This window comes from Psychrobacter sp. BI730, assembly GCF_013414195.1.
In the GTDB taxonomy this organism is placed as follows: domain Bacteria; phylum Pseudomonadota; class Gammaproteobacteria; order Pseudomonadales; family Moraxellaceae; genus Psychrobacter.
This window is the reverse complement of sequence record NZ_JAATTV010000003.1, coordinates 115,344-230,686: the sequence shown is the minus strand read 5'-3', so window position 1 is coordinate 230,686 and position 115,343 is coordinate 115,344. Positions and strand designations below refer to the sequence as shown.

The following is a 115,343-nucleotide window of genomic DNA, read 5'->3' as shown; positions in this document are numbered from 1 at the left end:
CTCAAAACGAAGAGATTCGGGTCGCCTTATGTAAAGGCAATCATCTGTACGATTTCGACCTAGAAAACCGTACTCGCGAGCAAAAAAAATCTAACATCTATAAAGGCCATGTGACTCGTGTCGAGCCATCGCTTGAAGCAGTATTCGTCGAATATGGTTCTCAGCGCCAAGGTTTTTTGCCAATCCGTGAAATCTCTGCTGAATACCTAAGCGGCAACCCACGTGACGAAAACATCAAAAAACTGATCAAAGAAGGCGACGAGCTAATCGTCCAAGTCGAAAAAGAAGAGCGCGGCAATAAAGGCGCTGCCCTATCGACGTATGTCTCATTAGCCGGTCGTTATCTGGTATTGATGCCAAACAACCCTCGCGGCGGTGGTATCTCACGTCAAATCTCAGGCAAACTGCGTGAAGATATGAAGCGTATGCTGAGCAATCTTGATTTACCAAAAGGCATGAGTGTCATCATCCGTACTGCTGGTATTGGTAAAACGCAAGAAGACTTGCAGCACGATCTAAACCACTTGCTCAATATTTGGCAAGCCATTCAAGAACAAAACCAAAAATACCCATCACCGCGCTTGGTTCACCAAGAAGCGGGCGTTGTCACACGTGCTGTTCGTGATTATCTACGTGATGACATCGCTGAAATTTGGATCGATAACGAAAATGCTTACATTGAAGCGGCTGGGTTTATCGATGCGGTAATGCCAAAACAAGCCGAAAAGTTACGCAAATATACCGATTATGAGCCGATGTTTTCGCGCTTCAATATCGAAAAGCAAATCGAAACCGCTTATCAGCGTGAAGTTCGTCTGCCATCAGGTGGTTCAATCGTTATTGACCAAACAGAAGCACTAGTCTCTATCGACATTAACTCAGCTAAGTCAACCAAAGGTTCAGATGTTGCTGAGACCGCTTACCATACCAACTTAGAAGCAGCCGATGAGATTGCTCGTCAGCTTCGTTTGCGTGATATGGGTGGTTTAATCGTTATTGATTTCATTGACATGAATGACAATAAGCACCAAAAAGAAGTAGAAAAACGTCTGATTGACGCGACCAAATATGACCGTGCACGCGTTCAGTTTGGTGATATCTCTAAATTTGGTCTAATGGAAATGAGCCGTCAGCGTCTACGTCCTTCGTTAGAAGAGTCAACTGGCTATATTTGCCCACGTTGTCATGGCAACGGTATGATTCGTGACTTGCGTTCATTGTCGCTATCTATCATGCGTCAAATTGAGCAAATCGCTCTAAAAGAACGTCAAGGTGAAGTACAAGCAGAAGTTCCAACGGACATCGCTGCATTCTTATTAAATGAGAAGCGCGATAGCTTGGTTTATCTTGAGCAAGACAGTGGCACGCGTATTACTATTTTGCCACACGCGCATTTAGAATCACCAAACTTCAAGCTCCATTTCAACCGTGATGGCTTTGCTCCATCGAGCTATGAGCGTATCACTGATACTCAGCAACAAGAGCATAGTGACCTTGGCTACAACGTTGACTGGCAGACTGCTGAAAAAGAACGTCCTGAACAGCAGCCTACTCGCCAGCCTCGTAAAACTGCAGATAATAAGCAGAGCCGCTCAAACACACAGCAGAATGCAGCCACGCAAACGCAGAATGATACGGTAAATCATAGCAATGATCGTCGTAATCATAAAAATACCAACGACGTGTCGCCTGCACATGCACCGCAAGCCAATAAAACTGCTAGTGTTGCCGCTCCAGTAGCACCGCAGACACAGAGTGTCGAGGCTACTGCTCAACCGAAAGCCGTTGCGTGGTTATCAAATCTATTCGCTCAAGCGCCGCAAGCCACAACCACACCTAGTGTCAGTAGCCGAGATGCCGCTCAAGCAATCGAAGCGCTAGTAAACACTGGCGCGCAAAGCTTAGGCTCGTTTGGTCAAGTTGATAGCAATGCATTGAATAGTGCCGCTGTAACTAGTGAGCAGCCAACTCAACAAAACAACAGTCAGAAAAACGACGGCCAACAGTCAGATAACAATGCTAATCGTCAACAGGCGCGTCGCAATGACAGCGAGACTGACGACAGCAGCAATGAAGACAGAAGAAGACGTAAGCCGCGTAAGTCTAGATCTTCTAAGCCGCGTCAAAGAAAAGAGACAACTGACGAGACTGCTGGCAACGTAAACAGTAGCTCAGAAAGTACTGGCTCAAACAGTGCTGATGACAAGTCGTCTGATACTCAAGACCAAAGACAGCAAGACAAGCGTCAGAACGATAACAGACGCACGAACGATCGCAATCGTAATAACCGCCAAGATAGCAATCAACAGAACAGCAATCGTAACGCAAGCGAGCGCAGTGATGCTGATAACGGAAACAGCTCTAAAGCAGATGAGCAAACTCGTACTAAGCGTAAATCGCATAGCCAACGCGGCTCACGCGGTAAGCTAGAGCGCGGTGAAACACTAACGGCTGACAGCGTTAAGCACAGCAAGCAGCAGAACGCTAGAAACCACGATGCTGCCAATAGCAAAAATCAACATAGCGCACGCCGTAATCAAGACCCTAACGAAGTCGTGCTACAGGTCAATGAAGCGCCAACTGAGCTAAAAGCACCTGAAGTGGTGCACCTATCTTTAGATGATAGCAAATCCACACAGGCCAAAACTCAGACTAGTGAGCAGCGAAGCGCGACAAATAACGTAGCAAAAGATGAGCGCTCAAACGAAACAGCTGCTCAAGAACCTACTGATAAGCATAGTAGCAATAAGCAGAACACTGGTAAGCAAAACACCAGTGCTCCGAACGCTGATGAAAAAAGCGATAACGAAAAAAGTACGGTGGAAGCCAACGCTAATCAGGTAAATGATGATAAGCGTGCAACTACTGAACACGCTAAGGTGCAAAACAATGCTCCTAAGCATGAGCAGGCTGCTGAAGAGAAAAAAGCACCTGTAGTTGTAGAAGCTCAATCGACTTCTACAAGTAACACCGAAAGTAAAGCAGAAGCTCCAACGTCGGTAACTACTGACGTAGAAGAAGCTAAAGAAACTCAGACTCCAAAACAGCAGGAAACCAAGACTGCTGAAAATGTGAGTAAGAGTGGTGAAGCTCAAAACACTCAGGCTGATAGTAATAGTGCAAGCACAGGTAATGTGAGTAACTCAGCACTTGAGCTAACCCATGAAGCACTATTTGGCGCACGTTACGTGACTGCTGAGAAATTTGGTCAAGCGAGTAACGATCCACGTGTAGTACTCGCTCAGCAAGCTGCTCAAGCGGATAAGCCAGCTGCTACTAATGTGCCAGCAATACGTGGTACGGTTGGTGAGTTTATTCGTGCAACGCTACCAGAGGCGCAAACGCGCTTAGCAGAAGAAGGCATTATCAACTGCTTTATCGCGACTATTGCGTTGCATAATGAGCAATCTCAGGGTGCTAATAATAGCTCTAATGCTGCTAGCCAGAGCTTTGTCTTTAGTAACTATGGCTATCAACCATTGGCTGCCGACTACCTCGCACGCTTTGAAGCGATGACTCAAGCTGTCAGTCAATTCGCAGCACCACAAGGTAAGACAGACGTTGAGCCACGTGCTATCACTAAGCGTGCTAGCAACGATCCGCGCGGACAGCACCCTGATTATCAGGAACCCACTGTATTGAGCGTACCTGCTGAACAAGCTACCGTCGTGCAAACCGATAACGAAGTCGATGCGCATGACGTTGAAGCGACTGCCCTCGCCAATCAGACACAGACAGAAAATGTCAGTGCTGATAGTGAGCAATTGCTAGAAGTCGAGCGTGCTCAGTCAGAAGCTAAGGAAGCGGAGGTCGAAATCCCTGCAGAGCAAACTGGCAATGAAGTAGAAAATGCTGCAGAAAACGTGTTAGAGACTGAGCAGACGACTGAATCGGTAGTAGTAGAAGCTACTAAAGAGGCTAGCAAAGATGACAGTCAGGCAGCTAAGTCTAAGACGACCATAGCCAGCTATAAAAACATGATCGAAAATGTGGCTGAGCAATTGCTTCCACAGACTGGTATGTTTAATCTGACTACGCCAAAAGTACCAAAGGCGCGCAGTCGTAAGCCTAAGATGGATCATAAGAAGCCGACGCAGGCTGAAAAGCTCGCATCTGATGATGTAGACAGCGACAGCTAGTCATATAAGCTCAAATGTAAAAGCCCCAAAGCTATTTGTAGCTTTGGGGCTTTTTATCTTAATACAGTCAAACTTACTTGCTAATTCAAACGAGAGACAATAGAAAGCAGATAAGCTTAATGTGCAGAAGACGCTGTGTCATCTTTACCACGCATTTTGCCAATAGTAGTAACAATAGCTACCACAATAGCGCCAACAATCAGTCCGACCAATCCATTTAACAATGACGCGGTTAACCCTTCAAATACCCCAGTAAGATGGGCAATGTCTTCTACACTGTGATGCAAAAAGCCGATACCGTGAACGATAATACCGCCGCCCACCAAGAACATCGCAATCGTGCCCGCTATAGATAAAAACTTCATAAGCTTTGGCGCAGCCGCAAGCATAAACTCGCCAAATTTGCGTTTACTATCACCTGCTTGTGAGTTTTCAATCAAATGCAGACCCGCATCATCAATCTTTACGATGCCTGCAACTAAGCCGTAAATACCGACGGTCACGACAGCAGCCACTATCGAAAGTACGATGCCTTTTTGGACAATATCTCCACCAGCTGCTGTAATTGCGCCTAAAGAGATAACAATAATCTCAGCTGACAATATAAAATCGGTACGTATGGCACCTTTGATTTTGTCCTTTTCAAACGCGACCAAATCTACCGACTCATCTGCATTGGCTTTTAAACGGGCATTTTGCTCTTCATCATGAGGCAACAATTTCGGCCAAAACTTGTGAATGACCTTCTCAGCCCCTTCATAACTCAGGTATAGCCCTCCGATCATCAATAGCGGAGTAATCAACCACGGTATAAAATAACTGATCAATAGCGCCGCTGGTACTAAAATCACTTTGTTCACGGCAGAGCCTTTGGCAACTGCCCAAATGACGGGGAGCTCACGATTTGGCTTAACCCCTGTGACCTGCTCGGCATTGAGTGCTAAATCATCACCAACTAAGCCCGCGGTTTTTTTGGCGGCAACTTTGGTCATGACGCTCACATCATCCATTAAAACGCTGATGTCATCGAGTAAGGTTAATAAACTGGCACCTGCCATGTGTGCTCCTTAAAGCAAATTTGTTAAAGTAAGTCGTTCTCAAATGGTTTATACAACGCATTTTATATAGATTTTTATAGAAACAATGCGATTAGCCCTAGATTACAAGTTCAAGCAACTATGTTAAATAGCACAAATGTATCTTATTTTTTGAATTTATGTTGATAGCTATTCTTCAAAGTTGGCTTTACTGATACTTCTTGGCAGCCTTCCCTTTGCTATTATTTGGCGTAAATATGGTAATATGAAGGCTATTACTACCTATCTTTTATTATCAATAAGTTATAAGAACTTCTTCAATGTTAGACCTTTAAAACACTGCCAAGACACATTACTATATAGAAAAGTTTATAGCGTTTTTATAACGAACTCATGATTAGGCGCGACGCCTATAGGAAACCCGTATGCCGTTCCCCACTATCAAAAATACTACCTTGCGTAATCCTCTTTCTCGTACCGTTCTATCTCGTTTTATGATGAGTGCGCTGTTAGTTGGTATCGCTGCTGGCTGCTCAAACAATGCCGCTGATGCAACCAGCAATACTAGCGTTGTAAACGCTGCCCAGACAAAAGCCACTACTAATCCCTCAGCTGGTAATGATGCAACCGTGGTGAAGGCGTTACAGGCGAACCTAAAAAGCTCTGGTATCGAGGAAACTATTGTCTCGGCTGTACCGACAGATATGGATGGTATTTATTGGGTGACCGCTGAAGGTCTACCTTCTTTCTTTACTGATAAAGCTGGCAAGCATATTATTCAAGGTCAGATCATCGCTGTGGGTGATGCCGCTCCAGTCGATATCAGTGCTGTCCTAGTTGCTACGACAGCACAAGAAGCGCTAAAAGCCGTCGATAAAAAAGACATGGTGATTTATCCAGCAAAAGGCGAAACTAAAGCCGTCATCTATGCCTTTACCGATGCAGACTGTGGCTACTGTCGCAAACTACATTCAGAAATGGATGATATCAATGCACGCGGTATCGAGGTTCGTTATCTGGCATGGCCACGCAGTCAAGAGTCTGTACCAAAAATGGAAGCGATCTGGTGTAGTCAGGATCGTAAAGCTGCAATGGATCAAGCAAAAATCGGTGCCAACGTACAGGCCCCTAGCTGTGCCAACCCTGTCCAAGAACATATGGCTCTAGGCTCAAGACTTGGTGTGCGTGGTACGCCTGCGGTATTTACCGAGACAGGACAACAAGTAGGTGGCTACTTGCCTGCAGCAGAATTGGCACAAGCAGTAGGTGCTAACTAATCATTTGAGTTACCAGTATTAGTTACTCATATTAACAACTAATATTGGCAATCAAGCATAAATGATATATACATATGCCAAACAAGATTGAAGCTACTGCTTTTTTATAATCGTAAGCTGATATAACCTTGATGACGTTGTCTTTATAACATTGGCTTTTATGGTATTAGCCTTTAGAGCATTCCTCTTTATGAGATTGTATAGACGTCACAATGCCTTGTCGGTATGATACGATAAAGCGCGATGCAAAATGAGCAACACCCCTTTTATTTGAGCTTTTTTTATTCAACTATGATGAAGTAGATAGGCAGGCAGTACTAGGCAATGCGCACAGACGTTATGTTTGATGTCGCAGACTCATTTGACACTGTCACCGCTTATACTGACTTCATTATATTTAACCTCTTGAGGATACTGTGAGTAATTCCATCAAACTAGCGATACTTGGTCTGGGCACCGTCGGAACGGGCGTGATCAATCTGATCAATGACAATTTAAATGAGCTAAAACGCCGTAGCGGACGCGACATTATTATTACCGAAGTCGGTACACGTCGTCAGCGTGATGATATTGATACCAATATCATGCAAAACAGCGATCTGATGGCAATTGCCGCAAGCGACAACGTCGATATTGTTATCGAAGTGATTGGTGGTACCACCTTAGCCAAAGACGTCATTATGCAGGCCATCAAAAACGGCAAGCATGTGGTCACGGCAAACAAGGCTCTACTCGCTGAACACGGTAATGAGATTTTTGCCTTCGCTGAAGAAAACAATGTACACGTTGCTTATGAAGCAGCGGTAGCAGGCGGTATTCCAATTATTAAGGTAATGCGTGAAGCACTGGCCGCCAACAAAATCGACTGGCTCGCGGGTATCATCAACGGTACTGGTAACTTTATCATGACCGAAATGCGTGATAAGGGCCGTCCTTTTACCGACGTATTGAGCGAAGCACAAGAGTTAGGTTACGCAGAAGCAGATCCTACTTTTGATGTCGAAGGTATTGATGCCGCTCATAAATTGGCGCTACTCGCCTCTATCGCTTTTGGTATCCCGCTACAGTTTGATAAAGTTTACTGTGAAGGTATTACTGGTATTACCCTGCAAGACGTGAACTATGCCGAAGAACTTGGCTACCGTATCAAGCATTTAGGGTTTGCCGTACGCCGAGATAGTGAAAACGATGGTGACGCAGGGGTCGAACTACGAGTACACCCGACACTTATTCCACAAGATGCGCTATTGGCGAACGTCAATGGTGTAAAAAACGCAGTATTGGTCAACTCACATCCACTTGGTCAGACGCTCTATTGCGGCGATGGTGCTGGTGCTGGTGCAACTGCTTCTGCAGTGATGGCCGATGTCATGGATTTGGTTCGTGTACTGGGTAGTAAAGACCGCGACGATCAGAGCAACACTGGACATCATGTCCCGCATTTAGCATTTATCCCTGAGCAGCTATCAGACACACCTATATTGCGTGCTGATCAGATGGTAACTGGATATTATTTGCGTGTGCATGCTTATGATAGCCCAGGCGTACTGGCAGATATCACGCGCATCCTAAGTGATGCCGGTATCAATATTGATGCAATCTTGCAAAAGCCTGCGCATAAAGTAGGTCAAGTGCCAGTGATTATTCTGACGCTACCTGTGGTCGAGAGTCAGATGAATCTTGCTATCGAAAAAATTGAAAAGTTAGAGACCATTACTGATAAAGTGGTACGCATACGATTAGATGAGCTAGCATAAACCACATACTGAAGAAGACAGATGCTTATAATATAAGCAAAAGCTAGCCAATCGGCATCTGATTTCTTGGTAGATACTTAATCAAAACGCACAACAAGGAATAATAACGATGTCAAATGATGCAATTGTAATCCTAAACGGCGCACGTACACCAATGGGTGGCTTTCAAGGCTCACTAAAAGACATGAGTGCTACCGAGCTGGGCGCCGCCGCTATCAAAGCTGCTGTTGAACGCTCAGGTGTTAGCGCTGACAGTGTCGATGAAGTCATTATGGGTTGTATCTTGACGGCAGGTCTGGGTCAAGGCCCTGCCCGTCAAGCCATGCGTAAAGCAGGTCTACCGGATGCGACTGGTGCTGTCACAATCAATAAGCTTTGTGGTTCAGGCCTAAAAGCAGTGATGCAAGCGCATGATGGTATTAAAGCGGGCAGCTTCAACGTCGCTGTTGCAGGTGGCATGGAATCAATGACCAATGCACCGTATATCATGCCAGGTTCACGTGGCGGCTATCGTATGGGTCACAAAGAAGTCAAAGATCATATGTTCTTAGATGGCCTAGAAGATGCTGATACTGGTAAGCTAATGGGTATGTTTGCTCAAGAAATGGCTGATGAAAAAGGCTATACACGTGAGCAGATGGATGAGTTTGCTATTGAGTCATTGAACCGTGCGCTGACTGCTATCAAAGACAACCATTTTAAAGATGAGATCGAGCCTGTTACGTTTGCAACGCGCAAAGGCGAGCAAACTGTTGATACCGATGAGCAACCTGCCCTTGCTAATGCTGATCGCATTCCTACTTTACGTCCAGCATTTGCTAAAGACGGTACGATTACTGCTGCAAACGCTAGCTCAATCTCAGACGGTGCTGCAGCCGTCGTAGTAATGAAAGAGTCACAAGCGAAAGCTGAAGGCCTTGATTATCAAGCTCGCATTGTTGCTACTGCCTCAAACTCACGTCACCCAAGCGAGTTCACCATTGCGCCAATCGGTGCCATTGAAAAAGTACTATCAAGTGCTGGTTGGTCAGTAGATGATGTAGATCTATGGGAAATCAATGAAGCCTTTGCGATGGTTACTATGGCTGCAATGGACGAGCTGAAACTTGATCATGCCAAAGTAAATATCGAAGGCGGTGCATGTGCCCTTGGTCATCCAGTAGGCTGTTCAGGTGCTCGTATTCTAATTACGCTTATCAACTCTCTAAAACGTACTGGTGGCAAAAAAGGTATCGCAACGCTATGTATCGGTGGTGGTGAAGCGGTAGCTGTTGCTATTGAACTTGCTTAAATAAAGCAGGTCTAACTGACTTAAAGTAAGTTAGCTGAATAATACTTAGATAATTATTGCTTATTGAGAAACCGCATTGCTAATGGTAATGCGGTTTTTTTGTGTCTGCTTTCTTTCGATGAATGTTGAATATTACTCTGTGTAAAGACTCGTTAACTTCTACCCCCTCCTATGTTATGCCACTTACAGCCTATTACACGCAATTACTGCAAGTGCACACTTTGCTACCTTGCTTATATATCTCATCAAAAATCACGGTGTTAGGATAGCTACAAGTTGATAGGGAAGCTATTCATTTGGCTTACCATTAACTGTAATAAATACGGTTCTACTAAAAATTAATAACAACATCAACCATTACATTATAAAAAATAAACTCGCAAAAAAGGAATATAACAATGAGTCAACTAATCCGTTTAAAAGATATTCAAGCTACTCATCAAGACTTAATTGGTGATGACTATTATGACCCAACGCACAAAACTGCTTACGGTATCAATGAAGAAAAAATCGGTAAAATCGAAGGTGCCTTAGTAGAAGACACTACTGGTCGTATTCGTTACTTAATCGTAGATGCAGGCGGCTGGTTTAGTTCAAAAGAAGTACTGGTACCAGCAGGTTTAGCCCGTATCGTTGGTGATGATGTCTTCTTTGATAGCTTGACCAAAACACAAGTAGAAGCCATGGAAGTATACGATCACGATTATCAATACAGCTATAAAGAGCAGTACGAAAGAGATCGTCAAGCATTTACTGCTGATACACTCCCTGTAGAAGATCGCGTCGATATTGCAGACCACTCTTATGATGCACCAAATACATTAGAGTTATTAGAAGAGCGTTTAACGGTAAACAAAGACCGTATCGTTGCTGGTCTAGTAAAAGTAGGTAAGCATGTCGTTACTGAAGAGCGCAATGTCGATGTAGATCTAGAAGAAGAACATGCCAATATCCAACGTACTAGCGTAGATCGCCCAACAGATCGTCGTATTGGTGATCTCGATGCTACTGAAACAGTTGAAGTTGAGCTACAGGCCGAACGTGCTCGCGTCAGCAAAGAAACCTATGTTTCTGAAGAAGTAAATGTTGGCAAGACGACCGATCATCACACTGAAACTGTGGTTGAGACCATTCAACGCGAAGAGCTAGATGTTGATGGTGACGGCAACGTGGTTGACCGTGAAGGTAACTTAGTAGACCGTGATGGTATCACAGCAGAAGATGTACGCCGTGCTCGTGGCATGTAATATGCTAATAAGTCATAGTTTAATGACGTAAATTTCCTATATCGTCAGTTAAATATGATAGTAATAATCAGCTAAACTCATATGTTTGGCCATTAAGATCAGAGCATGTCTCTGGTCTTTTTTGTATTCATAACATGAGCGAATGGTTTATAGTATTCAATGTAGCTAGTTAATATATGTAGTTGGCATATAACGTTTTAGATTGTTGAAAACTCATCACTTTATAATTATAAAGGAACAACAATGACTACTGAAAATGGAAACAGCCTTTACCAAGATGACTTGGATAAAGAACAAAATATCTCAACGAAGCAGACGAATAATACCGTCAATGTTGGACACTTAGAGCTATTAGAAGAGCGTCCTGTCATTAACAAAGAACGCTTAGATGTGGGTAAAGTAACCGTCACCAAGCATTCACGTACTAAGACTGTTGAAGTGCCAATTGAGTTGGTAGAAGAATATATCACCATTCGTACTGATTATCATGACGCAGAAAGCCAAGATTTACTCTCTGGTAACTATGATGAAAAAGATATATTGCGCCACGTCGAGCCTTCTTTGGATAGCAAAGCTGTAGTGACCATTAATGGTAAACAAATAGAGATTGGCGATGAACCGATTGATATTGTGCTATCTCGCCAAGTGGCTACTATTACCAAAGACACCTACGCTATTCAAGATATCGAAATTAACAAAAGCACCCATGTGCATACTGATAGCATTCAAGTAGAGCTCAAGCATGAAGAGTTAGATGTGACTGAAGAAGGTCTGTTGGCTCATGGTTCTGATACAACTCCGTTAAAATAAGCGCTGATAGTTTAGCCACTACGAAATTGTATGATTGATAAAGATTATTTCACAACATAAAAAAGCAACGCTATCTTAGCGTTGCTTTTTTAATGCCTATCACTTACTAAATATTGAAGACAAATTACGAAGCTTCATTACACTCGAATGTATTAACATTTGACTCATCTGCACCCGCAGTACGCATAACGCCAGTTTTACGAGCTTCATGCCCTACGCGCCATTGTGTGAATCCTTGACCACCATCAATTGCGGTCGCCACTTCAAACACTTCAGGATTACTACCTTCATTGGTCTGGTTCAACGTTATTGTACCCATGTCGGTTGCGACAACAACTTGATTGGCATCTTCTTTATAAGTCGCCTCAACTTTTAGTTCAGGGGTACATAGATATGACATCTGCATCACGCCGCTGTTTACTGAAGCGGTGGTATCACCTTCTACTTCGTTAAGTGAAGCGTCTTCGGTATCGACGACGACATCACTAGGTTCAGCAGGCTCCGCTGACATTGGAACAGACTCTTCTGTATTAGCACCGTCTTCCATTCCCGACTCTGGCTCTGCCTGTTGCTGACAAGCACTGACCGTCAAGGCGGCAGCCAATAAACTTGATAAAACTACTGAGCTGCGTACTTTTTTTAAGAATTCTACACTCATGACACTCTCCCAAATAAATATGTTAAACACTATAGCGTGTCCATAAATTCACGCCTATGCTGAATTTGTAAGTAATCAATACAAAGTGTTTATTGGTCTTAGTCTAGCAAGTTTTAAGTTTGCATAAGTTATTTAACAGATATGAAAAAACCCCTATCTACTTAAGATAAGGGCTTTTTCAGCTGAAGGCTGTCTTTAATAGCAGTTCAATATATAGCTAATGACTTGCTATGACTAACGACTAGATTTTACCATGACACTGCTTGTACTTAAGACCTGATCCGCAAGGACACGCTGCATTACGACTGATATTCATACCTGCATATGGGTTTGGTTCATTAGCATTACTACCGTTACCTGCTATAGCAGCACCAGCACCAACGCCAGCTGCCGCAGCACCGCTGTTTAGATTGCGGCTTTGTGGTTGCGGCTGGGCAGCTGAACCACTCGCATTGCTATCCAAGTTATCTACATCGTCATGCTCAAACTGCATTTGCATATGGGCAGCATTCTCACGTTGCTGAATTTCTAATGCTTCCAGTTCTTCCTTGGTTGGGATATGTACACGTGACAAGTCTTGTACGGTCTCAGACTTAATCGCACCAAGCATCATCTGGAACAATTCAAACGACTCACGCTTATATTCCTGCTCAGGGTTTTTCTGTGCATAACCCCGCAGATGAATACCTTTACGTAGCTGATCCATCTGCGTTAAGTGCTCTTTCCAATGCTTATCTAGACTCTGTAGCATGAAATGACGCTCAAGCTGAGCGGCATCCTTTTCACCCATCTGCTCACGGCGACTGTGATAACGATCTATCGCCGTTTGAACGATTTTCTCACGCAGCCCTTCTTCATCCAGACGACGATCTTCATCTAACCAATCATTAATCGGCATCGAGATTTTGAACTCGTCTTCTAACTCGTCTTCTAAGCCGTCAATATTCCACTGGTCATCAATAGAGCCAGGCGGAATAAACTGATTGATCATCGCGTTATATACTTCATGATGCATCACTTCGATGGCTTCTAATAAGTCCATCTCTGCTAATAAATCATCACGCTGACCGTAGATAACTTTACGCTGCTCATTGGCAACATCATCGTATTTCAGTAGGTTTTTACGAGCATCAAAATCGCGACTCTCAACTTTACCTTGCGCGTTTTCGATCGATTTAGAGACCATTTTATGTTCGATGGCTTCGTCTTCTTTGAGGCCCATCGCACGCATCATATTGACCACGCGATCGCCTGCGAAGATACGCATCAGATCATCTTCGAGCGATAAGAAAAAGCGTGACATACCAGGGTCACCCTGACGACCAGCACGACCACGTAGCTGGTTATCGATACGGCGTGACTCATGGCGCTCAGAGCCGATGATATGCAAACCACCAGCTGCTACAACTTGGTCATGTTTGACTTGCCATTGAGATTTTAGACGCTGCATCTCTTCTGGGCTCACCGCATCGATATCTTCGATAAACGACTGCCAGTTACCACCAAGGATAATATCCGTACCACGGCCCGCCATGTTGGTGGCGATCGTGACTGACTTTGGGCTACCTGCCTGTGCAATAATTTCTGCTTCACGCTCATGCTGCTTGGCGTTTAGGACGTTATGCTTAACACCTTCTTGGTCAAGCAAGTAAGACAATTCTTCACTAGCCTCAATCGTCGCTGTACCAACCAGTACTGGCGCGCCTTTGGCTTGAATTTCTTTAATTTCGCGAATGATGCCTTTGTATTTGCCTAACTTGGTTAAGAAAATCTGGTCATCCATATCGATACGAGCAATTGGCTCATGCGTTGGAATCACGATGACATCTAGATCGTAAGTAGATTTGAACTCGGCAGCTTCGGTATCAGCGGTACCTGTCATGCCAGATAACTTGTCATATAGACGGAAATAGTTCTGGAATGTCGTGGTGGCAAGCGTTTGGTTTTCTGCCTGAATTTCAACGTTTTCTTTCGCTTCTACTGCTTGATGCAAGCCTTCTGACCAGCGACGACCAGGCATGGTACGACCTGTATTTTCATCAACGATGACCACTTCGCCTTCATCGACAATGTAATGCACGTTTTTGACAAACACATGATGAGCACGAATGGCGGCTTGTACGTGCGCTAATAATGGCAAGCGGCTTGGGCTATATAAACTTTCGTTTTCACCAAGCTCGCCCACTTCGATTAAGAAGCGCTCGATTTTTTCATAACCCTTTTCGCTAATCTCGATTTGACGGTTTTTCTCATCAATCCAAAAATCTTCTTCTTCGTTGTTCTTATTGGCTTCTTCGTCTTTCGAACGAATTAGCACCGGAATAATGGTATTAATCAGCGCATACATACGCGAGGAATCTTCGGCTTGACCCGAGATAATCAGCGGCGTACGCGCTTCATCAATCAAGATTGAGTCAATTTCATCGATGATACAAAAGTTTAGCGGGCGCTGTTTTTTCTCAGCAAGACTAAAGACCATGTTATCGCGCAGATAATCGAAACCGTATTCGTTATTGGTACCATAGGTAATGTCGGCTTGATAAGCTTCGATTTTTTCTTGTGGCGGCTGCTGTGAGTAAATCACGCCAACAGTCATACCCAAAAATCCAAACAACGGACGGTTTAGCTCAGCATCACGCGCAGCCAAATAATCGTTGACCGTGACCAAATGCACGCCTTTACCACTAATTGCGTTCAGATACATGGCCAAGGTTCCCATTAGGGTTTTACCTTCACCAGTTTTCATCTCAGCAATTTTACCTTCGTGCAAAGTGATACCACCGATCAGCTGCACATCATAGTGACGCATACCATTGACACGTAATGATGCTTCGCGGCAGACAGCAAACGCTTCTGGCAATAATGCATCTAAGCTTTCGCCTTTTTGATGTCTGGCTTTAAATTCTTCGGTTTTTTGTTGTAGTTGCTCATCAGACAGGGCTTGTATTTCAGCCTCTCGTGCGTTGATCTTGCTGACCACTTTACGCATGCGTTTTAATTCGCGGTCATTTTTGGTGCCAACCACACTGCCTATAATCTTTGATAACATAATTTTTTGACCTATGGAATATTCGATAATTAGTGCGCATTAGCCAAAGCTTAGCTCTCTGCCTTGTCATCACCCGACTAAGTACTACCTAATTTAGTATCGCCCAATTAAGTGTGCCGTCATTATATATGGTTATGACGCTGATGGATACAAGGGCAGCGAGTAGATATTTGCCACAGTAAAAACCTAGTAGGACGTGTTAAAATAGCGAATACCTTCTTAAATTTCTTAGCTTTTTCAGCGACTTTATTATTTTTCACATTTTGATTTTTATACGCTTGCTACTACTGCATCTTGGCTCAAAATTTGTCGTGGAGCCATTTATCTATAAGTAACTGGCATATTGATAAAGCCAAAGCTATCTATCAAACCCATATATAAGACAAATAACCCTTTAGCACCCCTATCATAAAATACTCATTACCACTCATTAAAGCACTATAAGAGACTCTGCATGACCGTAAAACCATCTGGACAAAATCAGTCGTCAAATTCTAATTCATCGGAAAAACCCTTTTCAAAACAAGAGAGCTCTGACTGCTTAAGTATAGGCGATGCCGTCTACAACCTAGCAGACCATACACCGATGATGGTGCAATATCTAACCATGAAAGCCAACTATCCACAAGCATTGCTCTTGTACCGGATGGGTGACTTCTATGAGCTGTTCTTTGACGATGCCAAGCGAGCAGCGCAGATATTAGATATTACATTGACGCGCCGTGGTACGGATAAAGCAGGCAACACGATAGCCATGGCGGGTGTGCCATTCCATGCAGCCGATAGCTATATGGCACGCTTGATCGCTGCTGGTCAGACAGTAGTCGTATGCGAACAAATTGACGAATCAACAACTGGTAACACTGATAATAAGCCCGATGACCCTGTAATGGGCGACAAGCAAAAGAAAGACAAAAGTAAATCTGCTGCTGGTAGCATCATGCGCCGTGAAGTGGTTAAGACGCTTACGGCAGGTACTATTACTGATGATGCATTGATTGCACCTAATCATACGCCGACTGTGGTTGCCATCGATATTGCGACTGTGAAAACGCAAGACAATAGCCAGACGTTACAAGCAGCCGTTAGCCAGATGGATTTGGCCGCGGGTACACTGACTACCCAGACATTGGTAGCAGATAAAAACGATATAGATGGTCTGCAAACTCAAATGCTTACTGTATTGGCGCGTTTTGCGCCTAGTGAATGCATCATTAGCGAAGCGCTTATTGGTAGCGTTGGCGGCAGTATTGATGGCACTGATTCAGGGTGGCTACTGTGGTTACGACAAAATCTGGACTGCCCTATTATAGAAGTCGCTGCCAATGACTTTCATCGTGAGCATGCCAGTGACACGCTTTGTCAGCAGTTCGAAGTCCAGCGTCTGGACGGATTAGGTATTGCTGAGGCTCCACTTGCGCAAACCAGTTGTGCTGCGCTTATCCACTATGCGCGTCAAACTCAGCAACGCCACGTGCCACAAGTGAACCAACTCATCGTCGAGTATAGTGATGACTATTTGATTATCGATGCCAATAGCCAGCAAAATCTCGAGCTATTTACCCCTGTTAGTAGCAACGGCACTTCTTTGATATCTGTGCTGAATCATTGTCAGACCCCGATGGGAAAGCGCCTACTCGTGCAGCAAATGAAGCGTCCACTGCGTCAGCATTCACGTATCAATATGCGTCTAGATGCGATAACTTGTTTGCTAAGCCCAGAGAGTGACTCAATTGAGTCAAAACAGGATTTGAAAGATAGCTCACTGGTGACAAACTTACGAGAAACGCTGAATACTATTGGCGATATTGAACGAATCAGTAGTCGAATCGGGCTAATGAGTGCCAAACCTCGTGACTTACGCAAGCTCGCCGATGGTATCGCTAGTAGCGCCCAGCTTACTACCTTATTAATAGCATCAGGTATCAGTCATGAAGACGCTGGCCTGCTACCAATGCTGATGCAGCAATTGCCAGATCAACTACCTGCTGTTCAATCCGTCGCCGAATTAATTGAGCGCGCTATTGTCATTGAACCGCCCGCCCATATTCGTGACGGTGGTATGCTAGCAGCGGGCTTTGATGAAGAGTTTGATCGTCTTACCCACTTGCATGACAATATTCAATCGACGCTAGACGAGATGGTAGAGCGCGCAAGTCAGGACAGCCAACTGCCCAGTCTAAAAGTCGGCTTTAATAAAGTTAGCGGCTTCTATTTCGAACTGCCCAAAATGCAGGCGAAGAATGCCCCTGCCCACTTTATCCGTCGGCAAACGCTTAAAAGCAGTGAGCGCTTTATCACTAATGAGCTAAAGGAAGTCGAGACAGAATATCTAAGTGCCCAGTCCTTAGCGTTGGCTCGTGAAAAGCAGCTGTATCAAGAGCTGCTCACTCAATTAAACCAACATTTAGCTGAACTACAACAGCTTAGCGCGGCTATCGCCCAACTAGATGTGCTAAGCAATTGGGCTCATCTTGCCATGACGTATAACTGGCAGCGCCCAGTTATGGGTCTACATACAAAAGACCAAAGCGAATCGGTGACCAAAAATCAAACCAACATTGATATTCGTCAAGGTCGTCACGTTGTGGTTGAAGCAGCATTAAATCAAACCAACGCGAACAATAGGAATAGTAATTCATTAACTACAAACCATTTTGTCGCCAATGACTGCGCATTAGGTAGCGCCAATGCTGATGAAGGACACCCTGAAAGATTACTTCTGATTACTGGCCCTAATATGGGTGGTAAATCTACCTATATGCGCCAGACCGCCCTAATTGTACTGCTCGCGCATTGCGGTAGCTTTGTACCAGCAGCTAGTGCTCATATTGGTGATATCGATCGCATTTTTACTCGTATTGGTTCAGCTGATGACTTGGCTGGTGGCAAATCGACCTTTATGGTGGAAATGATTGAGACGGCCAATATCTTAAATCAAGCAACGAATAAATCACTGGTATTAATGGACGAAGTCGGTCGCGGTACTGCTACCACCGATGGCCTTGCCATTGCCCATGCCTGTGTCAATCGCCTAGTCGAGATTGGCTGCCTGACATTATTTGCCACTCACTATTTTGAGCTGACCCAATTGGCTGCGCAAAATAAAGGTATTCGTAACGTCCATGTCGCCGCCAGTGAGATCGATGGTCAGTTGTTACTACTGCATCAGATTAAGGAAGGCGCAGCAAGCTCTAGCTTTGGATTATATGTCGCAAAAATGGCTGGTATCCCCACTCAAGTGCTAGAGGATGCTAAGCGCTATTTAGCAGACAACTTACAGTTAGACCATTTAACCGTAGATAAAGCAAAAACTATTGATGATAAAAATGAATTAGCTAAGTCAGTAAAGGATAAACGGAAAGAGAGTTATAATGATGCTACTCTCAATCAAGAAATAACTCATACCGCTCAAGCGGCAGATACATTGAACAATCCAAAACAAAATCAGTTGTTTAGCTTACAAGACAAGTTAAGCATGATTGATCCTGATAGTCTGACACCTAAGCAAGCGCATGATTTACTTTATCACTTAAAGAAAATCATTAGTCATTAAAGGGAATTGTCAAAGCGTAGTAAAGGCGCTAAAATACGCTTTATTTTCCAACTATTCTATGTAGCCCTTATAGTTGATTTAATTTAAAAGAAGTACAATGCAGCTAAGCGCAGAGGTATAAATAATACCTCAAGCAAGGTTGACACAGTAGTTCTTTTGAAAGAGATTGACTATATCAGCCAATCCAATAACAGGTAGACCTCACTATGACCTTTGTCGTTACAGATAACTGCATTCTTTGCAAATACACCGACTGTGTAGAAGTCTGTCCTGTGGACTGCTTTTATGAAGGCCCAAACTTCCTTGTCATCGATCCTGATGAGTGCATCGACTGCGCACTATGCGAGCCTGAATGTCCGGCCAATGCTATCTTCTCAGAAGATGAAGTACCGAAAGATCAAGAGATGTTTACGCAGCTCAATGAAGAACTGGCACAAAAATGGCCAAACATCACTGAGATGAAAGGGCAAATGCCAGAAGCTGAAAAGTGGGATGGTGTGGAAGGTAAGATTCAGTATTTAGAGAGGTAATCACCTTCCTAAAGTATTTATATATTGAGCCAATAAAAAACCACCTAATGGCGATAGGCTGTTAGGTGGTTTTTCATATAGAACTGACAAACTTGCTAATACCTATTTTTCGGTAAGATGTGCAGCACATTTTAAAGCTCTCATAATTTCTTTTACGACTTTCCAGTTTCTTAGCCTGATACCATAGACTATCATCGAGCCTATCGCTAATAAATAAGGTTTGTTTCTAACAAAAATATTTTTACCGAACTTGAAGTGAATATAAAAAAGATTGCGAAACATATAGAATGCTTTCCACGAATTTATGGCACCCTGCTGATCAAAAGGAAGTTGCCTAATTAGCTTTGCATCTCTAACCGCTTTAATAGAGAAGCCTGCTTTTCTCGCTCGTAGCGCATAATCCACATCATCATAAAATATAAAATACTTGGCTTCAGGATATCCTATGATATCAATGACTTCACGTTTAATCATAAAGCCCTCAAAGGCCACGTTTTCCACCTCTATAGTCGCTGGCATATTACTTCTATTTTTATACTTATCACATACTGCCTGTCTTTTAGGATTTAAATAAAAAGGGTTAGATAGGTTGTACTCTATGGCTGCTCTTTCGACCAACTGCCCATCTTTATACTCTCGTACTGCAATCATACAAGGATGAGCCACTGCCATCAGCTGCTCCACACAGCGAGAATCAGCAAATACATCATCATCCATAACGAACACCCACTCATAGCCTAACTGGTAAGCATGTTTAATACCTGTATAAAACCCACCTGCTCCCCCAGTATTTACCTTATTATGAATGACTGTAAGCGGTAAACTTCCTGTATAGCTATCTAAAAAACCTGCTGTTATTCTATCTGTCGAAGCATTATTGACGACAATCAAGTTATCAATCGGGTATGTCTGTTTTTCTAGCTTTTGCAAGCATTGCTCTAATAGCTGCAGACGATTATAGGTCACCACGACTATTGCTAGATTTTTTTGGGTCATTTTTCTTTACTCAAAGTTCTTATTTATAAACTGGTGATGTTTAGAAAAATCATTAAACCAACCTGCGGACAAGCCGTACAGAGAGAACTTCAGTTTTTTCAGCGAAGGACGAGTGAAGCTATAAAACCATATAGTTTTTATACCAAATAGAAAGGCGTGTAATTTTCCATGATACTTTTTTAGATTAGCCGTGTTGTTCCGACATAAGCAGTACAGTTTAATTTTTGAATCCGTATCATTAAATTGCATTTTACCAAAAAACATAGAGGTTCCCAGATTAGCTGCTGTTGGATGGTAGAACTCTATATCAGTAATCGTTGCTATGCGTGCGCCTGCTTGTTTGGCTCGTTTAGTATATTCAATATCATCACCCCAGATAAAAAACTTAGCTAGAGGATAGCCTATAATGGAAGCTAATGAGGCTCGTAATAATACGCCATTAAAAGGAATCAGCACATCTAATAGTAAATTTTTATTTAGTATAATAGCTTCTAGTTGATTTTTGTTACGAACTATCTTTTTTGTAGTAGGAAGGGTAATTGGAAATGACAATGACATTTTATCTTGATCACTCAATACTAATGGCCCATAAAAATCAAACTGATCTTTATATCTCAAAAGTGCTTCGAGGCAAGATGCTGGAGGATAACCATCGTCGTCCATTAACCATATCCAATCTACTCCAGACTGATGAGCGGTTTTGATACCTTCATAAAACCCACCTGCTCCACCGGTATTGGTAGCAAGTTTACGATAAAGTAGATTAGGTTTATCCAAATACCCTGAATGCTTTAGCAGCTCAGTCGTGCCATCAGTACTAGCATTATCTATAATAATTACTGTATGTACAGATAAGGTTTGCTCGTAAAGGCCATTTAAGGTTCTAAGTAGTAGCTCTTTCCTATTAAAGGTAACGACCACTGCACATGTTTTAGTATTTGATTTCATTGATATCAAAGCACCTTTTGATAAAACGCACTTGGCTTCGTATCGGTTTCAAAATTATGTAGGAGTGCTTGAGCTGTTTCTAGCGCTTCTTTGATAGTGACATCCATATCTAAATAGCGATAAGTTCCCAAACGTCCAACAAACGTAACGCCACTACCCCGTTCAGCGATATCAACATATTGCTCCAACATTTTCTTATCATTCATCAAACGTATTGGATAATACGGGATATCATTTTTATCGCAGTCTCGGCTGTATTCCTTATAACAAATACTTTTATCATGCTCTTTCCAAGGGGCAAAATGCTTATGCTCTGTAATTCGGGTATAGGGAAATTTTTCGTCACAGTAATTGATAACGGCATTGCCTTGTACATCACCCTCACCATAAAAGGGTACAAAGTCTAAGGTCCTATAACCCAATCTACCTAATCGGTGATTAAAGTAAGCATCTAAAGGTCCAGACCAAACCATATGATCAAAGTCACTTCTCATCCCTTCAAAATACTCAGTCTCTAGTTTTAGCTCAATATTGTGATGATTTAATATATTCTCAACTATACTGGTATAACCATTTTTGGGCATACCTTGATATTTATGATTAAAATAATTATCATCATAATTAAATCTTAGGGGTAGTCTTTTAAGAATACTAGCAGGTAGATTACTTGGCTCTGTACCCCATTGCTTAATGGTATAGTATTTAAAAAAAGCTTCATACAGAGGTTTACCAACGAAATGTAGGGCTTGCTCCTCAAATGTCTCAGGCTCACTTATACTTCTATCTGCTTGAGCTTCTATAAAAACTTCAGCATCTTTTGGACTTAAAGTTTTGGAAAAAAACTGATTGATAGTATGTAAGTTAATAGGTAGGGAGTAGACTCTATCACCGGTAATAGCTTTGACTCGGTTTACATACGGCATCATCTCACCGAAACGGTTAATATATTCCCATACGGTTTGATTGTCAGTGTGAAAGATATGCGGACCGTATTTATGAACCATGACGTCAGTCTTTTCATCTCTATAGGTATGGCAGTTACCCGCCACATGATCACGACTATCAATTACGGTCACTTTGTGCCCAACTTCCGCTAGGCTACGTGCAATGACTGCACCAGAGAAACCTGCACCTACTACTAGTATCTGCTTTACACTATTAAACAACTTATAATTATCAAAAGTCATCGAAGTTTTTTCCTATATAATAACTATGATTATTAAAATTACTAGTATAACCATCTTTAAGAGATCTTAATGATATCTTAAGCTTTTTAAAAGATGGTCTTGTAAAAGTGTAAAACCAAACTGTCTTAAAAGAGAAAGTAATGATATATTTTCTACTTTTTAATGTTTTTACATTATAAATATGGTTTCTGCAATAACAGTACAGCTTTAATGGAGATGGAGGATCATCAAAATATTTACTTCCAAAAAATGTTTTTACACTATTACTTTCAGCTTGGGGATGTAAAAAATAGCAGCTAGTTATAGTAGCGATTCTAAAATTAGCATTTACACACCGCATCCAATAGTTCATTTCATCTCCCCATATAAACAACTCGGGCTTTGGTAAGCCTACTTTTTCCACAACTTCTCTACTTACCAAAACGCCATTAAAAGGACATAAACTATCAGGTATAAAACTATAATCCTTTCTCTTTTCAGAAAAATCTCTAGCTTTCTCTCTATCGTCAATAATGCCAGAATAGTTTTTAATAACAAAGGGAAATGCAGTTTCCCCATTTTTCTCATTACTTAATACTAATGGGCCAAATACATCAAAATCAGAACAGGCTTTTAATAATTCTTTTAAACACTCCTTACTTTCTGGATAACCGTCGTCATCCATAAGCCATATCCAATCAGCCCCATATTCGAAAGCTCTTTTCATTCCTTCGTAAAACCCTCCAGCTCCTCCTGTATTATTTTCCAAAAGATGATAACTGATATCGTCACGATCTAAGAAACCTTCAGACTCAAGCATAAACTTTGTATCATCACTACTCGCATTATCAATTAAGAAAATTTTATCTATATTTTCAGTTTGACTTACTAATTGATCTAGAGTATTCTTTAGTAAAACTTTCCTGTTGAATGTTACTACAACTGCACATATACAATTTTTTTTCATCTTAGTCCTAAGCTTAATAAGTAATTTCTTCTAAAGGTTAATTTCAAATTTTTTGTTAATTTTTCTTATCATACCTCGTTTTTCTACCTTGTAAACCACATCGCAATCCTTTACTGTACTTAAACGATGAGCAATCATGATTAGTGTTTTTTTACCTTTCAAATTGTTAATCGCACTCATAAACGCTTTTTCTGTTGCATTATCTAGGGCTGCAGTTGCTTCATCCATAACCAGTATTTGAGGGTTATGGTATAACGCTCGAGCTATACCTATTCTTTGTCGCTGTCCACCAGACAACTTGACCCCTCGCTCTCCAATGACTGTATCTATACCATTAGGTAGTGAACAAATCAGCTCATCAAGTTGAGAGATTTCTAACACTGTCATAACTTGGTTATAATCGATATAATCTTCCTTTACACCAAATGCAATATTAGCTTTGATCGTATCATCAATAAGATAAATATCTTGCGGTATGTATCCTACACTTCTCTGCCACTCTGACAATACCTCATCAATATCCCTACTATTAATAACAATGTTGCCAGTATCTTGTGATAATAGACCTAACATAATATCAATTAGTGTACTTTTACCCGATCCAGAATGACCCACAAAGCCAATACTTTTATTTCGCTCAATCGTTAATGAAATGTTTTTAAGTACGGGTGTATTAGGAACATAGTTGAAATTAATATTTTCTAAAGTAAGACTTTCAAAAACAAATTCGTTTGTTCGAGGATTTTCGTTAATTTGAATAGTGTTATTCATATTAGTAGCAGATACAATATCGTCCATAACATCTTTCAATACACCTTGCATGTATTTAATAGAATTAAGAGAACTTAAAATACGATTCATAGATGGAAGTAACCTGATACCTGCTAAACCGAATACAGATAACACAAGTATTAACTCATCTGCAGGCTGTCCTTGATATAGTAGTATCATGGCAAGACTCATCATGACGGTAACAATCGAAGTTTCTAAAAAAAATCGTGGTAAGCTCTGTGTTAATTCAAGATATTGATTGGCAGTCGACATCTTTTGTATAGCATTGTTAAAACTATTGACAAAGAAATCCTCTTTCCCTAGCATCTTTGTTGTCTTGAAACTACCCAAGCTTTGGAGAACTGCTTTATTTGACATAGACCGATTACTAGCAACAACTTCCCCTGATTGCTGAAGCTTTTTCCTCGAATAGTAGAATATACCAGTTACACATAAACCAATTAATATAAATACATACAAACTAGCTATAGGGTTTAGTGAAATTAAAAAAGTTAATAACAATAGAACAATTAATATTTCTGTGGCTAAGATAAGTATCGGAAACAAAAAGCCTTGTATGAGATCTAGTGTCTGTTGATTAACATTTCTTATAACGTCGCTTGTATTACGATTGATATGCTGTAAATAGCTTTCATTTAGATAGTAATGTAGTAGGTCAGATGACATACGTGTGTAAAGAGTATAATTAAATTTCACTTGATAACGTAAGCTAAAAATAAAAAAAACATTCTTCAGCCAGTAAAATGCAATAACAAGAAAGGTAGAAAATATAAGAAAATGTGTAATACCATCAACAAGCCCTCCGTCTTCAAGAGTGCTATATATATCGCTCATAAAGGGTAAGGTTAAAACCTTTTGAGGATCTAATAGGATAGCAAGATAAGGTAAAATGATACCTATACCTAACACCTCTAGGCAGCTACTCACAAATATGAGCAGCATCATAAATAAAATTAACACTTTATCTTTTTTAGTCAATGTTTGATGGAATTTCAGATATAGGTTATACAAGCTAATTACCTTTATAATTTAAAATCATTTCCCGTTACCTTGCCCCAAAGCCAGTAATCATCGTCTGTATCGTCTTAATTACAATCAACAAATCCAATGTAAAGGAAAAGTTCTTAATATAAAAGAAGTCGTGCTCCAGTTTTACTTTCGTTTCATCTTCGTCACTAGCATAACCATGCATTACTTGTGCCCATCCTGAGATACCGGGCTTGACAATATGCCGATAACGATAGAAAGGAACGGTTTCATTAAACCGATTAACAAAGTCTAATTGCTCAGGTCTTGGGCCGATCAAACTCATCTCACCTTTCAACACATTGACAAACTGTGGCAGCTCATCAAGACGGGTTTGTCTAATGAAACAGCCAAACTTTGTCACTCTCATATCAGCATGAGTTGCCATTTGCGCGCCGTTCTGCTCAGCATCAGGTAGCATACTGCGGAATTTATACATGGTGAACAGTTTACCACCCTGACCTATACGGCTCTGCTTGAATAGTATAGTGCTATTGCTACAGCGACTTTCCCATTTTATAGCTAATCCGATAAGTAGCGCTATAGGGATGACTATAGGTAAACTTATTATTATAACTACTGTATCTACGATACGTTTTATCAATAAGTAACTCTGTGATGGTAGAAGTGATCCTAGGTTATTCTCATAGAGGTGTTTGATGGGTAAACGACCTGTCAGAGATTCACTTACTTGTAGTATGTTATACACTGGTATACCCTGTAACGCAGATTCTGCGAGTTGCTGCTCCCATCTTGAACACAAATCAATATCTGAAAGATCGGCGACTACAGCATGAAAAGGCAAATATTGATGACTTACTGTTTGAAAGTCTTTTGATAGCTCTATCCAAGTAACATCTCTGATACCTAGTAAATTTTGATAACGTCCTATAGGTACATAACCTATGATGACCTGAGTCACTGAACGCAAAAAAACTTGTGACAAAAAACAGAAAGTTAATCCTATTGCTGCACTTAGAGACAAGTAATAGACAGAGTATGGTACACGAAAGATAAGTAGTACTAAGCCTACTATTAAACCACTCGCTAATAGCGTAGGTAGCACAGTTACCATCGACTTCTGCCCTGGAAACTGAGTGAACCGATCCAATCCTACTAAGCTTAGTAGAAGGGCAACGCTACTTGCTAAAACACTATTAACCTGAGTTGCCAGTATATTACTATTTAGGATATATTCCCAAAATAGTATTACTGCTGGTAATAAACAAATAAGCAGCCAACCTACTAGGATGCGTATACCTAAAAATTGCCACGGATGCTGCTGCATATCGTCTATTTATACCTCTATTACACTTATAACTATCAGCTACAAACTAGCGTCATGGATACAAGAATTGGGTAAATATATCGGTTCGATATTACTACTACAACTCCATGAGCCTTTGCTAGTACGTAGCCACTTTATCCTCTTACCTATTAAGATAGGATTTACTTGATCAGAGACCCTTGCAGTGATAACGCTTGTCAGTATTAATGGATTGCTGATTTGAGCCACGCCCATATCATTAGGTAATACAACTCCCACTTGCGAGCCACCAATTATCAGATTGGAGGCTGATGCACGAGGATCACACTCACCAATACCAAGCCCAATCACCTCTCTGCCTGTCTGTAGACACTCCTCGACAGTAAGACGCAACTGCCCCAACTCACTGATAACTCTACTTGCTTGTGTTTTAGCAATGTATATTTGATATTGAGGAATGGCAATGGCAGCTAAAACGCTAATAATAGCAACGACTATCATCAACTCTATCAAAGTAAAGCCAGACTGAATAACAAAGTGACACTTTTTGGTTGATAACATAAAAATAGCCAATATAGAGTTGTATTACTACCGCTGCATACCGTATGCCACTAGATTGGTATAGTGATAAAATTTCTAGCAAATAAATAATTATATTTATCATTGCTCATACAAATTAGAACAATTGATATCCGTACTCCCAAAAACGTGGTGGGGTCGCCAGCATTAGCGAGTCAAAAAGTACACTCGTATTTAGAAATAGATATATAAAAATAACTGTCAAACTGAAATAAACTACAATAGAAACTACCATATCAGTTACTGAGGTAATATATGGTACTCGATTAAAATAAGCAGCATGCTGAAATACAGGATTTTTTAGTAAAAATACCAATAGCCATAGTAGTGCCATTTGCGTTATCGGGTATATATGCGTCCCTGATAATGAAGTATCTACACCTATCGCTAACAGAGCAGCAATCACAAAGTAGCTGCGCTTTAGCTGCCAATCTATATGTTTGAGGATAGTTACTACAATAGCTAATAAAAAACCAAAGCCTATCAAGCCGGTCTCAGTCAATATCTGTAGAAGCAAGTTATGCGGATGGGCGCCCAAATTCTCATAGCGGTATAATTGGTAAAAACCGCAGCCCACAAGTGGACTTTGGATCCAACACTCAATCGCATTCATCCACAAATCATAGCGTAGGCTAGTGGTGGTTCTAGCTATTTGCAATCCAATAGGTGATGCCATAGATAAATTAGATATTGCTAAATAACTGATAGAAATATAAGCCAACCAAGCTATAGCATACGTCGCAAGTATTTGCCAACGCACGATACGATTAAAGACTACGATAACGGCAATAAATACCGTATAAGCCAATGTCGCTGAACGACCACCATTTAATAAAACAGAGAAAAAAGCTAGTAACAGAAATAGTAGATAAATCTTTTTATACTTAGTTTCTGTGATATAAAACCAAACGGCAAAAATAGACACTATGAGTAAATAGCTGTCATAGATCCTAATATTCCACGGCATGGGATGCCAAATAGGATAATAAGTACCAGTGCTTATGTAGTCGAAGACAGATAAAGGGAGTAAAGGAAAGATAAGTAAGCTAAAAAATACAATAACCTTGGTCGCAAGTTCATTATATTTGAGTAGAAAAAAGGTTTTATATAATAGATATGCGAGTAATAAGTCGATGACTATAAACTCGTAGTTCTGCCAAAATAGACTGGCTATACCTATATATACGAAAAACAGCAGCTCTGCTCTTGAGATATAGCCATGTTTATGAATAATATTATGTAAACCAAAGTTAAGTAATAACGTAACTTGCAGTATTCTAAACTCATTATAGAATTTAGGCGTTATACCAATAGTAAAACCTAGAATAAACAGCAAAAAATAAAGAGCTATAAATAGCTCTTTATTTTTTAATCTTTTAACAATGGTGGACATTAGGTAGCTGAACAGCCTGCTGGAGCATATTTAGCTTGTACTGTAGAATTACATTTCCATGAACCAGTGGCATCACGTGTCCAAGTTACAGAATTTTTACCTGTTTCTTGTAACGTTTTAGCTGCACCAGTACCAAACGTAGCTACAATTGCTGTGGTTTCTGTGAGTTCAGCAGCATTAGTACCATCAGCTTTTGGTGCCGATCCAGCTACTGTAGTGGCTTGAATATTAGAAGTCGTAATTCCTAGTGGACAAGCACCTGCAGCCCCTTTCCCTTCATTTAGACAGGTTTCAACTGCGGTTTTAACTGAAGAAGTCTCACCCATTGCACGGCTTACTTGTGACTTAGCAATATAGTTCTGATACTGAGGAATAGCGATCGCAGCTAGGATACCGATAATAGCAACAACGATCATTAGTTCGATTAAGGTAAAACCTTTTTGAGCATTCATAGACACATCCTTTAGAGTAAGGTGATAACAAATCGGTTGATACGTTATTAGGCATCACTATCTGCTATCTATTTTAAATATAGAGTTTGTTAGTTTGAGTAGTTCTTTGATTTACTCATCTAACCTTCTTGATAGTATTGTTGCAGGTAGCGTGCCAACTTGTCACTATTACTCTAATTGTAACCATAAAAAATATGTCTTTTATTGGTGCTTCTGCTATATAGTTGCTTTTATTCTCAATGATTAATAAATATCTATGTAAAAATTAATACCAATTTACTAAAAAATGTCAGTTTATGTAACTTGTCATTATTTAATGCAATCTTAGCTGACATTTTTTGTCAGCTATATATAAAGTATGTCACTGGAAATCATCTCCATTCATCACCTGTTCCGCATTTATTGTTCGGATTATCTCCACGACATTTTATGCCTTGAAAATTCAAACTCAATGTACCATCATTCGCCAGTTGACTACCATTCTTAGGCGTAGCTATAATACTCCATTCCGAAGTGATCGGATTAGGAGTAAAGCTGACTGTATATAGAGCATCACCTTGCTTGGGATAGTCACCGCTTAACCCTGCAATCAGAGCGTTGCTATACGCACCTTGCGCCAATTTACGACTCTGGACTTCAGACGCAATATTATGCATCTCGCTCATCATATCGGTACGCTTAGTCTTGATAACATATTGCTGATAGCTTGGATAAGCAATCGCAGCTAGAATTCCAATAATAGCAATGACGATCATTAGTTCGATCAATGTAAAACCAGACTGCTTCTTAAAGACGGTGACTGTCGTGTTCGAATCAATCTGCATCACCACTCTCCTTGGCCCGTACCACAATCACTATCTCCTATTTTCACTTTATTTTTATTTTGACAGCTTAAACCTGTGCTAGATATCATAAAATAGCTAGCATATTCTGTAATCCCCGAACCTCTTGGTTCAGCTAACATCTTCCAGCTTCTACCAGTTGTATTGTCAATACCTGTCGTAGTAGCTGGTACTAATGAGCTAGCAGTATTGGCACCATCCACTAATGTAATCTGATAATGATAATTGGTTGAATCACTACCTTGAGGAACATAAATAGTCGTGTTATTAGCATCATAGGCGTACGTCGCTGCGCTACTACTGCTAACTACTTTTGGTCTAAAACCTTTATAAGTTAGCGCTGTTGCCCGCCATCGCTCTAATTGTATCTCTAACTGCAGCATTTTAGCTTGTACATCACGTTCAGCATTCATAATCGCATATTGACGATAGCTTGGGATCGCAATAGCAGCTAGTATGGCAACAATAACTACGACAATCATCAACTCTATTAAAGTAAAACCTGATGATTGAAGCTTCGGGTTATTACCGTGGCTCTTAGCTGAAGCATGCACTCTATTGTTCCTCTTCATAAAGCTCATACCATCTTTTCGGTATGAATTTATATTTTTCATACCCAAGATTACTGTCGCTTGTGGCCTTACCGTTTGTAGCGACTACATTATCAGACTTACCACCACTACCAGTTGTACCATCATTCACAATAGTGTTGTTTGTTACTTGCAAGCCAGCCTCATCGGTTTGATTTAATCCCCCTGAACCAACATTATTGTTATTCCGATTAGCAATTTTAACTTGGTCAGCCAGTGACTGTGGACCGATCAGCATTTTGACATTACGCTGGTCTTTACTATAAGCACCTAATGTCAGTTCTTGTATTCCTTTACCAGCCCGAGTATATCCAGCTGTTCCATCAAGCGATTCAGTATCATCGCATACTCCATAAGGCATACAATATACTTGTCGTTCTGAGCCGCCTACTACTCTAGCAGAACAGTTATTTGTCTGATCATAAACCATTTCTGGACTATAGACAGTTGTATATAATCTATTGCCATATGCTAAAGGTTCTCCTACAGACTTTACTCCCTCTACACCGCTATACCCATCAAAATAGGTTAGTGGATAACGCCAGCCTGCATAATCGTAGATATAACGTTTCTCATCATCGTCATAGGCTCCTTTCGCTATCGTCTGTAACAGCGTTTTACGATTAGTTATATCTTTCAAAGCATCATTTTCATTAAATGGTAGGTTAACTAAATCATCAATTGTTTTATCTGTAGTCGTCAAACTATCAGCTGTATAGCTAAAAATACTAGGTTGAGCGATATCATAATCAAAAAGATTAAATAAATAGTTAGGGTTATCAGTATCTCTCAGCATAGAAAGCGGCGTACTGCGATCTCCTGATGCAATGGTTACCGAAGCAAATATTTCTTGATAGGGACTGGTGTAGAAACTGACAATGGGTCTCTCGTAGAACCGATATGGTAGTGTCTGCCCAGAGCTAGCATTGAGCACTCTAACTACTCTTTTTACTAAACTAGCATTCGTCGCACCTGAGTTTAGATCAACGCGGTACACACTCCCACCTAGATCCGCATAATACAGATGATCAACATTGCCGTCATCGTCACGATCTAAGGCAGTAACTCCAGCTACCACACTATGCTTCATACTATCGACTTTAGTGTGGTTCGTACCACTATCGCTACCTGATATAGATGAGATAATGCTGCCATCACTGGCATCTAATATATAAACCACATTACCTTCTGCCTGAGTTTTTTTATCGCAACTTGTGTTGTCACCACTAGATTGTAGTTGGAAGCTTGGGTTTTCATAGCAAGTATCATAACCACCAGCAACGATGATCACATCCTTAGATTCGTATTTTGTTCCGTTTTTCACTCTGATTTTTGCAGCCGTAGGCTCACTCCACACTTGACCTAGACGGGAGAAACCAGTATCAGTCGTATTTTTAGAGAATAAGAAGGTTGGTTTGTCCTTTGTAGTGAGATCTAAGCCGTATATGCCTTTACCACCCATTCTTAGGCCACCATAAGCTTTTACTGACGTCGCTTTTACTTTTTTGGTGGTTCCTGAAAAGTCATACTCTAGCACTGAACTACTCGTCCATGGTGCGTCAACGCCGAATACTGTTCTGCCTACAGAGCCTTCACTGTCGGCTTTCAGCGCTTTTAGTTGCTTCTTGATAATAGTTTTAGGAATAAAAGCAAAAGTTTCCTCGCCTTTTTCTGCTGATACTAAGTGTAATGCACCATCCATGGAACCAAACATAATATAGTCATCACGATCTTTCTCATCGTTAGATATCTCACCATCAGTTGTAAAGTCTGCACCATACGACACTTGTCTTGGCTTTGAATGAACGACTCCTCCTAATACCTTCACCTCTTGAGTTGGTGGATTTTTTACTATGTCATTAAATGCTGTTGTTTGTTCGGCGGCTGTATTTAAAGCAGTAATAGTTGCTGCAGCATCTGTGGACACGCTGTATCCCAAAAAGGATAGTAGATACAACTTTTCTGCTACACCATAATCTGAATCCAATTGATCAAACCCAATCACAGTACCATTTGTCACTTTAATATTTACTAACTTGGCATTACTACCTGTACCACTCTCAACATACACATTGCGAGTACTATTAGCGTTAGTTCCGGCAGTCGGCGCCTTTAAACGTGCATAAGCGCCACCTGCATAGATCGAATTATTCGCACTTTCACCTTTATCATTTTTGTAATCTATGGTACTCCACAGATCTTGAGTACTTGTGCTTAAATCATCTGGAAAATCATCACCATCATCATCATCATATAATCTACTAGACTCACTAAATGGGAAAGTAGATTTACCATATAGCGTACCTTGATAGACATTGTATTTCTTTAAATTTCCAGGCCATACATACTGAGAACCAGCTACTTTTGGCTCGAGCATAGGTAAATAAGCAAATGGCTGCAGATTAGTAGAGCTTAATGGATCATTGGGAATCGTAATGGTGCCTGAAGGGGCAGTTTCAATAACCTGAGTTAGTTTAGCAGTGAAGCTTGTCACGCTGGCTGCAAGGCTATCTGCATCTGTCGTGTAGTAAAAACCACCGCCACCATAGGCCTCACTACCTAACTCACACAGGTTTTTAGCATCTTGAGAAGGTTTATATGATGATGATGCTGACTCATCACAATGATATACCGTCTTACCAGCGCCATCTACCGAAGTCTTAATACCAGCAAATTCTTTACCAAACCCAACAGTGGCGGTTAGTATTGAGCGTTTGGAAGGGTTAGTCACATCTCGTAATTTCTTAGAATAATCACCCATGCATGACCAAGCTCCCTCAGAACCCCAGCTACCATTAGGTAAGTCTCCCGAGCATTTATCACTAATACTTAGAGGGCTGCTATTACCAGTCAGACTTAGATTCATCAAACCAGAAGCAATACTATTTGAACTTCTATTAGGCTCACCATCTGTCAAAAAGTAAATACCGTAGCCGCTACACTGTGAATCAGAAACTGGTGCGTTATAAGTCAGGTAATCATTGTTCTGATCTTTAGAGTCTTCAACTGAAGTCGTGTAACCACTTTGATCAGTATCATTTAACACTTTCTGATTTTTTTTAAGATAGTAACGTGTGTTTGAGTTTTCTGTCCAAAAGTCATCTACTCCTACTAGTACGTTTTTAGCTATCTCATCATTACCAGTTAGACTATTAGTTAGTCCAATAGCTGGAACCTGATTATACCTACCGGATTTACAGTCTAATATTTGAATAGTTTTCGTGGTGCTTTGAGAGGTCAAAGTACTAGCAGTCGCAGCATTATTGACACACTTTTCTAAAACAAAGTTTCCACTACTATTTTTGGTTATTCTTCCAAGAACTTTAAATGCCGTTTGGTTCGTTGCCGACACTGTTGTTGTACCCATCATATAGGCACCTGCTTCCGCATAAGCGTTGGCAGCTGGTGTAAAACCATCTGCCTTAAAACCCTTTAGAGCATTAATCAGTAAAGTACGTTGAGTCTCATCCAGTTTACGCGCTGGTACAAGAATGCTACCTGCTTTGTCATCAACATTATTATCACCTGTTTTATCAACAGAGTACTGACCCAAACCGATAATATTGTTACTTGATAATGTATAATTACCGGACGCATCTTTTTTTTCAAAGAGTTCAGTCAAGGCATTTTTTAATATAGTTAATCTAGATTGACGACCACCGAAATCCTTCGTACCCATAGATCCCGAAGTATCGAGCATTAGCGTTAGTACAGCACCACCTGATTCTGCTGCTTTATATATTTCCAAATCACCCAGATCGTTCCTACCCGCATTAACGGGTAAGGCCACCATAGAGAGTGCAACGGCATAGCATAAAGGCTTAACAGTCTGGCTAAGCTTAGAATATCGTAACTGATTAGGTATGAGCTTTTTTAAAATCATGATGAGTACTCTTATTTAACTACAACTGTTAAAAGGACTAATGGAGGCCTTGTTTATCTATCAATTAATTGTTAGCGGCTGTCTTACGGTTACCATTGACATCAATGCCAACCAGTTTCTGACAATCTTCATCTATTTTACCGTCTCCTACACCAAACCCATAACAAACCGTATTGTCCACGACGTTTTTGACATAAGCTTGCTGTACCAATGTTTTGGTCGCAACCCCCTCGTCTTTCATACATTCATCCAGTGATTCAGTGCTACCATCATTAGGGTCAATAGGTTTTTTAAGACAGTCGTTTATGTCTTCCTTACTAGCATTCGATAGACTAGGTAATATAGAAGTAGAACGAATATTAAAGACAGCAGACTCATTGCTTGGCTCATTAGCTTGTATACCAGATCCTTGTGTTACTGATTTAAAGCCCCCTTGTCCTACAACTACACGCGATGGGCGAGTAATATTAATTTGCGTTACTGAGTTACTACGAGCACTAGAGTAGCTTTCTGTCTTTGATATATCACAGTATCCACTACCCGTTGTCATCACCGTACCCCCATTAGGTTTTACGATGCTGGCTTGATTCAATTTAGCAAAGCTATTTAGTCGTGCGTTATAACAAAAAATATATTGATCATCGCGATTTGTACTACCTGCTTGAGAAAGATAATAGCCAAACATTCCCGTCCCTTCTATCACTGCATCTACATAATCTTGATCTGTATCGTTATCAAATATTTTCTCAATACGCTTATTTGCGCTATCTGAAGAGTTTAATAAAAACGTGTCTATTTGATCAGCAGTGGCTACTTTTAAATCTGTTGTACTTCTCTTAACCGCAATAATACCCACTAAAGTAATGAGCATTAAAAACATCAATACTACGATAAGAGTAACGCCTTCCTGTGATTGTCTAGTCATCTCATTTATCCTCTTTCAGTCAGATTATCCGCTTCATCAACTAGATACTGGGTATAGAGCTTTCTTTAACAGCTCTTGAGTTTCTCAACATAATATTCGACTCATATACTCTGCGAATAAAAGCGCTGGAAGTATCTGAAGACAAATCTCTTTTTTCTCCAAATACTATAAAACTAGATGCTCCACTCTCCCCTGTAATGGGGCGATCAGCTCGTACTAAAACAGACAGTTTTGCAGATATAATATCTGTCGTCGTTATAGTAGACGTACTAGCTGAAGATTCTGCCTGTTGAACAGTTTTCAAAAAACTCATATATTGTTCAGGAGTAAAATACCTTAAACTAACCGAAGTATTAGTTGGACTGGTAGCGACAACCTCTACTCCTAGCAAGACACCAAAATAATCAACTCTTGGAATAACGACTTCTCCAGCATCCCCAAAATCTCTTATATTCCGAGTAGCCACTAATTTAGTACTGTCCTTACCACTGATTTCTTGTGCTGCAAGTTCTGCTGTACTCAAGTCTTCTTTGATATAACGTCCAGCGTCACAACGTAGCTCATAACTTTTTATATTTGATTCATAATTAGACTTATTACTCTGAGTAACTTCGTTAAGAAAATACCTTTCAATAACAACCTGTCCTGGTATCATCGTCAAACGTCCATCCCGATCTATTTCTACAGGTCCCCGAACTAAGGAGCCTTCACAGTCGTACATATTCTGCGGTGCTTCGTACTGTATAGTGAGTTGGGAGCTTTTTAAGTCTGTAATGTTACTGTTCCCTGCTTTCCAAGCGTTGTTAACGCTACTTGTGCTTTGGTTTCCACTTCTGGTTAGATAGCCAGCTGTAATCTCTTCAGCACCAGCGCTCGACTTGGTTCCTCCCATTTTAATACCATTCATATTATTCTTAGATTTGTCTGTCTGGGTAGTACTAACCAAACTACTGTCACTGGTCATAACCAGACCTGCCGTAGGAGTGAAAGGATTGTTAGTATCCGCCATACCTAAATTACTGAGCCTTATACTCTTTTCTATATTTTGAATACCAAAAATACTCGCTTCTAATATATCTGTACCGCCAGCCTGTACGCTACTGGTTTTAACGCTTGTCAAATAAATTTGCATGACCGCTGCTGAGATTAAAAGACCTAAGGTAAGAGAGATCATTAGTTCTATTAAAGAAAAGCCGTCCTGAGTATATTTGATATTCATTAGTAAGACTCCATAATCAAGCAATCAGAACCTGCATGATATATCCCAAACGCATCGGCACAAGCCTTACTACTCGCTGAACTGTCTCCAAACACTGGCTCTGTTCCGTTCCATGAAGTGATAATACATTGACGTAACTGTTTGTCCGCAGTACCAGGACAAGTAATCATATTGAGTAAAACGCCGTTTTCACATGCTTGTTTCATCGTACTCCAGCTATTGTATTGACCTAGCTGTTCTTCGGTACATGACTCACTATCACAGTTCTTTGTGACAGTACTCGTTTTATAGTTTTCGACAGCTGCACAGTAATTCTTTGAGGCAGATACTTTGCTTAATACACTTTGGATATCCTTTTGATAAGCCAGTATATTATTAGAATTTAATCGTAAATCTTCAGACAAGCCACGCATTACTGTATTAGCATTTGCTATTAGCACGCTATCATCTGTTGCTTTTATAGATACCATATTGAGTGCACTAAACCCCAATACTGCAACTGCTAGTAGTAACAGAGCAACTAGCACCTCAACCAAACCCACGCCTTGTTGGTTAATAATTTTAGTCATGGGCACGTTCCTTCGGATCTATTACTAATAACGGCAGTAGCACTGACTAAGATTTTTATAGGACTAGCTGCACTATTGCTATCACATATAGTATATGTGGTAACTTCTGCGACTTTATTTGGCTTAAATTCATTACTGCTACGATCTGATTTAATTGTACTTTTAGCATCATACCTATAACTTTCTACCGTGCTATCTACCGTACCTGACACTATATGCTGAATATTTATTACCTTATTAGTATTATCAAAGCTTATCGTTAGTGGTTGACGACGAATAACACTTTCTACCTTAGCCTCTTTTAGTGCATTAGCAAGCGTCGCAGCTGTCGATTTCACGCGCTGGTTTGCAAGTTGAGTGCTAATATTAGGTGCCGCAATACCTGCAATAATGGCAAGAACAGCAATCGTTACCATCAGCTCAATCAAGGTAAACCCTAAACTGGCTGTTCTTAGCGAGGTCGGTAGACTATTCATAGATGCGTTCACATCAAATTCCTATTTAGCACTGCTAATGTCTGTCTCTTATCAGTCTTTGTTTTAAAATAACTAAAATCTAGTGTCAGTTTTGCTAATAGTTTTATAATTAGCTTAACTAATAATATGCAATTTTTGTTCCACAACATTCTGTTCATGTTATATACGGATGAACAATAATACATACTTGATAGACCAGTAAATATGTATGTATTTAATAATATAGCGTTACGATGATATATAAGCAATATATTAATAATTTCAATTAGATAGATGATTTTTAGGACTGACTGCCATGTGCTAATACGTAAGCAGAAATTTGATAACTATTATGGCTGCTATCCGTTGCTGATTTTACTGCTGCAGGTGGAATGAACGCTCGCGCTAAAGCTTGTAAGCTTGCACCTGTAGTAGATACGTCATCAAAGAATAGTAAGCGTTTTGTAGGAGGGTTTTCGATTAGAGCAAAGGCGTTATCTAAGTTGCTAAGACGTTCGGCACGAGACAGTCCTTGCTGACTAACTGTATCGTCAATACGCTTAACGCCCTGCCATAAAGGAATTTGCCAATGTTTAGACAATTGGGCAGATAGAATACTGACAGGATCGAACCCACGTTTGACCAGTCGTTGACTTGTCGTTGGCATAGCAACAATCACGCTGTTATTGCGATGACAACCGTGTGGACGCGGTAATTGACGTATGGCATGTAACAGTAATGGCAATTTCGTCATATCTTCTTGATGCTTAAATGCTCGGATAGCTTGACGTATTGGATACTCGTAGTAAGTAGAGGCTTGGATAGATAGAGATATACTAGGAGCGATATCCACTTCAAAAGGTCTTGGCAACCAAGTAATATCGTTGTGACAGTGAGTACAAAGTAAACCACTGCTCAAATGGCTGTTTACTTGATGAACGATATTAGTAAGAAAAGAGTGTTTCTTTAAGGCTATCCGTGTAGGCGGCGCATTCGTTATATTATCTAGGCTAGATGGCGCTTGATGGTGCAGTAGTTGAGATTGTGGTGTACTACGATAAATACGGCATAGTTGGCAGCGCATATCCATATACTCTGCCAACCACAGTCCAGTTTGATAAGGCGCTAAGCAGCGCATAAACTATTATTTGTCATAACTTATAATAAATTCCACCTATGTTAGAGCCTTTCCTAAAATGATGTCCGTTTTGAATTAAAGCCCTTTCCAATCGTTCAGTACGATACCGAAGCCGATAGAGGTATTTTCATGATTATAATCAATGATCGACTCACCATAGCCTTGGAATAGCTGAACCATACCATTAACGTTCTCTGAGATAGGATAGATATAGTCGATTTGCGCAGCACCTTTATTGGTACCTGGATTGTAGCGCAAGGTACCGCTAATGCTCTGATCAGCCGGCAAATCATATAAGAATTTGATATCACCGTAGCCCATGTAGTCTTCGATATCTGGATTATCGTCATCACTACTACTTTCATTATTTACGCGAGCCCACAGACGCGGTATGACGGACAGCTTACCCCACTCTGCCCCTGCCATGAGATAAGCACGATTCCATGAACGTGATAAGGGATCATCCTGTCCATTTGAGTGATGCACAGCACCAGCCCCTAACATACGTAAACGCCCACCAAAAGGCAGATCTGCTGTCACAGGTTGGGTTAAGAATATTTCAGGTTGATAATCGGTAGCACGAAATGGACGCGAGTTGTCTTCGTTATAAACTTGCCAATGTGATTCTTGGGTATAGCCAAACCATAGATCAGCACTGGTATCAAACAAGTCTTCTGCGACTTTTGTTTTTAGGGACAATTGGAATTTTAGCTCAGTTTCGCGTATATCATTAGAATCAAAAGGATCTGTTTCTTGCGATGGTGTACTTGGATTCAAATTAGGATCGAAAGTATAAAATAATGGCAACAGATATGTCGGTCGATATGGTCTGACCGTCCAAGTACCACGCTCACTATTTTTGTCTAGATCATAAGATAGACTGAGTGGCGAGAATTTTTCGATATCTGTTTGAGTGACACCTATATTTTCTAAAATTTGTGCCTCGCTATTCGTTTCAGCATCTACTTCTACGTTGCCATTTGCCTTCAATTTGCTGGCTGCTGTTTGCTGACTGGTCATCAAAATGGTATCTGCATCTTCAACTGTTGTCCCACTCATCGCCGTTTGAGACTCAGCCAATACCACTTTTGGATTACCTGAGACCGTACTTTGAAAGGTTTTTGCCAAATCAATTGGTTGTTTAGTTGAGGTATAGCTTGGCGTCTTACCCTGGTCAGCTACTTTATCAAAACAAGCGAGTCGAGCAGCACTAGACTGGACTTGAGTACATTCAGAAAACAGCTTGGCTTGCTGGGCAATAAATTCTTTGCTAATTATTTTGCCACTTTGTGTACCCACGTCAGAAGATATCGCACTGTTATCGAGACTCTGTGATAGGTCAAGATCCTCATATTCAAACGCAGCTTCAGGTGCTGGCAGTTCGTTATAAGTCTGAGAATCATCAGCAGCTTGTACTTGTATCGCGGTAAAACCCAACGCAAGCGCAACTGCAATACGAAGAGGCATATGTGCATTCTGGTAAGACGGCTGTTGGTGACGCTGAGTAATGGTATGGGCAAACATAAGTGTCCTTTATCTAACTAGCATTAGCGCCAGCAGAGTATATGAGGTAATTAATATAGCCATTAGCGTTGTCGCTAAAATAGAATTGACTGAGCCTGTCAGCTAATCGCAGATATTAGGAGCGGAAAAAATGACAATTAGCGCCCCTGCTGCATTGTTTCCTTATTGTAATGAAAATATAAGCACGATACTAGCTTTATCGATAGTTAAAATAAGCGCCTATCAATATAATCGCTTATATAACAAATACTTAATAAATATTCTATAGTATGAATTTAATGGCATCAAAAAAGCCAGCATACTTTTCTTAGTATACTGGCCTTCTTAATATTCTTAAGGATTTTCGAAATATCACACTGGTTTCTTAAGTGTTCATTATTAAATGTCAGTTATTTAGCGAGGATAATGTTTGCTCAAATTTTGAGCGACCAATTTCACCAACTTGCTGATTTACTAGCTGACCATCAATATAATACAGTAGCGCTGGTGGACCAAAGAGTTGGTAACGAGACAACACGGCTTTTGAGTCTGCTGTCGTCTCAGTGATATCGAGCTTCACTAGTTGCCAATCTTGCATCTGCGCTGGACGATTATGAAACAGGTTCTTGTCCATAATGCGGCACTCAATACACCACTCTGCTGTCAGATCGACAATAACATTCGGATTGGCTGCGACAATAGCATCTAGCTCTGCAAGCGTCGTGATCGTCTTATCAGTGGTACTATCACTATTCACTGGTTGACCAGACGTTGACTGTACCATCATCGGTGCTGCACCCAATGACGCTAGTGGATGTAAGCTATCGTCATTGCCCAATGCAGCGCCAACTATTAGGCAAGCCGCCCAAATACCAGCGATAAGGCTTAGTGCTTGGGTCAACATACGACCTTTACCTAGCCAACTCCATGCCCATGTTGCCACGACCATAAACCACAATGCCCATACCATCAGCATGACTGGCGATATAAAAACGCGCTCAATCAATAGCAGTGCCACGGCAAACAGTAGTAAAGCAAAGCCTTGCTTGACCCAATTCATCCACTCGCCTGCCTTTGGCATAATCTTGCCTTGAGTCGCACCGATTAGAATAAGCGGCGCTGATAACCCAAAACCTAGCATGAATAAAGCGGCAAAGCCGAGCAACGGACTACCAATGGTAGAGACCGCTAATAATGCCCCAAATAATGGCGCAGAAACACAAGGTGACACGACTAGCGCTGATAAAAACCCAGCGATTAAACTGCCGCCTGTACTACCAAGCTTACTGTCACCTGCTTGGCTTAAGCCTTGCATCTTTCGACTGATCGCTTGTGGTAATCGCACACTGAAAAGACCTAACATGTATAGTGCGAGAAGTATAAAAACAATAGCAAAGCTAATGAGAATAATTGGATTCTGCAGCCAACCAATAATACCTAAAGACTCACCGAATACTGCAATGACAGCGCCCAAAATACCATAAGCAGTCGCTACCCCAATCGCGTAACTGGTGGTCAAGATGACACCGCGTTTGACCGTTGGGTTTTGTTCGCGGGCTACGATATTGGCCACAATAGGCAGCATCGGTAGGACGCAAGGCGTCAAAGCTAAGCCTAAGCCTGCTAAAAATAATAGTACTAACGCCAACCAAGGGTGAGAAGCCAAACCAAAAGGATCGCTATCAACGAAACTGTTGCTCAAGGTACTTTCGCTATTGGCCGTCTCGCCTGTTACGCTGCTATTTGCTGCAGAAATCGTATTCGTCGCTGCACTACTATCTAAAGAATCATACTCTACAGCGCTGTCATCAATGAGATCATAATCAATAGCCCCATCGTCTGTCAGTGCTTGCGCCTCATCAGGCAAAGTATTATCAAGAGCTGTTGAGCTTGCTTCCTCTGGTGTCGCCGTAGCACTATTCTCTGAATCGGTCGAGCTCGCACTATCTGCTGATACCTGCGTCGATGCAGCTGCAATATCGACAGTCGTATTAATCTTTTCAGGTGGATAGCACAGTCCTGCTTTTGCACAGCCCTGCCAGCCGACGACGATAGCGGCACCATCTATACTCTTGCCACTATTGTTCGTCAGTGTGGTGGTAGCGACCATGTTGGCTTGATCAAATACCAGTACTTTGCCAAAAGTCGGGTCATCTATCGAATATGGTGTCTGGCTAAAGGTAAAAGGTGCAGCCGTCACGCCAGCGGGTAGCGTAAGCTTAATTTGCTTTTTATAGACGTAATGTTCAGGAGTGATATCAAAATTAATAGATAACCGCGTACCTGCTTTGACAGGGGTACTATCTGTACTTACCTGAAACGCTTGATCTACTGGCAAGAACTTTGACTTCGATGAGCTTTCACTACTACCAAAAAGGTCGCCTAACCCTGCCGCCTGTACTGTTGATGTCGTTGACAAACCTGTCAGCAATGAGCCACTAGCGATGGCAAGCGCTAAGATATGGGATTTTTTCGAATGGGTAGATACGCTAAATGATGAGGACTTTGGTGATGTCTTGATGGACATGAATGGCTACCTATTATTACCGATATTTTAATCAATCTGCTCGATATTTATCTGCGGGTCGCAGCAATGTCTATCTTGGTTTTGACTTTTTCTGGTGGATAGCATAGGCCAGCGGTTGCACACCCTTGCCAACCAATAATAATAGGCGCATTTTTGGCACCCTTACCATTACTGGTCGTCAGTGTCGTGGTTGCAATGACGCTTCTTTGCGTAAATACAGGAACCTGACCAAAGGTCGGATCATTGATTGATACTGGTGCTTGATTGAAAGTGAATGGAGTGGCGTTTATTCCTTTAGGGAAGCTCAACGTAAGCTTATCCTTATAGACATAATGCCCTGGCGTAATTTCAAAACTGATCGACAACCGCGTGCCTTTGGAAGTCGCTTTGGTATTACTGACCATCTGAAAGGCTTCATCCACTGGTAAGAACTTTGATTTTGCCGAGGAGCTATTTTTAAATAAGTCATTTAACCCTGCTGCTTGTACACTGATCGATGTCATTGACAGAACCGTTACTAATGAAGTGCTTGCAACAGTTAGAACCAATTTATAAAGGTTTTTAGAAAAATATTTATTAGACTGTTGAATCGACATAGATAATTACCTTTAATTACAGTTTGCGATGACTATTTTGCTGAGCGCTTAGATATATTTATAGCACTGGCTATCAAACTTGTATTGAACAGTAGGCGATTTATCTACTGATAAAAAATATCAACCAATAAAGGAATATTGGTTGATATTTATAAATTGTTGAAAGTGCATCGATGAACTAATGTTTCATTCTACAAAGCTATATCAGTATCAGAACTTATTCACTATACGTCTGTTATTAAGCTTTATAGTTGAGCATAAAGATCCGCATCTTGACCTTCACCACCTTGTTGACCATCAGCACCTAACGAAAATAAATCGTAAGGTCGCCCTTCACTACCTGGTGCAACATACTGCATCTCATTTTCCCAGCCATCAGTTGGATAGCCCCCTTTAATATACCCACCTTCAGGATAGTTTTTTGCATCAGCTGGCGGTGTCGTAAGCGCTTCTAACCCTTGAGCGGTCGTTGGATAGCGTGAATTATCAACCTTATACATATCTAACGCATTTGAGACAGTGGCAAGCGCTGTTTCAGTTGTTTTAACACGGGCCTTATCACTTTGACCAACTACTTTTGGTACCACTAACCCAGCAAGAATGGCTAAGATCACAATAACAACCATAATCTCGATAAGAGTGAATCCTGCTTGACCAGACTTTGTCCTCACACTGCGCTGCATAGCTGAAGAGGCAATCTTTTGGTCACTTACAATATTTGAATGGGATTGCGTATCGTGAATAGCACTTCTTGGCGTCATATTTACTTGGAATTTGTCAGTCATAGTCATCGCTTTGGTCATCACAGTTATGTAAATAGTAAAAGTGGCGTTCTATTGTGGCTCTCATCAATGATATATCAATGAGCTCTGAAACTATTGTCACTATAAACCATGGTTTTATTTTTATCCAGCGCTGCACCCAGTTTGAATTTGCTATCTTAGCCAAAGTTAAATATTAGCTGACATCAAATGTATGACTATTAAAACGTGCTTACTATAGCGCGGTGCTGGCGTTTGCCATAGCAAAAATAGCGTTCGTTCAACAATATACAACAGTAAGCAAACCTTAAGAAAGCTAGTCCAAGGTTTAGCAAGCAAGTTAGGTGATATGAATAGAGTAAAAGAGAACTAAATAGAGGTTTTGGAGATAGGAAGCTGTCTGTATGTGAATAGCATAATGAATCATAGGCTAGCGACTGAATCTAGCCTGCTAAATCGTTCATATTAACGATAGGTAGCATAACCGCCATTACAATAATCATAACTACTACGCCCATCAACACCAGCATTAAAGGCTCAAGTAATGATAATAAGGTGCTGATAAAATTGGTTGCTTCTGCCTCCTGCATATTGGCGGCACGGCTCAGCATATTTTCAAGCTCGCCTGAGTTTTCTCCGCTTTTTATCATCTGTACCATCATCGGTGGAAAGTAAGTAGATTTCTCTAGTTGACTAGACAAGCTGGAGCCTTCTGTGACCCTATCAGCCGCAGTAATAATCGTTTTTTGGATATGTAAATTGGTCGTGACCGCAGCCCCAATATGTAATGCCTCAATCAGTGGCACCCCTGATCGTACTAGTATCGCAAGGGTACTGGCAAACCGCGCGGCATTCAGACCTTTGGACAATCTAGCTAGTATCGGCAATCTAAGCACCACGCTATCGATAGTTAATTTACCTGCTTGCGTTTGGGCAAAACGGTAGAATAAAAATGCGGTACTTGCCAATACCAGTAATATTAACCACCACCACTGAGTAATGATATTCGATAGCGTGAGAACGATTTGAGTAATTAAAGGCAGTGCTTGCTCAGACTGTTCAAAGACTTTGACAATTTTGGGCACGACGAAGCTCATCAGCCCCATAATTACCGCAATTGCCATTACCATCAGGACAATTGGATAGACCATAGCCCCTTGGATTTTCTTTTGGAGGGCAAAACGGTTTTCGGTGTAGTCTGCTAGCTGATTGAGGATAAGGTCAAGATGGCCAGATTTTTCGCCTGCAGCAATCGTAGCGATATATAACGGTGGAAAGCTAGCAGCTTGTTGCAGAGAACGTGCTAAGCTGAGCCCTTCCAAGACATGTGAGCGTACCGCAAGCATTAGGGATTTGATATGAGTCTTTGGAGATTGCTTAGCAACCGCTGCCAAGGTTTCCTCAAGTGGGATACCCGCTGCTAGTAGCACAGATAGCTGACGTGTCAGCAATGCCAGCTCGTATGCAGACGGTTTTTTGTAGCGGTTTTTGCTCTGACTCTGTCTGTCATTGACCGGGTTGACTTCAACTGGTGTCCATTGCTTATCACGCAGCTGCTGGCGAATTTGCCGCGCAGAATCCCCTTCTAGCAAGCCTTTTTGGACAACGCCATGGTCGTCAAGCGCTTTGAAATGATAGGCAGGCATGGCAACAGATATCCTAAGAGGCTTACAGGTAGACAGTTATAATTTATGACTTAATAGAAATTTATTAATTTGACATTCAACGCTTAGAGCAGTGGCGTTGAGTCATTACTATCAGGCATTAAACCTTGTAATAACAAGACATCCAGATGCTGCTGCTGTAGTTTTTTATCAAAGTCATTGACCTCAGCGATTAGCATTCTTTCAATGCGTTTGTCACTCGCAAAAACACTCAAGCGCGCGCAGATGACAGCCAACTGATAAATACGTTTTTTGCAATAACCGTCAAGACCTTGTAATAATCTAACCATATGCGGGGTTTCAAGACTGGCGTAATCATAGTCAGCCACGACTTGCTGGCCAAGGGCTGTGACGCCATAAGTAATCGACAGATGGGCACAATAATAACAGCTGAATAAATAACCAACCACATGACCGATATAATAGCCTCGATCGTAGGTAAAACTACTCACGCCAAAGTGCCCAAGTACATAACTATTGAGGCTACCTTGGTCGCGAATTGGCTTGCTGTGCTTTAACTTACCGACCGTAGCAAAGCACAATGGATTGCGACCATCTTGAGTCGTCAGCTGCCAACCGGCGGGCTGCTGTGCAGGCATATGAAGCACGATATCTGCAATAATATCATCGACCACATGCAGCTGCTGCCAGAGTCTTTCGAGCGTATCCGTATCCATCAACCCACGTTTATCAAGCTGCTGCGCAAGTAAATATTGCTGATATTCTGCGAATTGCGGCTTCAGGGTTTGTACTAAGTAAGTAGGACGCGTATTGGCAGATGCCATATATAACAGTCGAGTACGCTCATGCTGAGCACGATAAAGCGCAACACGCTGCGTAGCGATATTGGTTTCTTGAACCACAGGTTTTGCAGCTACTGTAAGGCTATCGGATGACTCAGATATTACTGCTTCAGTTGTTACCTCATCAGCATCTGATAAGGTAAACATCGTCAATAACGCCGCCTTATCAGGTGTCTCTACCGACTCATTTTTCGGCGCATCTTTGCTGACATGCGGGTTCTCTATAGCAGTGTTTTTATCAACATTACTTTCTGTTTTAGCAGTTGTAATGGTCTCTTGTTGGCCATTGCTTCCTGCATTTAGCTTTGCGGTCGGTTCAGTCATAACATACCATCAGCAGCGAAAATAAACATCGTCTTGATCCTTTTATATGCCTATCCTATAAGGACATATAACGCGCTATAACATCAACGCTTTTGTCTTGACGACTCATCAACCCATAGTACCTGAACACAGACTCAATGTCAGCTGCCCTTAACTAAAATAGCCATAGCAAGTTACCAAAGGTCTTATAGATATGAGTGACTCAACGTTTATAAACAATATATATTCACAAATTAAAAAAAGCGCCAAGGACATGTAAATGACCTTAGCGCTTATCGTCGAGATTCTATTTAAATAAACAGAAACTAGAACTAGAACTAGAACTAGAACTAGAACTAGAACTAGAACTAGAACTAGAATTAGAATTAGAATTAGAATTAGAATTTTAACTATGCAAGATTGTGCTGTCGATACTGCTGACGGTACGCTTTTGGCGAGACACCATACACACGTTTAAATGCTTGACTAAAAGTTGAATCTGAAGCATAACCCACCATCTCGCTGATACGGCTAATACTGTTTTGCTGTAAGCGTAAATAGCGAGCCGCCAATCGTAAGCGGTAATCAATCAGATAAGTCAGTGGCGGCATACCAACAGTGTCTTTAAAACGCTGTGCAAAGCTAGAACGCGACATCCCTGCCACTTCAGCAAGCTGATGAATGGTCCAGCTCTCACTCGGTGCACCATGCATCGCGGCTAGTGCCTTGGTCAAAAATGGATCCTTCATGGCTTTGAGCCAGTTTTCTGTGGCTTCAGGTAAGCTTTCAATATAGACGCGCAAACACTCAATCATCATGATGCTTGCCCAATGATTGATTACAGCCGTTTTACCCATACGTTCACGCTCAGCTTCTAGTGTTAGCAGCTTTATCTCTACATCAATCACTTCAAATCGACCGTCAGCAGCATCATTGAGTTCAGGCAATATCGGTGGCAGTACTGACAACAGAGGGTTAATCATCTCTTTGTCGTACTTACATTCGATCAGTATCAAAGATGAATTGGGGTCTCCATCGCCATCGATATCAAGTGTACGCTCGGTACAATTACTCAATAGCTCATCAAGCGACTCAGCAACATCGCCATGATGGTTGAGTGCATAACTCACATGCTTGTGTGCATTCGGAATCATGATCATATCGCCAGCGCGAGCTTCTCGTAGACCATTACCAACATCGATGCAAAAACCGCCAGACATTACCAAGTAAAATAAAATGGTGTCTTTTCTAGTAATAGAATAAGACCAATTGCCAGTGCCATTTAGACGATAATACTTAGTCTCAAATAAATGCACGTTTTGTAGCAATACACTCAGTGCGTCCATCAATCAATTCCTCAATAATGCAGATTAATAACGATTCATCTTAAAAAAATAATACTCTTAATAACAAGTTCTGTCGGTTTGCTCTATGCCAATACTTGCTCCAATAAATAATTTTTATTAAATACAATGGATGTGATAACACTTAAGCATAATGCATCATTTAAAACGCCATGTCTATTTACTTATTAGAATTACTAAACAATAATAGAGTAGACACAGTCACGCTAGGCCTTAAGGGAAAGCTACAGGAAATGTTGATAAGAATTTGGGGGATTATCTAGTATTGAAGGTGCTATCAAACTCAATCTATTTAATATTATAAAGATAATATAGAGATAAAATCGAATAGGCATAAAAAAATCGCCATCAAGGGCGAGTGCTATTACTGATATATTTTTAGATTAAGATATGATTTGTATGTAGATACATACAGAATAAAATATGGGGCGACTGATGGGACTCGAACCCACGACAACCGAGATCACAACCCGGGGCTCTACCAACTGAGCTACAACCGCCATAACTATTGCCAAAGAATAGGCAAGATTTGCAGGCTAAATGGTGCGCCTGGCAGGATTCGAACCTGCGGCCACCTCCTTAGAAGGGAGATGCTCTATCCAGCTGAGCTACAGGCGCTCTTAGAGGACTTTTATATACTAAGCTTACTTTACGATATATTTTACTATATCAGAAACTAAACCGTTATACATAAAAAAAAGCCTGTAAGGCTCTTAAAATAGATGGTCGGAGTGATAGGATTCGAACCTACGACCCTCTGGTCCCAAACCAGATGCGCTACCAAACTGCGCCACACTCCGAAATTCTCTATTATCACGATAGTTTGTTAATCAACTCGTTGTTGGCAATGCCGCTAACTTGTTAATGTTCCTCGCTATCGAGGTGCACATATTAAGGGGTAAAGGCGATTGTGTCAACACCTATTTTCGATTAATTTCAAATAATCGCTAATTTTTTTAAAATTACGTCAATTTTACTAAAATAATGACAGTAAGACCCTTTATCCATCAGTCATTCACGCTGTCATTGATAACGTTATTAAGCTTTGTCCAAATGTGGCAGTACTTCACCATTGAGTGTGCCTGTCAAAACATCAAACGGCATCAACCATAAATGGGCATCGGCTGATTCATTGTTTTTAATATTATCGCTACTAACGCTATCATTACTACCATAATGAGTTTGCTGCTTGAGCGCTACTGGCTGCCTATCACGACCTAGCACCGGATAAACCAACCAGACCTGCCCCGCCAAGTAAGCTTGTGCATAGCTAGTCAATTGATAAGCGTCGCTCGCACTAATTGCAGCAGCATGCGGTAAGTACTTCCACTTAATGTCGATGACATGACTGTAGCGACCTTTGGTTTTGTTTTTGGCTTTAGTTTGATTAGCTGCTATATCGTTCTGGTTTTGACAATCATCAGAGGCAGTTTTAAATATTAGCAAATCAGGCCGTATAGATAAGCATGCTAGTCCCTCAGCATCGTTTAGCCAGACACTTTGGGTCTGATAAAAAGGACGGTAACTACTACTAATCTGTTGAAACATCGATGCGATACGCTGACTTGCCCATTGCTCAAAAGCTTGATTCATATCAATTAACAAACACAATCTTAGCTGAGAGCAGTTTTGTCTATTTGTATCAATACCGTTACCTGTCGCAGCTGTCGTCTGTTTCAATAACCAGTATGCCAAGTCTACTAACTGCTGCGCGGCATGCAATTTTTGCTTTTGGAGTGGCTGAACGTCTAGCTGACGCTTTGCTTGAGCATATATTACCGCTATCTGCTGCATTTCGCGGTTGCTTAGCGTAGGCACTTGCTGCCATGGCTGCAACAGTTTTGAAGAAATAAACTGGGGCAATAAAGGCATCAAGTAAACCAATGCACTCTTAATCAATCGATTGGCCAACATGTCGTGACTTAATACGCTACTTTCACAGATGAACTTATGCGGTTGCATACTATTATGACGCAGTTGCTCTTTGATAAGCAGTCGACCTTGCAGGGATGCCTGATTTTCAATCTGAGCCTGATAATGCTTGGTTGGTTGATAATCCATTAAACGCTGCAAAAACTGCTCAATCAGCCAATCTGATATAGGCAATACTTTCAACGGTAAAGGAGTGGACTGGGAACTAAACTGACCGAAATTTTTCGTATTGGGTAGCTTACGATTGTTATGCGCATCAAGATGAATTAAATCCGATAGCATACCCTGTACCCAATGACGGGTCTGGACGATATCATTGCTCTGAGTAGACTGATTGAGCTTTGGCAATATCTCCAGCGTCATGCCGCTAGGTAGTAGAATAATCCCAATATAGTGCCCAACTTTAAGCTGCCACTGTCCTCGCTTACGCTTGATAGTAAATACTGCAAACTCTTGCGCTATTAGCCAATCGAAGTCAGATGCTTGCAAAAAATCATGCACGGTCAAACGTTGATGCTCAAACACGGTGATAACATTCATAGTAGCGACACTACTGTTAGAAATACGAGTCTGGCGACTGCTTACCCTAATAGAGTGCTCTTTAGCGTAATATAGATTATTCGTTATCACTGAACAGTCACCCTGCTAGTACAAACGCTGATAGATAGCAGCATTATTAAACTCACCATCCCTAGCAATCAGATCGGCATTGATAGTATAGCTATTCATACTCATAGACTGACCAAGAAAAGATCCCTGCCCTGCAAACGTTTGGTGTTCATCGGAAGCATTGTTTTGGTTGCCCATCGGATTATACAAGTCGTCATTCATCAATACTTGACTGTCCTGTACGAACTGCTTGCTCGTCGGTTGCTGCTCATCTCTAAAGATATACTGCAGCACCGTAATTTGGCCACCAGCTGCTTGAGCCAATTGAGGAATAATTTGTTCAGCGAGAGCCGTTTGTAATTGCTCTAACTGAGTGACTGCGAATAAAAACGCATGACCCAACTGCGCTTCTACTCCCAGTGTCTGCACGATACGTCTATTCAAGCCTGTTAGTAATTTACTCGAATCTATCGCACCTGCTTCTGAACCGTCAGATAGGCCAGCATCAATGTCATTGCTGTCATAAATTATCGATAGTAAATTAGGCTGCGGTGGACAATCCACAAAGCGAAAACGTCGACGTAATGCCATATCAAGTGGCGCTAAAGAATGGTCTTGGGTATTCATAGTGGCATAAATATCAACATTGGCAGGCACACTAAAAGCACGCCCAGAATACGCCAAACTCACTGTCATCGCATTTGGCTTGCCCGCTCGTTTATCAGGCTCTATCAAACTAAGAAGCTCACCAAACACCCGTGACACGTTAGCACGGTTAATCTCATCAATCAGCATGGCATAACGCTGCTGAGGGTCACGGGCGGCGCGTTGGCATAGCTTTAAAAACGCCCCATCTTGCACCGCGTAACTCATTTGATTTTGATTAGAAGGGCTGTTATTTGCTTGTGCAGCGCCATTCATGACAGGGCGTATACCTTCTACAAACTCTTCATAACCGTAGGCTTGATGGAAGCTCACCATACTAAAACGTTGCTGACCGATGTTTTGATTTTGATGGGCTTGGTTGTCACTCTGTGCCTGCTGAAACTCTGCTAATCGCTGCGATAAATCTTCTAGTAGCACCATACACTCAGGTAATAAATACCATGCTCCACTATTGTCTTTATCAAAATAAGCTTGGCTAGCGCGGTTATCAAAACTGACTGTTTGAGAGTTTGTAGGACTATGTCTGCGTAACTCTAACCAAGCTGTACTATCCAGATTTTTCTCACGTGAGTTCTGAGCAGCTTTGGTCATAAAAAAAGGATGATCAATAATTTCTCGTACCTTTAACAAATCCTGTTGTTCAGCACGTAAATCTAAAAATACCAAACATAATACTTCGCGCCAGCTTAGACCTTGCAGCAGCTGTTCTAATAAGTCTTCATTTTCAGTCTTGGGTAGATAGTCGGTATATTGCTTCGCGATTTGCAGCAATCTATAGGTTTTACCTGTACCAGCAACGCCCGTATAAATAATATTGGTCGGTTCATGAGCAGACATATAAGGCATAACATTATCCAGCGGCATTGAAAACAGGTTTGAAATAGACATGCTAACATTTTGTCATTATAACGTGGCTGTCTATTGGCATGGTAACTATAGTCAATCCTCTATACATTAGATACGGTGTCCGTCTCGCTTAGTCTACTATTTGTAGTACTTTCACTCGGCTTCCTTGTATCCAAATTATATTGAACTGACTATACCAATCACTTAATAATACCAATGTCCAAATGTTGCTGACATATAAGATGACTAGGCTGCTTTAAGTGGCGATCTAAATTGATGACATAACCTAGCAACATAGCCACGCTACTATAGTTTTGTAAGCGCAGCAGTTCATGCTAATAATAGTAGGAAGGCAATGGTTGATGTACCATAGTATTTATAGCGACTTTCATTATCTATATTTTTGTCGCTATCATAAAAAGCCATGCTAAGAATGTCATTCAACTCATTTACGTTAAGGAATTTTGTATGTCAGGATTATTAAAAAAACTACCCGCCAAGTTGACCAATAAACTGCCAGCCAAAGTATCTGACAGCACAAAATCTTCAGTTGAGAAACCCAGTAGCACGCTAAAACCAATTAGTAATCAGTTTACTAAACTGTTATCAGTCACCAAATATCTGCCTGCTGGAGCACGCTCAAGTATTTTATCTAAAGCCTTTGGCAAGGTCGTCCCCTATGTCGGCACAACTGGCATTTATTATGAGACGGTAGAACCAAACCAAGTCGTTGTTAGTTTAAATAACAATAAAGCCGTCCAAAACCATATCGGCTCTATCCATGCAGTCGCCATCACGTTACTGGCAGAGACAGCAACGGGGTTTATTTTGGGTTTAAACTTGCCCTCTGATCGCATTCTGCTGATTAAATCTTACTCGGTAAATTTCCATCGTCCGATCAAAAAAGGTCAAATTGCTGCTATTGCAAGCTTGTCTGATGAACAGCGTTTGGATATCCTAAACACGCCAAAAGGTGAGATGATTATTCCTTGTGTCATCAAAGATCGTGAGTCTGATAGTGACCGTGATCCAATTGTGGTTGAGATGACGTGGGCATGGATACCAAAAGCGGAGCTAGAGGCACGCCGCCAAGGTAAAGCGTCTGAAAAAGTCGCAGAAGATGACTCTAAAGCCGAGGCAACAATCGAAGAAAGTGATGCCTCATCTACTCAAAATAATAGTACTGATAAATAGTTAATAAAAAATTGATAACAAACAAACCCAACGAGGAAACAGTATGTCCAAACCTAGTACTTGCCTATCTACGCTAGCGCTAGCCACTATATACTCATTGGGTTTTTTTTATAGCGCTAATGCCAATACGACGACGGCTGTCAGCATTGCTAAGTCTTCTCCTACTTTCTTGGGCGATGGCGGGACTTATCTTTTTTCAGAGGCTGTACGCGTGGGCAATACATTGTATATGTCGGGACAAATTGGCTTTAAAGATGGCAAACTGGTCAAAGGCGGTATCAAAGCTGAAACCAAGCAAGTGCTAGATAATATCCATAGCACGCTATTAAAGTATGGCTACCGAAAGTCTGATATTGTTAAATGTATGGTCATGCTGACTGATATGGATGACTTTGATGACTTTAATAAGGTCTACAAGGCTGAGATGATAAAGCCTTATCCTGTACGCTCAGCTTTTGGCGTATCAGAACTGGCTGCTGGAGCAAGCGTTGAGATTGAATGTATGGCTGCAAAATAATAGCGACTAAAAACTCTAAAGCTCCAAAACTAGAAAAATATTAAAACAACTGGCTATTTACGCCAGTTAGTTTTTTATTTGCTATCCCAATATCGAGTCTACAAATTTATACCAATATTTTCTCGTCCGTTAACGCACTCTCCTTCGTCACTCGCAGCACTTCTTCCAATGTTGTGCGCCCTTCTATGACCTTACGCAAACCATCTGCACGTATCGATGGGGTTTGCTGGCGCGCATACTCTTCCAGCTCATACTCAGCCGTATTGCTATGAATCATACGGCGCAATGTATCGTCGATTGGCACGACCTCATATATAGCGGTACGTCCTTTAAACCCTGACTGATTACATTTATCGCAGCCAACTGGCTTGGGCAAACGAATCGACTCACTTGCTATATCTTTGGCATCACTTTTCAGCGTTGACCCAATCCCAATTTCGGTAAACAGCTTGGCTTGCTCGGTATCGGCAGCCTGCCAGCTTTGACAGTGTGAACATAAAGTACGCACTAAACGCTGCGCTACTACGCCAATAAGCGACGACGACAACAGAAACGGCTCAACACCCATATCCTGTAAGCGAGTGACCGCGCCAATAGCCGTGTTGGTATGTAGCGTCGATAATACCAAATGCCCTGTCAAAGAGGCCTGTACGGCAATCTCAGCTGTCTCTAAATCACGAATTTCACCAACCATCACCACATCGGGATCTTGACGGAGCATTGCACGCAAACTTTTAGCAAAGGTCATATCTACCTTATTATTGACCTGTGTCTGTCCGATACCATCAAGCTGAAACTCAATGGGATCTTCGGCGGTCAAGATATTGCGGGTCTGATCATTTAAATCGGTCAATGCAGAGTATAGCGTCGTGGTTTTACCCGAGCCAGTCGGCCCTGTCACTAAAATAATGCCATGCGGACGATGGATTAAGCGCTTTAGCTCAGTATAGTCACTATCAGACAACCCCAAATACGTCATATTCAAACGACCAGCTTGCTTGTCTAATAGACGCATCACCACACGCTCACCAAAGCTCGATGGTAAGGTCGATACACGCACATCGACTTCTCGCCCTGCCAGTCTTAAACTGATACGACCATCTTGCGGCACTCGCTTTTCAGCAATATCTAACTTAGCCATCACTTTAATACGCGAAACTAACAATGGAGCTAGTTGGCGTTTTGGTGTGATGATTTCTTTTAGCTCACCATCAACTCGGAAACGAACGACCAAGCGCTTTTCAAAGGTTTCAATATGAATGTCTGAAGCACTTAAGCGAATGGCTTCGGACAACAAAGCATTGATCAAACGAATGATAGGTGCATCGTCTTGTTGATCCATCAAGTCTTCAGTTTCAGGGACACTGTCTGCCAAGCTATCGAGATCAGGATGGTCCTCAAGTCCAGCAGCAATATGCTGAGACTCTCCTGTATTGCCAGCATAAGCTGCGTTCATACGTTTTTCAAAATCGTCCGTGCTGACACTTTCGTAAGTGGGTACACCGCGAATGCCTTGCTGCTGTAAAAACCGTACCGCTTCATTGATCGCTGACAACGGAGTCGCTTTGGTGAGTACCAATGTCGGCGGTAATTCAGGATCTATCGTAAGTATGGCCAAAATCTGATGGCGTTTCGCAAAGCTGTATGGCAACTGCATCATAAAGACGGCCCAATAAGTGAGGAGAAGGTAAGAAGTACGCACGCCAAGACAGGATGGATGCCTTGTCCTTAACAGTTCGAATCAAAAAAGACTGCCAGTAAGGTTGCATGAGTTTGTTATAATAGCATTTTGTTTTAGACGGGTATTATTTTATGTGACTGGCGCTTTATATCTCTCGCCAGCACATATTATTACTATCAGAGTTAGCATATCATGACTTTTTTTGCAGACCGCTTGCCATTGTCTATTACACCTTTTAGATTGCTTAGATTACCCATCATATTTTGTCTGTCCCTTCTCCCGCTCGATATTAGGATTTTCCGTTATGTCAGAGAACGTTAGCACTACTCATCCAACACCACTTTTACAAGATACCTTTACTGTCGGTAGCCGTACCTTTTCTTCGCGCCTGTTAGTCGGTACCGGTAAATATAAAGACATGACAGAGACTGGAGAAGCCATTGCTGCTTCAGCAGCCGAAATCGTGACCGTTGCTATTCGCCGTGTCAATATTGGACAAAATAGTGATGAGCCTAACTTATTAGATGTGATTTCACCTGATAAATATACGATATTACCGAATACTGCTGGCTGCTTTGACGCCGAAACAGCCATTCGCACTTGTAAGCTTGCTCGCGAGTTATTGGGTGGGCATAATTTGGTTAAGCTTGAGGTATTGGGTGATGAAAAAACCTTATATCCAAACGTTATGGAAACTTTAAAAGCCGCCAAAGTATTGATCGATGATGGTTTTGAAGTAATGGTTTATACGTCAGATGACCCTATCGTCGCACAAGAGTTAGAAAGTATGGGCTGTGTCGCCATTATGCCGCTTGGCAGTTTGATTGGTTCAGGACTTGGTCTACTCAATCGTCATACGCTTAGCTTAATAATCGAAAACGCTAAAGTACCCGTATTGGTTGATGCTGGTGTCGGTACTGCGTCTGATGCTGCACTCGCGATGGAGCTTGGCTGTGATGGCGTACTGATGAACTCAGCCATTGCCAATGCACAAAACCCAGTAATGATGGCACATGCAATGAAACATGCTATGTGGGCAGGTCGCGCTGCGTTTTTGGCAGGTCGTATGCCAATGCGTAAGATGGCTACTGCCAGCTCACCACAGACTGGGTATTTCTTTCAATAAATTGAAGTATAAATGACATATCATAATAGAGCGTGTTGAGTATTTACGTATAGTGCTGTCAGTGCTATGGTTGATTGCTTAACACGCTCTATAAAATAATAAAAAATGTTATTTGATTGAGTATCTACTCATTATAATTTTCACATAACACTTATCGTCATAAAAGGATTTATTATGCGACTTCTCACAGCAGTCGACCAGTTGTTTTTACTTCTTGAGTCGCGTAAACAGCCCATGCACGTTGGTGGCTTATTCTTGTTTGAATTGCCAGATGATGCAGGGAGCGATTTTGTCTATCAACTGGTCAAGCAGATGCAAGACTCTGATGTGCCGCCAAGCTTTCCATTTAACCAAGTGCTTGAACATTTGATGTTTTGGAAAAAAGACAAAAACTTCGATGTCGAACATCATTTCCATCATGTCGCATTGCCAAAACCTGCGCGTGCTCGTGAGCTATTGATGTACGTTTCACGAGAGCATGGACGTCTGTTGGACCGTGCCATGCCGCTGTGGGAGTGTCATGTGGTTGAGGGTATTGAACCCGAAACCGAGGGCAGCCCTGAGCGTTTTGCGTTGTACTTTAAGATTCACCATTCATTGGTAGATGGCATCGCTGCGATGCGTTTGGTACAAAAGTCGCTATCGCAATCAGCGACAGAACCCGTAACCTTGCCAGTGTGGTCGTTGATGGCGCGCCATCGCAACCATGTCAACGCTATCTTGCCAGCTGAAAGATCGGTCAAACGCATCATTAAAGAGCAAATCTCTACCATCAAACCTGTATTCACAGAGCTGCTAGACAACCTTAAAAACTATAGCGATGAAGGCTATGTCGGCACTTTTGATGCACCTATGAGCATTTTGAACAAGCGCATTTCAGCCTCTCGTCGTATAGCAGCACAGTCTTATGACATCAAACGCTTTAATGATATCGCAGAGAGATTGAATATCAGCAAAAATGATGTGGTACTCGCCGTCTGTTCTGGTGCCCTTCGTCGCTATTTAATCTCGATGGACGCCCTGCCGAGCAAACCATTGATTGCCTTTGTGCCGATGTCGCTACGTACAGATAAGAGCGTCTCGGGCAATCAGCTGTCATTTGTATTGGCAAATTTGGGTACCCACTTAGACAATCCTTTACGCAGAATAGAATTGATTCATCGCAGTATGAATAACGGCAAACGTCGCTTTCGCCGCATGAATCAAGCGCAGGTTATCAACTATAGTGTGATTGCCTATGCGTGGGAGGGTATCAATCTAGCGACAGGGTTATTCCCCAAAAAGCAGGCCTTTAACTTAATTATCTCCAACGTTCCTGGCTCTGAAAAGCCACTGTACTGGAACGGCGCGCGCTTGCAATCGCTATACCCTGCTTCTATCGTGTTCAATGGTCAAGCCATGAACATCACCCTAGCCAGTTATTTGGATAAGATTGAGTTTGGTATTACCGCTTGTAGCAAGGCGTTACCTCGCGTACAAGACATGCTGATGCTGATAGAAGAAGAATTGCAGCTGCTAGAAACTACCAGTAAAGAGTTAGCATTCAAAGGCATCACTGTTGAAGATAAAGCTGGCAATAAGGGTAACGATAAAACAAAAAAGCTGGCTCCATAACGGAACCAGCTTTTTTCATTCATACTCAATCTAGATATTACTTGAATTTAAATCCTGAAAGCGTTAAACATGAATACCAACGAGGTTAACGTTTAGATTGCATCACCCCAGATTGGTACAACCGTTTGCATCAATGGCTTGAGCAATTTTACATTACAAGCAAAGATAGAGCCTGATGTCATAGAGTTATGCGCGCCAGTATGATCAACCACCACACCGCGTGCTTCAGTTACGATAAGCTCGCCCGCTGCGATGTCCCAAGGCTTGATAGACATCTCAAAATAACCGTCAAAACGACCAGCAGCAACATAGCATAAATCAAGCGCAGCTGAACCCATACGACGTACCTGACCACCTGCCTCAGATATCTTCTGTAAGCTCTCAAAGTGCTGTTTAGCATAAGAGATAACTTCGCCATTGCGCTTACGCTCAAGCGGATGACCGGTCGTAAAGAAACCGCCATCAATGGTTTTGCGCTCGCTCACTTGCATACGGCGATTGTTCAAGCGCGCGCCTTTACCGCGGCTCGCTGAGAACATCTCATCACGAACAGGATCATAGACCACACCGTGTTGGGTAACACCTTTATGCTGGACTGCGATAGATACGCAGAACTGCGGTACACCGTGGACAAAGTTCTTAGTGCCGTCTAGTGGATCGATAATCCAGCACCAGTCAGCATCTTCGCCGCGGCCTTCTTGCATACCAAACTCTTCACCCAAAAATGAATGATTAGGATAGCTGGCTTTTAGCGTCTCAATCGTGAGCTCTTCGCTAAAGCGATCAATGCGGGTAACCAGACCATCAAGTCCTTTAGACTCGATATCTAACTCGATTTTGTGACGGTTTTGATGCGCATATAAAATCTCTTTACCAACTTTTTCAGCAGTACGCGCTGCGATGACGACCATGGGTTCCATAAATAACCTATTTGCTTGATGAATGAATATAAAAAAATAAGACTAACTTTGTGCCCACAACATGCCAAACAGCCGCCGCATCACACCACATCTATGCGATTAAAAACGTGTCTCTTATAAACGAAAACTTATAAAAGACACTCGCATTATACTAAAATTGTTCGATAAAAATGAAAAAACCGTTACGCTGACCAAGCCAGTACTTTGGCGATCATCTAAACTGCGCAAGTTGTAAAAAAGTTAGCACCTACGGCTAGCAGGCGTTTGCTCTGTTTAAAGAGCTTATATCGGTTTTAATTCATGCCTTTTTAGCGCATTAATTTTTTAAAATAATATTGTAACGCTTACGATAAGAGCGTTTTAAGCTGTTTAACCACGCCCTCGACATCTAGACCACAATCAGCTAATTGCTCTGCTTGAGAGCCATGAGCAATAAAGCGATCAGGAATACCGATATTAGCAATAGCTGGACGACTTTGCTTAAAGGCTGCCGACTCATTGAGCAAATATTCATTCACTGCACTACCCGCGCCGCCCATAATCATGTGCTCTTCTAGGGTTGCTATATGAGTGACCCCTTGCGCCAGTAACGTCTCAAGCATTACCGTATCTAACGGTTTTACCCAACGCATATTGACCACCTGTATCTGGCAATCTAACGCTGCATCGTTATCTGTTAGGGTTTCTGCGGCTTGCTGAGCAGTTGCTACCATCGTACCAAAGGCCAATAGTGCCAATTTGTAAGGTGCATCAGCTTTACCTAATACTGACTCGACAACAGCTTCGCCAACTTTATAAGTTTGAGCTGGCTGCTTAATATCAGCACCTGTGCCTGTACCACGCGGATAACGTACCGCTGTGCAGCCTGGATACTCATAGCAAGTATTGAGCAAATGGTAGCATTCGTTCTCATCTTTTGGTGCTGCAATCACCATATTAGGCACACAACGTAAGAATCCGAAATCAAACACGCCAGCATGCGTGGCACCATCTTCACCGACTAGGCCCGCTCGATCAATGGCAAACATTACATCGAGATTCTGTAAGGCCACGTCATGAATCAGCTGATCATATCCACGCTGCAAGAACGTTGAATAAATCGCGACAATAGGTTTGACGCCTTGAGTTGCCATTCCAGCCGCTAGCGTGACAGCATGTTGCTCAGCAATAGCCACATCAAAGAAACGCTCTGGAAAGTGACGAGCAAAGTCCGTCATCCCTGAGCCTTCTTCCATGGCAGGGGTGACAGCTAGTAGCTTATCGTCTTCAGCCGCTTTATCACATAAAAACTGGCCAAACACTTGCGAATATTTTAACGCTTGCTTTGTACTTGGTTGTTTTTTTAGCTGCTCTATAGAGTCAGCTTTAGACGCTTTATGATTTTCGACTGGCAATTTACTGATTGCATGATAGCCCACCGGGTCTAACTCTGCTGGTGCAAAGCCTTTACCCTTAGTAGTATAGATATGCACCAATACTGGACCTTTTACTTGCTTCGCCAGTGACAATACGCGCAGTAGCTCAGGAATATTATGCCCATCAAACGGACCAAAATAGGTAAAACCAATCGCTTTGAATAAGTTATCTTCTAGCTGTGGAACATCGCGCATCTCTTTATGACGTTTGCGGCGATCGAACGCTTGCATATCAGGACGGTGGCAGAGTACTGGCTCACCTGACTCAGAGATATCAACTTGATAACCTGATTCCCAAAGCATCGCTAAATGTCGTGAAAACCCGCCAATAGAGCAAGATATCGACATATCATTATCGTTTAGAATGACCAGTAAATCAGCATCTTGCTGTACTGCGTCATTCATCGCTTCAAATGCCATACCACCTGTCATCGCACCATCACCAATGATGCAAGCAACCGTTTGCTCGCGGCCTTGATAACGCAGGGCGAGACTCATACCCAGACCAGCTGAAATAGAGGTCGATGAATGCCCAACGCCAAATGTATCGTAGACAGATTCTGCGCGCTCAGGAAATGCTGTCAGACCATCTTTAGACCTGATAGTACCTAGCTGCTCACGGCGACCTGTCAGTACTTTATGAGCATAAGCTTGATGACCCACGTCCCAGACGATTTGGTCTTGCGGCGTCTCTAACAAATAATGCAATACGATGGTCAGCTCAACCACGCCCAAATTGGCACCAAAATGCCCACCGCTCTGACCAGCTGAATACAATAGAAAAAGGCGCAATTCATCAGCCAGCGTAATAAGCTTGGCAGCCGAAAGTGTGCTGAGGTCAGTGGGTGTATCAATTGCATCAAGCAATGGCGTATGAGGACGCACACGTGGTATCACAGTATAGGTCTGCTGTAAGCTCGATAACTGAGCAGCAGAATCCAGCACTGATGTAGATAGGGACTGAGACTTTGGAGAATGAGGTGACTGCTGCATAAACCGTACGATACCTACCAATCTGCTGACAAGACGTGTCTTTAAAATATAGCGTTGACTATAATCAAAAGACGTCAATAATACCTACATCATTATTGATGTAATCGACCATATAATTATTCATGCAACTTTCGTATTTGTATAGCTGCGCTACTTACGACAATAGACACGCTAGCACAATAGACCGCGCGTCAATACCAACGTTTTGATATCAAACTATTGATGCTTTTATACTATTGACGACTGAGGGGTGACATTATGCCCTATTATTTTGCATCAATAGCGGATGTTAGTGACGACATAGTAATGTAAGGGTAAAGACTTGTCACTGTATCCGTCAAAATAGTATGGCATAATAGCATTTTTTTTTAATTGTCGCTTTAATCATCGTGCGTCGTCTGTGAACTTTGTGTGTTTTTATAAAAAATACAATGAGCACGCTGTCTTTATGAACAGGGTATACTGGTATCATCTTAGTATTAGCAGTAAAGTTTAGGTGACATGCTCATCTCAACTAATAGTTATCTCGAAAACAGTAGTTATCTCAAACAGTAACCGTCTCAAACAGCGCTCGTTTCAAACAGCAACAACATACTTTTCACCGCCACGACTTTAGGCTTATGTAGGACAGCAATGTCATATCAATTTATCACTAGTGCCAAATTACCCACTCGTCACGGCGAGTTTGATATTCATATCTTTGAAAATAGCGAAGGTCAAGAGCATGTCATGCTGACCGTTGGTCTAGCTGTGGTCGATCAACAGACAGATGATGTGGCTATTCAACCCTCAAACGACACGGCATTGAACCAAAAGAACGAATCGATAGCGAAGCAAGTACCGCTCATTCGCATTCATTCTGAATGTCTGACAGGCGATGCGTTTAGCTCATTGAAATGTGACTGTGGTCCACAGCTCAATACTGCCATGCAAGCCATCCAAGAGTCAGGTTGCGGTGCGATTTTGTATTTGCGTCAAGAAGGTCGCGGTATTGGTTTGACTAATAAGATTCGTGCGTACGCCCTCCAAGATCAAGGGCATGATACGCTGGATGCCAATCTCATGTTGGGCTTGCCTGCCGATGCGCGTATCTATGATATGTGTGGTCCGATGCTTGCCCATGTCGGTGTTGACGCTGTAAGACTTATCACCAACAATCCAAACAAAGTCGCTTATCTGACTGAGCATGGTATTGATGTTGTCGAACGGGTGCCATTGTTGGTCGGTGTCAATGATATGAACGCGGAATATCTAGCAACCAAACGTGATCGCATGGGCCACTTGTTTGATAAAAATATCAATCTTGATATAGACGCTTCTCTCGATACAGACCTTAATACCGCCATACACCTGAATAAATAGATATCTTATGAGTATTACAAATACAAATAACGAAACAGACTTATCAACGGTAGCGTCCGTTACGACGCCAACCAATAACGACATCATGCGAGTGCGTGAATTTTTGGTTGATTTACAGGCACGTATCTGTGAATCGCTAGAAGCACAAGAGCGTGATGGCAGCACTAACGACAACGAGTATGCAACCTTTGTACCTGATGACTGGGAACGTCCTGAAGGTGGCGGCGGTCGGTCGTGCGTATTAGCAGATGGCGAGGTCATCGAAAAAGCGGGCGTTATGTTTAGCCATATTCATGTACATAACCTTCCCGCCTCTGCTACCGCGCGTCACCCTAATATCGCTGGGCGTAAAGCTCAAGCAATGGGCGTGTCACTGGTTGTCCATCCCAGAAATCCAAACGTGCCTACGAGCCATGCCAATGTGCGTTTATTCGTAGCAGAAGCCGAAGGCGAAGCTCCTATCTGGTGGTTTGGCGGTGGTTTTGACTTAACGCCATTCTATCCAGTACTCGCTGATTGTGTACACTGGCATCAAGTTTGTCATGACTTGTGTGCGCCTTTTGGGGACAATATCTACGCTGATTTTAAGCAGTGGTGTGATGAGTATTTTCATCTGCGCCATCGTGATGAGCAACGCGGTATTGGTGGTCTGTTTTATGATGACGTCAGTACCGAGAGTCGCGGCTGGGACTTCGAGACTTGCTTTAACTTTATGAAAGCAGTTGGCAACGGTTATCTTGACGGTATCATGCCGATTTTTGAACAGCGTAAAAATACGCCTTATACTGAAGCGCAGCGCGAGTTTCAGCTCTATCGCCGTGGTCGCTACGTCGAATACAACCTGGTCTACGATCGTGGCACGCTATTTGGGCTACAAAGTAACGGACGTATCGAATCCATCCTAGTCAGTATGCCGCCGCTTGCCAGCTGGCATTATCGTTTCGAGCCTGCTGAAGGAACGCCTGAATTTGAGTTGACCGATTATTATCTAAAACCGCGTGATTGGTTAGCGCTATAGTTTTCGTAAATATCACGTCATTCATATTTTTGGAAAGTATTAAAAAGGTCAGCTACTATTCGCTGGCCTTTTTTATTGTCGGTACCATTCAAACGAGCAACTCTCACGTTATTATTGTAAAAAACATGTCGTGTATTTACCAATACAATCATCGTAACCAACTATAAGCAGTAACAACCAAGTTGAGGTATGCTTATTTAAAATATTACGAGGATATAACAACTATATAATTCCCAACGCACAGATAACCGTTACAATAGAAGACGTTCTTTATTAGCAACTGTGCTCGAAAGAATTTTAGGCAGTATTTTGTATAACTATATTTTAAGTCAAAGCGAGCGTTTGTAATCACGCTTACTATTAGCCAAGTTTAAAGGAGTAAGTCATATGGCACAGGTTCATACCAACAAATCTTTCAAATCTCTGTTTAGCGTTACTTTGATGGCGGCTGCACTGGGTCTAACGGCCTGTAGCACTTCAACAGGATCTAACCCTGACGTGCAAGCGCGTCAAGACACCATGAAAAACTGGGGCGACGCAATGGGCGTCATGGGTGATATGGCAAAAGCACCTGATACATTTGATGCCGATGTATTTAAAGAGCAAGCGGCATTCCTAGCAGAAGATGCCGCCAAGCCTTGGGGTCATTTTGAAGACCCAGAAGCGGTAGGTAATGCTACTGAAGCGGTTTGGTCTAATGCTGATGGTTTCAGTGCTGAAGCTGAAAACTTTCAAAAAGTCACTGCTGAGCTAAACGCCGCCGCCCAAAACGCCACTAGCATGGACGATGTTAAACCTGCCTTTGGACAAGTTGGTGCAAGCTGTAAATCATGCCATACCGACTTTAGAGCAAAAGACGAATAAGCCTTTATATTTATAGCAAGTCGACACGTAAAAAAAACCGCCATATCAATGGATGTGGCGGTTTTTCGATTTTCTAAATATTGTGGAAATTAAAGTTTTAACACTAATTAAATACTTCACCGAGCGCACTACTCGGCCACTGTTTTATTCACGTCCACAACGTCTTGCTGCTCGTTCATTTTATTAACGATTGCACTTACTGAAGGATCACTCAAATCGATTGTACGTATTGGGAATGGAATATTTACGCCCGCTGCATCCAACGAGTTTTTGATACCTACAATTACTTGATGAATCGAGGCAACCTTATTGGCTTGCGTACCATCTTCGATAAACCAGCGTACCATTAGATCAATGGACGAACCGCCAAAACCAGTAGCAATCACGCTTGGTGTTGCTTTCTTCGAGACGCTCTCTATCTTATCTAACGCCTTGATAATCTCAGCTTTGGCAGCTTCAATATCATCTTCATAACCGATACCAACTGCGACTTGCAAACGACGCTGCTTGTAAGCGGTATTGACGGTCAATGCTGAAGTATAAAGATCTGAGTTTGGAATCACCACTTGCCGACCATCATAAGTCTTGATGGTAGTTGCGCGGATTTTAATATCTTCGACCGTTCCTTCATAGTCGCCTGAAACGATTTGATCACCGATACGAAACGGCTCTGAAATTAGTAGCAAGATACCAGAAAGCAAGTTTTGGAAGATATCCTTAAAAGCAAAACCGATAGCCACAGAACCAATACCTAGTGCGCCGATTAGCTTAGCTGGTGTAAATCCTGGAATAGCAACAACCATGGCGATCATAAAGCCAATAAACAGAATAAGTGCCCCGCCTATCCGCTGAAACACCTTGACCAAGTTCTGATGCCGACTACGACTGCCTAATAATTTGTGAACGATTTTTTTGAAGACAATCGATAAAAACCAAAAAATTAGAATAACGATAATTGATGCGACAAAATATGGGATGCGTTCAACAAAGCCAACCCATATCTCATTTGCCGAACCAAGAATGCTTTGATAGGTCAATCCATCCGTTGTCGTAGACTGCGCAGCTGTCTCAGCACTCAGTGTCGTGTCTGCCTCAGAGGTAGGCATCTGGGTGATACTCCTTTATTCTATTTATTTCTATTAACGCACTTATCTTAATAGGTGCTATCGTTATGACAGTTAGCCCATCAAATCGGCCTGTACGATTTCGATCCAGTAGCCGTCTACATCTTTGATAAAGGCAATGTTTTTCATACTGCCATCTTCTGGACGTTTTTTAAATTCGACGTCGTTTTTATCAAACCAAGCAACCGCTTCATCCAAGCTTGGAACGCTAAAACAAATATGACCAAAACCCTGTGGATCCTGATTGCCGTCATGATAGCTAAAGTCAGCTTTTGTCTCGGTGCCGTAGTTATGGGTCAGCTCCAAAATACCACGTTGACGGAAAGCAAAGATTTCTAAGTCATCGCCAGTTGGCAAGTTTTCGCGCTCGCTCTCAGTTAGCTTTGCCAAGAAATATAAATCGAATCCCATGTCAGGGAACTTCTTAACGGCAAGCAAGGTCATACCCAAGACACCAGTGTAAAACTCTAGCGATTTAGCAGGGTTTTTGACACGCAACATGGTGTGGTTAAAAGTAAAACCTGTCGTTTGCGTAGAGATTGACTGAACGCCATCCATGTTAACGCTGCTAGCAGGCTGGTCTATTGCGTCGTTATTGTTGTTAAATGAAGTAGACATAATTATCCTAATATAATTCAAAAAATAAAGGCAAAAACACGCAAATCACTATTGTCGTGACTTGCGTCGTTCTCTTATCATAATAAAAAATGGCAAAATAACTGATAGAGTTTTGTAAGAATATGAACAAGGTATGTTCGTCTTTATGCCCTAACTAGCTAGTTATCTAAAGCTATCTAAGACTGACTAGCTATCTAAGACTGACTAGCTATCTAAGACTGACTAGCTATCTAAAAAACGCACTTTTCCTGTCTCAAGATCATACTCAGCACCGACTACCAGCAGTTGGCCACTATTGGTTAAGTCCTCTAATGCCCGTGAGCCATGCTTTAGCTGACTGACTGACATGCGCACGTTGGCACGGATAGAACGGTCAACCAATTCATCTGCATCGACGTCTTGACCATTGGCAGTTGCCAGTTCGTGCAAGTTATAAACGCTTGGACGAATACGATCTACGATGGACTGCAAGTTAGGTGAATAGTTTTGTTCAGGATTAATCAGTGTCTCAACGCAAGCCGTGACAGCACCGCATTTCGAGTGTCCAAGTACCACCACCAGTTGCGTACCAAAGGCTTCGGCTGCAAACTCGATTGAACCAATCTGCGATGGTGCAACCACATTACCTGCGACTCGTATAACGAACAAATCTCCCAAACCTTGATCAAAAACAATCTCAACGGGTACTCGTGCATCCGAGCAACCCAAAATAATGGCCAATGGATTTTGATCCTTGACCAACTCTGGACGGCGCTGCATATACTCATCGGTACTGGTGAGGCTATCAACGTAGCGTGCATTACCTGCTTTTAAAAGCTCAAGTGCTTCTTGACCTGTGGTTGGACGTATATCGGTAGGCATGAGAGATCCTTTATCATCAATAATATTAGAGTTATAAGCTGTTTTGCATACATGTATTCCAGCACAGACTGACTAATTATCGCCAAACTATCAGGCTAGTTATGTTCGTTAGCCATAACGTGATTGTATAGGAATAAAAACCAAAAAACGGTAAAAAAATTTGTCTAAATATCGCTAGGTGAATGTAGTCACATCTAAAAATGCAGCTGTATATATCGCTGCTACGACAGTATTACTCGCGTAACTTATAACGAACTTGCACTGACTTATATCAAGGGTTTGTTATAATACGCAGCACTCAGGCAGCATTTAGACCGTAATCAAATCGTGCTTACGCTCATGCCAATCCCTATAATGACAGCCAGCTGCATATAGATGTTAGACGCTTAGGAACAGATATTATGACCGATTTATCTCAAAATACGCATAACACCTCTGCGTCACCTCATGATGATCAGGTGCTGCTGCAACTGACTGGACTAAAAAAAACTTATGATCAAACCGAAGTACTAAAAGACATCAACCTTGATATCAAACATGGTGAATTTTTGACGCTGCTTGGCCCATCAGGCTGTGGTAAGACGACATTACTACGCTTGATTGCAGGCTTTGAGCAGCCGAACGCTGGGGCGATATATTTGGATGGCGTACAGATGGCAGGCTTATCCGCTGATAAACGTCCGGTCAATACCGTATTTCAGCAGTATGCGCTGTTCCCTCACATGAGCGTCGCCCAAAACGTGGCTTATGGCCTAAAGCTAAAAAAAGTCCCAAAAGATGAAATCCAAAGACGTGTCAGCGAGATGCTAGCGATGGTACAGCTAGAGCATTTGGGCAACCGCAAGCCACAAGATTTGTCTGGTGGTCAGCAGCAGCGAGTTGCCATTGCTCGTGCGGTGATTAACCGTCCTAAATTACTATTGCTTGATGAACCGTTATCCGCACTCGATCATAAACTGCGCCTGCAAATGCAGTCTGAGCTGAAGCGTCTACAACGTGAGCTAGGCATAACCTTTGTCTTCGTGACCCATGACCAAGAAGAAGCGCTCTCGATGTCAGACCGTATTGCCGTGATGAAAGACGGCTCGTTCCAGCAAATCGGTACGCCTATCGAGATTTACGAAACCCCTGCCAATTTGTTTACTGCCAAATTTATCGGCGAGACCAATTTATTCAGAGCTGAGGTCAAAGGGGTTTATCCAGACCAGCCAGATAGAGATGGTAAGGTGACTAACGGACGTATTGAGGTCGAAGTCTGTGAAGCGCAAGCGCAAGAAGGGCCGACCACCTTACGCAACTTACGTCGTCCCAATTTTGCCAATGATGTGCAAGTGGGCGATATCGTTAATTTACTACTTCGCCCCGAAGATTTACGAATATATGATCCAAAAGACAACGAGCATAGCGGACTGTTAGGCCGTGTCATCGAGAGTAACTATAAAGGTAGCACCTTAGACTCGATTATCGAACTGGCAAATGGTCATATCATTAAGGCCTCTGAGTTCTTTGATGAAGACGACCCGAGCTTTGATTACAAACTAAACGAAGGCGTTAAAGTCTCATGGGTGGATGGCTGGGAATGGGTATTGCCAGAAGACTCTGAAGCTGTGCCCGAAATAACTGCACAAAAGGATGGTAGCTGATGGCTCGCAACCACTTAGGCAGTAAAAGTCCATTTCGTACCGCCACGCTTTGGCTAATTTGGGGTTGGCTACTGATATTTGCGCTGTTGCCAAATATCTTGGTCATCGCTGTCAGTTTTTTGACCCGCGATAGCAGCGCCTTTATCAGTTTACCTGTCAGTATCGACAGTTACGTGCGTATGATTGACCCATTGTATTTTGAGGTATTTGTCCACTCATTATGGATGGCAGGTATTACAACGGTCATCTGTCTGCTGCTTGGCTACCCTTTTGCATGGCTGATCTCCAAAGCAAAAATACGTTGGCAGCCGCTGCTTATGATGTTACTGATACTGCCATTTTGGACCAACTCCTTGGTACGGACATATGCGCTCAAATTACTATTTGCCAATAACGGGTTGATCAATAAGTCTCTGCTAGCTATCGGTGTGATCGATACCCCTATCGATATTTTATATACCCAAGGCGCAGTGATCGCAGGCTTAACTTACTTGTTATTCCCGTTTATGGTGCTACCACTATATGCCGTATTTACCGACTTGCGTAATGACATGCTACTGGCTTCGCAGGATTTGGGCGCAACTAAGACACAGACCTTTTGGCATGTGGTACTGCCTTTAACGACCCCTGGTATTATCTCTGGGGTTTTACTAGTACTGTTGCCTGCGATGGGCATGTTTTATGTGGCTGATATCTTGGGTGGTTCTCGTAACTTATTGGTCGGTAATATCATCAAAAACCAATTTCTAGATGCGCGTGACTGGCCCTTTGGTGCGGCAGCTAGCGTATTATTGACATTAGCGATGGCAGTATTATTACTTGCCTACCGTGCCAGTAGTCGCCGTATTGGCAAGACTGATTTTAACGAGGTGGCCTAATGTCTTATAGCTCACCGAATAAAAAAACTCGTCCGCTCAAGATTGGTAGTATCGCTGCCAAAGGCTATCTCGGACTGATTTATGCCTTGTTGTACCTACCTATTATTGTCTTGGTGGTAATGTCCTTTAATGAGTCGAAAATTGGCTATAACTGGGGCGGTTTTAGCTTAAAGTGGTACGAATCACTGTTTAACAACCAAGCGATGCTCGATGCTTTTTGGCACTCTATTGTATTAGGATTGGTGGCAGCCACCGTCTCAACTTTGATAGGCACGCTTACAGCGCTGGCGTTACACCGTTATAATTTTCGTGGTAAAGGCTTACTAAATGGTCTACTGTTTGTCCTGATGATGTCGCCTGAGATTGTATTAGCTATTTCATTGCTAGCATTGTTCTTACTGATTGGTTTGCAATTGGGCTTTGTCTCACTGCTATTGGCGCACATTACTTTTTGCTTACCCTTCGTCGTTATTACCGTCTTTGCACGATTAAGTAGTTTAGATGAGCGTCTAATGGAGGCGGCACGTGACTTGGGGGCTAACGAATCAACCATGGTGCGTACGGTACTGATTCCAGTTATCTTGCCTGCGGTTATGGCAGGCTGGTTACTGGCCTTCACCTTATCGCTAGATGATGTGGTGGTCTCGACCTTTGTCACAGGGCCTAGCTATGAGATTTTGCCATTACGGATTTACTCAATGGTGCGCGTAGGACTCAAGCCCGAAGTCAACGCCATTGGTACGTTATTGCTAGTTGCCTCGCTAGTATTAGTGGTTATCTCACAGTTATTATTACGCAAGCGCTAGATATTGATTGCTGACTAATTGCTTATGAACTGCTTATTAATAATGGACTATGAGTGAAAGTCAGTGCTATATTGACTATAATGAATTTTTCTCACCTTAGCGGTTAGGTTATATTATGCTTGAGCTACGTCATCTTAATACGTTAACCGCGCTACGAGCGCATGGTTCACTTGCAGCAGCGGCAGATGAGCTACACGTTACTGCCTCGGCCGTTTCGCATCAACTGAAAGAGCTTGAGAACTATTACGACATTAGCTTAGTCAATCGTCGGACGCGCCCGCTTAGTTTTACGCCAGCAGGTAAAGCAGTATTGGCATTGGCAGACAATATCCTACCACAAGTTACTCGCACAAAATCCAACCTTAAACGCTTGGCTCACGGCCAAGCAGGTAGATTACGCCTAGCATCAGAGTGCCATAGCTGCTTTGATTGGCTTATGCCGATACTTAACCACTATCGCCGTGAGTGGTCGGATGTGGAACTGGATTTTGCGACTGGCTTTGAGCCTGAGCCGCATCATTTGTTGATGGAAGGTGATATTGATTTATTGATTACTACCAGTGATTTACCGATAGACGGTATCAGCTATCAGCCCCTATTCGAATATGAAAGTCGCTTGGTTCTTTCACCAACGCATGATTTGGCAGCGCAAGAGTTTATTGAGCCCATGAATTTGACTGATGAGACTTTGATTGCTTATCCAGTGGAAGCTAAGCGTCTCGACATTATTGCCAACTTTATGACACCTGCAGAGGTGAGCTTTGCGAGTATTCGTACCACAGAGCTGACGGCGATGCTGATTCAGTTGGTTGCTAGTGAACGCGGTGTAGCGGCATTACCTGATTGGGTAGTGGCTGAATATGAGAAAAAAGGTTGGGTCGTCTCGCGACCACTAGGAAAAGGTGTGCATTGTCAGCTATACGCCGCAACGCGTACTTCAAGTCGAAATACGGCCTATATGCAGGGGTTTGCCAGTTTATTGGAAGGGATTATGAAGCCGCTATAGTTTCATTACTAATTACTTTCTTATAGTTATAAAATATTAATCACCTTTTCATATCGTAATGAATGTTATGGTAAATAATGGTTCCCTAGTGAGGACTTTAATCTTTGGCTGTAGGCTAGTAATAGCAATGGTTTGAGTTGTTGAAGTGCCAGCGGTGTACTTCGTTGTGTACATGCAGTGAGCTTTTGGATCATTATTTTTATTTACCATAAGCGCTGTTATGGCAACAAAGCTCAAGGACTTGAACTACTAAGATTAGATACAGATTTAGATAGGTAATTTTCGTTAAATATTTCACAGTTAGTCGAACATACTCATAAGATCTTCTATTAGAAATTTACGCCATTCCTCATATTCACTATTATTTTCATAAAATGTTGAAACCTTATCGTAGCTAGCTCTTACAACTTCTTGATCAATTTTTTCTTTAACATTGTCTAGTATTTCGAAAGCCTCATGCGCTACTTCAAAGTTTCCAGTCAGAACTAGCTCTATAGCAAGACTAAAAGAGCCTTCTGACGGAAAACTTCTTAAACAGTACACAAACGTGCCCCTCATATTTTTATAAAGAGGATTTTTTATAAGATCGTGTAAGCAATACAAAACTCTTTTGTCTGCTGTCTCAGATAAGGAAATAGCAATGCTATTCTTAGTAATCACATCTATTTTTGGGTCATTTAATATATTTATATTATCCACAATATTATAATCATTTGACATTTGGTTTTCCTGATTTTCCTCTGCTACTTTTCCACGAGGTCTAATATTGATGTTCGATGCGCTATACAGGCGTCGAACACTAGGCCGTATACCTGTAACTTAAAGTCTCTTTGCGTCTCCTATTCTAATTTAGACAAAATTATTAACAACTTTGATGTGTCGCTATTACGATTTTATAGACAATCTTGGTAATTCTGTTCATGTGAAAATCTAACACTCTTCTCTATACTTCACATTTTTCAGGTTGGATATCCTCGAATTGGGGCTATAGGAAAAAATGCCATCAGCTCATCTTTCTTTCTTCTCTTACACTTATCTAAAAAATCTAATAACTCTTCTTCGTTTTTTATGAAAATATTAAGCTGCTTAAGAGATAGCTCATAATACTCTATATAATCAACATAGCTATTTCTTAGTGGAAAAGACAAATAGCACTTGCCTGTGGTTATTTCTTTTCCAAGAGAGTATCTAAACTCTCTACTTATTTTTACATCTTTAAAGTCGTAAGTCATGATTTCTCCATCTTATAATATTTTTCTTATTTTATAGATTCCCTTAAAATTTTGATCAGAATGTAGTTATCGAGCTATACTTTTATTATCATATAAGTTAATAAGGTATATCCCAACGGAACCCGCTATTTCACTCTCCAAACGTATTAATAGACTACTTATAACAGACTGATATAGTGGAACCACTTATAACAGACTCTTAAACGATTAATACTTATCAACGGCTACAAAACCAGCTTAAAGAAGTAAAACCCAAGCGCAGTTGCGAGTAACGTTAGCCCAACATGCAAACCTATGAGCGCCAATCCTGCCAGAAGCCGCCCGTCATGGATAAAGCCAAATACCTCTGCACTAAACGTACTAAAAGTCGTCAATCCACCCAAAAATCCTGTTATCACAAACACGCGTACATGATCAGATAGATTACTTCCCATACGTTCAAACCACACAAGCGCCAGCCCTATCAGCAGTCCGCCTAAAATATTGGCGCTCAGGGTACCGAGTGGCACCCAACCATTTAAGGCATTGAAACGCGATAGCCAGGCTCGCAGGCAAGCACCGAATGCTGCGCCCAAACCAATAGCAAGCCACTGCATAGACTGTCCTTAATTCATATAAACGTGTTGGACCAAATGCTCAGTTATACGGCTGGCAACTCTGTCATTGGCCAACGCGGAATACAGCTAACGGCCAAATCATCAGATTGTCCTGCTTGCAAGCGCTCAAAACCTGCATAAGCAATCATCGCGCCATTGTCCGTACATAGCGCAGGCGGTGCATAATGAACCGTTGCATTGATCTTAGCCAGTTCCGCTTCTAACGTCTCGCGCAAATGAGTATTGGCACTGACCCCGCCCGCAATCACTAAGCGGCTCATATGTGCTTGCTTGAGTGCTTTGACGCACTTCTTCACTAGCGTGTCGACCACTGCATGCTGAAAGCTAGCGGCAATATCAGCACGAATCTGTGGATCGCTGTCAGCGCCATTACCCGACCCTCCTGAATGTGGCGTATCTTTAATCAGATTATGTACGGCTGTTTTCATGCCACTAAACGAAAAGTCTAGACCGCGATGTAGCATTGGTCTTGGTAGTGCATAGGCATCAGGGTTGCCATTTTCTGCCAGTTTGGCAATATTAGGGCCGCCAGGATAAGGCAGGCCTAGCATTTTAGCTGCTTTATCAAAGCACTCACCCGCCGCATCATCTATCGACTCGCCCAATATCTCATATTGTCCAACACCGTGAGCAGCAATCAGTAACGTGTGCCCACCAGATACTAGTAGCGAGACAAAAGGAAACGCCGGAGGGTTTGCACCCATAAGCGGCGCCAAAAGGTGCCCTTCCATATGATGAATACCAATCGCTGGAATATCTAAACCATATGCTAAGCTACGACCAAATAGTGCGCCTGTCATCAATGCACCAATAAGACCAGGCCCTTTAGTATAGGCAATCGCATCAATGTCGGTTTTTTTCATATCGCACTGTTCTAGCAGCTCGTTCAATAACGGCACGAGCTTACGAATATGATCGCGACTGGCAAGCTCAGGCACAACGCCGCCATAAAGTGCGTGCAGCTCAATCTGAGAGTACAGTACTTGCCCGACCAAACCTTGGTTGTCGCTATTTATTTGCTCACTATCAAAAATCGCCAGCCCCGTCTCATCACAAGAAGTCTCTAAGCCCAATACTTTCATACTTTTGCCTTTATACTTTCGTTTTCGTGCTATTTTTATCGCACTTTTATCTTACATCATTTTGAGAGATTGGATAACGAATACAATCAGCCACACGCTATCTCGAATTCGCTTGATACAGCTGTATATTCTCAGACTGGCATGACAAAAAATGTGCATAAAAAAACCGTCATTGTCAGTCACAATGACGGCCAGTTTAGCAAATTTCAATAGCTTACATACTCTATATATACCGTATCAGCTTACCGACGCTAGCATATAATCAACAGCTGCTTTAACTTGTGCTTCGGTCACACCATTCACCGCTTGTGCTGGCATTTTATTAAAGCCTTTAGCCGAGTGCATATATAGCGTCTCTTTGTCTTTGGTTAGACGAGCTGCCCAAGCCGCTGTATCACCATACTTTGGCGCATCGAGCAAACCTGCAGCATGACAAACCTGACAGTTTGATTCATACAGTTTAGCACCTGCATCTGCGGCCAACACTTCAGGCTCAGAATTAGTTTCAGGTGTTGCCACTGCCTCATCTACTATGTCGGCAGACACTGTTGCTGATTCTGTTCCTGACTCATCCACAGTCTCAAGCGTCGCGCCTTCGGCTACAGCTGTTTCTTCTACAGCGGTAGCAGGCTCATCGGCTGCTGCAGGCTCTTCCGTAGCTGTGTTATCACCGCTACAAGCACTCATGGCAAATACCACACTCATGCTGATCACAGACAATTTCAGCTTGTTCATATACGGTTGTATATCAATCATGGTTTTATCCTTACTTAATCAGTCTGCAATCAATTAGTGATACGTTATATCAGCTTAAAGTACTTACGTATACGACCAACGACTGCTTAATATTCAATTGAGCTAATAGTCCATTGACCACTAAATTACTCAGCAGTGGCTGCAGCTGTATCGTCAGTAGCCGCCATATCAGCGCTGTCAGTAGGAGCAGCGGCTGTATCCGTACTATCGGTAGCTGCGGCTTCTGCAGTATCAGCGTCAGCCGTTCCTGCTTCGGCAGTAGCCGTAGCGTCAGCTTCTGTACCCGCTGCATCAGCTGCTGGCATTGGTGCTGTCTCTGGGAACTCCATTTCTTCAGCTGGTGGCGCATTTTTGATGGCAAGTTCAGCAGCTTCGTCAACGCGATCGATTGCCATTACTTCTTCATGCTCTTCGCCGCCACTACAAGCGCTCACGCTCACACCTAAAGCTACGATAAGTGCGGTGCTTAATGCCGTGTTAAATACTGTCTTTTTCATTCCAACATCCTCAATAAAATACACACAAAACGGTTCATAGGCTTACTAGGGTCTATTGAACTTTCAAATGTGGTGCTGGCAGTCACTATTTCTTAGACAATATGCAGTAAAATTGTTGAAGCCTAGTCATTCTAGGTTAAACTATTTCGCCATATATTGACAAAAAAGAGTACTGCCCTCCACTCGAGCACAGCTCTTGCCTTGCGAACGGGCAAAGCAGTGCTTTGCTCGATCCGTTCTCAAGGCTGATGCTAAAATTACCCCAACCGTTGTTGAAAACCTAGCTAAGGTCTCGACATTATCGTCGGTTTTCGCCTAGTTTGGTGTAACTTTAGCCATCAGCAGCCCTAATATTTGAATGTTCAATAGACCCTATAATATGGGAATTATCATAGCATAAACTCCAATCAAACCGTTATAGACGGTAGGGATTTTTTATTGATAAAGCGTTGTATATATGTCGAATTCATAGTTTGAGAGCCAAATTCAAATAGCTATCTAATTGAACAATCTATCGGCAATAAATGCTTAAAATCATTGACTTTGTTGATATTTTTTATTAAAATACCTGCCCTTACGCTAATGCGTAAGAATTGTCCTAGTTTGAGCTGATGCCTGTAATCTTGAGATATTACGGCTAAATACTAATACACAGCCAAACTAATGCCCTTATATCTCATCCTAATCGAGGAGTCTTCATGCCTGCAGTTAAGGTTAAAGAAAACGAACCAGTTGATATCGCTATCCGTCGTTTTAAACGTGCTTGTGAAAAAGCTGGTGTATTATCAGACGTACGTAAGCGTGAGTTTTATGAAAAGCCAACGCAAGTACGTAAGCGTAAAAAAGCTGCTGCCGTAAAGCGTTATAAGAAGAAGTTACAACGCGAAACTATTCGTACCACTCGTATGTACTAATCAGTAATCTGATTAGCTAAGTACAAGCGCTACACTAACGCCACTGTTATCAATCGATATCAGTGGCGTTTTTTATGCTACAATTTTTGTTATTACTGCTGACATAATTTTTTATTAAAACCACTATCAGCAGGTTTTGTTCTAAAATTTAACAAACGACCTCTAACGAATAGCATTTAACAGATCGATAAGGATAATAGCAGTGAGCCAACTTAAACAGACGTTATCAGATAATATCAAAGTTTCAATGAAAGCTCGTGAGCTTGAGCGCGTCAAAGTACTGCGCAACGTACAATCAGTAGTGAAACAAATCGAGATTGACCGTCAGACAGAACTTGATGATGCGCAAGTATTAGAAGTTTTGCAAAAACAGCTAAAGCAGCGCCAAGAGTCACTAACTATTTTTACAGAAAATGGCCGTGATGACTTAGCCACCAAAGAGCAGTTTGAGATTGATATTATCAACGAGTTTATGCCGCAGCAAATGAATCAAGACGAGATCATGGCATTGGTAAATGCTGAAATCGCTGAGCAAGGTGCTACGTCTATGCGTGATATGGGCAGCGTCATGGGTGTCTTAAAGAACAAAACAGCTGGCCGTGCTGATCCTGCTTTGATTTCTAAAATGGTCAAAGATGCGCTACAAGGCTAGCACTTGCTATTGATTGGCAGGCTAATCTGTACAAATAACCGCCTAGGGCTTAAAGTCTTTGGCGGTTTTTATTGCTTTGAGTTCTGCATTAATATTGGCCAATAACGGATGCGCACTATTGGCTTGTTCCGTGGTTTGTAGGTTTTCCGTCAATTGTTTGGCTTGTGTCAAAGAGGTCAGCGCACTCTCATAACGCCCATTCCATAGCTGATCATAACTGCGATAGCGCAATGCATTAATCGTCGCTATATTGGCTAGTTGTGGTGAGGTGGTGGTCTTAGCAAGTTTTTCATTGGCGAGTTGCAAGCTTTGCCATGCATAACGATCGCTTGGCTGCTGTTCTGTTAGTGGTTTCAACAACGCTTGAGCTTTTATCGGTTGATTACTATTAGTCAGCGCTTCGGCCAGATAAAGACGTAAATCACGGCGCTCCGGATATAGACGCTGCTGGCTCTCTAAGACATCTACGGTTTGTTGCCACTTACCATGTTCACTCAATAACTGACTGTGGGTAATCGATAATAGAGGCTCTAAACTCTGACGCTGCGTATTTGATAACGCATTTATCTCGGCCAATACCTTGTTGGCATCTGTAAAACGCTGCTGCTCTCCATACCAATGCATTAGCGCAAGTTTGGCCCCAAGACTGTTTTTGGCGGCCGTTGTCAACGTCACTTCGGATGCGTGTTTACCAGTCACTTGCACACGCCAATACAGTAAATCAAATAACGACTGATGGCGCTGCTGTTGGCTCAATGAGAGCGCTGGATACTGCTGAGCGCGACTTTGTGACTCGCTCAACCGCTCATTACTCAGAGGATGTGAGCGCACAAAACTCGGTAAAAATTGATTCTCAACTTGATTTAACTGACTCTGTTGATTCATCGTGGCAAAGAACCGTGGCATCGCCCGAGGATCATAACCCGCTTGGGTCATAATCTGCATCCCTACTCGGTCAGCCTCACGTTCATTACTGCGGCTAAACGCCATGCTGCTATTCATAGAGGCTGTCTGACTGCCCATCATCACAGCTGCAGCGGCATCACCATCGACAGCTGAGGCAGCAATCGCGGCTAGCATACCGCCTAGCTGCATCAGCAAGGCTTTTTTACGTTCGTCAGCGCCGCTTTCGTAGTGTCGTTGACTGATATGCGCAACTTCATGCGCGACGACGCTTGCCAGCTCATCCATGCTACTAGCTGACAGTATCGTTCCAGTATTGATACCTATTACGCCGCCAGGCGCTGCAAAGGCATTGATACTGGGGTTATCAATGATAACGACGCCAAGTGGTGCTTGCTGACGAGCTTGGGCATTGAGACGCCACGTCATGTCTTTTATCGTTTCTTGTACCCAAGGATCATGTTCCATTCTGACGCGGCCATTGATATTCTGTAATGACCACTCGCCAAGCATTTTATTTTGATATTGCTCAGCAAAGCTTAAGCCTTGTCCGCGCAGGTTTGGTAGATCTAGCGTTTGCGGATCTGTGACTTGCCACGAGCTATCAGCAAATGGCAACATTTGACTCTCACGACTATGTGCACCACTAGCCATGGCTAGTAGCATCATTGACAGCCCTACCTTGATACTATTTGGCAAAGCTACACTCATAAAATGACGTTTATCTTTTTGCTTAGACAACATAATTGGTAAGCCTACGGAGCTTTTGGCTACTAAAGGTTTGTGGCTACTGTAAGGTCGCTTCGTTCTATTAGCCTGGTACAAGTGCATATCCTATAAGATGGTTAACGACGTCTTTTCGACTATACGAGCTTGTTTATACAAGGTCAATTCTACAATGAACTTAACTACCAATAACTTAGCCACCCGTCACGATTGCGCAACATGGCTGTGTAATTATTCATTGGGCCATTATTTATGCAGTAAGTCTCAATCGTATAACTACTAATAGGCCAATTGCCAATCGTGCAACTCTTGGTTATATGATTCTAGTGAACCGAACACAGCGTTGATTATATTCAACTGCAACTATACATTATCTATTTGGTATAATAAGCAACAATGATAGTAGGTTTAGATGACTGTGATACCGACCTCCTAATTTATGATTGATAGATTATGTTCGTACTCAGTATCAGAGCCTATTGCTAATAAAACAAATTAAAATATAGATATCTACAAGGTTTAAGTTATGCCCGCTGCTAGTGGATTAGTCATCGAACGTGTATCGCATTCTATACAGCTATCAGCGAATTTGACTGATGCACAGCAGAACGATATTGCGAGTTTACTAGAGTTACTACCGACTGAAAGTCATAGCTCAGATGATGTAGCTATAGCGCAATCTGAACTCAATATAAAAGGTTTCGTTGATGGACGCGGTCTTGCATGCCCGATGCCATTGTTAAAAACTAAGGTCGCATTACGTGACGTAATAGCTGGTGAGTCGCTGTATGTGGTTGCAACCGACCCTAACTCGCAAGCTGATATCACAGCGTTTTGTCGACAAAGTCAGCAATCACAGTCGGCAGATTACTTAAAGCTAGTGGTCAATGAAGTTACTGACCACTCGTCAGTTGATGGCACATCATTACAGCGTTTCGCTACAATATATCACTTCATCATTACCAAAACTGATAGCAACTAAGCGCTGCTATCCTTTACAATTAAATCATAAAGATTTTTATCTGACTATTTGCTTAACTATTTAACCAAGGTCAAGAATATGGCTAATACTTCTACTGATGCTGTAAATACAAATAAAAAAGATGGCTCAGCTCCTACAAAAAATGATGCACGCGATGCTGCATTAAAGGCCGCTGCTCAGCGACCACCTTATGACGCGAGTGCATTGGGCAATACCAGTACGCGCGACTTAGTACCAGCTATGCCAACTCACCTGTCAGCGCCAGGGGTTAATTTGGGTGCATATATCAATACTGTCCATCAGATCCCTATTTTGACGCCGGTACAAGAGCAAGAGCTGGCACATCGCTATTATGATGAAGGTGATGTCGAAGCCGCTCGACTACTAGTGATGTCGCATCTACGTTTTGTGATTCATATCGCACGTAGTTACTCGGGCTATGGGTTGCCGCAAGCGGATTTAATCCAAGAAGGTAACTTAGGATTAATGAAAGCAGTTAAACGTTTTGACCCGAATAAAGGCGTACGTTTGGTATCGTTTGCTGTGCATTGGATCAAAGCTGAAATTCATGAGTTCGTGATTCGCAACTGGCGTATTGTGAAAGTTGCGACTACCAAGGCTCATCGTAAACTGTTCTTTAACTTGCGTAGCCTTAAGAAGACCAATAATCAGCTGACACTAGAAGAAGCGGATGCTATTGCTAATGACTTGAATGTTACACGCAAGCAAGTGTTAGAGATGGAGTCACGTCTAACCTCTTATGACGCTTCGTTTGAAGCGCAGTCAAGCGACGATGATGATGGTCGCTATGCACCTCAGCTATTTTTGGAAGATGGTATCGATCCAGCTGAACAGTTAGAAGAAGCGGATTGGGAAGAAAACAACTCATCAGCACTCATCGCTGCGATGGGCACTTTAGATGATCGTTCGCGTGATATCGTCGAACAGCGTTGGTTATCTGAGCAAAAATCTACTTTGCATGAGTTAGCTGCGGTTTACTCTATCTCAGCTGAACGAGTCCGTCAGATTGAAAAGAATGCCATGGACAAGATTCGTGATGCGATGACCATTGATAGTGTGATTCTGCCAGATGATATTCAGTAGCCTTAAGATGATACGAGTTGTTCAATGTTAAATTGGATCGGTATTGCCGCAGTTAATATGGCTATTGCTGTTGCTCTGGGCGCGTTTGGTGCGCATGGTCTAGAAGGCCGCGTCAGCATCCAACAGCTTGAATGGTGGCATACGGCAACGCTGTATTTGTTCGTACATGCGCTAGGATTATTGATTGTGGGTTTATTGATTCGTTTGAAATATATTACTCAGATGACCGCTTGGTTACTACAAATTGGTATTATCATTTTTGCTGGTAGCTTGTATGCCATGACGCTTGGTGCACCGCGTTGGTTCGGTGCGATTACACCTATCGGCGGCGTTCTCATGATTGCAGGTTGGCTATGGCTGGCCACTTCTGCCTTTCGATTGAAGGACTCAGTTAACTGAGCTGTTTAATAGAATAGTTATTGTTAGCTCTTTGCATCAGCTGCAACAAACTATCAGTAATAAAGCAAAAGATACGCAGTGAATAGCAGATGAACAGGAATTTCAAAATATTAGGGAGTATTTAATATGAGCACCATTAGTGTCAATGGTAAAAGCTTGCAAACCACTCATCAGACTGTGCAACTGGTTATCAATGAGCTTGGTCTTAGCCAAGGTCGTTACGCTGTAGAAGTAGACGGCGAGTTGATGCCAAAGAGCGAGCTTGCTCAACTGCGTATCGTAGAAGGTATGAATATAGAAGTAGTACAAGCCGTCGGCGGTGGTTAATAATGTTTAGACAGATAAGCTTGAGCTGATAGCTAGTTCATTTTGGTTCTAAGTTCACTAGCACTAAAAAAGACCTCAACGTATTACACGTTAGAGGTCTTTTTTTATGTCAATTACAAACTAATGTAGCAGCTATTTATAAATTTTTTATTCTCTTAGTCTACTTTCACTAGCTTGTAACGATAGTGTTCAAAGTTTTAAACTCGAACTATGCTGCTGGTACTGCTTCTGCAGGGGTTAGATCTTGGTAGCGACTATCGCGTCCTGCACCCTGAGTCTTTTTACGCTCTTGACGAGTTTTATACTTACGTACTTGTCTATCTAGCTTGTCTGCCATCTCGTTAATGGCTTTATACATATCATCTTCATACGCTTGGACAAACATTTCTTGACCCGAGACACGCATAATTGCTTCAGCTTTATGGCTCTTTTTACCGCCGTCGCTAGCACCGCTATTGTCTAACGATAAAATCACTTGAATACTTTGTATCTGATCAAAGTGACGCTCTACTTTTTCAAGCTTCTCGCGTACTGCTGTGTCCATAGCTTCGGTAACGCTGATATGATGACCACTGATAGAAACATTCATATTGTTGTCCTTTTATTTGTAACTTACAATCAACAGATGAGATAGCATTCTTGCTCTTATCATCCTGCCTTACCACTAACTATACCAATGCCTCTAGTAATGTGTCGACGTATCCTTTTATCGTCTCCTTTATTAGTTATAAATAAATACTATAAATCGGCGCTTGGTTTTCGTTGTTGGTATGACTCTAATTTGTCATGAAAATCGCTCAGTAGCAAGCCGTTAAATTGTAATTAAGTGTAACAATACCTATTATTTCTACTTGGTTTCTATATAATCAAAAAATTTTATTTTTTATATCTCGATTACACCATACAGACAGATAACCATTAACCTTATAGAAAGATAAGACTAGATAGTTAGTATTTCTGTTTGCGCTGAGTAGACGAGCCAATATTCATTGCTTCACGATATTTGGCGACGGTTCTTCTGGCTATATCGATACCGTCTGCTAACAGCTCATCTTTGATACGACTGTCTGATAATGGTTTTTTAGGATCTTCGTCAGCGATGAGCTTTTTAATCATGGCACTGATAGCGGTCGATGAGATATCTCCATCAGCACTACTTACGTGAGATGAAAAGAAGTGTTTCAAAGAGAACAACCCTTGCGGCGTCAAGATGGTTTTACTGGTGGTAAGGCGTGAGACCGTAGACTCATGCAAGTCAACTTCTTCAGCAATTGCCTTTAATATCAGAGGTTGCATGGCGGTTGCACCATGCTGCAGGAACTCTTGTTGATAGCGTACAATGCTAGTTGCTACTTTGAGTAGGTTTTGATTGCGCTCTTCGATACTACGAATGAACAGTCGAGCATCGGTAAGGTTTTCGCGCAGATATTGATTGTCAGGACTATCATCGCCACGCTTGACTAAGTTGGCATATTCTTGGTTTACGCGTAGTTTTGGTAAGGTATCTGGATTGAGACGTACATACCAGCCATCCTCTTCTACTTCAGAGTTACTTGTCGCCTTATTGTTTCTAACCGGTGTGACCAACACATCTGGAATATCATAGCTCTCAGGCGGCTGGGCATAGTCAGGCTGGCTAGACTGAAACAGCAGCCCTGGCGAAGCGTTTAAGGTACGTAGTAGCGTAAGTGCAGGTGTGATGTATTCTGGAGCAAGCCCTGTGCGTTCAGTCAGTGCTTTAATATTATTACTGACCAAATATTCGCTCGCTGATAGCAGCGCTTGAGCTTCTTGTAGATATGCGGTGTGGGCATCTAGCTTAGATAGCTGAATCGATAAGCACTCACTTAAATGACGCGCCCCTACGCCAACGGGATCACAGGACTGGATAATACGTAACACCGTCAAGACCTCTTCTTTTTCAACGCGCTCATCCCATTGATAGAAACTTGCCATCGTATCAAAGCTCTGCAGTAGCTCATCTATATCAATTCGAATAAAGCCCATATCATCCATGGAGTCTATTAAATACTCTGCAATCAGCGTATCGGCCTCTGATAGACGCTTAAAGTTCAGCTGCCAGCGCACATGATCTTGAATGGTGGACGAAGTACCGCCTTGGTAACTATCAAAATCTTCATCACCCCTACTATTGCCAGAGCCCGTTGCGGTAGAAGCATAGTTACCCGTGTCAAAGCTACCTATATCAAAGCTATCGGCATCTAAACTGCCGTAGCTATCTACATCTATTGCACTATCATCGATATTAGGCTGTTGTAATTTATCCAAACTATCACTGAAGCTATCACTACTATCGCTGCTGTACTCTGTACTGGTAGTAGGTACTGAGTCAAATGAGTCACTGCTACTTTGATTCCAGCTATCAAGCGTCAATGGCTCGCTCCACTCCTCTATTTCATCGTCACTACTGTCGTATTCGTCATCGTTTTCGATACGTTCAAGTAATGGATTACTATCTAGCTTTGCCTGAACCTCTTGTGCGAGCTCAAGACTAGAGAGCTGCAGCAATTTTATGGCTTGCTGCATTTGCGGGGTTAGCTTTTGTGAGTTGCTCAGCGTGGTCGCCAATCCGAACGACATACTCATGGGCGGCTTATTGCACTCCGATCTTAGTGATATTGTGTTTATTCTGTCAGTAAAGGTAACGGCATAAATTTTATCAGGACATGACGATAGCATTTTTTGCCACAATTTTGCTATGATAATTTATGTTTTGTCCAGATACGTTTGGTTTGCTATCAATAGCAGACTACCATCTTGGCAAGGATGAGCAATCCATAAATACGAGCAGTCTACTCATTACCGCGAAAATATTATAATAAATAAATTACGGTAAATGACCAATACAGCTCATACCCAATAGGAATATTGTCATGAATTTAAGTAACCATCAACTTAACGTCGCTGCTATTCAAATGAACAGTCAGCAGAATGTTGAGGATAATCTAGCAGATATCAAAGCCGCTATCACAGATGCACAAACTCAAGGGGCTGAGCTTGTTGTATTGCCTGAGAACTGCTGTAGTATGGGACAGCAATCTGCTACTGCCGAGCGTTTTGATGACTTATCAGCGACGATAGCAGACTACGCCCGCACCGCTGGTATCCATGTACTAGCAGGCTCGTTACCCTGCCATTATCGCCCTGATGGCACTATCGTTCCTGATGGTAGATTGCGCCAAGTGAGCCAGCTGTTTGCACCAGATGGTACCCGTGTCGCACGCTACGACAAGATTCATCTGTTTACCGCAACTGTGGCTGATAAGCATGGCAGCTATAACGAAGCGGCGACCTTTGAGCCGGGTACGCAGACCGTAATTGCGCCACTAGCAGTAGGCAATACAATCTACCAACTCGGCATGATGGTATGTTTTGATTTGCGTTTTCCAGCATTGGCGCAGCGCCTGCGACAAGCTGGTGCTGAACTATTGAGTGCACCTTCTGCCTTTACTTACTTGACTGGACAAGCGCACTGGTCGTTGTTGTTACGTACTCGTGCTCTAGATAGTCAATGTATGGTCATTGGCGCAGCGCAAGGTGGTGATCATCTCTACAAAGATGGTAGTAAGCGTCAGACATGGGGACATGCAGCTATTACAGCGTTTGATAGTAGTGTTATCGCAAGCTATGACGATAGCGAACTGGATAAACAATATGCTGTCGTTATGGCGTCATTAGACAAACAAGCGCAAGAGCAAGGCCGCCAAAAACTGCCTATTTTTGACTGCCATCGTTTGGCGTAGATTAGTAAGTACGGTAAATTTCGTGCTTAATTGCTAGGGCAGTTCTTCATTTTGAGCATGAGTTGCTCGTGGATGCGCGCGATCATAAACCTGCGTTAATTTTGCAAAATCAACGTGGGTATAAATTTGCGTGGTGCTAATATCACTATGCCCGAGCATCTCTTGTACGGCGCGCAAGTCACCACTGCCTGACAGCATATGTGATGCAAAACAATGACGCAGTAGATGTGGATACATGTTTTGGGCAATACCCGCGCGAGTAGCAGCAACTTTTAAGCGCTGTTGCACTGCCCGTGTTGATAATCTGGTGCCGAGCTTTTCACTGATGAACAATGCGCTATCCATCTGCTCTACCCATAGGTTACGATGTGGTAGGTAACGATTAATCGCTTCTGCGGCCTTTATCCCTAATGGTACTAGGCGTGTTTTATTACCCTTACCCGTGACGCGTACCCGTAACTCAGACAAGTCTACATCTGCCATATCGAGTGCAACCAACTCGCCAACTCGCAAGCCACTACTATAGAGCAGTTCAAACATGGCCTTGTCACGCAACCATAATCGCGCTTGCTCTGGTGTATCAGGCATCTCTTGATCGAGTAGCTGAGTCAGTAAATCGACATCAGCGATAGAAGGCAGCGGTCTAGGACTACGCTTCAGCTGATAGCCAGTGGTTGGGTTGATACGTGCTAGCGCTTCTTCAATCATCCAACCATAAAAATGCCGAATCGCAGACAGCTCTTGCTGAACACTGGCAAGCGCTAGCTTGTCTTCATCAAGACGTTGACTGATATGCTGAGCCAGTTGACGCTTATCACAGCGTGTCCACGTCAAACGCTTACCACGTAAAAACAACGCCAGTTGATTTAAACCAGCAAAATAAGCGGTCAGAGTATGCGGCGAATGGTTGCGCACAGACAACGTATTGAGCCAACGATGCACAGGTGCGAGTAGCTCTCGTAAGACAGCGTCGGACTCTATAGTGGCGGCCAGCTCAGTAGATAGCCAAGGTGCCGAGCTCGCCGCCTGAGTGTCTTTATTGGTAGACATAACCATACTAGAACCATCCTTGGCATTTATGCGACTGGCCTAACAACAGTTATCAGCCTTCAGCATTTGGTTTAAGTCCCGCTTGTGCCATCAGGCCATCTGGACTAAATACACCTTCATAAACGAAAGCGGTCGGACCCGTCATCGTAACCGAATAACCTGGCTGCCATTTGATAATCATGCTGCCACCATATAGCTGTGCGCGAACTTCCTCACCCTCATCGAGCCAACCCTCACGTATACCAACGGCTACTGCTGCACACGCGCCCGTACCACAAGCTTGCGTCTCGCCTACACCGCGCTCGTACACACGCAAACGAATGTGGCGCTGATTCATCACTTGCATAAAGCCCACATTGACGCGGTCTGGGAAGGCAGGATGCGATTCAATTGCTTTGCCTAAAGTCTCAACCTCAGCATCAAGTACGTCATCGACTTTTATCACAGCGTGCGGGTTACCCATATTGGCAACGTACAGCTGTACCGGTGTACCATTTACATCAAGATGATAGGTGTTTTGGATTTTGGTCGTCGCTCTTGGGCTAAACGGAATCTCATCTGGCTCAAATTTAGGCTTGCCCATATCGACATCTACCCACCCATAACGATCAGTAGTCAGGGAAATAATACCGCTAGCCGTCTCAACGCGTAGACGCTGCTTAAATGACAGTTTACGTGCCTGCACAAAACGCGCAAAACAACGCGCGCCATTGCCGCACTGTTCGACTTCGGTACCATCAGTATTAAAGATACGATAACTGAAATCGACATCAGGGCGCATGGGTGGCTCGACCACGAGCAATTGATCAAAACCAATGCCTAGGTGACGATCGCCCAATAACTGCACCAAATCCTTGGTCAAATCTAAGCGCTGGGTCACTAAATCAATGACCATGAAATCATTACCCAACCCATGCATTTTAGTAAACTCTATTAGCATATCTTTGATGTCCTATCCTATTTTTATGTATGCCTTATCTTAGCACGCTGTCAGATACAATCATAATAATACCAATCCCAAAAAATACGATTAGCGGTGTCAAACTTGTTTAGTCTACAGTGAGTAGTACTTGCACTCGTTTTCCTTGCTACTCTAATTTTTGTGAATGATGTTGCCTTCAACTAAAGGCATGCCTTCAATTAAAAATCAGCTTTAATTAAAAACACTTCCCTCAAAATCCAGTCATAAAAAAACCCATTGTCATTATCACAATGGGTTCTCTTCAACCATCAAATACGGCGATAGTTTTGGCTCGTCTTTAATCGCCTTACTGCGCCTGCCACAGCGCTTCATCTGCATATAACGCTTCAATCGTTTCGCGCTTGCGGATTAGCTGATGACTATCACCAGACACCATCACTTCGCTAGCACGTGGGCGTGAGTTGTAATTACTACTCATGGTAAAGCCGTAAGCACCTGCACCTGTGATGGCCAGTACATCGCCTGTGGCCAATGATAGTAGGCGGTCTTTTGCCAAGAAATCACCCGTCTCACAAATTGCGCCAACGATGTCCCATGGCTGCGTGCCATCCGTATCGATACCATCGCTAGGCAATACGCTTGGAATCACGGCCATTTCAGCTTGATATAAAGCAGGACGAATCAAGTCATTCATGGCGGCATCAACGATCGCAAAGTTCTTATGCTCAGTTGGCTTGAGTACGTCAACTTGAGTCAATAGCACGCCAGCATTGGCAACGATACTACGACCTGGCTCAAAGAACACAGTCAAACCAAGTTCGCTAAGTTTTGGCAATAATGCTTGGGCAAACTCATCGATAGACACAGGCGTCTCATCGATATAGCGCACACCCAAACCACCGCCCAAATCGATATGCTGTAACTCAATACCTGCGTCACGCAGGCTATGTATCAGCTCAATAACTTTATCTAATGCTGCAACAAATGGCTCTACTTCAGTCAACTGCGAGCCGATATGACAATCAATACCAACGATGTCGATATGTGATAAATCGGCCGCTTGCTGATAGACCGCTAGTGCGTCTTCGTGAGTGATACCGAACTTGTTGTCTTTAAGACCTGTTGAGATATATGGATGGGTTTTGGCATCGACGTTAGGGTTGACACGCAACGAGATTGGCGCAGGCTTATCAAGTGACTTTGCCACATCATTGATTAAAGTCAGCTCGCTGATAGATTCAACGTTAAAACAGCCGATACCTTGAGTCAGCGCATATTCGATATCACTGTACGTTTTGCCAACGCCTGAGAATACCACACGTGATGCTGCGCCACCTGCCGCTAACACACGCATCAGCTCACCGCGGGAGACAATATCAAACCCAGCGCCCGCCTGTGCTAAAACACCCAGAACGGCAAGGTTAGAGTTTGCTTTTACGGCATAGCATACTTGATGATTCAGACTGGCAAAGCTATCGGTATAAGCCTGATAAACGTCCAATATTGCTTGCTTTGAATACACGTAGCAAGGGGTGCCATATTGTTTTGCCAACTCATCGATACTGACCTGCTCCATATACAATGCATCGCCGCGATAGCTTAGCGCTGGCAAGTGAGCGCTCAACGCTTTCGGGTCAACATATAGTCCTTGCTCAGTTTGGATAGTAACGGATTCGCCAGTAGTAGAATCGGTCAAGTCAGCAGGTAGTTCAGAATGACTCATATAAACATCTCTAATATAATCAGATTATCAAGGGTGAAATTTAAATTTAGGTAGCAAAGCTATTTAGCCATAACAGAATCGATGGTTAGTTAAGCAGTCAATTAAACTGTTAATTAACAAGCACCTAACCACTAACTATTGGCTCAGTTTAACGATTATTAGCCTAGCAGTTATTGGCTTAGCAATTAATAGTCGTTGGGATCAGTACTGGGCTCAGGTAGCACCATTTGCTCTTCTAGGTAGCGGTTTTTTTGATAATTGTCATCGTCGATACCTGCAAAGGCTGCATCCTGTGGGTGGCTAGTACTATCAAGCACAGACGCACTGCCCTCTATCGTTTGACTACTAGCATCTGCCAGATATAGATCGCCTTTTTGCCCGCAGCCTGAGAATCCTAGCATAACTACACTGCCAATAAATAAGGTGGCAACAGCCTGACGACTGGTACGAGCAAACGAGCGAGCATGCTTGGCTGCTGAGGGGCTGTGTATAGTAGACATATAATAGATAACCTGTGAGCTTACGACGGCATAATGGCGTTAGTAAATCGTGATAAATAAAAAATAAGTGGACAGCTAAACTAGCAGTTAAAGCACTGTCGTTATGACTATTTTAATAATAGCATTATTACATAAAGCTGTACGGATACTGAATATGATTGGTGAATAAATTTGCGTGATGTTGGATATTTTCTAAAACATTAGTCGAATTTTTATAGTAATATCGTCTGCGAGCTTAGATATGAATGTATGACACATGAGTGTATCGACAACATTTCTTACAATTTCGTGAGTCATAACCCTGCTATGTCACCCATACAAGTTATCCGTTTATAGTCATATAACTCATTGAATATAATTGATTTATTTCATATTTAACCACTTATTAATTACACATTTTAAACCTTACCCCTGTCGTGGTGTAGAAACAAAAGTGTGTTACATTATATTCCCAGTTTGCGGCGGCAATAGGATGCTAGCCTGAGATGCATACGCATTACCTCATAAGCATGGATGCATAGCACTATCAGAAATAGTAGCCCAAGTATAAACAAAATCGCCAATATATTTGCTTGATATGATCAGCATAGATATGGCTGATTGTTATTTACTCGGCGGTTATCAACGTCATCAATTCCATATAATAATGACATCATGTCTCAGTGACCTTTACTACAGCATTTGAGATATCAGCGATGTAGCATTTGATGATAATAAAACAGGACGTGGCAATAGACGTCTTTTTTGTATCGAACGAACGATATAATTGATTTGCCCTTTATAAAAACCAATCTAAGGATAGAGTATGAGCGCCAACCTAAGTACCACTTTTGATGATAAGAACAGCGAAACATCAACCCTAACTAGCCCCACTTTAGTCCTCAACTGCGGTTCGTCTTCTATCAAATACGCGTTGATTAGCGATGACAACTCTACTCGTATCACCGGTCTTGCCGAAAACTTAGGTCTTGATACAGCCCGTATCAAACATACCACGCTAAATGGCGATAAGTTAGAGATCTCTATCCCTGGCGGTAGTCACAAACTTGCCCTGCAAAAAATTCTAGAGCTACTAGAGCAATATCACTTTATCGCAGTCGGGCACCGCGTGGTACATGGCGGCCGTGAATACTCTCAAGCTGTTCGTGTTGATCAACATGCGTTAGAGGAAGTAAAACGTCTAAAGATATTGGCTCCACTGCATAACCCTGCAAATGCTTTGGGTATTGAAGCGGTGCAAGCTATTTATCCTGACATTCCACAAGTTGTGGTATTTGATACCGCCTTTCACCAAACTATGCCACCGGTCGCCTTCCGCTATGCGTTGCCAAAATATCTATACGAAGAGCACAAAATCCGTCGTTATGGCTTCCATGGTACATCTCATGCATACGTCTCAGAACGTGCTAGCCAGGTTACTGAAGCAAAAGGTCCTCATGGCTGGATAACCGCACATCTAGGCAATGGTTGCTCAGCAACTGCCGTATATGATGGCAAAAGTCTCGATACCAGCATGGGTCTGACCCCGCTTGAGGGACTGATGATGGGCACACGTAGCGGCGATGTCGACCCAAGCTTACATATGCATCTGAAACGTCAGCTCGGTATTAGTCTAGAAGAAACGGATAAGATGCTAAATAGTGAAAGCGGTCTGCTTGGTATTTCTGGCCTATCAAACGATTTGCGTACTATTGAGCAAGCTGCGAGCGAAGGTCATAAAGATGCACAGCTCGCCATCGAGATGTTCTGCTACCGCGCTGGTAAATACCTTGCCAGCTTAAGCTGTGCACTGCCTGAATTCACTGGTATTGTATTCACAGGTGGTATCGGCGAAAACTCTGTCACCACGCGCGCAAGTATTTTAGCCGTCATGCGTCATTTCGGCATCAAGATGGACGCTGAAAAGAACGCTGGATTGTACGGTGGCCAAGAAGGCAGCTTCCAAGCAGAAGGTAGCAGTGTCGAGCTGTGGGTTATTCCTACAGATGAAGAATACCGCATCGCTCAAGAGACTCGTCAAGCATTGAACTTAGTATAAGACGATTGATTATAATGCCTAGCGCTTATCGTTCTAGACGCTTATAAAAAGCTGAAAACAAATAAGATAAAGTGCTTGGCGTTTTTATACTGCATTTTTCATGCTGCTCAAAATGACTCGACGTCTAAAATAAAATAAATTGTAGGACATATTATGCAAACCATTTTACTTGTTCCCATTAGTCGCGGTATCGGTGTGACATCAGCCGCACTAGGGCTAATCCGTGCCTTTGATTATAACGGTATCAAAGCGGGCTTTATGAAGCCGTTTTTGCAAGATGATACGCTAGACAAACAGCACAGCTTAGACAGCTCAAGCGCCTTGACCATGCACGCATTTGGCCTAAATCCGCCTGACTCTATCAGCCGTCAACACGTCGAGCGTATGCTAGGCGATGACAATCTTGATGACTTGATGGAAGAAGTGATTGCCAATTTTCATACGATCGATGATGGTCATGACGTGATTATCTGTGAAGGTCTGGTGCCAACCACTGAGACCTCTTATGCTTCACAAATCAACCGTGCACTTGCTCACGCGCTAGACGCCAAGATTATATTTGTCAGTACCGCTGATATCAGTAAACCTGCTTATTTAGCGGATAAACTGGATGTCCATGCCCGTGAGTTTGGCGGGGTCATCGATTCACGGACACTAGGCGTGATATTGATGCGGGTACAAGACGTGCCGAACACGTTTGATAACCAACCTGTCGCGCCGGGTGAGGCTGTTGTCAGCTTAGATCCGAACTTCCTGCAAGAGGTTCAACGCCTATCGCCTTCGTTTAATACCGAAGTGTTCCGCCTTATCGGTGTTGTCCCTTTTAGTGACTCGTTGTCTGTGCCTCGCACATGGGATATCGCAACAGAGCTCGATGCAACTTGGCTAAATATTGGCGAAGCAAAGACACGTCGTATCAATCGTATTAGCCTAACCGCTCGTTCAGTGGCACGTGTCAACGAAGTCTTTAAGCGTGGTACATTAATGGTCGTGCCTGGCGATCGTGATGACTTGCTATTGGCTGCTGGACTGGCCTGTATCAATGGGATTCCATTGGCAGGTCTAGTATTGACAGGTGGTATAACTCCAAGCGATACAGTTGCTGAGCTTTGGCAGTCAGCGCTCAAAACTGGCATACCTGTCATGAGTGTCGAAAGCGACAGCTACGAGACGGTACAGAGCCTGATGCATATGAGTTCTGAGATTCCAAGTGATGATACAGAACGCGCTGATGAAGTGGCTCGTTATGTGGCGGCTCATTTGGATCTGAGCTGGATTAAAGAATACTTCAGCCGCAATCATGAGCCACGTCTGTCACCATCAGCGTTTCGCCATCAGTTGGTCAAAAAATCACAGCATGCTAAAAAACGTATTGTGCTGCCAGAAGGCGCGGAACCACGTACGGTTGAAGCTGCCTGTATCTGTCAGAGTCGCGGTATTGCCAACTGCGTACTACTTGCTAAGCGTAGTGACGTTGAGCAAGTGGCCAAAAACCGTGATCTAACGCTACCTGAAGGGTTAGAGATCATCGATCCTGATAACCTCGATATGAGTAGATATATCGCCGCTGTCGTAGAACGCCGTAAAGGTAAAACCACTGCAGAAGTTGCTGCTGAATATCTAAAAGACACAGTCTATTTAGGTACTATCATGCTCCAACTAGACGAAGTCGATGGTCTGGTCTCAGGTGCGATTCATACCACTGCTAATACAGTACGCCCAGCATTCCAGTTGATTAAGACCGCGCCACAATACTCACTCGTGTCGTCAGTATTCTTTATGCTGCTACCTGAGCAAGTGGTCGTCTATGGTGACTGTGCGATCAACCCAGATCCTAACGCTGAAGAGCTGGCAGAGATTGCCATTCAATCAGCACAGTCTGCTGCTGCCTTTGGTATCGATCCAAAAGTTGCAATGATCAGCTACTCTACCGGCTCATCAGGCGCAGGCGCGGATGTCGAAAAAGTCGCCCGTGCAACCCAAATCGTTCGCGAGCGTGCACCAGACCTCAAAGTCGACGGCCCGCTACAGTATGATGCGGCGTCTGTCATGAGCGTCGGTAAGCAAAAAGCGCCTGACTCACCTGTCGCTGGACAAGCCAACGTCTTTATCTTCCCTGACCTCAACACTGGTAACACCACTTATAAAGCAGTACAGCGTAGTGCCAACGTCGTCAGTGTCGGCCCTATGCTACAAGGCTTGAATAAACCCGTGAATGATTTATCACGTGGTGCCTTGGTCGACGATATCGTTTATACCATCGCGTTAACCGCTATCCAAGCGTATAGCGATCTGATTTAATTGCTGTAAGACTTACCCGTTAAAGTCCTATACCAAGCCGACTATCATTATGATGGTCGGTTTTTTATTGGTACTCTGGTGGCAGACAGTGGTGACAGATGCTCGTCTGCCCTCTACAATAGCGCTATCATCAAATTATTTACCCTAAAAAGGTCAGCCAGTAAAAGAGTAAGGTGCATCAACGTTCAAGTGCGCCCTATCTACTTTGATACATTTATTTATGCCAAATACGAGCAACAGCCCTCAAGAAAAAACACCTACACCTGCCATTCGTGCCTACCTTGGTGGCTCGTTCGATCCCGTACATAATGGTCATTTAGAAGTCGCGATGTCTGTCTATCAGCACCTACTACCAATCGCAACGCGGCTACAGCGCACACTGCATGTGTCCTTATTACCCAATGCCCGCTCGCCATTTAAGACGCAAAGTACAGACCCTAACCATCGCTTAGCCATGCTAAAACTAGCGACGGAGAATATGCCGATACAGATTAATGAGATGGAGCTCTGGCAAGCGCCGCCTGTCTATACGATCGACAGTGTACGCACATTAAGACAGCAATATCCTAATGACAGCTTGATATTTATTATGGGTATGGACAGCGCTCATAGTTTGGATAAATGGAAAGATGGCTTACGTCTCACCGACCATGTCAATCTATGGGTGTTTAATCGTCAGAGCAGTACTGATGTGAGCGATGGTATTAGCAATAAACTTTCTGACAGTATTATATCTTCTAAAAATAATACAGCGACTACCCAAGATGTTAGTTTCTTAAAAACGCAACTGCCGTTGGCGTTACAAGCACATATAACAGACTCACCTATCGAGCTATTAACTCCAACCATCCAGTGCTCGTCAGATAGTTTAAACTCAAACAGTACTAATCCGACTAGCCCTGACTTAAACAGCCCTGACTTGAAAAACGCCAATCAAGGACGCATTTATATAGATTCGCGACCTATTACTGCGGTATCAAGCACACAAATACGTGAGCAGCTACAGAGAATAGACGATCAAACAAATAAAATGCCAGTCGCTGAGAGGCAAATCGCATCTATAGCATCAATAAATGATATCATTAGCAATACTGAATCTAATCCATTAGCTAAATGGCTAAATCCTGCTGTTTATCAATATATTATCGCCCATCAGCTATATTCTGCTGCTCAATTCCGTTAAAATCGCCTTATCTATGTCATTTTGCCTATCCTGTCTTTATGCGTGACTGACGACATATGATCAGTCGGATAAGACAAATTGACGTTTTACCCCTTTATTTTACATATTTACGATTCAAGAGATTAAAATTTATGACCAACACCATGACTGCAGAACGCCTAACAGAATGCTTGACCCTAGTACAAAGCGCTCTAGATGATATGAAAGCAAAAAACATCACTGTAATGAATGTAGAAGATTTGACTGACGTAACAGAGCGCATCATCATCGCTGATGGTACCTCAAAGCGTCATGTACGTGCGATGGCTGATAGCGTCGGCGCTGAAGCTAAGCAAGCTGGTTTTATGCCACTTGGCCGTGAAGGCGGCATCGATTCTGACTGGACGTTGATTGATTTGGGCGCGGTTGTCGTCCACATGATGACGCCACAAGCACGTGAGTTTTATGACCTAGAAGGCCTATGGTCATCACCTGAACAGTTGGCTGAGCTAGTTGCTACGCCGCGTGAAAAGAAAACTGCAGGTCGTCGTAACAAAAACAAATAAGCTTATCAGTGACGATATTCGTTCAAGATTAAGAAACGCTACACCAAAAAGACCAGAATATTTATTCTGGTCTTTTTGGTGTAAATTTTATGGTGATGAACCAGTATAATCAGATACATCATTGAGTACAGATAAGCTCATTTCGTATCAATATTTATTAGACATTAAAATTAAACCGCCAAAATTAAGCCGCCTTAGCCTATTCATTCTACCTATTAGGAAACCTTATGAGCGCAGAATCGAACACGTCATTACCTGAGCAAACTTTAACAAAATCGCCTGAGCAAACACTAACAGACTTTAATCAAGACCTGCCCCTACATATCGCTACCCTCACTTGTGTCCGCGCTGGCAAGTCTATGCCATTCGCTCGTGAAGAAATGAGCGCCATTGATAAAGCACCTATCAAATCTCCTGTCGCCGTCAACTTTATGGGCTTAACCACTGATGAACAGGCTGACCGTAAGCATCATGGTGGCCCACTTAAAGCCGTGCATCAACTAGCGCCTGCGACTTATGCAAAAATCAATACAGAGTTCAGTTTAAAGGTTCGTGTCGGTACGCTAGGAGAAAACCTTACGACTGAAGCTGTCGATGGTTTGCCTGAAATGACCGAATCTATGGTTTGTATTGGCGATGTTTTTCAATACGGTGGGCATTTTGAAAACGGTCAAGACACTAGTAATGATGGTGATAGCATTCAATTACGTATCGTCCAACCACGCCGCCCCTGCTACAAAATTAATGACCAAATTGGCCAATTTACCAAAGTACCTAATATCGCAGCATGGGTCAGCAAGCAAGGTATCTCTGGCTGGTACTTCCAAGTTGTACGTGATGGCGTTATAGACGCTGATTTACCAGTTTATTTAATCGAGCGTCCCTACCCGTTTGCGACGCTTGAAAATTTATGGCAACTGGCCAATTCTAAAGAGAAATATGATGCAGATACTATTGAACCGTGGCTCGCGATTGACTGTTTAGAGGACAGTTGGAAAAAGGTTCTGGCTAAAAAAATCCAACAGGATTGAAAAGGTAACACTCAACAAAAACCTTTAATATGACTTTTCTATTTATAAAAGATAGCCACTACCCTGCGTAATGGCGTCACAAGGTTTTTCATGTTCTATGTCAGTTCCATAATAAACACTCTCTCCTTCTACATCTTTGATCGTGAAGGAGCACTCCATGAGTGAACAGACAGGAAGTATCAGCTACCTACAAGCGATAGCGATTAGCGTTGGTGCGATCATCGGCTGGGGCGCTTATGTCATGCCAGGCGATTTGTTTTTGCCACAGTCACAGCTATTAGGCTCTTCTGTTGCTATTATTATCGGTACTTTAGCCATCTATATGGTTGCGCGTGCCTATATTAATTTGCTGACTCAAACGCCAGAGAACGAGTCAGGCGGTATCTATTGGATTGAAAAATACATCAATCGCAAGCATGCCTATATCTATGGTTGGGGCGTCACGATAGGCTATATCTCTATTATCGCGCTCAATATATCAGCCGTCGCTTTGCTACTGCGCTATCTGTTACCTAGCGGCTTACAATTAGGTTATCTGTATACGATTGCTGGTTGGGAAGTCTACGCCAGTGAAGTGTTCTTATGCAGCGCGGCTATTATTCTGTTCAGTTATATCAATCTAAAAGGCGTACGAGTCGGCGCAAAAATCCAACTTTATATCGCCCTCTTTATGATTCTATCAGTCACCGCGCTGTTTTTTGCCTCGCTTTGGATGACACCAACCACCCAAGCATTTTTGCCAACTGATATGTCTAGCAGCTCTATCACTAGTCTGGCATGGTTACCTATCTTGGCCGTTATGCCGTGGGCGTATGTCGGTTTCGAAACCACACCGCAAATTTCAAAGGCGATTAGCGATTCAAAAACCAAGACCAAAAGTATTATCCTAATTTCACTCATCGCCGGTGTGTTGTTTTACTTTTTAATCAACTACTTTACCGCGCTGAACATGAGCTTTGACTATCAAGCAATCAAAGACAGCCATTGGGCGACAGGTGAAGGCATAGACAATCGGATTGGTAGCATCGGTATTTGGCTGCTATCGATCGCTATGATTGGCTCGATAATGAGCGGTATCAATGGCTTTATATTGTCATCGGTCAAGCTCTTAGAATCTATGGGCGACACGTCGTTATTGCCCAGTATATTTAGAGATAAACACAACCAATTTAGTAAGCAAAAAACCGTTATATTGATATGCTTGGTCTGCCTACTCTCTCCTTGGCTGGGTAGAAACTACCTACTCGATATCGTGACAATGGCGTCTTTGGGTATAACCGTTGGCTTCGCTTATGTCACGACCGCTGACCTCATCAATGAGCGAAAAAACAAACAGGCAGGTTTGCTAAATTATCTCTCTGTATTAATCAGTGTGGTCTTTATATCGCTATTACTGCTACCATTTTCACCAGCAGCGCTGTCATTTAATGCTTATGTCTTGCTAGGATTCTTTATTCTGCTTGGGGCAATTGGCTATAAAAAAATCGCAGTCAATCCTAACGTTAATTAACCGTAACCATTCCTACACAGAGCATTTCATGGCAAAAAATATTTCCTCGACTGCATTGGCTTCAGTATTAATATCATCCTCTATGCTATTGCTCGTTGGCTGCGTAACAACGTCAGCGACGCAATATGTAATCGACAGCGATAGCTACCAAGCTACTGGCAAAAGCGAGCGAATCAAAACCATCGTCTTGCACTATACAGTCTCTGATAATGAGCGATCGATAAAGACATTGACCACGGGCAATGTGAGCGCGCACTATCTAGTATTAGACAATGACGATGATAAAATTTATAACCTCGTACCAGAGTCGGAACGCGCATGGCATGCAGGTGATGGCGGCTTTGCAGGACGGACGATATTAAACGATACCTCTATCGGTATCGAGATCGTCAATAGTGGCATTAAGCCTGGATATCGAGACGCGCTAAAAAATGACATGCTCGACTATCATCCTTATGAGCATTATGTGGCATTTGATGAATTGCAGATTAAAAAAGTCGCACAACTGGTGCAAGATATCGCCACGCGCTATGACATCTCACCAAAGAATATCATCGGTCACTCGGATATGGCACCCTCGCGCAAGATAGACCCCGGTGCAAAGTTCCCGTGGGAGCGACTGTATTTCGATTACGGTATCGGCGCTTGGTATGATGAATTTGATAAGCAGTTCTTTATGAATCAAAATGGATTTGCATCGGCCACGATACCTGAGATCAAGCAAGCGTTTCGCAAGTATGGCTATCAAATCAATGACACTGATGCGTGGGACAAGGCCAGTCGCGATGTCGTCTATGCGTTTCAGCTACACTTTAGAGCGCAGCAGCCAACGGGCAATATGGATAGCGAGACCTATGCGATATTGCAGGCACTGAATAAGAAGTATGCTGATACCAACGATTTTTATTAGCCATTAACAACCAAGAATCTATCCATAACAACAATGGAAAAGGAAATACTATGAGCACATTGTTTAGCGTAAATTTGAATAAATTGGCTTTAATCCGTAACTCTCGCGGTACTGACTACCCTAACCTGTTGTACTTTGTGAAGAAGCTGATTGACCTAGGTGTCAAAGGCTTTACTGTACACCCGAGACCCGATGAGCGTCATATCAGATACCAAGACGTCTATGATATCAGTGCATTCTTAAAGGACTATCCAGAGATTGAGTTCAATATCGAAGGCAATCCAAACGAGCAGTTCTTAAAAATTATCCGTGAAGTAAAGCCGCATCAATGTACGCTCGTACCAGACAGCGACGATCAGCTGACCTCCGATCATGGCTTTGACATCATTACCCATCATGAGTTTTTATCAACATTGAGCAAAGAGCTAGAAGCGTTCGGTACGCGCTGTGCGGTGTTTATCGACCCTGATATCGAACAAATCAAAGCGGTCATCGAGAGTGATGTGCAGACGATCGAGATGTATACCGAAGAATGGGCGCGCGCTTATAAGGGCAACCAGTTCGATGAGGTCAAGCAACGTTTTAGCGACTGTATCAACCTAGCCAATCAAAACGGTATCCGAGTCAATGCGGGTCATGATTTGAATTTGGATAATTTGGCTGATCTGCTTGCGCTTAGTGATATCGCTGAAGTGTCGATTGGTCATGCCTTTACGATTGAATCATTGGAACAAGGCATGGATAATGTCGTGCGTCAGTATTTAGCAATTTGTGGCTAGTCCATACTAATAAGCAAATAGTCTATTCACTTTACACTCGATGCGGTGATGCTAGGATATATTTTATGCAGCCTCTGTCAGCGTAGACACAGCAAGCAAGTAAAATTTATACCAGTAGCACGGCAATATTGGCGTATCAATTTTATTTTAAAATGACTACAGTTTGGTTCTATCAGCAGTCCTTATATCTGCATTATCAATACAAACGCTAATAATATTAAAAAAAGGAATATTTATGTATCAAGCCTTTCAAAAACACCTACAACAAGAAATCAGTGATATACGCGAGGCAGGACTGTATAAAAACGAGCGCGTTATTACCTCTCCGCAAGATGCGCTCATCAAGATCGCCGATGGCCGTGAGATGCTTAACTTCTGTGCCAATAATTATCTTGGATTGTCTGACCATCCTGAGATTAAAAAAGCAGCTATCAAGGCCATTGAAGACTCAGGTTATGGCATGTCATCGGTACGTTTTATTTGTGGTACGCAAGACTTGCATAAGCAATTAGAGGCGGCGATTTCTAAATTTTTTAATACCGAAGATACGATTCTTTATGCAGCCTGTTTCGATGCCAATGGCGGTGTTTTTGAGCCACTACTGACCGCCGATGATGCCATTATTTCTGATTCGTTAAACCATGCCTCAATCATCGATGGTGTGCGCCTGTGTAAAGCCGCGCGTTATCGCTATGCCAATGCGGATATGCAGGATTTGGAGACTCAGCTGCAAGCAGCGCAAGCACAGCGTTTTCGTTTAATTGTCACCGATGCCGTGTTTTCAATGGATGGTAATGTGGCGCCGATGGATGAGATTTATGCGTTGGCACAAAAATACGATGCCATGGTTATGATTGACGAGTGTCATTCAGCAGGCGTCGTCGGTCGCACGGGTGGCGGCGTGACAGAGTTGTTTGATCTACGTGGTGATATTGAGCTGATCACGGGTACCTTGGGCAAGGCATTTGGCGGTGCTATTGGCGGCTTTACCACGGGTAAAAAAGAAATGGTTGAGATGTTGCGTCAACGCTCACGCCCGTATCTGTTTTCAAACTCCATTCCGCCGATGATCGCTGCCGCTGGGTTAAAAGCGTTTGAGATGCTAGCGCAAGACAATACCCTACAAGATAAACTGCATGAAAATACCGCCTATTTTGTGAAGAAAATGCAAGATGCGGGCTTCGATATCAAGCCTACCGAATCGGCAATTTGTGCAGTTATGCTTTATGATGCCAACGTCTCGCAGCAAATGGCAGACGCACTGCTTGAAGAAGGCATTTATGTGATTGGCTTCTTCTATCCTGTCGTGCCAAAAAATGAGGCTCGTATTCGTGTGCAGCTCTCTGCTGCTCATACTCGCGAGCAGCTCGACCAGTGTATCGCCGCCTTTATCAAAGTCGCCAAACAAATGAAGGTGATTGATTAAGCGTCGCTCGGATTTACTCGCTGAATTCAATAATTAAGTACAACACAGTTAAATAAGAAAAAAGTATGAAAGCACTGGTTAAAGCTCATGCCGAAAAAGGCATCTGGATGCAAGACATGCCAGAACCAACGGTCGGCATCAATGACGTTAAAATTAAAATTAAAAAAACCGCCATCTGTGGCACAGATTTGCACATTTATAAGTGGGATGAGTGGTCACAAAAGACCATAAAAACGCCGATGATTATCGGACATGAATATGTCGGTGTCATTAGTGAAATGGGCGATGGCGTCAAGCATCTTGAAATAGGTGATCGTGTCACAGGCGAAGGCCATATCGCGTGCGGGCATTGCCGTAACTGCCGCCGTGGCAAGCTACATGTGTGCGAAAACACCATAGGCGTGGGCGTCGACCGCGATGGCTCGTTTGCCGAATATTTGGTGATACCTGCCGATAATGCCATCAAACTCGATGAGCGTATCAGCGATGAGATGGCCGCCATTATGGACCCCTTTGGCAATGCCACGCATACTGCCCTATCATTTCCAGTACTTGGTGAAGATGTGCTAATCACGGGTGCAGGACTGATTGGTTCCATGGCAACGGCGATTTGCCGCTTCGCAGGGGCGCGTAATATTGTGGTCAGTGATATCAGTGACTATCGCTTGGAGCTTGCCAAAAAAATGGGTGCGACGATGACCATCAACCCAGCCAAAGGTGAAACCATCGAAGGCGCTATCGATACCTTAAAAATGCACGGCTTCGATATCGGACTTGAGATGTCAGGCTCGCCTCAGGCCTTTGATTCGATGATTACGAACATGTATAACGGCTCTAAAATCGCGCTCTTGGGTATTTTGCCTAACACCACCACGGTGGATTGGAGCAAGATTATTTTTAAGGCGTTAACCTTAAAGGGTATCTATGGCCGTGAGATGTGGGAGACGTGGTATCAGATGGAGCAAATGCTGATTAGCGGTATTGATCTGTCGCCAATCATTACCCATCGCATGCACATCGATGACTTCCAAGAAGGCTTTGATATCATGGAAAGTGGGCAATGCGGTAAGGTGATTTTAAGCTGGGATTAATTTTAGCGATTCAGCATTTCAGGAGTCGTGGTTAATTTGTACATTGTCACGACTTACAAAACGGTACTGATTTCAGTGCCGTTTTTTATAGGGTAAAAATCATACAGGGGGTAAGGTATGGGCGATTCTGAAGCCGAAAAACTTGAAAATTATTTAGCAGAAAAAGCCAAGCAAGATCAGGAAAAAGGACAAGCGTCTGAGCCGCTCTCTGCCTATGATGCTTGCGTGCTAAAAGAAAGTGCTAAAATTCATGAGTTGATAGCAGAGGCTGAAAGTTCAAATATTATTTAGCTTCATGAACCTATCTTTTAAGAAAAAGTTGTTAATCAACTTGTTTTAAGTTAACCAACAACTATCTTACTGCTTATCGAATACATTAATTTTACATATTAATATTGGCATAAGATATTATTGAATTATTTTACTCTCATTTTGAAATGTATAACTTCATGAGATAAATAAAGCTAAGCCACAAAAACTGAAGTATTGTTATCTATCTCCCATTTCAAAATCTCATCATAAATCATTGTTTTCTTGAAAGAATCCATGTTAAACGAAACTCTAAGGTTTGACTCTATATCTTTATTTGACAAGCCTTTGTGTCCGTGGATTTTATTAAAAAAACTTGCCAATACCCGTGCTAAATCATGTCCGTTAGTCAATTGAAATAAATCATAAAATTGTAGATCAATTGATTCTACTTCCCTTCGTAAGAAACTCTCATCTGTGACAGTAGCCTTTTTCGAACTACTAAGCATCCTATTAATATATTGTGAAAGATCTATTTTAAAGTTATTGAAATCTAATAAATCAATAAAACCTGATTCAAATTTTATTCGTCTTGAGTTGATATCATTTTTCAATTTGAATAAGCTAATTGGAGATAACAACATCATTAACTTCTTCAATGTCTCGTCAAAATCAGTACTATTAATTGAAGTATATTCTGAAAACAAAGAAGATAGGGACTCTGAACAGCTTAGAATAGTCGTTTCAATATCATGATAATCGGTTAAAACAATATTTTTTTTATGGTAACTAGGATTATTTATTCGAATAAAGTCAGCATCCCTAATAGCAACAATAAGAGCATGGATAGGGAGTAAAGTTACTATACATTCTTCCAATTTACCATTGCCACCTGGAATACTTTCTACCTTACACTTATCTAAGTCAAAAAATTTGCGAAAAAGACGAACATCACTTACACCTTCTAAAAATATAAAGTTAATGCCATTAGAGTTTGGGTTCTTAAAGTCAAGTCTTAGCTCACCCATTTTTGTTTCATAAGTAATGTCTTCTTTCTTCATAGTTTTTTCTCTAACGTGTACACTAAGTCCCATCTATCATTTATTATTGATGGTGAATGAGTGGCAAGTAACACCTGAAAATCCTGTAATTCGATAATTTTTAATAAATCATCTAAGAATTCTTTTTGCCATGTTACATGAAGTGAGATTTCCGGCTCATCAATAAGTACTAATATTCCTTTGCTGGTTTTAAAAATAAGTTCGTATAGCATAACGAGTTCATGCTGTTCACCAGAAGACAAATCGCTTAACTGTAGTTTTTTTCCTCTATCTGTTTGAAAATAAAAACCCTTTTCTTTATCAATAACGATAGATTTGAATGTAAAACGGCGTTCGTTAAGAATACTAGTGAATAACTCTAGCTTCTCTAATAAATCATCAAAAACTCTTAATTTTTTTTCTGAATCACTTAGATAAACTGATAACGCTTTAGAGTCCTCTTCATTATAAGCTAACGTTTCCTGCATTCCTTCATGCAGACCATTGCGAGCTAACTTGTCTATTTTACTAGATAAGTGGTCAAACCTCTTATCATATTCTGATTGAGTTATTGTATCTCTAGCTGTAATTAAACGACGAGGATAGGTTCTATCTAATTCTTGAGATATAGAAAAAGATTCACGCATTTTTTTATTAATTAATAAAGTAAGCTCTTCAGCATAAGCATTGACTGTTTCTGTCATTACTGTTTGATTTTTTTCCGACCTATTTCTAATACCTATAGAGGAGCTATTAACTTTTTTAAATAAGCGTTGCTCTTCAATTAGATGTACTTGCATCGAATTCAGTATGCTATTAGAAATTTCTCCAATTTCAAATTTATTTATATTCTTTCTATAACTGAGTGGTAGTTCTGAACCATATCTTTGAATCACTTGTGTCAAATTTAATTCTTCATCATGAAAATGATCAAACCAAACTTCATCACCTAATCGTGATACATGCAGATAGTTTTCAAGGCGATCAATCATATTACTAGGAATTAATTTATTCAATAAGAAAGATTCTACAGATTTGTTATTTTGAATAAACTCTATTTTCACATCTTCTACAGGCTCATTTTCATCCATTTCAAAAAGACTTTCTTGAATAACTTGCGATCCCTTAACCTTACTAATATTTATTTGCGTCCCATTATTCAAATGTATAAATATCTCAGAAAATACTAATTGATGAAAAAAAGAGAACTTTCTATTAAACAAACTATAAATAATATTTAGTACTTGAGTTTTACCAAAGCCATTAGCACCTGTCAAAATAAGCACATTACCATCAGTAGCATAATTAATATCATAATCGAAGATTTCGAATAACCCTCTTATGTGTATAGATTTCAAGCTCGTAGTAGGTCTGCTATCATTTACCATAACGATTCCAATTAATTTTAACTATTTTATAGATATATAGTCGGTACTGAAGAAAATAAATACACTACGCTATACAACATAACTGGGGTAGTTTGCTTACGTAGACAGAGGCTACATAAAACTTATCCTGACCCGTTGTATCTTCTTTATATTTACGTGACTATAGTGTAGTTAAACATTACCATTGTGATATAAGAAAATCTATGGTTTGATAGATTATAATCGCTAGCCTACCCTATAGTTATTTCTTAGACCAAATTTATCTATGTAGATTATCAAATATTCTACCCAAGACTAAAGAAAGTGAGCCAATTAGCTCACTTTCCTATTATCTAAAAACAAAAATCTTCTATCTAAACCAAGCACGCGCGTTACGGAACATACGCATCCACGCGCCGTCCTCGTCCCACTCTTCTGGCTTCCAGCTGTGGTTATAGGCTTTTAGGTTACGCTCAGGGTGTGGCATCATGATAGTGACGCGACCATCAGTGCTACACAGACCCGTGACCCCGCCGAGCGAGCCGTTTGGATTGAGCGGATAGGTCTCGGTTGGATGACCTTGGCTATCGACATAACGCATCGCGAGCTGACCGTGGTTTGCCATACCGTCGATTTCGTTGTTGTCTAGCGTGGCATAACCTTCACCATGCGCCACCGCGATTGGCAAGATACTGTCTTGCATACCTTTGAACAGGATCGACTTGGTACGCTCAACTTTCACGTTGACCGTACGCGCTTCAAAACGAGCTGATTTGTTCGCGACGAAACGTGGGAAGTTTTCTGCACCTGGGATGAGGTCTTTTAACTGAGCCATCATTTGACAACCGTTACAGACACCTAGTGAGAAGGTATCAGGACGGGCAAAGAAGCGAACAAACTGCATGCGTAGCTCGTCATGGAACAAGATAGAGTTCGCCCAACCAGAGCCAGCACCCAATACATCACCATAACTAAAGCCACCACAAGCGACCAAACCGTCGAAATCACGTAGATTGATACGACCACTGAGTAGATCACTCATGTGTACATCGACCGCTTCAAATCCTGCTTGGGTAAAGCCTGCTGCCATCTCTGTCTGACCATTGACGCCTTGCTCACGGAGGATGGCAACTCTTGGTTTATTGTCACGACTAGCTAAGTATGGTTCTTCCACCTTTTGATTCAGATCAAAGTTTGGCGCAGCGATGAGGCCTTTATGGCTCGCATCAGCAATCAAGTCATACTCCTGCTGTACGCAGGCTGGGTTATCACGGCGACGCGCGATTTGATAGCTGACCTGCGTCCATGCTTGCTGTAACTCGCTACGGCTAAAGCGTAAAGTGTCGTCACCCATGAGCGTTGGCGTTTGGATAAGCAGGCTATCTTCTTCAGAGCTTTGACCAACGAGGCTTAGCATGTCGCTGACGTTAAATTCTTCTGCCAATTGCATGAGCGCCGCAACGTTTTCTGGCAATACTTGGATAACTGCGCCCAGCTCTTCACTGAACAGCTGACCAAGTAAGTTATCGTCATTTAATGACAGCTTGATACCCTGACGGCTGGTGAATTGCATCTCCGCGATAGTCGCAAGTAGACCACCATCACCGATATCGTGATAAGCACTGATGACGCCTTGTGCATTACCCGCTTGGATAAAGTTAAAGAAGTCGATCAGGTCGCTTGGTTGCGCTAAATCTGGGCAATCGTTACCCAATTGGCTAAGCGTTTGCGCAAGGATTGAACCGCCTAGACGTAATTTGCCTTTAGACAAGTCAATACGGTAGAACGCGCTGTCGCCATTGATGAGCTCAGGGGTTAGCGTTTTTGCGACGTCAACGACAGGGGCAAACGCAGTCACGACCAAGCTCATTGGCGACACAACGGACTTATCTTGATTTTCACCATTGTCATTGGCGTTATCAGTCCAGTTAGCACGCATCGATAGCGAGTCTTTACCGACTGGGATAGCGATACCGAGTGCTGGGCACAGCTCTTCACCGACGGCATGTACCGCGTCGAACAATGCCGCATCTTCTACGTCATCACCACACGCGGCCATCCAGTTCGCTGACATAGTGATATCAGACAATTGAGCGATACGCGCACCAGCAATGTTAGTAATCGCTTCACCGACTGCTAGACGCGCAGAGGCTTTTGGACTGATAAGCGCAACAGGCGTACGCTCGCCGACACTCATTGCTTCGCCAGTCATTGGCTGACCATCTAATGCCACCAAGCCAGAAGCCGTCACCGCACAATCTGATACAGGCACTTGATAGCGACCCACATACTGATCACGCACGACCATACCTGTGATAGAGCGGTCACCAATGCTAATCAAGAATGATTTGCTCGCGACAGTTGGGTGACGCAATACATCGGTAATTGACTCGGCTAGATTAACGTCATCAAGCTCTAATGCTGGTAACGTGCTCTCGGTACGCTCAAAGCTGCGTTGCATTTTTGGTGTACCGCCGAGCAGTACTTGCATCGGCATATCGACTGGTTGCTCGTCCAACAGCTCATCATCAACGATTAGCTGACGGATATCCGTCGCCTCGCCCAAGATGGCATATGGGCAGCGCTCACGGGCACAGATAGCATCGAACTGATCTTTACTCTCTGGGCGAATCGCCAGCACATAACGTTCTTGCGCTTCGTTTGACCAGATGGCCATTGGCGACATGCCAGCTTCTAATGATGGAATCTTACGCAAGTTCAGATGCGCGCCCATTTCATGATCATTGACCAGCTCTGGCATTGCATTAGACAGACCACCTGCCCCTACATCATGTAGTGAGACAATTGGGTTGCCGTCTTTACTGTTATTACTTACATCGACATCATCACCAGCGAGTGCCCAGCAGCGATCAAGGACTTCTTGGCAACGACGCTCCATCTCAGCGTTATCGCGCTGAACTGAGGCAAAATCCAAACCTTCATCAAGGTCACCACTATCGACTGACGATGCGGCACCGCCGCCCAGACCGATTTGCATCGCAGGACCACCAAGAACAATTAGCAAATCGCCTTTTGTGATTGCATTTTTTTCAATCAGGTTGCGTTTGATATTGCCGTAACCACCTGCCAACATGATTGGCTTATGATAGCCGCGCATCTCGCTACCGTCTTTTGCCGCAGAGGTATCTAGCTGAAAACTACGGAAGTAACCGCATAGGTTTGGACGACCAAATTCGTTTGAGAAATTGGCTGAGCCTAATGGCGCTTCGGTCATGATCTCAAGGCTGGTAGCCATACGATCTGGCGTACCATAATCCTGCGTGCTCAATTGACCTGACTGCTCCCACTTTTCGCTAAGCTCTGGGATATGCAGATGTGACACATGGAACCCTGTTAGACCCGCTTTTGGCTTACCGCCACGACCAGTCGCACCTTCGTCACGAATCTCACCGCCAGCACCTGTTGCCGCACCAGAATAAGGGGCAATCGCTGTTGGGTGGTTATGCGTCTCAACTTTCATTAAGATATCGATGTTTTCTTGATGAAAGTCGTAAGGATGGATTGAATTGGCATCCATCGCGTCGGTTGGAATAGGATAAAAACGCATGCCGTCAGACCCTGCCATGACCGCGGCGTTGTCTTTATAGGCTGATAAGATACCTTGTGGGTTCGACTGGTACGTGTTTTTAATCATTTGGAACAGTGACTTTGGCTGCACTTCACCATCGACTGTCCATTGGGCATTGAAGATCTTATGACGGCAATGCTCTGAGTTGGCCTGTGCAAACATCATCAGCTCAACGTCCGTTGGATTACGCTTTAGCTCATTGACATAGGCATTCATTAAATAATCAATGTCTTCACTTGATAACGCAAAGCCGAACTCTGTATTGGCAGACTCTAGCGCTGCCTGACCTTGTCCGATCACGTCGATATGATTCAGTGATGCTGGCGCTTGATCATCGAACAATTTGCTCACATCGCTCAAGTCATAAACCAAGCTCTGCGTCATACGGTCAAACAACAATTGCTCAGCGTCTACTGGTAGTTTTTCGCCTGCGTCACCGTCTATTTTTTCATCGAGGGTTAACGTATAAACAACGACACGCTCAACGCGGTTGATCTCGATTTCACAGTTATTAAAGATATCTGTCGCTTTACTTGCCCATGGCGATATCGTACCAAAACGTGGCCCAACGATGACTTGTAGTTGGTTGTCTTGCGGCGCATTTAGCGTTGCTGACTGGTCAACCGCTAGTAAATCTAGCGCTTTTTTATGTTCATCACCAGATAGCTCTCGTGATAGCACATACACTTGCTGTGTACTTATTTGACTGACATTTAGCTCGGTTTTTTGCTGAAACTGACTGATGAGTTGCTGCGTCTGAAAATCGGTAAGAAACGGTTGTCCGGCGATGGTCATCATAAAGGCATAATCCGTAAGATCAAGGCATCTCTGCCATGCTAAGTAAATGGTCTGGGTATTATAACAAGAAGACCTGTAATAAGCAGGTCTAAACCAAGATAAATTGCCGATAAGTTGCATTCTATCGCGACTTACTATTTGCGAATCGATAATTCAAAAAAATATCTTTTTAAGTCGTTTTTGAATTATCCATCGAAAAATAGAACGCTCAAATCTACGCTGTCACAATTTTTACCTAACCTTCATATTCCTTACAAACACTCACATCGCATTACTGGGAACCTATATAAATGTAGGGTGACAACTCGGTACTCTAGTCTCAGTTGTCAAGGCGACGATGACGTTTAATTTTTAGATTTATTTAATAGTTAGACATATCTAGCCTAAAGAAAAATTACTATAAATAATCAACTGTTTAATTCGGCTAATTAAAACAACGCTACATGAGCCCAATTAAAACACTATAAAAAAGGAAATTTATTATGAGTAGACAAGACCATATTGATAAAGTACAAGAACTGGTAAAAGAAGTGAAATTTGCCATGATGACCACTCGTACTCACGAAGGCCACTTACATGCCTGCCCGATGACCACTAGCGAGACGAGCATTGGCGCAAAAGAGATTTGGTTCATTGGTGATAAAACCACTGAAACCATCAAAGATATCGAAAAAGACCCACAAGTGAATTTGGCCTATGTCAGTCAAGATTCAAAAGATTATGTCTCAATTAACGGTAAAGCAGAATTGGTTGAAGACCAAGAAAAGCTAGATGAACTGTGGTCCCCAATCTACAATGCGTTTTATGAGCAAGGTAAAGAAGATCCAAACGTCCAGTTAATCAAAGTCGTCCCACATGGTGCCGAATATTGGTTAAGTGGCAGCTCAGTCGTCAATATGTTTAAGATGACGACTGCTGCAGTAATGGACGGCAAAAAAGCGACTAACTTGGGTGAAAATAATTCAGTGACGTTATAAGCTCCCTAAACTATAAATAGCGAAAACAAAAACGCCAGTGGCTAATGCGACTGGCGTTTTTACTGATAAATTATTCGTGTAGTCTTAGTCAAAGTTTACAAACTGCCTTGCCGTCGTAAAGACTAAAAGCTGTTAATTTATCTAAGGTCTTCTGTGGATTAGATTCACTAAAACCAATTTTTTTCTTTGGTGAGAAATAAGTTATTTTAGTTTGTTCATTACCTACAGACTCTAGTAAGACTTTAAAAGTATAAGTATCAAAATTAGATTTACCGATGAAATAAGCCTTGTTTTGCTCTCTGTCTAAATTGGCGTCAATAACCTGATACCCATTTTGGTTCCGGTATTCGAAACATTTACTCATATACTTTTTTAAATTAGCATAAGAAGAGACAATATCGAGTTCGACCTCGGTCGAAACTATTCTTGCATTAGTAGTAAGCTCTGTTTCAGAAGTTGGTAAAATTGCTCTCACACAGCCTGTTAAATAGGTACTTAATAAAAGAATACTAAAAATAGCAGATAGTTTTTTTTGTAATATCATGACTAAAACTCTTCTTAATTAAGGACTATTTTTCAAAAATATCAGCCACTTTTTGATTGTCATAATTACCGATTTCAACAGGACTACTAACCGCTGATTTTAGAACAATACCTTCCTTATCAGCTGGCTCAAATCTTGAGTCGGCTTCGTATTCATATACTGTGAGAGTACTAACTTCCCCTTTAGCAAAGCTTGGTTTGAACACATAGCTCTTGCCACTCTGATAGTTGACTGTAGGCAGTTGCGTATACAACGCTTTATTTTCCCATCCTGCACCACTTACTAATAGCTGATGGTTACCTGTAGGAATTTTGATAGGCCTAATACTCATTCTATAAGCATTGAGAGTTTGATTAACATTCAAACTAATTGGTATATTTTTGACCCATTGATCATCTACCTTCATAACACGAAGAGGGTCGGTAGCAAAAATACCACTACCTGTGAATTCAGCATAAGGATAGCCTCGCACTATAGCAAACTCTTGCTCATCGCTTACTACAAATTGATTGGCGTACTTAGACAATCTCTGGTCATAAGAAATACCTTCTACATTCAATTGAGGTAAGCTTGCATCTCTTCCTCTTTGGGTAGTTGGGCTAGTAAAAGCCGAGCAAGCCGTCAGACCGCTAAGAACAAATATAGCCAGTAATGTTTTGTATACCATTAGAATTCCTTTTAATATTCTAGACGTAGAAATCAATCATTCTAGAATAAAAAAATTTAATAAGGTATAAAAAATTAAACATTTTTTTATTATTTTCTCCAAAACTAATACTATCAATTACATACATAAATCACCCTAATTTTAATAGCTTGAGTGATAAAACTTAAGCAAATAAGCAAAGTAGATGCATCACCTACTAGAATAAAAACAAAAACGCCAGTGGCTAATGCGACTGGCGTTTTTTTATGCGTTATCTATTATCTATTGATAGGCATTACTGTGGTGGTTTGGCGTAGCCATTATCTGCTGGATACGCTTGCGGTTGCTTTGGCTTAGCAGGATCATATAGTTTATAGATAGCCGTACCAATCACACCTGTATTGTTGATAGAACCCGATCTGGTATTGGCAGCATAAGCACTTTCTGGTTTGCTAAATATAAAGGATGCCACCGCGCTTTGGCTCTTGCGAAAACCCTCAATCACCAAATCATCATTGGGACGTAGCACATATCCGCTGTCCTGACGACTAGCAGCACTACCATCGATGACGTTTATACCATCCACACTAGCGACGATCTCATACGTGTTGGGGCTGTTATTGTTGTACACCAAACGATAGGCCTGCCCTGCTTGACCTTGCACATAATAATTGCCTGAGTCTCGATATAGTGACAGCTCACCCGTATCCGTCTCTATCGAAAAATCAACCTTACCTGCCAGCAGAGACATGCTATTAACCGCACGTCCTTTGTAAGATTTGTCGGCATAACGGACTTGCATTTGCTCGATAGGCTGACTACTCATGCGACGCAAATCAACCGTTGTCACTTGAGAATCAACGTCATCGCCCCATTTGGTACCCAAACGTTCTGACTCTGTCGCGTCTTGGGTCGCCGACATTTTAGACGACTCTGCTTGGATAGACTTGTCTTGCTGAATCGTTGGGGTGGACGACTCCTGCATGCTTGGCCCTGATGAGCAGCCCGTTAGCAATGCCAGTAATAAAATGGCAGCACCTGACTGTTTCTGATGTAACGTCATACCGATCTCCCTATTTAAATGACATATGGCCACACTTCAATCAACTTCCCTGTGTTTGCTCTTTTGTATTTTATCTACTATTTCTGAGTATATAGAAACGATGCAAACAATCAATGGCTAAAGTAAATCGGCCAAAAATCAGTGTTTACAGTCAGCCATAAAAAATACCAGTGGCTCATGCGACTGGTATTTTTTATGCCTGTTAAGGTAGGTTATGCTATAGCGTTATCCGCTTTGCTTTAAATATGGCCAAGCCGCTCTGAGATAAATCATCATCGACCACAAGGTAAGTATCACAGCGGCGACCATTAATACATAACCAATGGTTTCAAGCGACTGCCAGTTAAGCAGTAGTACGGTAATCGCCACCATCTGGAACGTGGTTTTCAGTTTTCCAACATAAGATACCGCGACGCTAGTGCTCTTACCCAGCTCTGCCATCCATTCGCGTAAGGCTGATACAGCGATCTCACGCGAGATAATGACGATAGCCGCTATTGCCATAATGATATTGGGATGCCACTGTACAAGGACGATGAGCGCTACAGCTACCATTAATTTATCAGCAACAGGGTCCAAAAAGCGACCAAAAGCTGACATAACGTTTAGTTTACGAGCGAAATAGCCATCGAGCCAATCGGTAATCGCGGCAATAATAAAGACGCCGGTCAATAATAAATGGCGCAACAAACTATCGCTAAACTCGCTCATACCAACGCGCGCAATAACATTGTCTGAAATCGCAGGCATACCAATACCCATGGCTGGCGGCCAATAGGCAATCGCGACGAATAGCGGAATCATCAAGATACGCGCAATCGTAAGGTTGTTAGGCAAGTTAAAAATACTCTTGGTATTTTGCGAACTTGGCGGTTCTTCCTGCGTATGCAAATGCGTGCTGTCAGTCATGGCAAACCCAGTTTAATATGAACATAATAATGGCAGATAGCTTAGCATTTTTCGGACAAGGCGTCATGCCATCTCTGCAGCGATTGAGTTATCAAATATATAAAGAAAGGTATCAAGATCGACTAGATGACCTCCTATCGACATAACGTATTGAAATTATTGGAAGCCTTTATGAATGATTTCATCATAGAGCTGCGCTACTTACTCTAAATATCAGTGCTTCATACCAGTCTTTGCATCTTTTGGATTTTTACAACGTAATATACTGTAACCAAAACCGCCAGACAGCACTCAATTGCGCTATCATAGCGACTGTACCAGAACACTTGTACACTTAAATCAGTAAATATTAATAGCTAAGTAAATATCTCCACCTATTGTATTGATAATTATTACCCTTATAAATAACAGTAGAGAGCACCAATAATTACAACAACTCTTGACCACGGCCTGTGTAGCTAATACATGACCCGTTTTCCTCAGCCCACAGTACCTCCTCTGTGGGCCTTTTTTTGCTTACATTTTGCTAAATGTTGAGTTTTCGACTGTCCAAATATCGTTAAACGATGCAAAATAATGAGCATGGATATTGCGCTTACTGCGTTTGCATGATTGCTTTAACAGTTTGCTGCGCCATTCGATAGCAGCTCTCAATATTACCTTTTGCACACCAGTCACCACTGACGATCCATTGCTTGGTTGCATCGATTAAGATGCCTAGCTCTTCAGTATCCTTATTTACGATAGTAGCTGCATAGCGCCAACGATGGCAGTCTATTTGGCTAGGTGCGCTGTCCTCATTCCAGTTCAATGCTTGTTTTGCCGCCTGTAATAATTGTTCTTTTACCAACTCAATATCATCATCGACGTGGGATTCTGACCAGTCATTACGTGCATGAATGGTGACACTTGGTAGTAGTTCACCATGAGCAGGCTTTTGATGCTCAATAAATATCCTATCGAGAATAGTGCTATTTAAATAAGCGACATCCCATTGCGGTGTTAGTTGGCCCTTTAATGTTTCAGGTAGCTTTTGTACATCATCCCAACCAAGCATCAGCGTATAGCAGGCTTGCATTTGCGGTTTAGTAATTTTTTCTTGTTGAGCAAAACCGCTATCTGCCATTAGCTCTACCGCCTGACCATTTGGCGCTGTACAGATTACCCAATCAAACCAGCCCAGACTGGCGCCAGTTTCGTCGAACAGCTCAGTTTGTTTGCTGTCTTGATTATGAGTCTGGTTCTGGATCTGATGCTGAGACTGCTGCGGGTTTTGATGGTGCAAATACTGAGCAAGCGGTGCGACACGGGTCTTAAATACTATGGTCGTATGCTTGAGCGCGGCGGCCAATTCACGGCCCCAACTGGTCATTTTTGGTTTACTGATATAGCGTGCATGCACCGCGTCCCATTGCTCTTTGCTTT

The 115,343-nt window shown here is 42.4% G+C and carries 94 protein-coding genes and 3 tRNA genes (2 of these 97 cut by a window edge); 38 read left to right on the top strand and 59 right to left on the bottom strand.

All coding sequences use genetic code 11. The features are described 5' to 3' along the window. Positions 1 to 4,139, top strand: the 3' portion of a protein-coding gene (locus HCZ91_RS03370; RefSeq protein WP_179798160.1) for an Rne/Rng family ribonuclease. Its footprint begins 25 nt before the window's first position; the window shows 4,139 of its 4,164 coding nt (coding positions 26–4,164); its start codon lies beyond the left edge, outside the window; the stop codon is at positions 4,137 to 4,139. 116 nt (positions 4,140 to 4,255) lie between these two features. Here the strand turns inward: HCZ91_RS03370 and HCZ91_RS03365 are convergent, their stop codons facing one another. Further along, positions 4,256 to 5,197 (bottom strand): DUF808 domain-containing protein, encoded by a 942-nt coding sequence (locus HCZ91_RS03365; protein WP_102090795.1) that lies wholly within the window; start codon positions 5,195 to 5,197, stop codon positions 4,256 to 4,258. 404 nt (positions 5,198 to 5,601) lie between these two features. Here HCZ91_RS03365 and HCZ91_RS03360 point away from each other — a divergent pair, with 404 nt between their 5' ends. The 5 genes from HCZ91_RS03360 (at position 5,602) to HCZ91_RS03340 (ending at position 11,558) form a co-directional block, all read left to right on the top strand. Then, positions 5,602 to 6,453, top strand: coding sequence for a DsbC family protein (locus HCZ91_RS03360; protein WP_179798159.1), 852 nt, complete (start codon positions 5,602 to 5,604; stop codon positions 6,451 to 6,453). Positions 6,454 to 6,869: 416 nt separating this feature from the next. Then, positions 6,870 to 8,210 carry a homoserine dehydrogenase gene (locus HCZ91_RS03355; protein ID WP_165598355.1) on the top strand — a complete coding sequence of 447 codons (1,341 nt, stop codon included), beginning with the start codon at positions 6,870 to 6,872 and terminating at the stop codon, positions 8,208 to 8,210. A 109-nt stretch (positions 8,211 to 8,319) separates the two neighbouring features. Continuing rightward, positions 8,320 to 9,501, top strand: coding sequence for a thiolase family protein (locus tag HCZ91_RS03350; RefSeq protein ID WP_179798157.1), 1,182 nt, complete (start codon positions 8,320 to 8,322; stop codon positions 9,499 to 9,501). Positions 9,502 to 9,899: 398 nt separating this feature from the next. Continuing rightward, a complete protein-coding gene (locus HCZ91_RS03345; protein WP_102090798.1) occupies positions 9,900 to 10,748 on the top strand; it encodes a PRC and DUF2382 domain-containing protein in 849 nt (282 codons plus the stop codon). Positions 10,749 to 10,991: 243 nt separating this feature from the next. Next, entirely contained in the window at positions 10,992 to 11,558 is a 567-nt protein-coding gene (locus HCZ91_RS03340; RefSeq protein WP_179798156.1) for a DUF2382 domain-containing protein, read from the top strand. 124 nt (positions 11,559 to 11,682) lie between these two features. On the opposite strand, the gene HCZ91_RS03335 is transcribed toward HCZ91_RS03340, so the two are convergent. Then, positions 11,683 to 12,216 (bottom strand): hypothetical protein, encoded by a 534-nt coding sequence (locus tag HCZ91_RS03335; RefSeq protein WP_179798155.1) that lies wholly within the window; start codon positions 12,214 to 12,216, stop codon positions 11,683 to 11,685. A 241-nt stretch (positions 12,217 to 12,457) separates the two neighbouring features. After that, positions 12,458 to 15,265, bottom strand: coding sequence for a preprotein translocase subunit SecA (gene secA, locus HCZ91_RS03330; protein WP_179798154.1), 2,808 nt, complete (start codon positions 15,263 to 15,265; stop codon positions 12,458 to 12,460). A 454-nt stretch (positions 15,266 to 15,719) separates the two neighbouring features. Here secA and mutS point away from each other — a divergent pair, with 454 nt between their 5' ends. Together mutS and fdxA are read left to right on the top strand one after the other, a co-directional pair. Further along, positions 15,720 to 18,821 carry a DNA mismatch repair protein MutS gene (gene mutS / locus HCZ91_RS03325; protein WP_179798153.1) on the top strand — a complete coding sequence of 1,034 codons (3,102 nt, stop codon included), beginning with the start codon at positions 15,720 to 15,722 and terminating at the stop codon, positions 18,819 to 18,821. 206 nt (positions 18,822 to 19,027) lie between these two features. Continuing rightward, entirely contained in the window at positions 19,028 to 19,351 is a 324-nt protein-coding gene (gene fdxA / locus HCZ91_RS03320; RefSeq protein ID WP_101205516.1) for a ferredoxin FdxA, read from the top strand. A gap of 102 nt (positions 19,352 to 19,453) precedes the next feature. Here the strand turns inward: fdxA and HCZ91_RS03315 are convergent, their stop codons facing one another. The 29 genes from HCZ91_RS03315 to HCZ91_RS03175 all read right to left on the bottom strand — a co-directional run bounded on the left by HCZ91_RS03315 (position 19,454) and on the right by HCZ91_RS03175 (position 52,174). Next, on the bottom strand, positions 19,454 to 20,347 hold the full coding sequence (locus HCZ91_RS03315; RefSeq protein WP_179798152.1) for a glycosyltransferase family 2 protein: 894 nt from the start codon (positions 20,345 to 20,347) through the stop codon (positions 19,454 to 19,456). Positions 20,348 to 20,353: 6 nt separating this feature from the next. After that, complete coding sequence (locus tag HCZ91_RS03310; RefSeq protein ID WP_179798151.1) at positions 20,354 to 21,295, bottom strand: glycosyltransferase family 2 protein; 942 nt, start codon at positions 21,293 to 21,295, stop codon at positions 20,354 to 20,356. Positions 21,296 to 21,300: 5 nt separating this feature from the next. After that, positions 21,301 to 22,482, bottom strand: a complete 1,182-nt coding sequence (gene glf / locus HCZ91_RS03305; RefSeq protein WP_179798150.1) for a UDP-galactopyranose mutase — start codon at positions 22,480 to 22,482, stop codon at positions 21,301 to 21,303. Then, on the bottom strand, positions 22,472 to 23,428 hold the full coding sequence (locus tag HCZ91_RS03300; protein WP_179798149.1) for a glycosyltransferase family 2 protein: 957 nt from the start codon (positions 23,426 to 23,428) through the stop codon (positions 22,472 to 22,474). Before HCZ91_RS03300 ends, glf begins: the two co-directional genes overlap by 11 nt. A gap of 30 nt (positions 23,429 to 23,458) precedes the next feature. Beyond that, positions 23,459 to 25,231 (bottom strand): ABC transporter ATP-binding protein, encoded by a 1,773-nt coding sequence (locus tag HCZ91_RS03295; protein ID WP_179798146.1) that lies wholly within the window; start codon positions 25,229 to 25,231, stop codon positions 23,459 to 23,461. Positions 25,232 to 25,265: 34 nt separating this feature from the next. Continuing rightward, positions 25,266 to 26,534 carry a sugar transferase gene (locus tag HCZ91_RS03290; RefSeq protein WP_179798144.1) on the bottom strand — a complete coding sequence of 423 codons (1,269 nt, stop codon included), beginning with the start codon at positions 26,532 to 26,534 and terminating at the stop codon, positions 25,266 to 25,268. A gap of 39 nt (positions 26,535 to 26,573) precedes the next feature. Next, a complete protein-coding gene (locus HCZ91_RS03285) occupies positions 26,574 to 27,074 on the bottom strand; it encodes a pilin (RefSeq protein WP_179798142.1) in 501 nt (166 codons plus the stop codon). Between the two features lie 115 nt (positions 27,075 to 27,189). Beyond that, on the bottom strand, positions 27,190 to 28,485 hold the full coding sequence (locus HCZ91_RS03280) for an O-antigen ligase family protein (protein ID WP_179798140.1): 1,296 nt from the start codon (positions 28,483 to 28,485) through the stop codon (positions 27,190 to 27,192). Further along, on the bottom strand, positions 28,485 to 28,937 hold the full coding sequence (locus HCZ91_RS03275) for a pilin (RefSeq protein WP_179798138.1): 453 nt from the start codon (positions 28,935 to 28,937) through the stop codon (positions 28,485 to 28,487). Before HCZ91_RS03275 ends, HCZ91_RS03280 begins: the two co-directional genes overlap by 1 nt. A gap of 371 nt (positions 28,938 to 29,308) precedes the next feature. Continuing rightward, positions 29,309 to 29,761 carry a prepilin-type N-terminal cleavage/methylation domain-containing protein gene (locus HCZ91_RS03270; RefSeq protein ID WP_179798136.1) on the bottom strand — a complete coding sequence of 151 codons (453 nt, stop codon included), beginning with the start codon at positions 29,759 to 29,761 and terminating at the stop codon, positions 29,309 to 29,311. Then, positions 29,761 to 30,351 carry a prepilin-type N-terminal cleavage/methylation domain-containing protein gene (locus tag HCZ91_RS03265; protein WP_179798134.1) on the bottom strand — a complete coding sequence of 197 codons (591 nt, stop codon included), beginning with the start codon at positions 30,349 to 30,351 and terminating at the stop codon, positions 29,761 to 29,763. Before HCZ91_RS03265 ends, HCZ91_RS03270 begins: the two co-directional genes overlap by 1 nt. Further along, on the bottom strand, positions 30,335 to 34,252 hold the full coding sequence (locus HCZ91_RS03260) for a PilC/PilY family type IV pilus protein (protein WP_179798132.1): 3,918 nt from the start codon (positions 34,250 to 34,252) through the stop codon (positions 30,335 to 30,337). Before HCZ91_RS03260 ends, HCZ91_RS03265 begins: the two co-directional genes overlap by 17 nt. A 64-nt stretch (positions 34,253 to 34,316) precedes the next feature. After that, positions 34,317 to 35,177: a pilus assembly PilX N-terminal domain-containing protein gene (locus tag HCZ91_RS03255; RefSeq protein WP_179798130.1), complete on the bottom strand. Its 861-nt coding sequence runs from the start codon at positions 35,175 to 35,177 to the stop codon at positions 34,317 to 34,319. Between the two features lie 40 nt (positions 35,178 to 35,217). Beyond that, positions 35,218 to 36,396, bottom strand: a complete 1,179-nt coding sequence (locus HCZ91_RS03250) for a PilW family protein (RefSeq protein WP_179798128.1) — start codon at positions 36,394 to 36,396, stop codon at positions 35,218 to 35,220. Next, a complete protein-coding gene (pilV, locus tag HCZ91_RS03245; RefSeq protein ID WP_179798126.1) occupies positions 36,396 to 36,965 on the bottom strand; it encodes a type IV pilus modification protein PilV in 570 nt (189 codons plus the stop codon). The genes HCZ91_RS03250 and pilV overlap by 1 nt, the downstream gene beginning before the upstream one ends. Beyond that, positions 36,962 to 37,453 carry a prepilin-type N-terminal cleavage/methylation domain-containing protein gene (locus HCZ91_RS03240; RefSeq protein WP_346342173.1) on the bottom strand — a complete coding sequence of 164 codons (492 nt, stop codon included), beginning with the start codon at positions 37,451 to 37,453 and terminating at the stop codon, positions 36,962 to 36,964. The genes pilV and HCZ91_RS03240 overlap by 4 nt, the downstream gene beginning before the upstream one ends. Positions 37,454 to 37,721: 268 nt before the next feature. After that, on the bottom strand, positions 37,722 to 38,558 hold the full coding sequence (locus HCZ91_RS13860; RefSeq protein ID WP_218870028.1) for a ComF family protein: 837 nt from the start codon (positions 38,556 to 38,558) through the stop codon (positions 37,722 to 37,724). A gap of 75 nt (positions 38,559 to 38,633) precedes the next feature. Next, the gene (locus HCZ91_RS03230) at positions 38,634 to 40,082 is read right to left on the bottom strand and encodes a phospholipase A (protein ID WP_179798124.1); all 1,449 of its coding nucleotides are present in this window, start codon (positions 40,080 to 40,082) and stop codon (positions 38,634 to 38,636) included. Positions 40,083 to 40,467: 385 nt separating this feature from the next. Then, positions 40,468 to 42,588: a protein-disulfide reductase DsbD gene (gene dsbD, locus HCZ91_RS03225; RefSeq protein ID WP_179798122.1), complete on the bottom strand. Its 2,121-nt coding sequence runs from the start codon at positions 42,586 to 42,588 to the stop codon at positions 40,468 to 40,470. Positions 42,589 to 42,635: 47 nt separating this feature from the next. After that, entirely contained in the window at positions 42,636 to 43,184 is a 549-nt protein-coding gene (locus HCZ91_RS03220; RefSeq protein ID WP_179798121.1) for a protein-disulfide reductase DsbD N-terminal domain-containing protein, read from the bottom strand. Between the two features lie 245 nt (positions 43,185 to 43,429). Continuing rightward, positions 43,430 to 43,867: a type II secretion system major pseudopilin GspG gene (gspG, locus tag HCZ91_RS03215; protein ID WP_179798223.1), complete on the bottom strand. Its 438-nt coding sequence runs from the start codon at positions 43,865 to 43,867 to the stop codon at positions 43,430 to 43,432. Between the two features lie 521 nt (positions 43,868 to 44,388). Continuing rightward, a complete protein-coding gene (gene gspF / locus HCZ91_RS03210; protein WP_134292378.1) occupies positions 44,389 to 45,591 on the bottom strand; it encodes a type II secretion system inner membrane protein GspF in 1,203 nt (400 codons plus the stop codon). A gap of 83 nt (positions 45,592 to 45,674) precedes the next feature. Beyond that, complete coding sequence (locus tag HCZ91_RS03205; RefSeq protein ID WP_179798120.1) at positions 45,675 to 46,736, bottom strand: hypothetical protein; 1,062 nt, start codon at positions 46,734 to 46,736, stop codon at positions 45,675 to 45,677. A 389-nt stretch (positions 46,737 to 47,125) separates the two neighbouring features. Beyond that, a complete protein-coding gene (locus HCZ91_RS03200; RefSeq protein ID WP_179798117.1) occupies positions 47,126 to 48,061 on the bottom strand; it encodes an AraC family transcriptional regulator in 936 nt (311 codons plus the stop codon). Positions 48,062 to 48,503: 442 nt separating this feature from the next. After that, positions 48,504 to 48,579 (bottom strand) — tRNA-His (locus tag HCZ91_RS03195). A gap of 41 nt (positions 48,580 to 48,620) precedes the next feature. Further along, a tRNA-Arg gene (locus HCZ91_RS03190) sits at positions 48,621 to 48,697 on the bottom strand. A 105-nt stretch (positions 48,698 to 48,802) separates the two neighbouring features. Further along, positions 48,803 to 48,879: transfer RNA gene (locus HCZ91_RS03185), tRNA-Pro, on the bottom strand. A gap of 238 nt (positions 48,880 to 49,117) precedes the next feature. Beyond that, entirely contained in the window at positions 49,118 to 50,641 is a 1,524-nt protein-coding gene (locus HCZ91_RS03180; protein WP_346342172.1) for a hypothetical protein, read from the bottom strand. Between the two features lie 15 nt (positions 50,642 to 50,656). Beyond that, positions 50,657 to 52,174: an AAA family ATPase gene (locus HCZ91_RS03175; RefSeq protein WP_179798116.1), complete on the bottom strand. Its 1,518-nt coding sequence runs from the start codon at positions 52,172 to 52,174 to the stop codon at positions 50,657 to 50,659. 426 nt (positions 52,175 to 52,600) lie between these two features. On the opposite strand from HCZ91_RS03175, the gene HCZ91_RS03170 reads away from it, so the two are divergent. Next, positions 52,601 to 53,326, top strand: a complete 726-nt coding sequence (locus HCZ91_RS03170; RefSeq protein WP_179798096.1) for a DUF4442 domain-containing protein — start codon at positions 52,601 to 52,603, stop codon at positions 53,324 to 53,326. A 43-nt stretch (positions 53,327 to 53,369) separates the two neighbouring features. Further along, positions 53,370 to 53,843: a RidA family protein gene (locus HCZ91_RS03165; RefSeq protein WP_179798094.1), complete on the top strand. Its 474-nt coding sequence runs from the start codon at positions 53,370 to 53,372 to the stop codon at positions 53,841 to 53,843. Positions 53,844 to 53,949: 106 nt separating this feature from the next. On the opposite strand, the gene gspE is transcribed toward HCZ91_RS03165, so the two are convergent. Next, on the bottom strand, positions 53,950 to 55,503 hold the full coding sequence (gspE, locus tag HCZ91_RS03160) for a type II secretion system ATPase GspE (protein WP_179798092.1): 1,554 nt from the start codon (positions 55,501 to 55,503) through the stop codon (positions 53,950 to 53,952). A 325-nt stretch (positions 55,504 to 55,828) separates the two neighbouring features. Here gspE and HCZ91_RS03155 point away from each other — a divergent pair, with 325 nt between their 5' ends. Together HCZ91_RS03155 and HCZ91_RS03150 are read left to right on the top strand one after the other, a co-directional pair. After that, the gene (locus HCZ91_RS03155) at positions 55,829 to 56,650 is read left to right on the top strand and encodes a thiazole synthase (RefSeq protein ID WP_101205496.1); all 822 of its coding nucleotides are present in this window, start codon (positions 55,829 to 55,831) and stop codon (positions 56,648 to 56,650) included. Between the two features lie 174 nt (positions 56,651 to 56,824). Further along, complete coding sequence (locus tag HCZ91_RS03150) at positions 56,825 to 58,264, top strand: wax ester/triacylglycerol synthase family O-acyltransferase (protein ID WP_179798090.1); 1,440 nt, start codon at positions 56,825 to 56,827, stop codon at positions 58,262 to 58,264. Positions 58,265 to 58,356: 92 nt separating this feature from the next. On the opposite strand, the gene HCZ91_RS03145 is transcribed toward HCZ91_RS03150, so the two are convergent. Beyond that, on the bottom strand, positions 58,357 to 59,184 hold the full coding sequence (locus HCZ91_RS03145) for an inositol monophosphatase family protein (RefSeq protein WP_057758174.1): 828 nt from the start codon (positions 59,182 to 59,184) through the stop codon (positions 58,357 to 58,359). A gap of 344 nt (positions 59,185 to 59,528) precedes the next feature. Then, positions 59,529 to 61,592: a 1-deoxy-D-xylulose-5-phosphate synthase gene (dxs, locus tag HCZ91_RS03140; RefSeq protein ID WP_179798088.1), complete on the bottom strand. Its 2,064-nt coding sequence runs from the start codon at positions 61,590 to 61,592 to the stop codon at positions 59,529 to 59,531. Positions 61,593 to 62,225: 633 nt separating this feature from the next. Between dxs and ribA the strand changes: the two genes are divergently transcribed. From ribA to HCZ91_RS03125, 3 genes are all read left to right on the top strand, one after another. After that, positions 62,226 to 62,954 (top strand): GTP cyclohydrolase II, encoded by a 729-nt coding sequence (gene ribA, locus HCZ91_RS03135; protein WP_101205493.1) that lies wholly within the window; start codon positions 62,226 to 62,228, stop codon positions 62,952 to 62,954. Positions 62,955 to 62,961: 7 nt separating this feature from the next. Further along, positions 62,962 to 63,972: an oxygen-dependent coproporphyrinogen oxidase gene (gene hemF, locus HCZ91_RS03130; protein ID WP_102078051.1), complete on the top strand. Its 1,011-nt coding sequence runs from the start codon at positions 62,962 to 62,964 to the stop codon at positions 63,970 to 63,972. Between the two features lie 387 nt (positions 63,973 to 64,359). After that, on the top strand, positions 64,360 to 64,836 hold the full coding sequence (locus HCZ91_RS03125) for a cytochrome c (RefSeq protein ID WP_102078050.1): 477 nt from the start codon (positions 64,360 to 64,362) through the stop codon (positions 64,834 to 64,836). Positions 64,837 to 64,964: 128 nt separating this feature from the next. Here HCZ91_RS03125 and HCZ91_RS03120 read toward each other — a convergent pair whose 3' ends face one another. From HCZ91_RS03120 to HCZ91_RS03110, 3 genes are all read right to left on the bottom strand, one after another. After that, a complete protein-coding gene (locus HCZ91_RS03120; RefSeq protein WP_179798086.1) occupies positions 64,965 to 65,942 on the bottom strand; it encodes a mechanosensitive ion channel domain-containing protein in 978 nt (325 codons plus the stop codon). A 72-nt stretch (positions 65,943 to 66,014) separates the two neighbouring features. Beyond that, positions 66,015 to 66,578 carry a lactoylglutathione lyase gene (gloA, locus tag HCZ91_RS03115; RefSeq protein ID WP_179798084.1) on the bottom strand — a complete coding sequence of 188 codons (564 nt, stop codon included), beginning with the start codon at positions 66,576 to 66,578 and terminating at the stop codon, positions 66,015 to 66,017. Positions 66,579 to 66,800: 222 nt separating this feature from the next. Continuing rightward, on the bottom strand, positions 66,801 to 67,439 hold the full coding sequence (locus HCZ91_RS03110) for a carbonic anhydrase (RefSeq protein ID WP_057758161.1): 639 nt from the start codon (positions 67,437 to 67,439) through the stop codon (positions 66,801 to 66,803). Positions 67,440 to 67,840: 401 nt separating this feature from the next. Here HCZ91_RS03110 and potA point away from each other — a divergent pair, with 401 nt between their 5' ends. The 4 genes from potA to HCZ91_RS03090 all read left to right on the top strand — a co-directional run bounded on the left by potA (position 67,841) and on the right by HCZ91_RS03090 (position 71,772). Beyond that, positions 67,841 to 69,082, top strand: coding sequence for a spermidine/putrescine ABC transporter ATP-binding protein PotA (gene potA / locus HCZ91_RS03105; RefSeq protein ID WP_179798082.1), 1,242 nt, complete (start codon positions 67,841 to 67,843; stop codon positions 69,080 to 69,082). After that, positions 69,082 to 69,960: a spermidine/putrescine ABC transporter permease PotB gene (gene potB, locus HCZ91_RS03100; protein WP_179798080.1), complete on the top strand. Its 879-nt coding sequence runs from the start codon at positions 69,082 to 69,084 to the stop codon at positions 69,958 to 69,960. Before potA ends, potB begins: the two co-directional genes overlap by 1 nt. Continuing rightward, positions 69,960 to 70,766, top strand: coding sequence for a spermidine/putrescine ABC transporter permease PotC (gene potC / locus HCZ91_RS03095; protein WP_179798078.1), 807 nt, complete (start codon positions 69,960 to 69,962; stop codon positions 70,764 to 70,766). The genes potB and potC overlap by 1 nt, the downstream gene beginning before the upstream one ends. A 115-nt stretch (positions 70,767 to 70,881) precedes the next feature. After that, positions 70,882 to 71,772, top strand: coding sequence for a LysR family transcriptional regulator (locus tag HCZ91_RS03090; RefSeq protein ID WP_179798075.1), 891 nt, complete (start codon positions 70,882 to 70,884; stop codon positions 71,770 to 71,772). Between the two features lie 300 nt (positions 71,773 to 72,072). Here the strand turns inward: HCZ91_RS03090 and HCZ91_RS03085 are convergent, their stop codons facing one another. From HCZ91_RS03085 to HCZ91_RS03060, 6 genes are all read right to left on the bottom strand, one after another. Then, positions 72,073 to 72,492: a hypothetical protein gene (locus tag HCZ91_RS03085; protein ID WP_179798073.1), complete on the bottom strand. Its 420-nt coding sequence runs from the start codon at positions 72,490 to 72,492 to the stop codon at positions 72,073 to 72,075. Between the two features lie 239 nt (positions 72,493 to 72,731). Then, complete coding sequence (locus HCZ91_RS03080) at positions 72,732 to 73,004, bottom strand: hypothetical protein (RefSeq protein ID WP_179798071.1); 273 nt, start codon at positions 73,002 to 73,004, stop codon at positions 72,732 to 72,734. Positions 73,005 to 73,228: 224 nt separating this feature from the next. Then, positions 73,229 to 73,600 (bottom strand): fluoride efflux transporter CrcB, encoded by a 372-nt coding sequence (gene crcB, locus HCZ91_RS03075; RefSeq protein WP_179798069.1) that lies wholly within the window; start codon positions 73,598 to 73,600, stop codon positions 73,229 to 73,231. Between the two features lie 44 nt (positions 73,601 to 73,644). Continuing rightward, entirely contained in the window at positions 73,645 to 74,703 is a 1,059-nt protein-coding gene (tsaD, locus tag HCZ91_RS03070) for a tRNA (adenosine(37)-N6)-threonylcarbamoyltransferase complex transferase subunit TsaD (protein ID WP_179798067.1), read from the bottom strand. Between the two features lie 237 nt (positions 74,704 to 74,940). Then, positions 74,941 to 75,459 (bottom strand): c-type cytochrome, encoded by a 519-nt coding sequence (locus HCZ91_RS03065; protein ID WP_179798065.1) that lies wholly within the window; start codon positions 75,457 to 75,459, stop codon positions 74,941 to 74,943. A gap of 125 nt (positions 75,460 to 75,584) precedes the next feature. Beyond that, on the bottom strand, positions 75,585 to 75,956 hold the full coding sequence (locus HCZ91_RS03060; protein ID WP_160021059.1) for a hypothetical protein: 372 nt from the start codon (positions 75,954 to 75,956) through the stop codon (positions 75,585 to 75,587). A 698-nt stretch (positions 75,957 to 76,654) separates the two neighbouring features. Between HCZ91_RS03060 and rpsU the strand changes: the two genes are divergently transcribed. Together rpsU and HCZ91_RS03050 are read left to right on the top strand one after the other, a co-directional pair. Next, a complete protein-coding gene (gene rpsU, locus HCZ91_RS03055) occupies positions 76,655 to 76,870 on the top strand; it encodes a 30S ribosomal protein S21 (RefSeq protein ID WP_010195908.1) in 216 nt (71 codons plus the stop codon). Between the two features lie 202 nt (positions 76,871 to 77,072). After that, positions 77,073 to 77,522, top strand: a complete 450-nt coding sequence (locus HCZ91_RS03050) for a GatB/YqeY domain-containing protein (protein WP_057758141.1) — start codon at positions 77,073 to 77,075, stop codon at positions 77,520 to 77,522. A gap of 42 nt (positions 77,523 to 77,564) precedes the next feature. On the opposite strand, the gene HCZ91_RS03045 is transcribed toward HCZ91_RS03050, so the two are convergent. Next, positions 77,565 to 79,136, bottom strand: a complete 1,572-nt coding sequence (locus HCZ91_RS03045; protein WP_257019958.1) for a M48 family metalloprotease — start codon at positions 79,134 to 79,136, stop codon at positions 77,565 to 77,567. 541 nt (positions 79,137 to 79,677) lie between these two features. Between HCZ91_RS03045 and HCZ91_RS03040 the strand changes: the two genes are divergently transcribed. The 4 genes from HCZ91_RS03040 to thiS all read left to right on the top strand — a co-directional run bounded on the left by HCZ91_RS03040 (position 79,678) and on the right by thiS (position 81,963). Then, entirely contained in the window at positions 79,678 to 80,133 is a 456-nt protein-coding gene (locus HCZ91_RS03040) for a sulfurtransferase TusA family protein (RefSeq protein WP_179798061.1), read from the top strand. A 240-nt stretch (positions 80,134 to 80,373) separates the two neighbouring features. Then, a complete protein-coding gene (gene rpoH, locus HCZ91_RS03035) occupies positions 80,374 to 81,237 on the top strand; it encodes an RNA polymerase sigma factor RpoH (protein ID WP_197099889.1) in 864 nt (287 codons plus the stop codon). A gap of 24 nt (positions 81,238 to 81,261) precedes the next feature. Continuing rightward, positions 81,262 to 81,636: a DUF423 domain-containing protein gene (locus HCZ91_RS03030; RefSeq protein WP_179798059.1), complete on the top strand. Its 375-nt coding sequence runs from the start codon at positions 81,262 to 81,264 to the stop codon at positions 81,634 to 81,636. Between the two features lie 126 nt (positions 81,637 to 81,762). Further along, positions 81,763 to 81,963, top strand: coding sequence for a sulfur carrier protein ThiS (gene thiS / locus HCZ91_RS03025; protein ID WP_057758131.1), 201 nt, complete (start codon positions 81,763 to 81,765; stop codon positions 81,961 to 81,963). Positions 81,964 to 82,171: 208 nt separating this feature from the next. Here the strand turns inward: thiS and raiA are convergent, their stop codons facing one another. Together raiA and rpoN are read right to left on the bottom strand one after the other, a co-directional pair. After that, on the bottom strand, positions 82,172 to 82,552 hold the full coding sequence (gene raiA, locus HCZ91_RS03020; protein ID WP_057758130.1) for a ribosome-associated translation inhibitor RaiA: 381 nt from the start codon (positions 82,550 to 82,552) through the stop codon (positions 82,172 to 82,174). A 359-nt stretch (positions 82,553 to 82,911) separates the two neighbouring features. Continuing rightward, the gene (gene rpoN / locus HCZ91_RS03015) at positions 82,912 to 84,570 is read right to left on the bottom strand and encodes an RNA polymerase factor sigma-54 (protein ID WP_179798058.1); all 1,659 of its coding nucleotides are present in this window, start codon (positions 84,568 to 84,570) and stop codon (positions 82,912 to 82,914) included. A 287-nt stretch (positions 84,571 to 84,857) separates the two neighbouring features. Here rpoN and HCZ91_RS03010 point away from each other — a divergent pair, with 287 nt between their 5' ends. Beyond that, positions 84,858 to 85,727, top strand: a complete 870-nt coding sequence (locus tag HCZ91_RS03010; RefSeq protein WP_179798057.1) for a nitrilase-related carbon-nitrogen hydrolase — start codon at positions 84,858 to 84,860, stop codon at positions 85,725 to 85,727. A 33-nt stretch (positions 85,728 to 85,760) separates the two neighbouring features. Here the strand turns inward: HCZ91_RS03010 and HCZ91_RS03005 are convergent, their stop codons facing one another. From HCZ91_RS03005 to HCZ91_RS02990, 4 genes are all read right to left on the bottom strand, one after another. Beyond that, a complete protein-coding gene (locus HCZ91_RS03005) occupies positions 85,761 to 86,783 on the bottom strand; it encodes a tyrosine recombinase XerC (RefSeq protein ID WP_179798056.1) in 1,023 nt (340 codons plus the stop codon). A gap of 46 nt (positions 86,784 to 86,829) precedes the next feature. After that, on the bottom strand, positions 86,830 to 87,717 hold the full coding sequence (gene dapF, locus HCZ91_RS03000) for a diaminopimelate epimerase (RefSeq protein WP_057758121.1): 888 nt from the start codon (positions 87,715 to 87,717) through the stop codon (positions 86,830 to 86,832). A 328-nt stretch (positions 87,718 to 88,045) separates the two neighbouring features. Next, positions 88,046 to 89,275 (bottom strand): diaminopimelate decarboxylase, encoded by a 1,230-nt coding sequence (gene lysA / locus HCZ91_RS02995; RefSeq protein WP_218870033.1) that lies wholly within the window; start codon positions 89,273 to 89,275, stop codon positions 88,046 to 88,048. A gap of 332 nt (positions 89,276 to 89,607) precedes the next feature. Beyond that, positions 89,608 to 89,922, bottom strand: a complete 315-nt coding sequence (locus HCZ91_RS02990; RefSeq protein ID WP_179798054.1) for a lipoprotein — start codon at positions 89,920 to 89,922, stop codon at positions 89,608 to 89,610. 805 nt (positions 89,923 to 90,727) lie between these two features. Between HCZ91_RS02990 and HCZ91_RS02985 the strand changes: the two genes are divergently transcribed. From HCZ91_RS02985 to HCZ91_RS02935, 11 genes are all read left to right on the top strand, one after another. Continuing rightward, positions 90,728 to 91,960 (top strand): acetate kinase, encoded by a 1,233-nt coding sequence (locus HCZ91_RS02985; protein WP_102078029.1) that lies wholly within the window; start codon positions 90,728 to 90,730, stop codon positions 91,958 to 91,960. 153 nt (positions 91,961 to 92,113) lie between these two features. Then, complete coding sequence (gene pta / locus HCZ91_RS02980) at positions 92,114 to 94,261, top strand: phosphate acetyltransferase (protein WP_179798053.1); 2,148 nt, start codon at positions 92,114 to 92,116, stop codon at positions 94,259 to 94,261. A gap of 220 nt (positions 94,262 to 94,481) precedes the next feature. Continuing rightward, on the top strand, positions 94,482 to 95,444 hold the full coding sequence (locus HCZ91_RS02975) for a nicotinate-nicotinamide nucleotide adenylyltransferase (RefSeq protein WP_179798052.1): 963 nt from the start codon (positions 94,482 to 94,484) through the stop codon (positions 95,442 to 95,444). Positions 95,445 to 95,575: 131 nt separating this feature from the next. Further along, the gene (gene rsfS, locus HCZ91_RS02970) at positions 95,576 to 95,989 is read left to right on the top strand and encodes a ribosome silencing factor (RefSeq protein WP_102094660.1); all 414 of its coding nucleotides are present in this window, start codon (positions 95,576 to 95,578) and stop codon (positions 95,987 to 95,989) included. Positions 95,990 to 96,348: 359 nt separating this feature from the next. Continuing rightward, entirely contained in the window at positions 96,349 to 97,020 is a 672-nt protein-coding gene (locus HCZ91_RS02965; RefSeq protein ID WP_257019959.1) for an MOSC domain-containing protein, read from the top strand. 157 nt (positions 97,021 to 97,177) lie between these two features. Further along, positions 97,178 to 98,530, top strand: coding sequence for an APC family permease (locus HCZ91_RS02960; protein ID WP_179798049.1), 1,353 nt, complete (start codon positions 97,178 to 97,180; stop codon positions 98,528 to 98,530). Between the two features lie 28 nt (positions 98,531 to 98,558). Further along, complete coding sequence (locus tag HCZ91_RS02955) at positions 98,559 to 99,440, top strand: N-acetylmuramoyl-L-alanine amidase (protein ID WP_179798046.1); 882 nt, start codon at positions 98,559 to 98,561, stop codon at positions 99,438 to 99,440. Positions 99,441 to 99,490: 50 nt separating this feature from the next. Then, complete coding sequence (locus tag HCZ91_RS02950) at positions 99,491 to 100,219, top strand: pyridoxine 5'-phosphate synthase (protein ID WP_179798044.1); 729 nt, start codon at positions 99,491 to 99,493, stop codon at positions 100,217 to 100,219. A 235-nt stretch (positions 100,220 to 100,454) separates the two neighbouring features. Next, entirely contained in the window at positions 100,455 to 101,645 is a 1,191-nt protein-coding gene (kbl, locus tag HCZ91_RS02945; RefSeq protein WP_179798042.1) for a glycine C-acetyltransferase, read from the top strand. A 65-nt stretch (positions 101,646 to 101,710) separates the two neighbouring features. Beyond that, positions 101,711 to 102,736, top strand: coding sequence for an L-threonine 3-dehydrogenase (tdh, locus tag HCZ91_RS02940; protein ID WP_179798040.1), 1,026 nt, complete (start codon positions 101,711 to 101,713; stop codon positions 102,734 to 102,736). A gap of 117 nt (positions 102,737 to 102,853) precedes the next feature. Further along, positions 102,854 to 103,027, top strand: a complete 174-nt coding sequence (locus HCZ91_RS02935; protein WP_179798038.1) for a hypothetical protein — start codon at positions 102,854 to 102,856, stop codon at positions 103,025 to 103,027. Positions 103,028 to 103,200: 173 nt separating this feature from the next. Here the strand turns inward: HCZ91_RS02935 and HCZ91_RS02930 are convergent, their stop codons facing one another. The 3 genes from HCZ91_RS02930 to purL form a co-directional block, all read right to left on the bottom strand. Continuing rightward, positions 103,201 to 104,046, bottom strand: a complete 846-nt coding sequence (locus HCZ91_RS02930; RefSeq protein WP_179798036.1) for a hypothetical protein — start codon at positions 104,044 to 104,046, stop codon at positions 103,201 to 103,203. Continuing rightward, positions 104,043 to 105,413 carry an AAA family ATPase gene (locus HCZ91_RS02925; RefSeq protein ID WP_179798033.1) on the bottom strand — a complete coding sequence of 457 codons (1,371 nt, stop codon included), beginning with the start codon at positions 105,411 to 105,413 and terminating at the stop codon, positions 104,043 to 104,045. Before HCZ91_RS02925 ends, HCZ91_RS02930 begins: the two co-directional genes overlap by 4 nt. 349 nt (positions 105,414 to 105,762) lie before the next feature. Continuing rightward, on the bottom strand, positions 105,763 to 109,779 hold the full coding sequence (purL, locus tag HCZ91_RS02920) for a phosphoribosylformylglycinamidine synthase (RefSeq protein WP_179798031.1): 4,017 nt from the start codon (positions 109,777 to 109,779) through the stop codon (positions 105,763 to 105,765). A gap of 482 nt (positions 109,780 to 110,261) precedes the next feature. Between purL and HCZ91_RS02915 the strand changes: the two genes are divergently transcribed. Next, positions 110,262 to 110,756, top strand: coding sequence for a pyridoxamine 5'-phosphate oxidase family protein (locus HCZ91_RS02915; protein WP_057758090.1), 495 nt, complete (start codon positions 110,262 to 110,264; stop codon positions 110,754 to 110,756). 88 nt (positions 110,757 to 110,844) lie between these two features. Here the strand turns inward: HCZ91_RS02915 and HCZ91_RS02910 are convergent, their stop codons facing one another. The 5 genes from HCZ91_RS02910 to HCZ91_RS02890 form a co-directional block, all read right to left on the bottom strand. Further along, positions 110,845 to 111,300 carry a hypothetical protein gene (locus HCZ91_RS02910; RefSeq protein ID WP_179798029.1) on the bottom strand — a complete coding sequence of 152 codons (456 nt, stop codon included), beginning with the start codon at positions 111,298 to 111,300 and terminating at the stop codon, positions 110,845 to 110,847. A 25-nt stretch (positions 111,301 to 111,325) separates the two neighbouring features. Further along, positions 111,326 to 111,967 (bottom strand): hypothetical protein, encoded by a 642-nt coding sequence (locus HCZ91_RS02905; RefSeq protein WP_179798027.1) that lies wholly within the window; start codon positions 111,965 to 111,967, stop codon positions 111,326 to 111,328. Positions 111,968 to 112,241: 274 nt separating this feature from the next. Beyond that, positions 112,242 to 113,009, bottom strand: a complete 768-nt coding sequence (locus HCZ91_RS02900) for a hypothetical protein (RefSeq protein WP_179798025.1) — start codon at positions 113,007 to 113,009, stop codon at positions 112,242 to 112,244. A gap of 225 nt (positions 113,010 to 113,234) precedes the next feature. Continuing rightward, positions 113,235 to 113,918, bottom strand: a complete 684-nt coding sequence (gene pgsA / locus HCZ91_RS02895) for a CDP-diacylglycerol--glycerol-3-phosphate 3-phosphatidyltransferase (RefSeq protein WP_179798023.1) — start codon at positions 113,916 to 113,918, stop codon at positions 113,235 to 113,237. A gap of 595 nt (positions 113,919 to 114,513) precedes the next feature. Continuing rightward, positions 114,514 to 115,343, bottom strand: the 3' portion of a protein-coding gene (locus tag HCZ91_RS02890) for an NAD(P)-binding protein (protein WP_179798021.1). It continues 367 nt past the right edge of the window; 830 of the gene's 1,197 nt are visible here — the last part of the coding sequence; the start codon falls outside the window, past its right edge; the stop codon is at positions 114,514 to 114,516.

Bases quoted from the DNA above. Each gene is read 5' to 3' on its own strand.
- HCZ91_RS03365 (WP_102090795.1), bottom strand. From the start codon at position 5,197: ATGGCAGGTGCCAGTTTATTAACCTTACTCGATGACATCAGCGTTTTA.
- HCZ91_RS03360 (WP_179798159.1), top strand. From the start codon at position 5,602: ATGCCGTTCCCCACTATCAAAAATACTACCTTGCGTAATCCTCTTTCT.
- HCZ91_RS03350 (WP_179798157.1), top strand. From the start codon at position 8,320: ATGTCAAATGATGCAATTGTAATCCTAAACGGCGCACGTACACCAATG.
- HCZ91_RS03345 (WP_102090798.1), top strand. From the start codon at position 9,900: ATGAGTCAACTAATCCGTTTAAAAGATATTCAAGCTACTCATCAAGAC.
- HCZ91_RS03340 (WP_179798156.1), top strand. From the start codon at position 10,992: ATGACTACTGAAAATGGAAACAGCCTTTACCAAGATGACTTGGATAAA.
- HCZ91_RS03335 (WP_179798155.1), bottom strand. From the start codon at position 12,216: ATGAGTGTAGAATTCTTAAAAAAAGTACGCAGCTCAGTAGTTTTATCA.
- secA (WP_179798154.1), bottom strand. From the start codon at position 15,265: ATGTTATCAAAGATTATAGGCAGTGTGGTTGGCACCAAAAATGACCGC.
- mutS (WP_179798153.1), top strand. From the start codon at position 15,720: ATGACCGTAAAACCATCTGGACAAAATCAGTCGTCAAATTCTAATTCA.
- fdxA (WP_101205516.1), top strand. From the start codon at position 19,028: ATGACCTTTGTCGTTACAGATAACTGCATTCTTTGCAAATACACCGAC.
- HCZ91_RS03315 (WP_179798152.1), bottom strand. From the start codon at position 20,347: ATGACCCAAAAAAATCTAGCAATAGTCGTGGTGACCTATAATCGTCTG.
- HCZ91_RS03310 (WP_179798151.1), bottom strand. From the start codon at position 21,295: ATGAAATCAAATACTAAAACATGTGCAGTGGTCGTTACCTTTAATAGG.
- glf (WP_179798150.1), bottom strand. From the start codon at position 22,482: ATGACTTTTGATAATTATAAGTTGTTTAATAGTGTAAAGCAGATACTA.
- HCZ91_RS03300 (WP_179798149.1), bottom strand. From the start codon at position 23,428: ATGAAAAAAAATTGTATATGTGCAGTTGTAGTAACATTCAACAGGAAA.
- HCZ91_RS03290 (WP_179798144.1), bottom strand. From the start codon at position 26,534: ATGCAGCAGCATCCGTGGCAATTTTTAGGTATACGCATCCTAGTAGGT.
- HCZ91_RS03285 (WP_179798142.1), bottom strand. From the start codon at position 27,074: ATGTTATCAACCAAAAAGTGTCACTTTGTTATTCAGTCTGGCTTTACT.
- HCZ91_RS03280 (WP_179798140.1), bottom strand. From the start codon at position 28,485: ATGTCCACCATTGTTAAAAGATTAAAAAATAAAGAGCTATTTATAGCT.
- HCZ91_RS03275 (WP_179798138.1), bottom strand. From the start codon at position 28,937: ATGAATGCTCAAAAAGGTTTTACCTTAATCGAACTAATGATCGTTGTT.
- HCZ91_RS03270 (WP_179798136.1), bottom strand. From the start codon at position 29,761: ATGCAGATTGATTCGAACACGACAGTCACCGTCTTTAAGAAGCAGTCT.
- HCZ91_RS03265 (WP_179798134.1), bottom strand. From the start codon at position 30,351: ATGAAGAGGAACAATAGAGTGCATGCTTCAGCTAAGAGCCACGGTAAT.
- HCZ91_RS03260 (WP_179798132.1), bottom strand. From the start codon at position 34,252: ATGATTTTAAAAAAGCTCATACCTAATCAGTTACGATATTCTAAGCTT.
- HCZ91_RS03255 (WP_179798130.1), bottom strand. From the start codon at position 35,177: ATGACTAGACAATCACAGGAAGGCGTTACTCTTATCGTAGTATTGATG.
- HCZ91_RS03250 (WP_179798128.1), bottom strand. From the start codon at position 36,396: ATGAATATCAAATATACTCAGGACGGCTTTTCTTTAATAGAACTAATG.
- pilV (WP_179798126.1), bottom strand. From the start codon at position 36,965: ATGACTAAAATTATTAACCAACAAGGCGTGGGTTTGGTTGAGGTGCTA.
- HCZ91_RS13860 (WP_218870028.1), bottom strand. From the start codon at position 38,558: ATGCGCTGCTTAGCGCCTTATCAAACTGGACTGTGGTTGGCAGAGTAT.
- HCZ91_RS03230 (WP_179798124.1), bottom strand. From the start codon at position 40,082: ATGTTTGCCCATACCATTACTCAGCGTCACCAACAGCCGTCTTACCAG.
- dsbD (WP_179798122.1), bottom strand. From the start codon at position 42,588: ATGTCCATCAAGACATCACCAAAGTCCTCATCATTTAGCGTATCTACC.
- HCZ91_RS03220 (WP_179798121.1), bottom strand. From the start codon at position 43,184: ATGTCGATTCAACAGTCTAATAAATATTTTTCTAAAAACCTTTATAAA.
- gspG (WP_179798223.1), bottom strand. From the start codon at position 43,867: ATGCAGCGCAGTGTGAGGACAAAGTCTGGTCAAGCAGGATTCACTCTT.
- gspF (WP_134292378.1), bottom strand. From the start codon at position 45,591: ATGCCTGCCTATCATTTCAAAGCGCTTGACGACCATGGCGTTGTCCAA.
- HCZ91_RS03205 (WP_179798120.1), bottom strand. From the start codon at position 46,736: ATGACTGAACCGACCGCAAAGCTAAATGCAGGAAGCAATGGCCAACAA.
- HCZ91_RS03200 (WP_179798117.1), bottom strand. From the start codon at position 48,061: ATGGACGCACTGAGTGTATTGCTACAAAACGTGCATTTATTTGAGACT.
- HCZ91_RS03175 (WP_179798116.1), bottom strand. From the start codon at position 52,174: ATGTCTATTTCAAACCTGTTTTCAATGCCGCTGGATAATGTTATGCCT.
- HCZ91_RS03170 (WP_179798096.1), top strand. From the start codon at position 52,601: ATGTCAGGATTATTAAAAAAACTACCCGCCAAGTTGACCAATAAACTG.
- HCZ91_RS03165 (WP_179798094.1), top strand. From the start codon at position 53,370: ATGTCCAAACCTAGTACTTGCCTATCTACGCTAGCGCTAGCCACTATA.
- gspE (WP_179798092.1), bottom strand. From the start codon at position 55,503: ATGATGCAGTTGCCATACAGCTTTGCGAAACGCCATCAGATTTTGGCC.
- HCZ91_RS03155 (WP_101205496.1), top strand. From the start codon at position 55,829: ATGTCAGAGAACGTTAGCACTACTCATCCAACACCACTTTTACAAGAT.
- HCZ91_RS03150 (WP_179798090.1), top strand. From the start codon at position 56,825: ATGCGACTTCTCACAGCAGTCGACCAGTTGTTTTTACTTCTTGAGTCG.
- HCZ91_RS03145 (WP_057758174.1), bottom strand. From the start codon at position 59,184: ATGGAACCCATGGTCGTCATCGCAGCGCGTACTGCTGAAAAAGTTGGT.
- dxs (WP_179798088.1), bottom strand. From the start codon at position 61,592: ATGCAGCAGTCACCTCATTCTCCAAAGTCTCAGTCCCTATCTACATCA.
- ribA (WP_101205493.1), top strand. From the start codon at position 62,226: ATGTCATATCAATTTATCACTAGTGCCAAATTACCCACTCGTCACGGC.
- hemF (WP_102078051.1), top strand. From the start codon at position 62,962: ATGAGTATTACAAATACAAATAACGAAACAGACTTATCAACGGTAGCG.
- HCZ91_RS03125 (WP_102078050.1), top strand. From the start codon at position 64,360: ATGGCACAGGTTCATACCAACAAATCTTTCAAATCTCTGTTTAGCGTT.
- HCZ91_RS03120 (WP_179798086.1), bottom strand. From the start codon at position 65,942: ATGCCTACCTCTGAGGCAGACACGACACTGAGTGCTGAGACAGCTGCG.
- gloA (WP_179798084.1), bottom strand. From the start codon at position 66,578: ATGTCTACTTCATTTAACAACAATAACGACGCAATAGACCAGCCTGCT.
- HCZ91_RS03110 (WP_057758161.1), bottom strand. From the start codon at position 67,439: ATGCCTACCGATATACGTCCAACCACAGGTCAAGAAGCACTTGAGCTT.
- potA (WP_179798082.1), top strand. From the start codon at position 67,841: ATGACCGATTTATCTCAAAATACGCATAACACCTCTGCGTCACCTCAT.
- potB (WP_179798080.1), top strand. From the start codon at position 69,082: ATGGCTCGCAACCACTTAGGCAGTAAAAGTCCATTTCGTACCGCCACG.
- potC (WP_179798078.1), top strand. From the start codon at position 69,960: ATGTCTTATAGCTCACCGAATAAAAAAACTCGTCCGCTCAAGATTGGT.
- HCZ91_RS03090 (WP_179798075.1), top strand. From the start codon at position 70,882: ATGCTTGAGCTACGTCATCTTAATACGTTAACCGCGCTACGAGCGCAT.
- HCZ91_RS03085 (WP_179798073.1), bottom strand. From the start codon at position 72,492: ATGTCAAATGATTATAATATTGTGGATAATATAAATATATTAAATGAC.
- HCZ91_RS03080 (WP_179798071.1), bottom strand. From the start codon at position 73,004: ATGACTTACGACTTTAAAGATGTAAAAATAAGTAGAGAGTTTAGATAC.
- crcB (WP_179798069.1), bottom strand. From the start codon at position 73,600: ATGCAGTGGCTTGCTATTGGTTTGGGCGCAGCATTCGGTGCTTGCCTG.
- tsaD (WP_179798067.1), bottom strand. From the start codon at position 74,703: ATGAAAGTATTGGGCTTAGAGACTTCTTGTGATGAGACGGGGCTGGCG.
- HCZ91_RS03065 (WP_179798065.1), bottom strand. From the start codon at position 75,459: ATGATTGATATACAACCGTATATGAACAAGCTGAAATTGTCTGTGATC.
- HCZ91_RS03060 (WP_160021059.1), bottom strand. From the start codon at position 75,956: ATGAAAAAGACAGTATTTAACACGGCATTAAGCACCGCACTTATCGTA.
- rpsU (WP_010195908.1), top strand. From the start codon at position 76,655: ATGCCTGCAGTTAAGGTTAAAGAAAACGAACCAGTTGATATCGCTATC.
- HCZ91_RS03045 (WP_257019958.1), bottom strand. From the start codon at position 79,136: ATGAGTGTAGCTTTGCCAAATAGTATCAAGGTAGGGCTGTCAATGATG.
- HCZ91_RS03040 (WP_179798061.1), top strand. From the start codon at position 79,678: ATGCCCGCTGCTAGTGGATTAGTCATCGAACGTGTATCGCATTCTATA.
- rpoH (WP_197099889.1), top strand. From the start codon at position 80,374: ATGCCAACTCACCTGTCAGCGCCAGGGGTTAATTTGGGTGCATATATC.
- HCZ91_RS03030 (WP_179798059.1), top strand. From the start codon at position 81,262: ATGTTAAATTGGATCGGTATTGCCGCAGTTAATATGGCTATTGCTGTT.
- thiS (WP_057758131.1), top strand. From the start codon at position 81,763: ATGAGCACCATTAGTGTCAATGGTAAAAGCTTGCAAACCACTCATCAG.
- raiA (WP_057758130.1), bottom strand. From the start codon at position 82,552: ATGAATGTTTCTATCAGTGGTCATCATATCAGCGTTACCGAAGCTATG.
- rpoN (WP_179798058.1), bottom strand. From the start codon at position 84,570: ATGAGTATGTCGTTCGGATTGGCGACCACGCTGAGCAACTCACAAAAG.
- HCZ91_RS03010 (WP_179798057.1), top strand. From the start codon at position 84,858: ATGAATTTAAGTAACCATCAACTTAACGTCGCTGCTATTCAAATGAAC.
- HCZ91_RS03005 (WP_179798056.1), bottom strand. From the start codon at position 86,783: ATGGTTATGTCTACCAATAAAGACACTCAGGCGGCGAGCTCGGCACCT.
- dapF (WP_057758121.1), bottom strand. From the start codon at position 87,717: ATGCTAATAGAGTTTACTAAAATGCATGGGTTGGGTAATGATTTCATG.
- lysA (WP_218870033.1), bottom strand. From the start codon at position 89,275: ATGGAGCAGGTCAGTATCGATGAGTTGGCAAAACAATATGGCACCCCT.
- HCZ91_RS02990 (WP_179798054.1), bottom strand. From the start codon at position 89,922: ATGTCTACTATACACAGCCCCTCAGCAGCCAAGCATGCTCGCTCGTTT.
- HCZ91_RS02985 (WP_102078029.1), top strand. From the start codon at position 90,728: ATGAGCGCCAACCTAAGTACCACTTTTGATGATAAGAACAGCGAAACA.
- pta (WP_179798053.1), top strand. From the start codon at position 92,114: ATGCAAACCATTTTACTTGTTCCCATTAGTCGCGGTATCGGTGTGACA.
- HCZ91_RS02975 (WP_179798052.1), top strand. From the start codon at position 94,482: ATGCCAAATACGAGCAACAGCCCTCAAGAAAAAACACCTACACCTGCC.
- rsfS (WP_102094660.1), top strand. From the start codon at position 95,576: ATGACCAACACCATGACTGCAGAACGCCTAACAGAATGCTTGACCCTA.
- HCZ91_RS02965 (WP_257019959.1), top strand. From the start codon at position 96,349: ATGCCATTCGCTCGTGAAGAAATGAGCGCCATTGATAAAGCACCTATC.
- HCZ91_RS02960 (WP_179798049.1), top strand. From the start codon at position 97,178: ATGAGTGAACAGACAGGAAGTATCAGCTACCTACAAGCGATAGCGATT.
- HCZ91_RS02955 (WP_179798046.1), top strand. From the start codon at position 98,559: ATGGCAAAAAATATTTCCTCGACTGCATTGGCTTCAGTATTAATATCA.
- HCZ91_RS02950 (WP_179798044.1), top strand. From the start codon at position 99,491: ATGAGCACATTGTTTAGCGTAAATTTGAATAAATTGGCTTTAATCCGT.
- kbl (WP_179798042.1), top strand. From the start codon at position 100,455: ATGTATCAAGCCTTTCAAAAACACCTACAACAAGAAATCAGTGATATA.
- tdh (WP_179798040.1), top strand. From the start codon at position 101,711: ATGAAAGCACTGGTTAAAGCTCATGCCGAAAAAGGCATCTGGATGCAA.
- HCZ91_RS02935 (WP_179798038.1), top strand. From the start codon at position 102,854: ATGGGCGATTCTGAAGCCGAAAAACTTGAAAATTATTTAGCAGAAAAA.
- HCZ91_RS02930 (WP_179798036.1), bottom strand. From the start codon at position 104,046: ATGAAGAAAGAAGACATTACTTATGAAACAAAAATGGGTGAGCTAAGA.
- HCZ91_RS02925 (WP_179798033.1), bottom strand. From the start codon at position 105,413: ATGGTAAATGATAGCAGACCTACTACGAGCTTGAAATCTATACACATA.
- purL (WP_179798031.1), bottom strand. From the start codon at position 109,779: ATGATGACCATCGCCGGACAACCGTTTCTTACCGATTTTCAGACGCAG.
- HCZ91_RS02915 (WP_057758090.1), top strand. From the start codon at position 110,262: ATGAGTAGACAAGACCATATTGATAAAGTACAAGAACTGGTAAAAGAA.
- HCZ91_RS02910 (WP_179798029.1), bottom strand. From the start codon at position 111,300: ATGATATTACAAAAAAAACTATCTGCTATTTTTAGTATTCTTTTATTA.
- HCZ91_RS02905 (WP_179798027.1), bottom strand. From the start codon at position 111,967: ATGGTATACAAAACATTACTGGCTATATTTGTTCTTAGCGGTCTGACG.
- HCZ91_RS02900 (WP_179798025.1), bottom strand. From the start codon at position 113,009: ATGACGTTACATCAGAAACAGTCAGGTGCTGCCATTTTATTACTGGCA.
- pgsA (WP_179798023.1), bottom strand. From the start codon at position 113,918: ATGACTGACAGCACGCATTTGCATACGCAGGAAGAACCGCCAAGTTCG.